General features: G+C 60.9%; 91 protein-coding genes and 1 tRNA gene (2 of these 92 cut by a window edge). 51 read left to right on the forward strand and 41 right to left on the reverse strand.

Features of this window, described 5'->3' with window-relative positions; all coding sequences use genetic code 11:
• Window positions 1-4,496: the 5' portion of a SpvB/TcaC N-terminal domain-containing protein gene (locus LCH64_RS03475; RefSeq protein WP_226499510.1), read on the reverse strand. It extends 40 nt beyond the left edge of the window; only the first 4,496 of its 4,536 coding nucleotides appear in the window; its start codon is at window positions 4,494-4,496; its stop codon lies beyond the left edge, outside the window.
• A 190-nt stretch (window positions 4,497-4,686) separates the two neighbouring features.
• Entirely contained in the window at window positions 4,687-6,210 is a 1,524-nt protein-coding gene (locus LCH64_RS03480; RefSeq protein ID WP_003227616.1) for a fumarate hydratase, read from the reverse strand.
• A gap of 521 nt (window positions 6,211-6,731) precedes the next feature.
• Between LCH64_RS03480 and LCH64_RS03485 the strand changes: the two genes are divergently transcribed.
• From LCH64_RS03485 to LCH64_RS03495, 3 genes are all read left to right on the forward strand, one after another.
• Entirely contained in the window at window positions 6,732-7,838 is a 1,107-nt protein-coding gene (locus tag LCH64_RS03485) for a GGDEF domain-containing protein (protein WP_003227615.1), read from the forward strand.
• Window positions 7,831-8,766 carry an iron-sulfur-binding ferredoxin reductase gene (locus LCH64_RS03490; RefSeq protein ID WP_226499511.1) on the forward strand — a complete coding sequence of 312 codons (936 nt, stop codon included), beginning with the start codon at window positions 7,831-7,833 and terminating at the stop codon, window positions 8,764-8,766. Before LCH64_RS03485 ends, LCH64_RS03490 begins: the two co-directional genes overlap by 8 nt.
• A gap of 175 nt (window positions 8,767-8,941) precedes the next feature.
• Window positions 8,942-9,691: an enoyl-CoA hydratase-related protein gene (locus tag LCH64_RS03495; RefSeq protein WP_226499512.1), complete on the forward strand. Its 750-nt coding sequence runs from the start codon at window positions 8,942-8,944 to the stop codon at window positions 9,689-9,691.
• Window positions 9,692-9,872: 181 nt separating this feature from the next.
• On the opposite strand, the gene pyk is transcribed toward LCH64_RS03495, so the two are convergent.
• Window positions 9,873-11,324: a pyruvate kinase gene (gene pyk, locus LCH64_RS03500; RefSeq protein WP_003227610.1), complete on the reverse strand. Its 1,452-nt coding sequence runs from the start codon at window positions 11,322-11,324 to the stop codon at window positions 9,873-9,875.
• Window positions 11,325-11,496: 172 nt separating this feature from the next.
• On the opposite strand from pyk, the gene LCH64_RS03505 reads away from it, so the two are divergent.
• Both LCH64_RS03505 and LCH64_RS03510 read left to right on the forward strand, forming a co-directional pair.
• Complete coding sequence (locus tag LCH64_RS03505; protein WP_003227608.1) at window positions 11,497-11,883, forward strand: hypothetical protein; 387 nt, start codon at window positions 11,497-11,499, stop codon at window positions 11,881-11,883.
• Between the two features lie 228 nt (window positions 11,884-12,111).
• Window positions 12,112-12,471 carry a PilZ domain-containing protein gene (locus LCH64_RS03510; RefSeq protein ID WP_045122830.1) on the forward strand — a complete coding sequence of 120 codons (360 nt, stop codon included), beginning with the start codon at window positions 12,112-12,114 and terminating at the stop codon, window positions 12,469-12,471.
• Between the two features lie 147 nt (window positions 12,472-12,618).
• Here the strand turns inward: LCH64_RS03510 and LCH64_RS03515 are convergent, their stop codons facing one another.
• Window positions 12,619-12,993 carry a DUF6124 family protein gene (locus LCH64_RS03515; RefSeq protein ID WP_226499513.1) on the reverse strand — a complete coding sequence of 125 codons (375 nt, stop codon included), beginning with the start codon at window positions 12,991-12,993 and terminating at the stop codon, window positions 12,619-12,621.
• 460 nt (window positions 12,994-13,453) lie between these two features.
• Between LCH64_RS03515 and LCH64_RS03520 the strand changes: the two genes are divergently transcribed.
• Genes LCH64_RS03520 through LCH64_RS03535 form a run of 4 tightly spaced genes read left to right on the forward strand, consistent with a single transcriptional unit; the run spans window position 13,454 to window position 28,225 of the window.
• Window positions 13,454-16,267: a hypothetical protein gene (locus tag LCH64_RS03520; RefSeq protein WP_226499514.1), complete on the forward strand. Its 2,814-nt coding sequence runs from the start codon at window positions 13,454-13,456 to the stop codon at window positions 16,265-16,267.
• Entirely contained in the window at window positions 16,260-19,865 is a 3,606-nt protein-coding gene (locus LCH64_RS03525) for a Tc toxin subunit A (RefSeq protein ID WP_226499515.1), read from the forward strand. The genes LCH64_RS03520 and LCH64_RS03525 overlap by 8 nt, the downstream gene beginning before the upstream one ends.
• 49 nt (window positions 19,866-19,914) lie before the next feature.
• Entirely contained in the window at window positions 19,915-23,958 is a 4,044-nt protein-coding gene (locus LCH64_RS03530; RefSeq protein ID WP_226499516.1) for a neuraminidase-like domain-containing protein, read from the forward strand.
• Window positions 23,951-28,225: a hypothetical protein gene (locus tag LCH64_RS03535; protein WP_226499517.1), complete on the forward strand. Its 4,275-nt coding sequence runs from the start codon at window positions 23,951-23,953 to the stop codon at window positions 28,223-28,225. Before LCH64_RS03530 ends, LCH64_RS03535 begins: the two co-directional genes overlap by 8 nt.
• A 15-nt stretch (window positions 28,226-28,240) precedes the next feature.
• On the opposite strand, the gene LCH64_RS03540 is transcribed toward LCH64_RS03535, so the two are convergent.
• The 6 genes from LCH64_RS03540 to LCH64_RS03565 are packed head-to-tail and all read right to left on the reverse strand — an operon-like array spanning window position 28,241 to window position 34,957.
• Window positions 28,241-29,572 carry a DUF58 domain-containing protein gene (locus tag LCH64_RS03540; protein WP_226499518.1) on the reverse strand — a complete coding sequence of 444 codons (1,332 nt, stop codon included), beginning with the start codon at window positions 29,570-29,572 and terminating at the stop codon, window positions 28,241-28,243.
• Window positions 29,569-30,570 (reverse strand): MoxR family ATPase, encoded by a 1,002-nt coding sequence (locus LCH64_RS03545; RefSeq protein WP_003227594.1) that lies wholly within the window; start codon window positions 30,568-30,570, stop codon window positions 29,569-29,571. Before LCH64_RS03545 ends, LCH64_RS03540 begins: the two co-directional genes overlap by 4 nt.
• Window positions 30,567-31,730, reverse strand: coding sequence for a DUF4350 domain-containing protein (locus LCH64_RS03550; protein ID WP_226499519.1), 1,164 nt, complete (start codon window positions 31,728-31,730; stop codon window positions 30,567-30,569). The genes LCH64_RS03545 and LCH64_RS03550 overlap by 4 nt, the downstream gene beginning before the upstream one ends.
• Complete coding sequence (locus LCH64_RS03555) at window positions 31,727-33,271, reverse strand: DUF4129 domain-containing protein (protein WP_226499520.1); 1,545 nt, start codon at window positions 33,269-33,271, stop codon at window positions 31,727-31,729. Before LCH64_RS03555 ends, LCH64_RS03550 begins: the two co-directional genes overlap by 4 nt.
• On the reverse strand, window positions 33,258-34,235 hold the full coding sequence (locus tag LCH64_RS03560; RefSeq protein WP_226499521.1) for a stage II sporulation protein M: 978 nt from the start codon (window positions 34,233-34,235) through the stop codon (window positions 33,258-33,260). Before LCH64_RS03560 ends, LCH64_RS03555 begins: the two co-directional genes overlap by 14 nt.
• Window positions 34,232-34,957 carry an RDD family protein gene (locus tag LCH64_RS03565; RefSeq protein WP_003227585.1) on the reverse strand — a complete coding sequence of 242 codons (726 nt, stop codon included), beginning with the start codon at window positions 34,955-34,957 and terminating at the stop codon, window positions 34,232-34,234. Before LCH64_RS03565 ends, LCH64_RS03560 begins: the two co-directional genes overlap by 4 nt.
• 181 nt (window positions 34,958-35,138) lie before the next feature.
• On the opposite strand from LCH64_RS03565, the gene sbcB reads away from it, so the two are divergent.
• Window positions 35,139-36,569 (forward strand): exodeoxyribonuclease I, encoded by a 1,431-nt coding sequence (gene sbcB, locus LCH64_RS03570; RefSeq protein WP_103521043.1) that lies wholly within the window; start codon window positions 35,139-35,141, stop codon window positions 36,567-36,569.
• A gap of 103 nt (window positions 36,570-36,672) precedes the next feature.
• Here sbcB and mvaT read toward each other — a convergent pair whose 3' ends face one another.
• On the reverse strand, window positions 36,673-37,050 hold the full coding sequence (gene mvaT, locus LCH64_RS03575) for a histone-like nucleoid-structuring protein MvaT (RefSeq protein ID WP_003227581.1): 378 nt from the start codon (window positions 37,048-37,050) through the stop codon (window positions 36,673-36,675).
• 338 nt (window positions 37,051-37,388) lie between these two features.
• Here mvaT and purU point away from each other — a divergent pair, with 338 nt between their 5' ends.
• A complete protein-coding gene (purU, locus tag LCH64_RS03580) occupies window positions 37,389-38,237 on the forward strand; it encodes a formyltetrahydrofolate deformylase (RefSeq protein ID WP_003227580.1) in 849 nt (282 codons plus the stop codon).
• A gap of 88 nt (window positions 38,238-38,325) precedes the next feature.
• Window positions 38,326-38,502: a hypothetical protein gene (locus LCH64_RS03585; RefSeq protein WP_177434683.1), complete on the forward strand. Its 177-nt coding sequence runs from the start codon at window positions 38,326-38,328 to the stop codon at window positions 38,500-38,502.
• On the opposite strand, the gene LCH64_RS03590 is transcribed toward LCH64_RS03585, so the two are convergent.
• From LCH64_RS03590 to LCH64_RS03605, 4 genes are all read right to left on the reverse strand, one after another.
• Window positions 38,486-39,484, reverse strand: coding sequence for a lysylphosphatidylglycerol synthase transmembrane domain-containing protein (locus LCH64_RS03590; RefSeq protein ID WP_103486328.1), 999 nt, complete (start codon window positions 39,482-39,484; stop codon window positions 38,486-38,488). The genes LCH64_RS03585 and LCH64_RS03590 overlap by 17 nt on opposite strands.
• Window positions 39,481-40,257, reverse strand: coding sequence for a DUF2334 domain-containing protein (locus LCH64_RS03595; protein ID WP_226499522.1), 777 nt, complete (start codon window positions 40,255-40,257; stop codon window positions 39,481-39,483). The genes LCH64_RS03590 and LCH64_RS03595 overlap by 4 nt, the downstream gene beginning before the upstream one ends.
• A complete protein-coding gene (locus tag LCH64_RS03600) occupies window positions 40,250-41,341 on the reverse strand; it encodes a glycosyltransferase family 1 protein (protein ID WP_226499729.1) in 1,092 nt (363 codons plus the stop codon). Before LCH64_RS03600 ends, LCH64_RS03595 begins: the two co-directional genes overlap by 8 nt.
• Before the next feature lie 250 nt (window positions 41,342-41,591).
• Entirely contained in the window at window positions 41,592-43,481 is a 1,890-nt protein-coding gene (locus LCH64_RS03605; RefSeq protein WP_003227569.1) for a methyl-accepting chemotaxis protein, read from the reverse strand.
• A 186-nt stretch (window positions 43,482-43,667) separates the two neighbouring features.
• Between LCH64_RS03605 and LCH64_RS03610 the strand changes: the two genes are divergently transcribed.
• On the forward strand, window positions 43,668-45,155 hold the full coding sequence (locus LCH64_RS03610) for a helicase HerA-like domain-containing protein (protein ID WP_226499523.1): 1,488 nt from the start codon (window positions 43,668-43,670) through the stop codon (window positions 45,153-45,155).
• Window positions 45,156-45,282: 127 nt separating this feature from the next.
• Here the strand turns inward: LCH64_RS03610 and LCH64_RS03615 are convergent, their stop codons facing one another.
• A complete protein-coding gene (locus tag LCH64_RS03615) occupies window positions 45,283-45,738 on the reverse strand; it encodes a DciA family protein (RefSeq protein WP_003227565.1) in 456 nt (151 codons plus the stop codon).
• A 307-nt stretch (window positions 45,739-46,045) separates the two neighbouring features.
• Between LCH64_RS03615 and secA the strand changes: the two genes are divergently transcribed.
• The 4 genes from secA (at window position 46,046) to LCH64_RS03635 (ending at window position 51,997) form a co-directional block, all read left to right on the forward strand.
• On the forward strand, window positions 46,046-48,781 hold the full coding sequence (gene secA / locus LCH64_RS03620; protein ID WP_226499524.1) for a preprotein translocase subunit SecA: 2,736 nt from the start codon (window positions 46,046-46,048) through the stop codon (window positions 48,779-48,781).
• Window positions 48,782-48,915: 134 nt separating this feature from the next.
• Window positions 48,916-50,133, forward strand: a complete 1,218-nt coding sequence (gene argJ, locus LCH64_RS03625) for a bifunctional glutamate N-acetyltransferase/amino-acid acetyltransferase ArgJ (RefSeq protein WP_226499525.1) — start codon at window positions 48,916-48,918, stop codon at window positions 50,131-50,133.
• 287 nt (window positions 50,134-50,420) lie between these two features.
• Complete coding sequence (locus tag LCH64_RS03630; RefSeq protein WP_226499526.1) at window positions 50,421-51,053, forward strand: glutathione S-transferase family protein; 633 nt, start codon at window positions 50,421-50,423, stop codon at window positions 51,051-51,053.
• A complete protein-coding gene (locus tag LCH64_RS03635; RefSeq protein WP_003227557.1) occupies window positions 51,050-51,997 on the forward strand; it encodes a Nudix family hydrolase in 948 nt (315 codons plus the stop codon). Before LCH64_RS03630 ends, LCH64_RS03635 begins: the two co-directional genes overlap by 4 nt.
• Before the next feature lie 113 nt (window positions 51,998-52,110).
• Here the strand turns inward: LCH64_RS03635 and LCH64_RS03640 are convergent, their stop codons facing one another.
• The 3 genes from LCH64_RS03640 to LCH64_RS03650 are packed head-to-tail and all read right to left on the reverse strand — an operon-like array spanning window position 52,111 to window position 55,698.
• Complete coding sequence (locus LCH64_RS03640; RefSeq protein ID WP_103520145.1) at window positions 52,111-52,695, reverse strand: cob(I)yrinic acid a,c-diamide adenosyltransferase; 585 nt, start codon at window positions 52,693-52,695, stop codon at window positions 52,111-52,113.
• Window positions 52,696-52,698: 3 nt separating this feature from the next.
• Entirely contained in the window at window positions 52,699-54,735 is a 2,037-nt protein-coding gene (locus LCH64_RS03645; protein ID WP_103520146.1) for a HAMP domain-containing sensor histidine kinase, read from the reverse strand.
• A 45-nt stretch (window positions 54,736-54,780) separates the two neighbouring features.
• The gene (locus LCH64_RS03650) at window positions 54,781-55,698 is read right to left on the reverse strand and encodes a putative 2-dehydropantoate 2-reductase (RefSeq protein WP_226499527.1); all 918 of its coding nucleotides are present in this window, start codon (window positions 55,696-55,698) and stop codon (window positions 54,781-54,783) included.
• A 140-nt stretch (window positions 55,699-55,838) separates the two neighbouring features.
• On the opposite strand from LCH64_RS03650, the gene LCH64_RS03655 reads away from it, so the two are divergent.
• On the forward strand, window positions 55,839-56,324 hold the full coding sequence (locus LCH64_RS03655; RefSeq protein ID WP_003227548.1) for a YajQ family cyclic di-GMP-binding protein: 486 nt from the start codon (window positions 55,839-55,841) through the stop codon (window positions 56,322-56,324).
• A gap of 151 nt (window positions 56,325-56,475) precedes the next feature.
• On the forward strand, window positions 56,476-57,315 hold the full coding sequence (locus tag LCH64_RS03660) for a mechanosensitive ion channel domain-containing protein (RefSeq protein ID WP_003227546.1): 840 nt from the start codon (window positions 56,476-56,478) through the stop codon (window positions 57,313-57,315).
• A gap of 121 nt (window positions 57,316-57,436) precedes the next feature.
• On the opposite strand, the gene LCH64_RS03665 is transcribed toward LCH64_RS03660, so the two are convergent.
• On the reverse strand, window positions 57,437-58,783 hold the full coding sequence (locus tag LCH64_RS03665; RefSeq protein ID WP_226499528.1) for an OprD family porin: 1,347 nt from the start codon (window positions 58,781-58,783) through the stop codon (window positions 57,437-57,439).
• A gap of 894 nt (window positions 58,784-59,677) precedes the next feature.
• Here LCH64_RS03665 and LCH64_RS03670 point away from each other — a divergent pair.
• Together LCH64_RS03670 and LCH64_RS03675 are read left to right on the forward strand one after the other, a co-directional pair.
• Window positions 59,678-60,103 (forward strand): HIT domain-containing protein, encoded by a 426-nt coding sequence (locus LCH64_RS03670; protein ID WP_226499529.1) that lies wholly within the window; start codon window positions 59,678-59,680, stop codon window positions 60,101-60,103.
• Window positions 60,104-60,106: 3 nt separating this feature from the next.
• Window positions 60,107-60,313, forward strand: a complete 207-nt coding sequence (locus LCH64_RS03675; RefSeq protein ID WP_003227541.1) for a SlyX family protein — start codon at window positions 60,107-60,109, stop codon at window positions 60,311-60,313.
• A gap of 72 nt (window positions 60,314-60,385) precedes the next feature.
• On the opposite strand, the gene LCH64_RS28305 is transcribed toward LCH64_RS03675, so the two are convergent.
• The gene (locus tag LCH64_RS28305) at window positions 60,386-60,988 is read right to left on the reverse strand and encodes a cold-shock protein (protein ID WP_096795089.1); all 603 of its coding nucleotides are present in this window, start codon (window positions 60,986-60,988) and stop codon (window positions 60,386-60,388) included.
• A 310-nt stretch (window positions 60,989-61,298) separates the two neighbouring features.
• On the opposite strand from LCH64_RS28305, the gene LCH64_RS03685 reads away from it, so the two are divergent.
• From LCH64_RS03685 to nadA, 19 genes are all read left to right on the forward strand, one after another.
• Window positions 61,299-61,769 carry a Dps family protein gene (locus tag LCH64_RS03685; protein ID WP_003227537.1) on the forward strand — a complete coding sequence of 157 codons (471 nt, stop codon included), beginning with the start codon at window positions 61,299-61,301 and terminating at the stop codon, window positions 61,767-61,769.
• Window positions 61,770-61,957: 188 nt separating this feature from the next.
• On the forward strand, window positions 61,958-62,293 hold the full coding sequence (locus LCH64_RS03690; RefSeq protein WP_003227534.1) for a ribbon-helix-helix domain-containing protein: 336 nt from the start codon (window positions 61,958-61,960) through the stop codon (window positions 62,291-62,293).
• Between the two features lie 133 nt (window positions 62,294-62,426).
• The gene (locus LCH64_RS03695; RefSeq protein ID WP_003227532.1) at window positions 62,427-62,648 is read left to right on the forward strand and encodes a zinc ribbon domain-containing protein; all 222 of its coding nucleotides are present in this window, start codon (window positions 62,427-62,429) and stop codon (window positions 62,646-62,648) included.
• Window positions 62,649-62,748: 100 nt separating this feature from the next.
• Window positions 62,749-64,524, forward strand: coding sequence for an aspartate--tRNA ligase (gene aspS, locus LCH64_RS03700; RefSeq protein ID WP_003227530.1), 1,776 nt, complete (start codon window positions 62,749-62,751; stop codon window positions 64,522-64,524).
• A 127-nt stretch (window positions 64,525-64,651) separates the two neighbouring features.
• Window positions 64,652-65,398 carry a YebC/PmpR family DNA-binding transcriptional regulator gene (locus tag LCH64_RS03705; protein WP_226499530.1) on the forward strand — a complete coding sequence of 249 codons (747 nt, stop codon included), beginning with the start codon at window positions 64,652-64,654 and terminating at the stop codon, window positions 65,396-65,398.
• 158 nt (window positions 65,399-65,556) lie between these two features.
• On the forward strand, window positions 65,557-66,084 hold the full coding sequence (gene ruvC, locus LCH64_RS03710) for a crossover junction endodeoxyribonuclease RuvC (protein WP_003227525.1): 528 nt from the start codon (window positions 65,557-65,559) through the stop codon (window positions 66,082-66,084).
• 114 nt (window positions 66,085-66,198) lie between these two features.
• Window positions 66,199-66,807 carry a Holliday junction branch migration protein RuvA gene (ruvA, locus tag LCH64_RS03715; RefSeq protein ID WP_003227522.1) on the forward strand — a complete coding sequence of 203 codons (609 nt, stop codon included), beginning with the start codon at window positions 66,199-66,201 and terminating at the stop codon, window positions 66,805-66,807.
• The gene (ruvB, locus tag LCH64_RS03720) at window positions 66,808-67,869 is read left to right on the forward strand and encodes a Holliday junction branch migration DNA helicase RuvB (protein ID WP_003227521.1); all 1,062 of its coding nucleotides are present in this window, start codon (window positions 66,808-66,810) and stop codon (window positions 67,867-67,869) included.
• Window positions 67,870-67,996: 127 nt separating this feature from the next.
• Entirely contained in the window at window positions 67,997-68,464 is a 468-nt protein-coding gene (gene ybgC, locus LCH64_RS03725; RefSeq protein ID WP_003227519.1) for a tol-pal system-associated acyl-CoA thioesterase, read from the forward strand.
• On the forward strand, window positions 68,454-69,149 hold the full coding sequence (gene tolQ / locus LCH64_RS03730) for a protein TolQ (RefSeq protein ID WP_003227517.1): 696 nt from the start codon (window positions 68,454-68,456) through the stop codon (window positions 69,147-69,149). The genes ybgC and tolQ overlap by 11 nt, the downstream gene beginning before the upstream one ends.
• Window positions 69,150-69,172: 23 nt before the next feature.
• The gene (tolR, locus tag LCH64_RS03735) at window positions 69,173-69,625 is read left to right on the forward strand and encodes a protein TolR (protein ID WP_177434691.1); all 453 of its coding nucleotides are present in this window, start codon (window positions 69,173-69,175) and stop codon (window positions 69,623-69,625) included.
• A complete protein-coding gene (tolA, locus tag LCH64_RS03740; RefSeq protein ID WP_098965272.1) occupies window positions 69,625-70,689 on the forward strand; it encodes a cell envelope integrity protein TolA in 1,065 nt (354 codons plus the stop codon). Before tolR ends, tolA begins: the two co-directional genes overlap by 1 nt.
• A 17-nt stretch (window positions 70,690-70,706) precedes the next feature.
• The gene (gene tolB, locus LCH64_RS03745; RefSeq protein WP_164747834.1) at window positions 70,707-71,987 is read left to right on the forward strand and encodes a Tol-Pal system beta propeller repeat protein TolB; all 1,281 of its coding nucleotides are present in this window, start codon (window positions 70,707-70,709) and stop codon (window positions 71,985-71,987) included.
• Window positions 71,988-72,039: 52 nt separating this feature from the next.
• Window positions 72,040-72,537 carry a peptidoglycan-associated lipoprotein Pal gene (gene pal, locus LCH64_RS03750; RefSeq protein ID WP_003178634.1) on the forward strand — a complete coding sequence of 166 codons (498 nt, stop codon included), beginning with the start codon at window positions 72,040-72,042 and terminating at the stop codon, window positions 72,535-72,537.
• Between the two features lie 6 nt (window positions 72,538-72,543).
• Window positions 72,544-73,380: a tol-pal system protein YbgF gene (gene ybgF / locus LCH64_RS03755; protein ID WP_226499531.1), complete on the forward strand. Its 837-nt coding sequence runs from the start codon at window positions 72,544-72,546 to the stop codon at window positions 73,378-73,380.
• A gap of 166 nt (window positions 73,381-73,546) precedes the next feature.
• Complete coding sequence (gene queE, locus LCH64_RS03760) at window positions 73,547-74,194, forward strand: 7-carboxy-7-deazaguanine synthase QueE (RefSeq protein ID WP_003227504.1); 648 nt, start codon at window positions 73,547-73,549, stop codon at window positions 74,192-74,194.
• A 1-nt stretch (window position 74,195) separates the two neighbouring features.
• Complete coding sequence (gene queC, locus LCH64_RS03765; protein ID WP_226499532.1) at window positions 74,196-74,888, forward strand: 7-cyano-7-deazaguanine synthase QueC; 693 nt, start codon at window positions 74,196-74,198, stop codon at window positions 74,886-74,888.
• Between the two features lie 62 nt (window positions 74,889-74,950).
• A tRNA-Lys gene (locus LCH64_RS03770) sits at window positions 74,951-75,026 on the forward strand.
• Between the two features lie 272 nt (window positions 75,027-75,298).
• Window positions 75,299-76,357, forward strand: a complete 1,059-nt coding sequence (gene nadA, locus LCH64_RS03775; RefSeq protein WP_025112797.1) for a quinolinate synthase NadA — start codon at window positions 75,299-75,301, stop codon at window positions 76,355-76,357.
• Between the two features lie 136 nt (window positions 76,358-76,493).
• Here nadA and LCH64_RS03780 read toward each other — a convergent pair whose 3' ends face one another.
• The 12 genes from LCH64_RS03780 to arcD (LCH64_RS03835) form a co-directional block, all read right to left on the reverse strand.
• A complete protein-coding gene (locus tag LCH64_RS03780; RefSeq protein WP_226499533.1) occupies window positions 76,494-76,982 on the reverse strand; it encodes an RDD family protein in 489 nt (162 codons plus the stop codon).
• A 97-nt stretch (window positions 76,983-77,079) separates the two neighbouring features.
• A complete protein-coding gene (locus LCH64_RS03785; RefSeq protein WP_003237709.1) occupies window positions 77,080-77,292 on the reverse strand; it encodes a cold-shock protein in 213 nt (70 codons plus the stop codon).
• A gap of 405 nt (window positions 77,293-77,697) precedes the next feature.
• Window positions 77,698-78,822, reverse strand: a complete 1,125-nt coding sequence (gcvT, locus tag LCH64_RS03790; RefSeq protein ID WP_226499534.1) for a glycine cleavage system aminomethyltransferase GcvT — start codon at window positions 78,820-78,822, stop codon at window positions 77,698-77,700.
• 51 nt (window positions 78,823-78,873) lie between these two features.
• Window positions 78,874-80,250 carry an L-serine ammonia-lyase gene (locus LCH64_RS03795; RefSeq protein WP_226499535.1) on the reverse strand — a complete coding sequence of 459 codons (1,377 nt, stop codon included), beginning with the start codon at window positions 80,248-80,250 and terminating at the stop codon, window positions 78,874-78,876.
• Window positions 80,251-80,457: 207 nt separating this feature from the next.
• Window positions 80,458-83,325 carry an aminomethyl-transferring glycine dehydrogenase gene (gene gcvP / locus LCH64_RS03800; protein ID WP_226499730.1) on the reverse strand — a complete coding sequence of 956 codons (2,868 nt, stop codon included), beginning with the start codon at window positions 83,323-83,325 and terminating at the stop codon, window positions 80,458-80,460.
• Entirely contained in the window at window positions 83,322-83,705 is a 384-nt protein-coding gene (gene gcvH, locus LCH64_RS03805; RefSeq protein WP_003227486.1) for a glycine cleavage system protein GcvH, read from the reverse strand. The genes gcvP and gcvH overlap by 4 nt, the downstream gene beginning before the upstream one ends.
• Window positions 83,706-84,141: 436 nt before the next feature.
• Entirely contained in the window at window positions 84,142-85,650 is a 1,509-nt protein-coding gene (locus LCH64_RS03810; protein WP_045122605.1) for a sigma-54-dependent transcriptional regulator, read from the reverse strand.
• A 211-nt stretch (window positions 85,651-85,861) separates the two neighbouring features.
• The gene (locus LCH64_RS03815; protein ID WP_226499536.1) at window positions 85,862-86,224 is read right to left on the reverse strand and encodes a DUF5064 family protein; all 363 of its coding nucleotides are present in this window, start codon (window positions 86,222-86,224) and stop codon (window positions 85,862-85,864) included.
• A 62-nt stretch (window positions 86,225-86,286) separates the two neighbouring features.
• Window positions 86,287-87,216, reverse strand: coding sequence for a carbamate kinase (gene arcC, locus LCH64_RS03820; protein ID WP_047599539.1), 930 nt, complete (start codon window positions 87,214-87,216; stop codon window positions 86,287-86,289).
• Between the two features lie 190 nt (window positions 87,217-87,406).
• Window positions 87,407-88,417 carry an ornithine carbamoyltransferase gene (locus LCH64_RS03825; protein WP_003227481.1) on the reverse strand — a complete coding sequence of 337 codons (1,011 nt, stop codon included), beginning with the start codon at window positions 88,415-88,417 and terminating at the stop codon, window positions 87,407-87,409.
• A gap of 69 nt (window positions 88,418-88,486) precedes the next feature.
• Window positions 88,487-89,743: an arginine deiminase gene (arcA, locus tag LCH64_RS03830; protein ID WP_226499537.1), complete on the reverse strand. Its 1,257-nt coding sequence runs from the start codon at window positions 89,741-89,743 to the stop codon at window positions 88,487-88,489.
• 35 nt (window positions 89,744-89,778) lie between these two features.
• Window positions 89,779-91,206, reverse strand: coding sequence for an arginine-ornithine antiporter (gene arcD, locus LCH64_RS03835; protein WP_103486276.1), 1,428 nt, complete (start codon window positions 91,204-91,206; stop codon window positions 89,779-89,781).
• A gap of 423 nt (window positions 91,207-91,629) precedes the next feature.
• Here arcD (LCH64_RS03835) and arcD (LCH64_RS03840) point away from each other — a divergent pair, with 423 nt between their 5' ends.
• Both arcD (LCH64_RS03840) and LCH64_RS03845 read left to right on the forward strand, forming a co-directional pair.
• Window positions 91,630-93,057 carry an arginine-ornithine antiporter gene (gene arcD / locus LCH64_RS03840; protein WP_103521430.1) on the forward strand — a complete coding sequence of 476 codons (1,428 nt, stop codon included), beginning with the start codon at window positions 91,630-91,632 and terminating at the stop codon, window positions 93,055-93,057.
• Window positions 93,054-93,917, forward strand: a complete 864-nt coding sequence (locus LCH64_RS03845; RefSeq protein WP_226499538.1) for a DNA-3-methyladenine glycosylase — start codon at window positions 93,054-93,056, stop codon at window positions 93,915-93,917. Before arcD (LCH64_RS03840) ends, LCH64_RS03845 begins: the two co-directional genes overlap by 4 nt.
• Before the next feature lie 111 nt (window positions 93,918-94,028).
• Here LCH64_RS03845 and LCH64_RS03850 read toward each other — a convergent pair whose 3' ends face one another.
• The 8 genes from LCH64_RS03850 to gap all read right to left on the reverse strand — a co-directional run bounded on the left by LCH64_RS03850 (window position 94,029) and on the right by gap (window position 104,840).
• The gene (locus LCH64_RS03850) at window positions 94,029-95,375 is read right to left on the reverse strand and encodes a CoA transferase (RefSeq protein ID WP_226499539.1); all 1,347 of its coding nucleotides are present in this window, start codon (window positions 95,373-95,375) and stop codon (window positions 94,029-94,031) included.
• 196 nt (window positions 95,376-95,571) lie between these two features.
• The gene (locus tag LCH64_RS03855) at window positions 95,572-97,710 is read right to left on the reverse strand and encodes a methyl-accepting chemotaxis protein (protein ID WP_226499540.1); all 2,139 of its coding nucleotides are present in this window, start codon (window positions 97,708-97,710) and stop codon (window positions 95,572-95,574) included.
• Window positions 97,711-98,069: 359 nt separating this feature from the next.
• Window positions 98,070-98,462: a YbaN family protein gene (locus LCH64_RS03860; protein WP_226499541.1), complete on the reverse strand. Its 393-nt coding sequence runs from the start codon at window positions 98,460-98,462 to the stop codon at window positions 98,070-98,072.
• A gap of 164 nt (window positions 98,463-98,626) precedes the next feature.
• Window positions 98,627-99,223, reverse strand: coding sequence for a biliverdin-producing heme oxygenase (locus tag LCH64_RS03865; RefSeq protein ID WP_226499542.1), 597 nt, complete (start codon window positions 99,221-99,223; stop codon window positions 98,627-98,629).
• 111 nt (window positions 99,224-99,334) lie between these two features.
• Complete coding sequence (locus tag LCH64_RS03870) at window positions 99,335-101,920, reverse strand: TonB-dependent receptor (protein ID WP_226499543.1); 2,586 nt, start codon at window positions 101,918-101,920, stop codon at window positions 99,335-99,337.
• A 122-nt stretch (window positions 101,921-102,042) separates the two neighbouring features.
• The gene (locus LCH64_RS03875; RefSeq protein ID WP_103486268.1) at window positions 102,043-103,008 is read right to left on the reverse strand and encodes a FecR domain-containing protein; all 966 of its coding nucleotides are present in this window, start codon (window positions 103,006-103,008) and stop codon (window positions 102,043-102,045) included.
• A gap of 121 nt (window positions 103,009-103,129) precedes the next feature.
• Window positions 103,130-103,648, reverse strand: coding sequence for a sigma-70 family RNA polymerase sigma factor (locus LCH64_RS03880; RefSeq protein WP_041068631.1), 519 nt, complete (start codon window positions 103,646-103,648; stop codon window positions 103,130-103,132).
• 190 nt (window positions 103,649-103,838) lie between these two features.
• Window positions 103,839-104,840 carry a type I glyceraldehyde-3-phosphate dehydrogenase gene (gene gap / locus LCH64_RS03885; RefSeq protein WP_003227465.1) on the reverse strand — a complete coding sequence of 334 codons (1,002 nt, stop codon included), beginning with the start codon at window positions 104,838-104,840 and terminating at the stop codon, window positions 103,839-103,841.
• Window positions 104,841-105,060: 220 nt separating this feature from the next.
• On the opposite strand from gap, the gene edd reads away from it, so the two are divergent.
• From edd to ugpC, 9 genes are all read left to right on the forward strand, one after another.
• Window positions 105,061-106,887 carry a phosphogluconate dehydratase gene (edd, locus tag LCH64_RS03890; protein ID WP_003227464.1) on the forward strand — a complete coding sequence of 609 codons (1,827 nt, stop codon included), beginning with the start codon at window positions 105,061-105,063 and terminating at the stop codon, window positions 106,885-106,887.
• On the forward strand, window positions 106,884-107,843 hold the full coding sequence (locus tag LCH64_RS03895; protein WP_226499544.1) for a glucokinase: 960 nt from the start codon (window positions 106,884-106,886) through the stop codon (window positions 107,841-107,843). The genes edd and LCH64_RS03895 overlap by 4 nt, the downstream gene beginning before the upstream one ends.
• Before the next feature lie 215 nt (window positions 107,844-108,058).
• Window positions 108,059-108,790 (forward strand): response regulator transcription factor, encoded by a 732-nt coding sequence (locus LCH64_RS03900; RefSeq protein ID WP_226499545.1) that lies wholly within the window; start codon window positions 108,059-108,061, stop codon window positions 108,788-108,790.
• Window positions 108,780-110,249 (forward strand): ATP-binding protein, encoded by a 1,470-nt coding sequence (locus LCH64_RS03905; protein ID WP_103521239.1) that lies wholly within the window; start codon window positions 108,780-108,782, stop codon window positions 110,247-110,249. Before LCH64_RS03900 ends, LCH64_RS03905 begins: the two co-directional genes overlap by 11 nt.
• Window positions 110,250-110,467: 218 nt before the next feature.
• On the forward strand, window positions 110,468-111,727 hold the full coding sequence (locus tag LCH64_RS03910; protein ID WP_226499546.1) for an AGE family epimerase/isomerase: 1,260 nt from the start codon (window positions 110,468-110,470) through the stop codon (window positions 111,725-111,727).
• 118 nt (window positions 111,728-111,845) lie between these two features.
• Window positions 111,846-113,147, forward strand: coding sequence for an ABC transporter substrate-binding protein (locus LCH64_RS03915; RefSeq protein WP_003227454.1), 1,302 nt, complete (start codon window positions 111,846-111,848; stop codon window positions 113,145-113,147).
• Window positions 113,148-113,287: 140 nt separating this feature from the next.
• On the forward strand, window positions 113,288-114,196 hold the full coding sequence (locus tag LCH64_RS03920) for a sugar ABC transporter permease (protein WP_226499547.1): 909 nt from the start codon (window positions 113,288-113,290) through the stop codon (window positions 114,194-114,196).
• Window positions 114,189-115,034 carry a carbohydrate ABC transporter permease gene (locus LCH64_RS03925; RefSeq protein WP_098965243.1) on the forward strand — a complete coding sequence of 282 codons (846 nt, stop codon included), beginning with the start codon at window positions 114,189-114,191 and terminating at the stop codon, window positions 115,032-115,034. The genes LCH64_RS03920 and LCH64_RS03925 overlap by 8 nt, the downstream gene beginning before the upstream one ends.
• Before the next feature lie 2 nt (window positions 115,035-115,036).
• Window positions 115,037-115,343, forward strand: partial view of a sn-glycerol-3-phosphate ABC transporter ATP-binding protein UgpC gene (gene ugpC / locus LCH64_RS03930; protein ID WP_226499548.1) — the 5' end (the start) only. It continues 854 nt past the right edge of the window; 307 of the gene's 1,161 nt are visible here — the first part of the coding sequence; the start codon lies at window positions 115,037-115,039; its stop codon lies off the right edge, out of view.

A 115,343-nucleotide genomic window follows, 5' to 3' on the forward strand; every position in this document is an offset into this window, starting at 1 on the left:
GCAGACTCGTCAGTGTCGTTGAAGTCCTCTTTGGCCAGGTACCACGGATGGTAATGCTCGCGGGAAAAATAGCCCTTGGCGTTGATCAGCTTGATCGCACGGCCGAGCGGGTCATAGAACAGCTGGTCGAAGTAGCCGTGCTGGCGCAGGGATTGATCATTGACATAGCCATGGCTGTCGGCAAAAAACGGCCGGAACTGCCGCACCGCCAACCCTTTGTTGTTGTACTCGACCCGTGCGCTGACCCGCCAGCGCGAATCGGTGTGTTCCTCACGCAGCTGTCCGCGATCGACGATCAGCGACCCATCTTCGGCCACTGCATAGGCGATTCCGGGCTCTACCCGTTGCAGGGTCTGCAGCGGCCGGCCAAAGCCGTCCACATAGCTGATGATGATCTGCACCAATGCCGGCACCGGATCATCGGGGTAGCGGTCGGCGTTGAAGACCGCGCTGTGCACCGGTTGGCGTGCAACCCTGGTCATGAGTTTGCGCAGCGCCAGTTCTGCCGGCGTCGGCGCCTTCAGTTGCGCCAGCCGGCGACGCGCGCTGGCGCGAATGTGCAGGCTCGGCAACACATCGCCGCTGGCCTGCCACTGCGCCAGCAGATCCGGCGTGGCGTTGACCACGGACGGCAGCCGTCCCATCCAACTGAACAAATCCTTGCGCAAGGTACTCGCGGCTTGTTGTACCGCCGCCGCCGGGTCGGCGATGGCTGAATCTGGCGTCAGGTCCAGGGGGCGAACGTATTCGCTGAGCGGGCGGAAGCCGGCGGCGACCGCGTTTTCGGTGCCGTGGAAACTGCTGGCCAACGGTTGGCCGGAAGGCTCGTAGAGTGCTTCCTGAATATTCTCGTTGGCGTCGATGATGCGCACTGGCGCCAGGGCGTGGTAGTCGTATTCGCAGCGGGTGACGCAGCCATCGGGCAGTTCGACGCTTTTGATCAGCAGGTGGTATTCGTCGTACTGCGCCTTGGTCCAGCCGTGGCTCAGGGTTTCGCGGTATTCAAAAACCCGGAAGAAATCGTCGGCGCCGGCGTACTTCGCGTAGTTGTAGCTCGCGGACCAGAGGTCCTGTGAGGCCTTGGTTGCAGCCGGTTTTTCGAACAAACGCGGCATTTCGGTGTAACCGATGTTCTGCAACTCGACCCGGATATCGAACGGCGGCGGCAGACTGGCGTAAGCGTCGAGGGCCGTCTGGTCAAGCTGTGCCAGATCCATCGGCCCGGCCAGCGCTTCGAAGTCGGCTGCACCGTCGGGCAACAGGCTGCCGCCCTCGGTCTTGAGATAGCGTTGCACGGTTTGCCCGGTCAGCACCCTGAGCGCGTTCCATTGCGGCGAGTCTTGATGCGCCTTGAGTAATTCCCATGACACCTCCTGCGGATTGAGGCCTGACGGGAGCTTGCCTTTGGGAAGTATCAGCGCATTGCTGCGCTGTTGAAAGGGCAGGCCCAGACGCCACTCTTGCAACTTCTCGTGCAGATCGATCGCGCGCGCGCGCGTTTCGTTGAGATAAAAAAACTGCTGCGCCGGGTCATGCGCGTCGCGCCACCACTGTTGTTCATCGGGGTCGTCGAAGGGCGGGGCATCGGCGGCGGTGCGACGTCGCGCGTAGCTGACAGTCAGGCTGTGCGTGGCGTGGCCGAACGGGCTGCTATTGAGCAACACTTCATGACGGCACAACGGGTCGTCAATGTAACCGTCGTACTGATAACTGATGGTTTCCAGCGGCAGGGGCAGCAGCACGCTGGCCGGTTCGTGTCGGCCCGCGGGCTGCACGTCACGCACCAGATAACGGCGCTCCTCAGCCGCGAGCAGCCGTGTGCTGGCCGGGTCGTCGCTGGCGGCCCAGGTTTCGCTGCGGGCCACGGCGCCGGCCAGCGCCCGAGCGATTCTATAGCGTGTCGTTTCGTCCGCCGGTGTCACCGGTTCATCGCATTCATCGTTGGGGTGATAGCGGCTGAAGACCGTTGGCTGCAAGGCGTGCGCCTCGGCATCGGCATCGAAGTAGCCGTGTCTTGGCCGGTCCATGGCTTGCCCGGTGAGGAACCAGGTCAAGACCCGCACCGGTGCCGTGAAGCCGACGTCGTCATCGCCGCTGGCGCTTTCGCTGTCAGTCTGTTGCAGATGGCCGAAGCCACTGAATTCGCGCTCGATGCTGTCGTAGAACCCTTCGCGATAGAGGCACGCCTGCGTCAGGCAATTGCCGGTGATTTCATCCAGCTGCCGTTGCCGGCTGACCACTTGCACCGCGAACGGCAAATGGCAGACCGGTGTCTCGGCGGGATGTTCGATCAGCCACTGCTGTTTTTCGTCCAGCCATTCCTGAGCGGAGCTGCGGTACACCACCTGCGTGGCGCAGCCCATATTGTTGTTGGTTGCCGTCATCAGATAGGGCTTGGCTGCGATGAAATCGTAACGCCAGTGCTGCGGGGTCATGTGTCGCACGGTCAGGATCAGGCTGGCACAACCCAGGCCTTGCAGGTCGGCAAAACTGACATGGCACAGGCGGTCGTAGCTCACGCCCTCCGGCCACGGTACGAAGACGGGTGTCTGTTCCAGACCATTGCCGCCGCGATTGAGGTAGATCTCGAAGCCGGAGGTTTTCAGGTAAAACAGGGCCGGTGCACCGGAGCCGTCGATGTCGGCGATCCTGATTTGCTCGACGTTGAACTCGGCATATTGGAAGGGCAATGCACTGATCACCCGACCTGTGCCGAATTTGCCATGTCCCAGATTGGGCCAGCATTTGATTTCGTTGTGGCGGATCCGGCACAGCTCGCTCATGTCGCTGCCGAGCATGTTGCCCAGAAACACCAGCTCGGTGGGTGAGTTGCTGAACAGCGGCAAACTGTCCTCATGGTCTTCACGAAGCACTTCTTCGGCGCTGGAAAAACCGTTTTCCCGGCGGTTGGCATACAGGCGCACGGCGCGTGGGCCGATCATCGCCAATGAGTTGAGGCCATCGCCCACCAGGTCGCCCAGTTGCGAAAGGGTGTTGAAAAACTCCAGTGGCATCCCGGTAAACGGCAGGAACGGCGCCCAACTGCGGTCGGCGTTCAACGTGCGATAACCGCTGATGCCCGGTTGGGCGACGATCCAGTCCAGCCGCCCGTCGCCGGTCAGATCGAGCAATATCTGCCGGGCGGCGCTGTTGCGATTCGCCACCGGGATCTGCTCCAGCGCCGACCAGGCGCCATAGGTAATGGCGTCCGGCCCTGATGGGGCGCGCAACGGTTCGCGGTAATACCAGCACTGATCGTAACGGCAGAGGAAACCCGGCACGCCTTCACCGTACAGATCCACGCACTGGTAAAACTGTCCATCCTCAATGCCCGGCATGTTTTCTTCGGCGAACAGCCGTGCGGCGGTTTTGTTGATCTCGAAGGGCGAGTAATCGAACTCCACCGGCGGGGTCGTTTCCACTGCGCCGCTGGCATCGAAGGCCTGATAGTGAGCGGCGGTGATCCGGTTGTAACTCCATGGGCCGGCGTCCGGCGGATACTCCAGCAACAGCCGCCGCACCAGCAGCGGATAGTCTCCGGCGGGCCGCGAGAAGTGGTGGAACATCAGGATTTGCCGGCACAGACGCCGCGTGCCCAGCTCGAAACCCTGGCCATAGCTGGAAAAGGGATCCTGGCGTTTCCCCCACAGTTGCAGGCTGTCGCCACCGTACACGGGGGCCTGCGTCAGATCGCGGGTGCGCTCGCCGTAGTCAAACAGCAGATGAAAGTGCCAATCCAGTTTGGCCGGATCTTCCACGGTCCAGCTGTACAAGTGCTGGCTGGCGCTGACGTTGCCGTAGAACACCGCGCGCAGGTAGCGCTGGGCGCGGTAGTCGTGGATCGGGTCGGGATCCTGATCATCGGCCAGGTAGTCGAAGCAGATGTGCTCGCCGCGCGGGTTCATGCTTTCGCACAGCAGCCAATGGCTGACCCGCAGCGCATCGTCCGGATCGGCCCGGCGCGAGGCGCTGGTCTTGCCGTATACCTGCAATGAACCGTCAGCCCCGTGGATCAGCCAGAAGGGTGGCTCGGCTGCCGTTTTCGTTGCCCGTTGCCAGCGCTCGCGGAGGGCAAAGTCACCCTCGACCCTCGGCCAGTAACGGACCACGCTGTGATAGCCGACTTCAATCCCGTTATAGGATTTTTCCAGGCGCGACTTCGGTGTGCCATCGTCGTTGAGTTCAGGCAACCACTCTTCACCGTCGTCACCGATGATTTCATCGAGATCGGTATACCGCGGTACGCCTTTTTGGGTGCGACGGCTGATCTGACCAATACCCAGGCTCCAGCCGACGCCGAACGGCCCGTTGCCGGCCTGGCTGTTGTAAGTCAGGGAGAGTTGCGGGTCCCAGCCACGTCCGACGGACAGGGGCAGCGGCAGTTCAAATGAAGCGGCGCCGGTCGCGCCGACCGCGCCCCAGCTTTTGCCGATCGTGGTGATCGATGCGCTGCTGGCGATGGACGGGGTGATGATGCTCAGCTCTTGATCGGCCATGGTCGGATCCATTGCACACGCGAGGCGCGTGGGTGGATAGACGCTAACAGCAAGCGGGGACGTCGTAACCTGTCAGATCTGACAGGTGCCAAATAGCCATTAATGTGCAGGGCGGCCGCACGGGCATGCGCGCACAAAAAAGGCCGGCCCGTCGTATGACGGACCGGCCTTTTTCACGGCTGCGAAGCGCTTACTGCACTTCTACCGCCAGGCTTTCGGCGATCTTCTGTTGCCAGATCGCCGGGCCGGTGATGTGCACCGACTCACCGTTGCTGTCCACCGCGACGGTGACCGGCATGTCCTTGACCTCGAACTCGTAGATCGCTTCCATACCCAGCTCGGCGAAGGCCAGCACCTTGGATTTCTTGATGGCCTGGGCCACCAGGTAAGCAGCGCCGCCCACGGCCATCAGGTACACGGCCTTGTTGTCCTTGATCGCTTCGATCGCGGTCGGGCCACGCTCGGACTTGCCGATCATGCCCAGCAGACCGGTCTGCTCGAGGATCTGCCGGGTGAACTTGTCCATCCGCGTCGCGGTAGTCGGACCTGCCGGGCCAACCACTTCGTCACCGACCGGATCAACCGGGCCGACGTAGTAGATGAAGCGACCTTTCAGATCCACCGGCAGGGTTTCGCCCTTGTTCAGCATCTCGACCATGCGCTTGTGCGCCGCGTCGCGACCGGTGAGCATCTTGCCGTTGAGCAGGACGGTTTCGCCCGGCTTCCAGCTCTGCACTTCTTCCGGCGTCAGGGTGTCGAGGTTGACGCGACGGGCCGACGGGCCGGCTTCCCAGACGATTTCCGGGTAGGCGTCCAGCGATGGCGCTTCCAGCGAGGCCGGGCCGGTACCGTCGAGCACGAAGTGCGCGTGACGGGTGGCGGCGCAGTTCGGGATCATGCACACCGGCAGGGAGGCGGCGTGGGTCGGGTAGTCCATGATCTTCACGTCGAGCACGGTGGTCAGGCCACCGAGGCCCTGGGCGCCGATGCCCAGTTGGTTGACCTTCTCGAACAGCTCCAGACGGATCTCTTCGATGCGGTTCTGCGGGCCACGGGCTTTCAGTTCGTGAATGTCGATGGACTCCATCAACACTTCCTTGGCCATCACTGCGGCTTTCTCGGCGGTGCCGCCGATACCGATGCCCAGCATGCCCGGTGGGCACCAGCCGGCGCCCATGGTCGGAACGGTTTTCAGCACCCAGTCAACGATCGAGTCGGACGGGTTGAGCATGGCCATTTTCGACTTGTTCTCGGAACCGCCGCCCTTGGCCGCCACGTCCACTTCCACGGTGTTGCCCGGGACGATGGAGTAGTGGATGACCGCCGGGGTGTTGTCCTTGGTGTTTTTGCGAGCGCCCGCCGGGTCGGCGAGGATCGAGGCACGCAGGACGTTTTCCGGCAGGTTGTAGGCGCGGCGCACGCCTTCGTTGATCATGTCGTCCAGGCTCATGGTCGCGCCATCCCAACGTACGTCCATGCCCACACGCACGAACACGGTGACGATGCCGGTGTCCTGGCAGATCGGCCGGTGGCCGGTGGCGCACATGCGCGAGTTGATCAGGATCTGCGCGATCGAATCACGGGCCGCTGGCGATTCTTCGCGCAGGTAGGCTTCGTGCATCGCCTGGATGAAGTCCACGGGGTGGTAGTAGGAAATGAATTGCAGGGCGTCGGCAACGCTCTGAATCAGGTCATCTTGCTTGATCACGGTCATGAGTCGCGCTCCTCTAAAAGACGGGAACATTCAATAAGGTGCTTGCAGCTTGGGTGCATCGGTCGGTTGCAAGCACCTTTCAAGGCACGCCGGGGCTGCTGGCGCGACGCTAAAAAGGCGCGGCAGTATACCGCGCCTCTTCGGGGCATACACGCGTCGGCAGTCATTCGTTGGTCGCATGGTTGGGCGAATATCGAACATCGGGTTTGCACTTCAATACCCACCCCCTCACCCCAGCCCTCTCCCCCAAGGGGGAGAGGGGGGAAGGGAGCCGATTTGTGGCGAATTCAAAACCTGAGTTCGGCATGATTTATCAGGTCGGCGTATCTCAAATAAACAATGCGGTCAGTTCCCTCTCCCTCGGGGAGAGGGCTAGGGTGAGGGGCTTTTGAGGCCACACTTTTGACGTCAATTTTCGAGCCCGAAAATCGGTGGTCATTTATCGACCGCCCCTCTAAAGTGGCATCCGGTCTGTAGAGTAGGACACTCGGTCAGCCTCCTATCGCACGGTGAGTCAACGATTGACCCATAACGCCATTCAACGCCTTTTGCTCAAGCGCTTTGCCCTTGCGGCCGCCACTTACGGATTGGCTTTGCTGCTGCTGTGGCTGGCGTTTTTTACCGGGCATTACCCGCAATCGTTGAACAGCGTGGCCATCGGCAGCGCGTTGGTGGTCATCTGCCAGGCCACGCTGTTTGCGCTGTTCTGGTCCGGGCGCAACCTGCGTTTTTCCGACCCCAGCATGACCGAAGCGCAAGTGTTGCTCGGGCTCGGCTGGCAGACCTGGCTGATCGCTCACCTGGATGAAGCACGCGGCGCGTTTCTGGTGTTCTACGTGCTGATCCTGCTGTTCGGTCTGTTCCATTTATCCCGGCGCGCGTTCATTCGCTGTGCGCTGCTGGTGTTCTTCAGTTTTTGTGCAATCACCCTCTGGGATGGCTATCACTTCCGTCTGCCGGATCCGGCGCTGGCGGCGTTGCAGGTGTGCATTCTGGCGATGGTGCTGGCGTGGCTGGTGATTTACGCACGCTTCGTTCAGGTTTCACGGCAACGCATGCGCCAGCGCCGGTTTGCCTTGCAGGCGCATCAGGACACCCTGCGCGGGATGATGCGCCAGCTCGAAGACCTGGTGGCCACCGACGAGCTGACCGGACTGTTCAATCGCCGGCATTTTCTGCGCCTGGCGTCACGTGAACTGGATGAGATGGAGCCGGGCGTGGTGCATGGTCTGGCGCTGATCGACCTCGATCACTTCAAGCGCATCAACGATCTGCACGGCCATGCCGCCGGCGACCAAGTGTTGCAGGCGTTCGCCGGCGTGGCGGGTGCCTGCCTGCGTGACGGCGACGTGCTGGCGCGTTACGGTGGTGAAGAATTCGTGGTGTTGCTGCCCGACTGCGATGCCGAACGTTTGACGGCCTGTTGTGAACGCCTGCGCATTGCTTTCACCGACGTTGAACTGGTGGGCCTGAACGTGCGCAACCTCAGCCTGTCGGCGGGTATGACTCTGCTGGAACTGGGCGATGATCTGGACGACGCCTTGCAGCGCGCCGATCAGGCGCTGTACCGGGCCAAGCGCGACGGGCGCAATCGCTGTGCGGCGGCGTGGGAGAACGTGGATGCCTGAACTTCGGGTCGGTGACCGGCAATGGTCGGTGGCGGCGGGCAGCAATCTGCTCGACGCCCTTAACCAGAACGGCGTCGCGGTGCCTTACAGCTGCCGCGCCGGCAGTTGCCATGCCTGCCTGGTGCAGTGCGTGAACGGCCTGCCCGCCGACAGCCGCCCGGATGCCCTGAGCGCCGAACAGCGTCTGGAGGGCTGGCGACTGGCCTGTCAGTGTCAGGTCACAGAAGACCTGCAGGTGCACACCTTCGACCCGATCAGCGACGGGCGCCCGGCGGTGGTCGAGGCGCTGGACTGGCTCAGCGACAACGTTCTGCGTTTGCGCCTGACTCCGCAACGTCCGCTGCGCTATGCCGCCGGGCAGCATCTGGTGCTGTGGATCAACCACATCGCCAGACCCTATTCGCTGGCGAGCCTGCCGCAGGAAGAGCGCTTTCTCGAATTTCACCTCGACTGTCGCCAGCCCGGCGAATTCAGCGATGCGGCGCGGCGCCTGCAGATCGGCGACCCGATCCGCCTCGGTGAACTGCGCGGCGGCGCGCTGCATTACGACCCGGACTGGCACACCCGACCGCTGTGGTTGCTGGCGGCCGGCACCGGGCTGGGGCCATTGTTCGGCGTGCTGCGCGAAGCCTTGCGTCAGGATCACCAAGGCGCCATCCGCGTCATTCACCTGGCCCATGACACGCGCGAGCACTATCTGGCCAAACCCCTGGCAGCGCTTGCCGCGCAGCGCGAAAACCTCAGCGTCGAGCTGTGGACGGCGGCCGACTCAGCCGCCGCTTTGGCGCAACTGCGCCTTGTTTCCCGGCAGACCCTGGCCTTAGTCTGCGGCTCAAGCGCCAGTGTCGACGCCTTTGCCAAACGTCTGTACCTGGCCGGACTGCCGCGCAATCAACTGCTGGCGGATGTGTTTCTGGCCCGCGGTTGAGCGCAGATCCTTCTCTTGTTGAGGGCGCTTCTGTGGCGAGGGAGCTTGCTCCCGCTAGGCCGCGCAGCGGCCCCAAAAGCCTGTGAGCGCTGCGCACTCAAGCGGGACGGTGCGGCGATCCGACAAGCTCCCTCGCCACAGATGAACCTTGTAACCAGCCATGTTGAGACACGCCATGACCGAAGCCATCCTGCTGGAACGCGAACGCGGTTTGCTCACCCTGCGCCTCAACCGCCCGGACAAGAAAAACGCCCTGACCCGCGCGATGTACAGTCGCCTCGCCGAGGCCTTGAGGCAGGCCGACAATGACCCTGAAATCAACGCCGTGCTGATCACCGGTAGCGCCGAGTGCTTCACCGCCGGCAACGACATCGCCGACTTCATCCAGCAACCGCCGAGCGACCTCGACAGCCCGGTGTTCCACTTCATGCTCAACCTGCTCGAATGCCGCAAACCGGTGATCGCGGCGGTGGCTGGGGCAGCGGTGGGCATCGGCACCACGTTGTTGCTGCATTGCGATCTGGTTTATGTCAGCCGCGATGCACGGCTGCGTATGCCGTTCGTCAATCTGGGGCTGTGCCCGGAATTCGGCTCCAGCCTGATCCTGCCGCGGTTGCTCGGGCATGCCAAAGCGGCAGAGCTGTTGCTGCTCGGCGAGGGATTCAGCGGTGAACAGGCGGCGCAGTGGGGCATTGCCACCGAGGCATTGGGCAGCGGCGAAGCGGCATTGAGCAAGGCGCGGGAAAAGGCCTTGCGCTTCGATGAGCTGCCCGCAGAGGCGGTGCGCATCAGCAAGCAATTGCTCAAAGCGCCGGAGCGCGAGTTGATCCGTAAAGTGATCGAAGAGGAGGGCGTGTTGTTCACCCAACGCTTGCGCTCGCCGGAGGCATTGGCGGCGTTGACCGGGTTTATCAAACGCCATTGAGATTTTCGGGCGGCTGTACTGTCCTCATCGCGAGCAGGCTCACTCCTACAGGGGGAACGCATTTCAAATGTAGGAGTGAGCCTGCTCGCGATAGCATTGGATCAGCCAACACATCTTCAGGATCAGAATGCAAAAAGCCCCGGCACTCACATGCCGGGGCTTTGGTTTTTCAGCTGAACACTCAGACCTGTGGGTCGCCCACGTGCAGGATTTTCATGCCGTTGGTGCCGCCGGTGGTGTGGTAGCTGTCGCCCTTGGTCAGGATGACCCAGTCGCCTTTTTCCACAACGCCGCGCTTGACCAGCTCGTCGATTGCCTTCTGGCTGACTTCGTTCGGTGCCAGCGAGGCCGGGTCGAATGGCACGGTGTACACGCCACGGAACATCGCTGCGCGAGCCTGGGCTTCGCGGTGCGGGGTGAACGCGTAGATCGGCACCGAAGAACGGATACGCGACATGATCAGCGGGGTGTAGCCGCTTTCAGTCAACGCGATGATCGCTTTCACGCCCGGGAAGTGGTTGGCGGTGTACATGGTCGCCAGGGCGATGCTTTCGTCGCAGCGCTCGAATTCCTTGCCGATACGGTGGCTGGAAGTCTTGCTGGTCGGGTGCTTTTCAGCGCCGACGCAGATACGCGCCATCGCCTGAACGGCTTCCAGCGGGTACAGACCGGCAGCGGATTCGGCCGAGAGCATCACGGCGTCGGTGTAGTCGAGCACGGCGTTGGCCACGTCGGACACTTCGGCGCGGGTCGGCATCGGGTTCTGGATCATCGACTCCATCATCTGGGTCGCGACGATCACCGCTTTGTTGTGGCGGCGTGCGTGCAGAATGATCTTCTTCTGAATGCCCACCAGCTCAGCGTCGCCGATTTCCACACCGAGGTCACCACGGGCAACCATCACTGCGTCGGAAGCCTTGATCAGACCGTCGAGGGTTTCGTCATCGGCCACGGCTTCGGCGCGTTCGATCTTCGCCACCAGCCAGGCAGTGCCGCCGGCTTCGTCGCGCAGTTGACGGGCGTAGTTCATGTCGGCCGCGTCACGCGGGAAGGACACCGCGAGGTAGTCGACTTCCATTTCAGCGGCGAGCTTGATGTCGGCCTTGTCTTTTTCAGTCAGGGCCGGCGCGGTCAGGCCGCCACCGCGACGGTTGATGCCTTTGTGGTCGGACAGCGGGCCGCCGATGGTCACCACGCAGTGCAGTTCGGTAGCGGTGGCGGTTTCGACGCGCATGACCACGCGGCCGTCGTCGAGCAGCAGCTCGTCGCCCACGCCGCAGTCTTTCACCAGATCCGGGTAGTCGATGCCGACCACTTGCTGGTTGCCTTCGGTCAGCGGATGGCTGGTGGAGAAGGTGAACTTGTCACCGATCTTCAGCTCGATGCGCTTGTTGGCGAATTTGGCGATACGGATTTTCGGGCCTTGCAGGTCACCCAGCAGGGCGACGAAGCGGCCGTGCTTGGCGGCGAGGTCACGCACCAGCTTCGCGCGAGCCTTGTGCTCGTCGGGGGTGCCGTGGGAGAAGTTCAGACGGGCGACGTCCAGACCAGCCAGAATCAGCTGTTCGAGAACTTCCGGCGAGTTACTGGCCGGGCCAAGGGTAGCGACGATTTTGGTACGACGGACGGACATGCAAAGACTCCTGAGTTCAAGCGCCAGCGAAGGCTACTATGCTCCGAGGGTGTAGTCATTGTTCGAATGCACTACTTATCGTTTTCTTTATTGAACGTGGCAACTTTGGGACAAACGCGCCTGAAGATTTCCGACCAGGGGTCGATACAGAACTCAAGACAGGAGAACACCCATGCGATTGTTGCCCATTGCCGCCCTTGCCCTCAGCGCCCTTGCCGCCACGGGATGTACCCGTTGGGCGATGAACCACCATCTGAACAACGCTTACAGCGCCTATGACCGGGGCAATTGCGAGCAGGTGATGCTCGAACTGTCCAAGGTCGAGCGCGACAGCCGGGCGCGTCCTTATGTGTGGCCGGAAGTGTCGATGATGCGCGGCCAATGCCTGGAACGGCAAAAAATGTACATCGACGCGGCGCAGACCTACCAGTTCATCATCGCCTCGTACCCTACCAGCGAATACGCCTTCCGCGCCCGTGCGCGCCTGGAAACCCTGCAGAGCCTGGGCCATTATCCGACCCGCAGTTCGGCAGCGGTGGTACCGGCACAGCGTTTCTGATGGTGGTTGTCATACAAAATCTGGCCTGTTGTACAAGCTGAGCTATAGTCCAGTGATCCGGTTCAGAGCCTGACTTTGAACCGGGGCAACACCTGCGACTGGTCGTTGTTGAGGCGATGGCGTATTGGCGACCATCCCACCGGAAGCGGGGAGAGCGCGGCTGCCATACAGGCGCGTTCCGAAGCAAAGGTGCGGCTCTGTGATGGAGCCTTGCATGGCGAACTGCGCATGTTTACCGACCGCCGAATCGAACGGCATCAGTTGCCGTACTTCCTCAGAGTGTTCAACAGCGTCACCGACAAACCCATCGGCTTTCTGGGCAACGTGTCTGAAGACGGCCTGATGCTCATCAGCCAGTTGCCGATGATGATCGGTGCCGAATTCCATCTGCGTCTGAAAATCCCCGCCAGCGATGGTTGCCAACAGGTGATCGACCTCAATGCGTGCTGCCTGTGGTGCCACGAAGACGCGACTCCCCTGCATTACGACGCCGGGTTCAGCCTGCAGCGCCCGCCCCCGGAATATGCGCAGCTGGTGCGGGCATTGAAGCAGTACTTCAGTTTTCAACCTCTGCCGGCGTCTGCCTGACGTCTGCGGCGCTCTCTCTATTGCCTTCGCGGGCAAGCCCGCTCCCACAGTGTCCGGTGTTGATCACAGGAGGTGTACACACCGCCAATCCCTGTGGGAGCGGGCTTGCCCGCGAAGGCGTCAGCACAGACAACGTCTATCTATGGGCTAACCCAGAGCAATCGCCCGCTCACTGTCCAGCGTCTTCTCCGCCAGCAACAACCCCATCTCGCTCAACTGATAAATCGCCATTGCCAGATGCCGTGGTTTGTCTTCCAGGCTGTCCGCCAGATCCAGCAGCAGAATGCTCACCGACGAAAAGGTTTCGTAGGTCTGGATGGCGATGGCTTCGGGATTGAGGTCGGGCGCGACTCGGAACATCTGCATGCCGCGATCCACGGAATTGCGCGAGGGCGGTTCGGGTTTGAGGTAGTGATCGAGGGCGCGCTCGGCGGCTTCGTGGAGCTTTCGTGAATCGGGGGATTCGTAGGGCGAGCTATCGGCAGGATTTGTTTCGGGTGGATTTGGAGTTGGTTTGAACACGGTGATTTTCCCTTAAGTGATGCCAGCACGATCTCGCGACTAAACGAGAGGGTGGCGGCTGAACGCAGGTTAGTCGACCGGGGGAAACCATCACCAAAAACCGGCGCGCCCGAAGGCGCCCTGCGAACAGCCACCATCGAGTGCGGGGATAGGGAATACCCGACTTGATGACGCTTATGCACATTGGTGAAACCCCCGGGCGACTAAACCCGACCACTGATTGGCAGCGGCACGGATCACGTTACGGGGCATCGGCAAAGCGCACAAGCCGGCGGATTCTGGCGGATCTGTAGGCAAAGGCGCAAGGCGTTGTAGCCTCCCGGCACACAGGGAAACACCCGGAAACACACGTCGCTGGAAGATTACCGTTCGTCGAGACTGTCAGATTTTACAGGTGTGGGTGGGAGTGGCGCGCTGGTAGAAACCCGCAACGGGAGCCAATCAGGTGGAGCGCCAAATCATGACTGATCAAGTACAGGACCAACTGCAGGCGCCGCAGGGCGATTTTGGCGATAGGCCGGTCATTATTTCTCCTATCGAAGGGGAAGTCAGAGGCGTGGTGGTTGGCGTATCCGGTTTTTCATTGGAGCCGTCTTTGACCATCGATGTTTTTGAAATACTGGCCGACGGCTCGCGGCGGTTCTGCGGAACAGCGTTTCCCATTGCTTTGCTCTGGAGTGCCGTCTGTACGTTTTTCGGATCAGGTAAAAAAACAGTTGTTGCCCAGTATCGATCGAAAAAAATCGACAGCATTGCCGCGCAGTTCGAGTTTATTTACGAACTGCCCGATCCAGTCGGAGTGCCGAAACCGACCATTGAAAGTCCCGCAGCGGGCGAGTTTGTGGAGCAGCAATTCATCCTCAGCGGCAAGGGAGAGTTCCTCGCTGGATTACGGGCCTATCGAGACTTTGGTGATTTCCCGCTGGGATATTCAGTAGTGGGCTACATCGGTAATGAGCAAGGCCCGGACACGAAGGCTTGGCGCATGGAACTCAATCTGCAGCCCGGTCCTTTTTCGATAACGGCGACACAGACATTGCTCGGGAAACCATCGCTACGATCTGAGGCTTTGCTGCTCAAAATCCGTCCTCCAGCACTGACGGCTGTCAGCGTCACCTACCCATCCCTCACCACCGTCGAGTTCTCAGGTACCGGTTTCACCGGCGCCACGGTCGAAATCACGATCGTGAGCGGCCCGCAAGGTGCAACAGCGCCACCTGACGTGGTCGTGACCGCAGGCACCTGGAAAACCACTTCACAGAACTGGCCCATCGGTACCTACGAGCTGGCGGCTGTGCAAAAAGTCCGGGACAACTCTGGAGGCTCTATCCTGTCGCAGGCGTATCGGTTCACCGCTTCGTCGAAGCTGCTGCCGCCCACTGACATTACCCATACCGTGAACGAATACAGACCGACCTTCTACGGAGAGGGCATAGCGGGGGCATCGGTCCTGGTGAAGGATAAAGCTGACGGCACGGCGCTGGCTCCGGCAGCGTTGGTCACCGCTCAGGGCTGGTCGACCACGGCCAATGCGCCCTGGACGCCAGGTTCGACGCGCACGGTGCTGTTTGTGCAGACACTGGGTAACGCCGAGTCGGAGCCGGTGGAATACACGGTCAAGATCGATCGTTACCCGGCACCGTTCGACCTGGGCTTCAGCGTTGTCGACTACATCCCGATCCTCACCGGCAAGGGCATCAACGGGGCGACGGTGGTGGTGACGGACAAGGTGACCGGTGCGCAACTGGCGCCGCCGGCAACGGTAACATCGCAGAACTGGACGACGCGGCCTGCAAGCCCCTGGGAGCCGAACACGACCAAGGTCGTGCTCGTGGTTCAGAAGAACGGCAGCCTGGAATCCGACCCGGTGGAGATGACCATCAGCGTGCCGTTAGTGGCGCCGCAGATCAGCGTCATCGAGGACGACGGGCTGTCGCCGAAAATCTCCGGCAGATGCTGGCCCGGCGCAGTACTGAGGCTGACCTACAGCGATGACACCACCGTGCATGAGCCCGATGGCGCCAGTGGCAACTGGGCCTTCAAACGCCCGGTCGGGTTTGCGCCGGACAAGGAGCATACCGTCACGGTGATCCAGACCGTCGCCGGCAATGCTTCGCCGGCGGCCTCGCAAACCTTCCGGGTCAGTCCGGAAAAACTGCTCATCACCGAACCTGCGGAAAACACCGAGGCCGGTCGCACCCTGCTCGTGCGTGGCGAACAGGGGTTCAATGGCGCCACCTTGCAATTGCGTGATGCCCAGTTCGGTTGGGCATTGGGCGCGCCGAAACAACTGACCAGTCAGGGTGCATGGTTCGTTGAACTGAGCGGGCTGGAATTTCGCACCTACCAGATCGATGCCACGCAAACCATCGGCGACCGGCCTTCAGCGCGCAGCGATGTGCGCACTTTCGACGTGGTGCTGCTGCCGCCCGTCATCGAGGTGCCGGCACCGGGTCAGGCCCTGCCGCGCACCGCCATGCTCTCGGGAACCGGCGATCCCTATGGCCAGGTGTCGGTCTGGCGTGAAGGGGTGCCGGAACCGCTGCTCGATAAAATACCGGTCAGTGCCGAGGGCCAATGGCAGGCCGAGGTGGTGCTGCCGGTCGGCACCTACACCCTCAAGGCCAGGCAATTCCTTGATAACAGGGAGTCGAAGGACAGCCCTTCGCTCACCTACCGCGTGGTGCCGGCCGCACCGTTTATCGAAAGCCCGGGTCGGGACACGTTTGTCGGTCGCAGCGTGGTGGTGTCCGGGTTCGGCGATCCGGAGGACACAGTGACGGCGTCACTGACGAACAGCAAAGGCTCGGTACTGGGCAGCGCCCCAGTGCTTGAGGATCGCACCTGGACGCTGACGCTTGTGCTGAGTCAGGCGGCTGGACGGTACAACCTGCAAGCGGTCTCTTCGCGCGACGGCTACGAGTCGGACGCTTCCGCTGCGCACCCGGTATTGCTTGGCACTTATCTGCCCGGGATTGATGAGCCGGCGGCAGGCGCCTGGGTTGCAGGACAGTTCGAATTGGCCGGCACCGGCCGCGCGGGAGTGGGTCAGGTGGTGAGTTGGTACGACCCCGGACAGATTCTCAGCGCCAACATCGCCGTCACCGCGCAAGGCTGGCGCAGCCAGGGTGGACAAGGCCTGCGCGCCGGTGGCCACTGGTGCCGCTTTCAGCAGACCGTCACCGACGGCGCGGATGGCTCGACCCTGTCCGACTGGGTCGAGAGCGGACGTTTTGACAAGATTGCCACCCCACTGGGAGCCGGCCATGAATGAGCCTGTGATTCGCCCTGTCGAACAATTGCTGTCGCAGGTGTTCGATGCCGAACAGCGCAAGACCTACGCTGATCTTTCCACATACCTTGAGAGCGGCGGTTCGATTTTTCCGCTGGTGGAGCGCGGCGTGCGCGGGCTGGTCCGGGACTATCAGCTGCAGCCCGAGGACGCCCAGGCGTTTCTGCGCAGAGCCAACGCCCTGGCGGTTTTCGTGCGGCGCCAGTTCATTGAACACACCTTGCGCGGTTCGGCCACCCAGCTCACGCGTCCTGACAGTGGGCTGTTGTCGATGGTGAACGGGCCGAGTTTCGAGCAACTGTTCAGCCCCGGATTCGGCGATTTGTGCCCGCCGCAGGCACTGGAATCGATCGCATCGCCGGTGGCCTATCTGATCGAGTTGCTGCGCTGGATCCGGGACTGGATCTTTGCCGAGGGTAAAGCGGGCAAGCTGGATTTGCATGATCGTCGCCAGGACCTGAAGCGTCTGCAGATCGACTTCAGTGCGGTGCATCAGTCGATCTCGGCGCTGGACATCATCGTGCCGGTGCTGGAAACGTTCATCGAGGCAAACAAGGACAAGGAAACGGATCTCGAAGACGCACTGATCGCCGCCCGCTACCCCAACGGCCTGCCTTATTACCAGCATTGGGTCACGCTGGATTTCGCCGCCCGTCAGCAGGGGATGTCGGTGGGCAACTTTGCGCACATGGTGGATCTGGCCTATCCGTATTTTCTACAGCCCGAGGCCTGGGACAACGATGCCGGGCGGGCCCTGAGCCATGCCTCGCGGCTGGGGCCGTACCAGCGTGAGTTACTGACGCAAGCCCCCACCCCGGACGTGGAGAAGGAGAGAGAGGCGTATTACCTGCACAATTTTGGCGCGGGGAATTTGGATTGGCAGAACCTCAATCAAGTACCGTTTTTCGGTGAACGCACCCGCCTGAGCGCGCAAGACCTCGAGGCCTTGCTGTCGATTCGCGAGTTCGCCCCGACACGCTCGGCCCATGTCACCTACGCCGCAAGCGCGCCACTGGCGGGTGACGAGAGCCAGCTGAGCGGTTCGGTGTATCTCAATGCTGCCGAATCTCCAGCGCTGAGCATCAACTTCAACGGTGCAGCGCTTTCGCATCGTCTGACCGAGGACCCGGTCCGCATCGATCGCTACGAACGCATGAACCGCAAACTGCGTCTGGATCAATGGCTGGGCTTGCCGCCCGAACAGGTCGATGCCCTGCTGGTGGCGGCGATCAACGCAGAAAAACGCGGTAAGTCGCCACAATTCCCCTGGTGGATTTCCACCCACACGGTGCATGCCGTGGGCCTGTTCCAGTCACTGCGCGAGCGTTATGACTGCCCGGCCGAGGACTTTGCGGCGTTTATCGATGACCTGTCACTCTATGGCCGTGGCCCGGTGCTCTCGCTGTTCGACCGTACTTTCAACAGTCAGGGCAGCTACCGTCAGCCGTTGTTGCTGGACAAGGGATTGTTTACCGTGCTGCCGGGGCAAGGCGTGACCGACCTGACCGTCAGCCAGTTGTGCAGTGGCTTGAACATCGACCTGCAGACCTACGCTTATCTGGCGGTGGTCATTGCTCGGGCACATGGACTGGGTGACCAGCTCACACGTACCCCGGAGGTGATTTCGAGTTTTTACCGCCTGGTGAAATTGCCACGGCTGCTCGGTATTACGCCGGTCGAAGGGGGGCTGATGCTGACCCTGCTGGGCGGTGAGAACTGGCTCAATGGGCTGGCAGGCAAACCGCGCATCATCGAGCGCAGTGACAACGACAGTGTTCCGGACGCGCTCAACCTGATTTATGCGCTGCACTCTTGCGTGTCCTGGTGCAGGGAGCGCGACCTGCCGGTGCAATGGGTATTGCAACAGGTCTCGCCGCTTCAGGCATTGGCGGTTGCCTCCGAGGCGGAGCGGAGTCTGTTCGAGCAGCTGCGCAATCTGCTGCCTTCGGCACTGTTCAGCAATGCCGGGTTGCAGGCGGCGGGGGTGCCCTTGCAGCCAGGCCTGGACTGGCTGCATTTTCTCGGTGACCTGGTCGACGCTTCCGGACTGATCGTCAATTCGTCGTTGCCCGAAGCGGACTACCTGAATTTTGCCCGGGAAAAACTCGATCAGGCCATCAAGGACGGGCTCGGTGAGGTCGACGCCGACACGCTTGCGAGTATTGGCGAGCGCATGCTGAACGTGTTGTTGCAGGCGCGGGAAGCACAAGTCTCGGTCGCCCGGGAATGCCTGACGGTGTACACCGGACTTGATGCCGAGCGGGCACTGCGGGTGCTGAGCTGGGCGCAGTCCTCGGTGTATCAGTTGTTGTCGCAGGTGCTCGAACGCGCCGAGCGCGAAGCACTGGAGGCACGTGCCTCGGAGCAGCCGGACCCGTTGCTGAGTCTGTTGGCCGATCTGCGACGGCGCAGTGCGGTGGTGAGCAAGCTGGACCTGAGCGCGCGCCTGCTCGAAGACTTTTTGCAATACGGGCACAAGGCCTGGATCGATCAGGACGACCGTCACCTGCTGTCGATGCGCACTCTGTATTACCTGAGCGTGCTGACCCGGGCGTTCGAGATGAGTCAGCAGCCGGCGGACAAACTCCTCGACTATCTGCGCCAGGTTCATGCCTTGCCCGGCTCCATCAGCGTAGATGCGCTGCGACTGGCCCAGCAGGCGGCCGTGCAGCGCCTCGCGGCGTTCTTTGACTGGAGCGTGCAGGAAGTGCGTGAGTGCGTCAGCCGCGTGGGGGCGGACGACGCGATCCTGAAGACCCTCAGCCAACTCGATTTGCTGATGCGTATTCGCGTCCTGGCCGAACACAGCGGCATGGACGCCCTGACGATTTTCCTGCTGGGAACCCTGCCGGAAACGGTCGACAAGAGTGCTTATGCAATTGCCGCCGAGCGCGCCTTGCTGAGCATTTCGGAGACGCGCACCCCGTTGGTGTCTTTCGCTGACGAAGTGCCTGAACCCCTCGTCAGCATGACCTGCACCGTCGACAAGACCGAGGTGGTGGCCAACAAGCCGGCAGACAAAATCGTCCTGACCGTGACGCTCAAGGACGCTGCCGACGAGGCGTTGAAAGGGGTCTACGTGTATTGGCAGACCACTTTGGGCACGGTTGCGACTTCCGCTACCAATGCCGACGGCGTGCTGAAGGTCGATTACGTGCCGGGCAAGGTCATGGGGCGAGAGGTGCCGTTGTTCTGGCTGGATCTGATCGACGCCCAACAGGCGCCGCCGCTGCAGGTTCTCGACGATAGCGCGACCCTGGATTTCCCGCCTTCGATGATGGCTCAGGTGCCCGTGGACCCGGTGCCGGCAGGGCTGGAGGTCGAGCTGTATGCGAGCCTGCGCGACAACTACCAAAACCCCGGCCGCCATCGCCCGGTGCGCTGGAACGGCGAGAGCAAGGATCCTTCAGCGGTTCTGGTGTTCCGGCCAGTGCAGAGTCAGACCGATGCGCAGGGCGTTACGCGGGTCTTTGTCTCCAGCCCGACCGGCGGAGAATTCACGATTACAGCCCTGAGCGATGCCAGCAACAGGATGGTCGAGTTCGACGCCATCACGTTCCTCGCGCCAACCACCCGATGAAGCCGTTCGTTGAGGGCGCGTGGATGCCCGTCCTCAGGAGAAACCGACCATGACTCAGCGCAACCTGGCTGAACTGCTGGAAAAACGTCGTACCGCGTTGGTGGAGTACTGCATCGGTCACGTCGCCAAGAGCAAATACGCCTTCGTGAAAACGCCGCAAGACCTGTTCGAGTTGTTGCGCCTGGACCCACTCGACAACTATCCGGTGCAAAGCTCATGGGTGGCCGAGGCGACCAGTTGCGCCCAGCAATTCATCCATGCCGCCTACCGCAAGCTCGAGCCAGGCTACGCCGAGGTCGACTTCGAAAAGGAGCATCTGAAACTCTGGGAGCTGTACAGCAATTTCCCCGACTGGGCGGCGTTGTCGATGATTGCGGTGTACCCGGAAAACTACATCAATCCGTTTGTCCGGCAACGCAAGAGCGGGCTGTTCAAAACCCTCGAGAATGACCTGAACCAGACGCGCCTCAACGGCGACTCGGTGCAACGTGCCCTGCAGAATTATCTCAAGACGTTCGAGCAGACCTGCAACCTCGACGTGATCAGTGCGTGTCTGGACACCGACTCGGCCACGCGCGCGACCTACTATTTTATTGGCCGTCAGCGGGTGCAGCCGTTCCAGTATTTCTGGCGCAAGGCTGACATCGAACTGACGGCCGGTGGCACCGCGATCAATCCGGCCGCCTGGGGTGAATGGCAACCAGTGGACATTCCGGTGGCCGGCAAGGTGCTGGATCTGCGGCCGGTGTTTTGGGGCGGGCGGTTGTGCGTGGTGTGGGCGCAGTGGCGTGAGCGGGAAGAGGCGCAGGACGTGCCGTACAAGCTGGATATCAATCTGGCGTTCATGAATCAGAGCGGCGAATGGTCGGCGCCTCTGAGTCTGAAGAGCATCACGGCGGCCAATGACCTCGGCGAGGACACGCGACTGATTGCGACCACGCTGGCGGATGCGCAGCACCCCAAGGGGCGTCTGGGGGTGTTGTTGACCAACGGCACCGGGGCGCTCAAGGTGCATGCGACACGCGACGTACTGTTTCGCCCGCTGCCCGAGGACGACGGCAGCTGGCTCGATCACCTGGCGGAACACCGTTTCACCGATCAGTTGATCGTCCAGCATCCGCTGACCTCGAAGAGTCAGCCGACGGTGACGGTACAGAGTCAGGACGACAAACCACTGACGGCTTACTACGCCTTGCAGGTGGTGTTCAACGAGGTGGGAGACCTGGATTTTCTGTGGGTCAGGGGCCTGTGCCGAGAGAAGACGGGAGCCGCCGGCAGCAACGTCGAGTTCAAGCTGATTTTACACAATGGCGCGGGTGGGGATCCCGACGAGGTTAAAGTCATAAAGTCCACCTCTGGCGGCTGGGCCACTGACTGGATGACGCTAAAGCGTTCGACCGGAGGCTTTGCCTCGTCATTCGATTTCACCCTGAGTAACACTGCACAAGGCACCAAGAAATTCACCGTGGAGTTCACCAGACTGCGCCGTTTCCCCGCGCCGACACTGGTAAAAAATTCGCTGGATGCGGCGCAGTTCATCGCCTTCAGACAAGAAGGCATGCTGCAACTCGCGCGTCTGAATTCCCTGTTCGGCCCGGAACTGGTCGAGCGCAGCCAGATCTCCGTGGATGCCGTGCTCGAGTGGGACAGCCAGTTTCTCGCGGAGCCGCCACCGGCCGACGGTACGATCAGCGAGCCCAACGGGGCATTCGACGGCGCCAACGGTCTGTTCTTCTGGGAGCTGTTCTTCCATCTGCCGCATCTGGTGGCGACGCGCTTGCGGGCCGAGGATCGTTTTCTCGAAGCGCAGAACTGGCTGCATCACCTGTTCGATCCCCAGGCAAGAGCGAACACGAGCGAGCCGCAGAGACCCGACTACTGGCGCTGCCGCCCGTTGGTCGCGGCGGGGAATGCCGGCTGCGAGGCCGTGAGGTTGACCGATCCGGATGCCATCGCCTACGCCAGCCCGCGGCACTATCAGATTCTGGTGTTCAGCGAGTACGTGAAAAACCTCGTCGCCTGGGGTGACTGGTATTACCGGCAACTCACCCGTGATGCGCTGGTGGCAGCCAAGCTGTGTTACGTGCAGGCCGAATTCCTCATGGGCAAGGCACCGTCTGCAACGGTCGTCACCCGTTGGGAGACGCAAAGCGTGGAAGCGTTGCTGGCAAAGAGCGCAACGCGTCCGGCACTGGAAAAGTTCGAGCAGGAGCTGGTGTTTTCTCTGGCCGATGTGCCACCGGCCGCCGATGCCCCGCCGCTGATGGGGCTGCTGGCGAACGAACCGTTCAAGTGTCCGATCAACGAGCAGTTGCTGGAGCTGTTCGACTTGCCAGTCCAGCGCCTGAATAACTTGCGTAACAACCTGACCCTGGACGGCAAACCGCTGGATGTGCCGCTGTTCAGTCCGCCGACCGATCCCGATCAATTGCTCCGTGACCTGGCCAGCGGCGGTGGTGCGCCACGCCCGATGGGCGGCCGTCTGGTGGTCGGCGCGTTTCGCTGGCGCGTCACCTATGAAGCGGCGTTGCGCGCGGTGCAGACCTTGCAGGAATACGGCAATCAGGTCTTGCGCCTGATCGAACAACGCGACCGCGCCGAACTGGAAGAGATTCAGCAGGAATATCTGGGCGAACTGGAGGCGTACGCCCGCACGGTTCAGGAGCAGTCGCTCGAGCAGCAGCAGGCCCAAGTGACGGCGCTGAGCCAGAGTCGCAGCATGGCGCAGGAGCGCGCCGACCGGTTCCAGGCCTGGTTCGATGAGCACATTACCGACACCGAATATGAGGTCATGGAAAAACTGCAATCGGCCAAATGGCTGAATTTCGGCACGATGGCGATCAATAGTGGTGGTGCGGCGCTGGCCGTCGGGCCGTGCATATTCGGCGTCGCCTCCGGCGGCATGCGCTTCGACGCGATCGCCAATGCGCTGGTCTTCGGCCTGCAGATCAACGCCACGGGCATGCAGATAGACGCCGAAAAACAGGCACTGATCGAGAGCTATCGCCTGCGCCGCCGGGAATGGGAACTGCAGCGTGATCAGGCACGGGCGGAAGTGCGAGCCATCGATGAACAGCTCAACGCGCAGACGTTCGCGCTGGGCGCCGCCAGGGCCAGTCTCGAACAGACCCTGCGCCGCAACAGTCAAGCCCAGTCTCTGTACAACTTCCTGAAAAAACGCGCCAGCAACGCCGAGCTGTTCGGCTGGCTGCTGGGCCAGCTCAAGGCGTTGCACTATCAGGCCTACGATGCGGTGGTCAGCCTGTGCCTGAGTGCTCGCGCGGCGCTGAGCGCCGAAACCGGTGAATATGAGGTCGGCGATCCGTTGCCGCGGGTCTGGCAGGACAATCGCCATGGGCTGACGGCCGGCGAGCATCTGCGCGAGTACCTGTTGCGCATGGATCGCCAGTACCTGCAAAGCCATGAGCGGCGTCTGGAACGGGTCAAGACGGTGTCGCTGCGTCGCCTGTTCGATGATGCCAGCGATCCGCAGGCCGGGTTTGCTGACTGGGCTCAGGCGCTGGCCGACTTGATCGACAAGGGCACGCTGGAGTTCCAGCTGACGCAGTTGCTGTTCGACCGCGACCATCCGGGGGAATACTGCCGGCTGCTCAATCTGCTCGAAGTCGATATGGCGGTGCTGGTCGGGCCGTATGAGGATATCCAGGCCACCTTGCTGCAGATCGGCAGCATGACCGCGACCAAGGCTTCGGCAGCGTCGGTGGCGTATCTGCATCAGCCCACGGGCAAAGTCGCTCCGGCCGATGTGCAGTTCAACCTGCGCAGCGGCCAGCAGATCGGCCTGTCGGTGGGCCTGGCCGACAACGGCATGACAGCGATCAGACCGGACGAAGGTCTGCTCAACCCCTTCGAGAACACCGGAGCGGTGTCACGCTGGCAGTTGAACTTTCCGTGGCCGAAAAACCAGCCGCAGGCGTCGATGCTCAACTCGGTCACCGACATCATCGTGCGCGTGCGTTATACGGCGAAAGCCGGCGAGCCGACTTTCACTCTGGCGGTCAAGGATCTGGTCACCCGGACCATGGCCTCGCGTCAGCCACGTAACGGCAAAGGAGCAGGCAATCATGGTTGATCGGGACATGGTTGATCGGGACATCAAGGCCAATAAAAGCCTGCTACTCAATGGTGACTTCAACGAAGGTTTCAGTAGCTGGACAAAGGGCGGCAACACGGCGGAGGTGGTGATCGCGGGGGAGCTTTACGACGGCACGATGATCAAGTTCCTTGCCGCTGCCAATCGGGGCACGGCTGCGCAGGAGGTCACCTTGCCTGTCGAGCAAGGCGTCGGCGCCCGTTATGTGTTGAGTTTCCTGTGTGAAACGCGCCACGCCAATCCGGGCACGCTGAGCATCACTACGCTGGATGGCACGCCACTGGCTGAAATTCCCCTGCCGCCGGGCAACCCGAAGCGACTGGCTCGTATCGACAGCGGACAGCCTCTGGACTTCGTGCCTGTCAGTTACAACATTCCGCTCGATCTGCCGCTGCCGCGCCAGCAGAAGATTCGCGTCACCGTGATCTCGCCGGTGAACGAAAACCCTGAGGAGTATTACCGTAAGGTCTGCATCACCCGCATTCATCTGGGGATACACCTGGCACCGTTGGTGCCGCACAGATTTGTGCTGGATCGTGAGCACCTGTCAGCGAACGCGCCGTTGTATCTGTGCCTGGGCGCCGACGGCAGCTTCCAGCATCAGTTCGAATGCGTGCCCGCGCCCGACAGCCCGTGGCAGTACACCCCGGTCGCCCTGATCAGCGACGACAATCCGCAAGGCGCCGTGCGCGCAACACCGGACTGGGGCGTCGCGCAGCCACTCGATTCGTTTTGGACGCTGTATTGCCCGCTGCTCGAAGGTCAGGAGCCCTTTGTGTTCACGGCCAGTCTGGTCAACCAGTACAGCGCCGAACCGTACCCGATCGAGGTTTCGCTGGGGCATCATCGCCTGGTGTTCAGCGATGTGCTGGAGGCCGCGTATTACCCAGTGCTGGAACTCGCGCAATCGGTGCGCCTCGGGGTTCGGGTGGCCTCGTTTTACACCGGCCAGTATCTGGCCGGGCGCACCGTGACCTGGACGAGCGAAGGGCAGGAGATTGTCGGGACGGCATCCACCGATGCCGAGGGCTGGGCGTACCTCGATTATCGGCCCAAAGCCGCAGGCACGTTTGCCATCGAGGCGTCGGTGGCCAGTCCCTACTATGCCGCCGGGGTTGAAACCACGAACCTGGAGGTCCAGGTCCTGGCGACCGATCCATGGGCAGACCTGCTGGCAGTGGTCGAGGACAATGCCTTGCCCTGGGCGCAGAAGACCGGTTATCCCAACCGGGGTTCGACGTATCCATTGAAGGTGAGGGTACCGCCGGTGTTGCGCGCGACGACGCTGGCGCTGCATTGGCAAGGCACTTCTGCCGGACAGTTGGGCGTGCAGGTGCAGCCGCAGCTGGAGCAACCGGTGGCGGTCGGCGCAACGGACTTGAACTGGGTCCTGACCTGCGACGATCAGCTCGATGGTCGCTTCCAGCTGCAACTGCGCTGTTCGAAACTGCTGTTGCCCTCGGACTGGAAGCCGATGTCGCTGGCGCGCAATGTGGTACGCATCGGCGCCGTGCAGGAGGCGAATAAATTTCCGGTGGTGGATGAGGACGAAAGCGTCCTGCTGAGAGTGCAAGTGGTGCATGTGCTCACCAGCGGCGATGGTGATCCGGTCAACCATGCGCTGGTGGACTGGGACACGCCCGAGGGCACGATCTCGACGGTGAGTGGCAGTGGTGGCTGGGCCAGCGTGCTCTATCAGCCGAGCCGAGCCGGTGAGCACGTGGTGACCGCCCGTGTGCGTGCGCATGCCGAGGCTGTCGTGACGCAGCGAGCGTTCGCAGTGAGGGCACTGGCGAGCAATCCGTGGAAGCGCGAGGTGCGGATTCTGTTCGACGACGTCGAGGTGGATCTGGTCGAGTTGGGGCTGCTGTGCTGGAAGGGCACAGCGCATACCTTGAAACTTGTGCCGAACCCCGGCAGTCCGCTCATCAATTATTCCATCACCCTGGACTGGCGGGGCGAGGATCCGCACATCGGGCTGTCGGTTAGCGACCTCGGCGTTCCCAGAATACTTGGCGAAGGCCTTGAGTGGACGTTCAGTTCACAGCAGGGCAGCAGTCTCAGCAGCCTGTTCGCGTTGCAGTTGTCGGTGAATTACATTTCGGTACCACGGGAATTGTTCGGACGCCTGATTGCCACTGATCTGGCACAAGAACTGTCGGTGATGCTCGATCAGGTACCCGGCACGCCTGGCGAGTCGACGTTCTATCCGTGTCTTGGCGCGCGGCACACTCTCAGGTTCCTGCCCAATCCGTTGAGTCCGTTGGTGGGACTTGAGGCCTTTCTGGAGTGGCAGGGCACGCCACCCGCAGACCTGAATGCCGTTGTCGAGCCGGCGCTTGAGCTGGCGCAGACCCTCGCCGATGGCGGCACCGGGTGGACGCTGGATTTCGCCGCCAGTGCCGCTGCGGGGCAATTTTCACTGCAACTGCGCCTGCCTGGATTGGCCCGGGCAACGCCAGTGAATTCAATGCAGCTGGATCACAATAAAGTGAGGATTGAAGGCTGGCGCGAAACCCCGGTCGACCCGGTGATCAATCAGGATGCCGCCTGGCAATGGGTGCAAGTGGTGTCAGCGTTTACCGGCGAGCCAGTGACAGGCGTCGCGGTGCGCTGGCACGCCGCCAATACAGATCAGGTCGTCGATACCGATGCGTTCGGCTGGTCGGGTTTTGCCCTGGCACCCACCTCCGCAGGTCAGCACCAGGTCGTGGCACAGCTGCTCAGCCGTTTCGATAATTACCAGGAGCAGCGCGAACTCAGGGTCACGGCGCTGGCAAGTGATCCCTGGCAAGGTGTCAGCGTGCGCTTCGATGGCCATCTCGAGCAGACCTGGGGCGCGCGTACCTACTTCCCGCGGCGTTCGGGCAATCATGTGCTGGAGTTGTTGATCAAGGAGGACAGTCCGCTGTTGCAGCAGGAGCTGACGCTGGGGCTGACCGGCACCGGGCCTGCACAACTGGGGCTGACATTCGAGCCCGCACTGGGTGTCCCCCGTCAGCCATCGGCACTTGGTTTTCGCTACACGCTGCGATGCGCCGACCTCATGGATGGAGGGTTCGCCCTGCGCCTGAGCGCCGCGCGTCTGGCCAGCCTGTCACCGGCCAATGCGATGTCGCTGGGCACCGGCGAGCAAGTGCTCAAACTCCTCGCCGGCAGCACCGTTCAGCAAGTGCTGGAGTGGGGGCAGACACTCGTCGAAGAGGTCCGGGTCGTCTCATCCATCACCGGTCAAGGCATCGCCGGAGTCGTGGTGACCTGGCGCAACACAGAGCTGGGAACGTTGACCAGTCTGACTGACTTTTACGGCATGGCGAGGGTGCAGTTCAAACCGCAGATTCCAGGTGCCTCCATGCTGACGGCAACGGTGGGGGATGCGTTGCATTCAGAGTCGATTGCCTTGGCGTATACGCTTGAGGAGCCGCGGAAAATCAGTGAGCTCATCATGCTGGAATCTGCGGTTTATCCCGGTGCGCAAGTGCTCGCCCAAGCGACGATTGTCTCGGCGATTGGAGGGCAGCCGCTCAGCGGCGTTGAGGTCATGTGGACGTTTGCGGAGGTTGCCCTTCCTTCGACAGTCACCGATGCCGCAGGCCGGGCGATCGTACGGTTCAATCTTGATACCTCCGGCATCCGGGCCTTGGCCGCGACAGTGCGGGGCGGCGAGGGCGGGTGGGACTACGCGCTGCTGGCGCTGGCTGTTGAAAATGGCCCGATCATCCAAAGGTTTTCGGTTGATCGCACAGTGGTCTATCCCCGGCAACTGGTTTCAGCGCAGGTCACGGTGGTCAGATCTGACGATGGGCGCGGCTGGGGCGGGCTCGGCGTCGCCTGGGATTTTGCCGGTGGCCGGAAGTCTTCCGTCACAGGGCCTGATGGCGGATCCACCGCCAGTAACTTCCTGGCGAATGAGCCAGGCGTCTTCCCGCTGACAAGTTCCATTGTCGATTACCCCTACTCGAGATCAATCGATATCGAGGTGGTCGGGCCGGATTCGGCGCGCATCAGCGACATGAAAAAATTAAGCGCGGGGGTTTTCCAGGTGCTCATTACCGATGGACGCCAAGTGCCATTGGCACGCAAAACAGTGTTCTGGCGTCTGGACAACTCGCAACTCGGGTCGACGATCACGGGCGAGGATGGCAGAACCACCATCGACATTCAGTTCCAGACGGGCACCAGGGTGTACGCGGGCATTGAAATAGGGATGAGCAGTCAACTGTACGAATTCGCGCTGGATTTCTGAGGACTCATCGCTTGATCAGATAACGCCCGCACGCTTCCAGCTCAGATAGCGGTTCACCAGCCCCGTGCTCAACTCGCCGGGGCGCACATCCAGTACCTGCACGCCGTGAGCGGCCAGGCGCTCATGCAGTTCGGCCCGGGCATTGAGGTAGTCCACGGTGCCGCAGTAGGCCAGGGCTTCGGGCAGCGTCTGAACCGGGGAATTGCGCGCGCGGTCGAGGGTTTCCTCGCGCAGACTGACCACCAGCACTTGATGCTGCTGGCCCAGACGTTTGACGCTGGCGAGCAGATCTTCGTCGTCCTCGTCACGCAGGTTGGTCAGCAGAATGATCAGCGCCCGGCGCTTCTGGCGGGCCAACAGATGATGGGTCGCCGTTGAATAGTCAGCAGGACGCTGACTGCTGTCGAGATCGTAGACGGCATTGAGCAAGACCTTGAGCTGACTGGAACCCTTGATCGGCGCCAGATAACGCGGTTGATCGACGGCGAACGTGCACAACCCCACCGCATCGCCCTGGCGCAGTGCCACGTGGCTGAGCAGCAGGCAAGCGTTGAGCGCATGGTCGAAATGCGCCAGCTCGTCATCCTGGCTGCGCATGCGTCGGCCGCAGTCGAGCAGGAACATGATCTGCTGGTCGCGCTCGTCCTCGTACTCGCGCGCAATCGGCGTGCGCTGGCGGGCGGTGGCTTTCCAGTCGATCTGGCGCAGGCTGTCGCCTTCGCGGAATTCACGCAGCTGATGAAACTCCTGGCCCTGGCCACGACGCTGGCGTTGACGTACGCCGAGCTGGCTCAGCCAGTTGTCCACCGCCAGCAATTGCCCGCCGTAGAGCTTTGCAAAGTCCGGGTAGACGCGGATATCACTGCTCACTTCCAGCAGGCGTCGGCCTGTCCACAAGCCGAAGGGGCTGGGCAGATTGATTTCGCAATGCCCGAAGGTGAAGTGACCGCGCTTGAGCGGACGCAAGCGGTAGCCGACCTCGCTGAATTGTCCGGGTTGCAGCTCGACCGGGAGCGGCAGGTTTTCGAAACTCAGACCCTGTGGCACGTGGTCGAACATCATCACGGCAACCGGCTCAGTGAAATCGTGACTGACCTGCAGCCGTACTTCACTCCAGCGACCCAGTGCCAGATTGCCGGGCATCTGGCGTTTGATCCGCGGCGAGGGCAAGCGCCTGAGGCGTAACGCATCGATGATCGTCAGCACCAGCAGAGCCAGGAGCAAGCCCCAGTTGATCGCCGATAGGCTGGCGGGGGTCGGGATGTCGAGCGCCTGCACGGTGCCCAGCAGCGTGCCGCCGGCCAGCAGAACAGCGAGCCAGATCAGCAGCAGGCGTGACGGTTTCACAGGCGTGGCGCCGGCACTTGGTCGAGCAATTGCTGCAGCACCTGATCGACCGGCAGACCTTCGATGTCCAGTTCCGGCGCCACCCGCACGCGATGGCGCAGCACTGCCAGCGCGCAGCCCTTGATGTCATCGGGAATCACGAACTCGCCACCGCGCAGCAACGCCCGGGCGCGGGCGCAACGCACCAGCGCAATCGAGGCACGCGGCCCGGCACCGAGGGTCAGGCCGGGCCAGGAGCGGGTGCTGCGCGCCAGGCGCACCGCGTAATCCAGCACTTGATCGTCGATCGGCAAGTCGCTGGCGATGCGTTGCAGGGCTTGCACGTCCTTGGCCTGCAACACGGTGCGCAGCGGCTGCACGTCGAGCATGTCGGCGCGGGTCGAGCGGCTGACCTGACGCACCATGTTCAGCTCTTGCTCGGCCTCTGGGTAATCCATACGCACCTTGAGCATGAAACGGTCGAGTTCGGCTTCCGGCAATGGATAGGTGCCTTCCTGTTCGATCGGGTTCTGGGTGGCGAGCACCATGAACGGCTGGGCGATCGGCAGCGCCCGGCCTTCGAGGGTGACCTGGCGCTCCTGCATCGCTTCGAGCAACGCTGCCTGGGTTTTTGCCGGGGCGCGGTTGATCTCGTCGGCCAGCAGCAGGTTGGTGAACAGCGGCCCCTTGCGCAGCTTGAACTGCTCGGTGTGCAGGTCGTACACCGCGTGGCCGGTGACGTCGCTGGGCATCAGGTCCGGGGTGAACTGGATGCGCGCGAACTCGCCGCCGAAGCAACGTGCCAGCGCCCGCACCAGCAAGGTCTTGCCCAGCCCCGGAACGCCTTCGAGCAGCACGTGGCCGCCGGCGATCAGCGCGGTCAGCACATCGTCGATCACGCTGTTCTGGCCGATCAGGGCCTTCTGCAATTCGCCGCGCACCGCTTGCGCCAACTGGCTGGCACGCTGGCGTTGCTGGGCGGCGTGGCTGGCGCTGCCGGGCTCGATCTGTTCACTCATAGCGTGTTCCTCAAGGTTTGCAGGTGGGCCACCTGGCGACTGAAATCAGCGCTGCTCATGCGCTGTTTCGACACCGGGCTCAGGGCCTGGCTGATGGCGCGGGTCGGCTGACGGGTCAGGCGCGACAGCACCAGCCATTGCTCGGCCACGTTCAATTGGTCGAAACCGGGATACCGGCGGCGGGCGCGGCGCAGCACGTCCTGTTGCAGGGCTTGCAACAGCGTGTGCTGACCGTTGTGGCGCAGGATGAAGTCGGCACTGGCGCGCAGGTGTTCCTGCAACCGGCGACGGCCACGCTGAGCGGGTGCCTGCAAAGGCCCGTGGCGCACGCCGAGGTGCCACAGGGCCAGACCGATCAGCGCCAGCAGGGCGACGATGGCTTGCGGGAAGTAACGCCAGAGCAAGCTCGGCAGCCCCTCGTGTAGCGTGTTGAAAATCAGCGTGACGTCGGTGTCGGCGCTCAGGTACCAGAGCAGCCAGGCGTTGTCGTGTTTGCTGATGGCCGGGGTCTTCCATAGCTCGGCATCGGTGACCACGGTGACCGAGCCGAGGCCGTACGCCAGTTGCATCATGTGCGTGGCCTTGGCGCTGTTGGCCCAGGCCTGGGCGAGATTCTTCGGGTCTTCCAGATGGAACGCGGTGTCGAAACCGGCGTAGGCCGGCGCGTCCTCGTCTTCCAGATAAAGTTTGGTCAGGTTCGGGTACGGATCATCGGCCAGTTCCGCCGGCGGTTCCTTGAGATCCTTGCTCAGGGACTGGTGCAACTGCACCCGGTCCAGCAACAGGTCAGCGCTCTGTCTGGCCTGCTCATCCCACAGGGCTTCGGCGACGAACACCAGCCGCCCACCGGCGCGGGCCCAGTTCAACACCTGATCGACCTGCCGCGGGGTCATGCGCGAACGTTCGCCGAACAACAGCAGGGTGTGCCGACGCGGATCGATGTCGGGCAGCACCGCCAGCGTTTCGGCGTGGCTGACGTTGAGGCCGCGCTCGCGCAAAAACATTTCTGCCGCCAGATAAGGATTGGCCTGCGCCTGGGGCGAGGGGCCGTGATCGATCACTTCCTGATAGGGCCGCGCCTTGAGGTACAGATAAACGCTCAACGCCGCGAGCAGGGCGACCATCAGCCCGCCGAGCAGCCACGCGTTGCGCCGGTTCAAGCGCGCGCTCCCTGCTCGAACAAGGCGCGCCAGCCGTCACACAGTTCCTGTTGCAGATGTGCCGCTGGCACGCGGTGCCCGTAGGCCATGTTCTGCCAGTGCAGCGTCAAGGTGCGACTGAACGCCAGCAGTTCCGGGCGCTGCAATTGCTCGACCCGCAGCAGCACCTGATGCTCGGTGTCGGCAGGTTTCAAGGTCAGGGCAAAATCCTGGAGCAGACGGCTGAGCAAGCCGCGATAGAGCAGGCCCAGCGCCGCGCGCGGCTGGGTCTGCCAGAGTTGTTCGGCGCTGGCGGCGATGTCGTCGGGCAAGGATTGCGGGGTCAGGTCCAGACCAAATGCTTGTTGCGGCGCAGGTGGCCTGACACGGGCGGGCAACTTCGTCCGGCGACTGACGAAGGTGCGCAGGAACTCGCGATAGCGCCAGATCAGCCAGCCGACGGCCGTGAGCAACGCGCCCCACAGCAGCACTTCGATCAACACCGCCAAGGCATTGAAGCGTTGACCGTCGAGCCAGCCAAGCAGGGTTTTCAGCCATTGCGGAGGCTCGCCGGGTTTGCCCTCGGCCGGGGTGGCCGGGTCGTCGCCAAAGCGGTAGCGGGTCACGCTTTCCTTGTTCTTGAACGGCGGTTGTTCGAGCAGCGCCTTGATGCTGTCGTGCGCAGCCTGACTGGTCAGCGGTTGGTGCAGCAGGCGTGGTGCCTCCGGGGCGTTGGCCGGGGCATCCGCCCATACCGGTGGCACCGCCGGCAGCCACAGACAGACCGCCAGCAGCAGACCCAGAGCGCTGCTGTTCAAACGCTGGCGCAAACGACGGAATACCAACTCGATGTCCCACGCTTCCAGTGCGGTGCGCCGGTTCAGATACAGGCTGAAGCCGCAGGCGACATAAATCGGTTCCCAGACCACCAGCACCAGCGCGTAGAAGGCGTTGGTCAGGTGTTCCAGCCAACGCCAATGGTGATCGGCGTCGAGGATCAGCGATTGCCAGTCCCAGTCGGTTTCAATCTGCTCTGGCAGCAGCATGTAGAACAGCACCATCAGGCCGATCCACAGCGCGGTCTCCAGATGCATGCCGATGATCGTCAGCCACTGCGCGGCGCCGGCATTGCGTTGCAGCAACACCTGCAAGCGTCGCTGGCGAGCGGTGCCGTCGAGGCCTTCGAGTTGCACCACCGGCAGCAGAAAACTTCGACTCAGGCTCAGGCGGCGCCAGGTCAGGCTGGCCAGCAGTTGTGGTTTGAGCAGTCGCGGAAATTCGCGCAGGGCCTGTTTCAGAGTGGGTGTTTCGCCGAACAGGGCCTTGGACAGGATGTACAGCGGCAGGCGTTCGTAGGCCGGTTTCAACCACCAGAAAATCAGTACCGCCAGCGACGGCGAATCCCACAGCAGCAGACTGAGCACGACGAACAGCGGCAGGGTGATGATGGCCCAACTGGTCATCAGCAGCCGACGATGCTGCTGGCTCATGAGCACGCCCAGGTCCATGGCTTCCCAGGTGCTGCGCGGGCGGATCGCTACAGTGGCATCACTCAGGCGCATGGCGGGTCCTTCCGGCGAACAGCAGATAGGCCGCCACGGCGATCCACAACGCGGCACCGACCGCATATTTGATCGGCGGTGTAACCCCGGTCCGCGACGACCAGTACGCTTCGATGAACGCCGCGATCAGCAGGAACAGCATGACCCCGCACACCAGCAGCACGCTTGTGTGCGCGGCGGTTTTCAGTGCTTCACCGCGCGTCAGGCGTCCGGGCGCGATCAACGCCCAGCCGAGTTTCAGGCCGGCGGCACCCGCCAGGGCAATGGCGCTCAGCTCGAAAGCCCCGTGGCCGATCACGAACGACCAGAACGTCTGCCCGAAACCGATTTCAGTCAGATGCCCGGCCACCGCACCGATGATCAAGCCGTTATAGAGCAGGAAAAACGCGCTGCCCACGCCCAGCAGCAAACCGCTGGCGAAGGTCTGGAAGGCGATGCCGATGTTGTGCATCACGTAGTAGCCGAACATCACCCAGTCTTCACTGGCCGCGCGTTCGGCCGAACGCCCGAGGTGCCCGGCCACCGGGTCGTACATGCTCTGCATCTCGCGCACCTGTTCGGCGGGGATCAGGTTGTAGACCAGTTCGGGAAAGGCATACACCAGCAAGGCAAAACCGATCAGGCTGCCGAAAAACACCAGGCTGGCGGCCAGTACAAAGGCCCATTCGGCGCGCACCAGCCGGGGGAAGTCAGCGAGGATGAAACCCAGCAGGTTGGCGCCGAAGCGACTGCGGTGCCGATAAAGCTGCTGATGGCCGCGCAACACCAGTTGTTGCAGCGAGTCGGTCAGAAAACTGCTGTAGCCACGCTCCTGTGCCAGCGCCAGATGCTGGCACAGGCGTCGATAAGCCTTGGGGAAAGTGGCCACTTGCGAGGTGTCCTTGCCATGTTCGAGGCGTTCGAGCGCCAGCGTGAAGCGCTCCCATTCGGCCTTGTGGCGAGTTTCGAAAAGACTCTGCTTCATGTCGGCCCCAACAAGCCGCGGGCGATACCGTTGAGTTCGCTGACCGCTTTGGGCGCCGAGATGTGCAGCGGCTGGGCGAGCAGCGCGGCCAGCTCGTTGACCCGCGCTGGCGACAGTTCGCCCTGGCGTTCGGCGAAGGCGAGCAGGGCGCGTTGTTCGCTGAGGGTGAGCGGGACGGGCGAGCGGCGCGGCTGGGCGTCGGGCAGTTGCGGGCGTGCGAGTGGGCGTTCGCTGTAGACCACCAGGGTGCCGGCGGCGATGTCGCCCAGGCGTTTGAAGGTCGGGTGCTGCAGGCAACTGATCGCCCCGAGGAAATAACCGAACGGCAGCAGGTCGACAAAACGCAACAGGTTGCGCAGCAGCGAGGCCGACCAGCCGATCGGTGTGCCGTCATCGTGAATCACCCGCAGGCCCATCCATTGCTTGCCCGGCGAACGGCCCTGACGCAGCACTTCGAACAGCACCATGTACCACCAACTGACGGCAAACAGCAGCAGCGAACCCAGGCCCATGCCGAGCTGACCGAGAAACGCCAGCAGCAGGAACAGCACGCCGAGGATGGCTCCGCGAATGCCCAGGTCGATGCCGAAGGCGAGGCTGCGCACCATCAGGCCGGCCGGGCGCAACGGCAGGTCGATGCCCTCCGGGGTTTCCACTTGATAGCGGGTATCGAGTGGCGGGTTCAGCGGTGCTTTCCGTGGCGCTGCTGTGTTCTCGAGCATGGGCTACCTGATGGGGCCGGATCGGGAGGCGAGGTCTGTCCGATGCTAGCAGCCTCTTGGGGGAAAACGACATCACTATGTATTGCACATCGTGTGGCGCGCGCGGGTTGAATGACACAGCGCTGGCCGCGATGCGGGTTCAACGCCTAGACTTTGCCGATCTTCAGTTCAGGAACCGCCCGTGACTTCAATCTTCTGGTACGACTACGAAACCACCGGCATCAATCCGCGCAACGACCGCCCGCTGCAGGTCGCCGGGATTCGCACCGACCACGACCTCAATGAAATCGACGAACCGGTCAACCTCTACTGCCAGCCCAGCGAAGACATCCTGCCGCACCCGGCGGCCTGCGCGATCACCGGCATTACCCCGGGGCAACTCGCCGAGCACGGTCTGAGCGAAGCCGATTTCATGACCCGTGTGCATGCGCAACTGGCGGCGCCCGGCACTTGCGGCGCGGGTTACAACACCTTGCGTTTCGACGACGAGATGACCCGCTACAGCCTGTACCGCAATTTCTTCGACCCGTATGCCCGTGAATGGCAGGGCGGCAACAGTCGCTGGGACCTGATCGATGTGGTGCGCGCCGCGTACGCGTTGCGCCCGGATGGCCTGGTCTGGCCGACCGATGACGAAGGCAAGGTCACCCTCAAGCTCGAACGTCTTACGGCCGCCAACCATATCGACCACGGGCATGCGCACGAAGCGCTGTCGGACGTGCGCGCCACCATCGCGCTGGCGCGGTTGATCCGCGAGAAACAGCCGAAGTTGTATGACTGGCTGTTTCAATTGCGCAGCAAGCAGAAGGTCATGGATCAGATTCGTCTGTTGCAGCCGCTGGTGCATATCTCCGGACGCTTTTCGGCGGCGCGGCACTATGTCGGTGTAGTGCTGCCATTGGCCTGGCATCCGCGCAATCGCAATGCGCTGATCGTCTGTGACCTGCACCTTGATCCGCAAGGCTTGCTGGATCTGGACGCCGAAACCCTGCGCCAGCGCCTGTACACCCGCCGCGACGACCTCGCCGAAGGTGAACTGCCGGTGCCGCTGAAACTGATTCACATCAATCGCTGCCCGGTGGTGGCGCCGTTGTCGGTATTGCGCGCCGACGATCAGCAGCGCCTGGGCCTGGACATGGCGCTGTATCAGGCACGTGCGCTGCGGCTAAGTGACGCACAACAAGTTTGGAAAGATAAAGTCGCGGCGATTTACGCCAGCGAAGACTTCACGCCGAGCGAAGATCCGGAACAGCAGTTGTACGATGGATTTATCGGTGATCGTGACCGGCGTCTATGTGAGCAAGTGAGGACGGCGGATCCGGCACAATTAGCGCAAGAACACTGGCCGTTCGATGATGAACGTCTGCCGGAATTACTCTTTCGATATCGCGCACGCAACTTTCCCGATACGTTGAATTCCGAGGAGCAAGAACGCTGGAGAATATTCTGTCAGCAGCGTTTGTCCGAGCCGCAAATGGGCGCGCCTAATACCCTGCAATCTTTTGCCGAGGCCGCGCAGCAATGGGCGCTTAGTGCTACGCCGATACAGAATCAAGTGCTCAATGAGTGGCAGAATTATGTCGAGGCATTGCGCAAACGTTTGAATCTTTGAAATCGAACATAGTGTGCCCATGAAATGCCGGGCATAAAAAAACGCCAGCGTATGCTGGCGTTTTTCATGGGCCGCAGAATCAGTCTGCGGCAGGCGTTGCGGCTTAGCCCAGCAGGGTAGCCCAGCCTTCAACCACGTCACCGCCCCACTTGGCTTTCCACTCTTTCAGAGTCTTGTGGTTGCCACCTTTGGTTTCGATGACTTCGCCGTTGTGCGGGTTTTTGTATTGTTTAACTTTGCGCGCGCGCTTGGTGCCGGTAGTTTTTACTGCGGCGCCACGGGTGCCTTTGGTTTTCGATTCCGGATCCAGCAGGGCGATGATGTCGCGCAGGGACTTGGAGTATTCGCCCATCAGGGTGCGCAGTTTGCCTTCGAATTCCAGCTCGGCTTGCAGTTTGTCGTCTTGCGACAGGTTCTTCAAACGGGCTTGCAGCTCTTTGATTGCTTCTTCGGTGGCGCGATATTCGTTGATCAAGGACATGGTAACTACCTTATGCGGATGTGTTGAATGGCAGGGGACAGTGCCGCAATAATAGTCAGGCTGTTTCATCAAGTAAACATTTAAGCGGATTTTTTATTTGAATTAGTTACGTGAAATAACCGGTAAATTGAATGGTCATTTAAATAATGTGATGCATTCATCACGATTATTCACAATTATCTGCTCGAACAGCGTCACGGCAGTGCCATCACATTGGCGCGCCGGACGATCGGACGCCTTGAATCGCGCCGTCTCCGGGGAATCGGTCATCAATACTGCAGTTTCCGCGCACAGTCGCTAGAATGGCCGCCTTTGCGAAGTTCTGGAGTTTTTCCCCCATGCGCACCTTTCGGTTGGTGATTTCCTGCCCTGACCGCGTTGGCATCGTTGCCAAAGTCAGTAACTTTCTGGCATCCCACAACGGTTGGATCACCGAAGCGAGCCACCACTCGGATAATCAGAACGGCTGGTTCTTCATGCGTCACGAGATCCGTGCCGATTCGCTGCCGTTCGGTATTGAAGTACTGCGCGAGAAGTTTGCGCCGATCGCCGAAGAGTTCTCGATGGACTGGCGCATTACCGATACCGAGCAGAAGAAACGCGTAGTGCTGATGGCCAGCCGCGAATCCCACTGCCTGGCCGACTTGCTGCACCGCTGGCACAGCGACGAGCTCGATTGCGAAATCTCCTGCGTGATTTCCAACCACAATGACCTGCGCAGCATGGTCGAGTGGCATGGCATTCCTTATTACCATGTCCCGGTCAACCCGCAGGACAAGGAGCCGGCGTTCGCCGAAGTCTCGCGTCTGGTCAAGCAGCACGACGCCGAAGTGGTGGTGCTGGCGCGCTACATGCAGATCCTGCCGCCGGCCCTGTGCCGCGAATACGCACACAAGGTGATCAACATTCACCACAGCTTCCTGCCGTCGTTCGTCGGTGCCAAGCCGTACCATCAGGCGTCGCTGCGCGGCGTGAAGCTGATCGGCGCGACCTGCCACTACGTGACCGAAGAGCTGGATGCCGGCCCGATCATCGAGCAGGACGTGGTACGCGTCAGCCACAGCGACAGCATCGAAGACATGGTGCGTTTCGGCCGTGACGTCGAGAAGATGGTGTTGGCCCGTGGTCTGCGCTATCACCTCGAAGACCGCGTGCTGGTGCACGGCAACAAGACCGTGGTGTTCTGATCGGTCTGAAAGTCTGCGGTTGAAAAATCAAGGGTCTGGGCGTTCAATCGTCCAGGCCCTTTTTCATTTCATCCCTGAGGAACTGCCCATGAGCGATCCACTGGACAAAGCCACTTCCAAAGCGCCGGCCACCGTGGGTGAGGGGTGTTTGAGCAGATATGATCCCGAAGACATGACGCCGGAGGACGGGACAGAGTTTCCCGGGGCCGCCGAGTTATGGGAGCAAATGAAAGAACAGCTGGACGAACCTAAGAAGCCTGTCTGACCTTCATCAATTTCTTGAGCAACGGTCGTCCCAGCATCAGCACAAACACCGGGCCACCCACCAGCAGATAGAAATAGAACGTCACTGCCCGCCAGATCAGGATTGCCGCCGCCGCTGTGGATTTGCCGACCATTGGCGCCAGCAGTGCCGCCGAGGTCAATTCCGCCGCGCCTGCGCCACCCGGCAATAGCGTGAACTGGCCCGCGCCCAGCGACAGCATCTGCACCAGAAAGCTCCAGGCCCACTGCAAGTCCGCACCCAGCCCGCGCAGCGCCAGATACAGCACGCTGTAACGCAGCAGCCAATGCACGCACGTCAACGCAAACACTTTGCTCAAGGTCTGCCACGGCAATTTCAGGGTATCGGTGAACGCTGCTAGAAAGTGCAAGAGCTTGCGCGCCCAGCGTCGGCGGGTGCTGTGCTCGACGTTCATGCGGGCCAACAGGCGCCCGCTCAGGCGAATCAGCGCGCGATGATAGCGCGCCAACAGCGCGCAACCGATCAGGCCGCCGAATAACGACACGGCACTGACCATCAGCAGCCATTCCATACGGTCGCTCAGGTGCTGGAACAGCGCGTAGATCAGAATCGCGCTCAAGGCGCAGAGAAAGAACAGCAGATCGCTCAACTGATCCATCGCAAACACCGCGCTGCCCCGCGCCGGGCGCACGCCGCAACGGGCCAGCAGGGCCATGATGGTCAGCGGGCCGCCGCTGCCACCGGGGGTGGCGCAATAGGCAAACTCGGCGGCCATCACCACCCCGAGACTCTTCAGCGGTGAGACGCGATCTCGTTGATCGCCCAGTAACAGCCGCAAGCGCAGGGTGTTGATACCCCAGCAGAGCAGGATCATGCCGAACAGCACCAGCAGCCATGGCAGCGGAAAGCTTTGCAGGCGCGACCAGATTTCATTGCCACCGAGCAACAGCGGAATCAGCAGCGCAGCGAGCAGGCCGATCAACAACAGAATGCCGCGGCTCATGCGGCGTGCCCGAGTTGCCCGCGCTGTTGCGCCAGCCAGTCAATCTTGGTCATCGGCACGCGTCCTTCGGCGAGCAGGCGTTTGAGGGTTTGCAGCCAGTAGTTTCGCGAGTAACGGTAGCGCATATCCACCGGGTGCAGGCCGAGGCGAATCACCGGGGCCTGACGCCAGCGCTGCTCGCGTTGGTCGCTGAGGACTTTCGACAGGCCACGACGCCAGGCGCTGCGGGCGCTCCACACCAGGCCGGGAGCATCGATCGAGGTGAAATCCGGCAGGCAATAAAGATGCTGCGGATCGCTGGTGTAGTGCAACGGCAACTCGCGCAAGGCTTGGCGCGTACCCTCGCTCATCAGCCATGCCGGGGCGACGAAACCGTGCAACGGCCAGTCGTAGCGCTGGAACAACTCGATACCGGCACGCAGTCGCGCAAGCGCGGCTTCGCGGGACAGGTGATAGAACTCGCCTTCGTGGGTGTAGATCCGGCGCATGAACCAGTCGCGGGGCGTGGTCGGTGCCGGCTCGCGGTCGTCATGGTAAAACCCGTGCAAGGCCAGTTCATCGCCACGGGCCAACCGCTCGCCGAGCCTGCGACAGAACGCCGGATGCGCCTCAAGTGCATCGCGCCCATGGAAATTCGGTACCACCAGCCAGGTCATCGGCACGCCGCCCAGCGCATCGACGGCTTCGACGAACGGCTGATAATCCGCCCACGTCGACGGTGCTACGTCGTGCAGCACCAGCAACACGGCGCGGCGGTTCAGGGGATCAGCCATTGGCCACCCGAGGCCAGGAATGGCCGAGGACCGCGTGATAATGACCGAGCAGGCTGTCGACCACACTGTCCCAGGAATAATGCCGTTCGACGTGTTGCCGCGCCTGCTGGCCGAGGTTCACGCAGCCGCGACTGAACAGTTCGCGCACGGCATTGGCCATGGCTTGTGGGTTGTTCGGTGCACACAGCAAGCCGCAGTCCTGGTTGATGATTTCCTCGAACGCCCCGGCCGCCACTGCGACCACCGGAATCCCGCAGGCCATGGCTTCGAGGATCACCAGACCGAAGGTTTCCTGATCGCCGGCATGCAGCAGGGCGTCGGCGCTGGCCATTAATCGCGCCACGGTGGCGGCCGGGCAGAACCCGTCGATCACGCTGACATTGTCCGGGACCACGGCGGGCATCGATGAGCCGACCAGCAACAGGTGATAGCGCGGGCCGAGGCGTCGCATGCATTTGAGCAGCACCGACAGGTTCTTCTCTTTGGAGCCGCGCCCGGCAAAGATCAGCAGACGGGTGTCTTCGGCAATCCCCAGTTCGGCGCGCAGACCGTTGTCGCGGGCGTCGGGGTGAAAGGTTTGCAGATCCACCCCCAGTGGCTGCACAAAGACATTGCGCACCCCCAGCCCGGTGAGTTTGTCGGCCATGACCTGGCTCGGCGCCAGCACCCGGTCGAAATTGCCGTAGAGTTTGGTGACATACGCCTCGACATTCGGCGTGACCCAATGGCCCATGCGGTTGCTGACCAACAGCGGCAGATCCGAGTGATAAAAGCCGATCACCGGCACATCCAGTTGGCGCCGTGCATCCAGCGCTGCCCAGGCAGTCAGGTACGGGTCGCCGACTTCGATCAGATCGGGCTGCAAATCCTGCAGGACATTGCGCCACGGCGCCAGACGCAGCGGGAAGCGATAGCCTTTGCCAAACGGCAGTGCAGGCGCGGGCACCGTGTAGACGCCATCGTGTTCACTAAAGTGTGCGCCGGGGATCAGCAGGCTGTGGCGAATGCCCGGTTTGACGCCCAGCCGACGATGCTTGGCGTCCAGATAGGTGCGTACGCCGCCGCTGGCCGGGGCGTAGAACATGGTGATGTCGGCGATGTGCACAATGACGAACCCTCCGCTGTGTTGCTCTCCCTTGGTTGACCTTTATCCAGAATAGATGTTCGGTCGGGATTGCGCGGGGGGAGTGTCAGGGAGGGGTTGTGGTGTTTGACAGGACGCCTTCGCGAGCAAGCCCGCTCCCACAGTGGTTTTTGGTGGAACTCACAATGTGTGAACACCGAAGATCCAATGTGGGAGCGGGCTTGCTCGCGAAGAGGTCAGTGGCAGCGCCTTAAATTCTGAAGCTACCGACCAACTGCTTCAGCCGCGAAGCCTGCTGTTCCAGATCCGAACAGGCGCGCAAGGTCGCCTGCAGGTTCTCGACGCCTTCCTGGTTCAGCGTGTTGATCTCGGTGATGTCGACGTTGATCGACTCGACCACCGCGGTCTGTTCCTCGGTCGCGGTCGCCACCGATTGGTTCATCCCGTCGATTTCGCCAATGCGCTGGGTCACGCTGTTGAGGCGTTCGCCGGCGAGGTTGGCGATTTCCACGCTGTCCTGGCTGTGGCGCTGACTGTCGCTCATGGTGCTCACCGATTCACGGGCGCCGACCTGCAGCTCCTCGATCATGGTCTGCACCTGCTGCGCCGATTCCTGGGTGCGGTGCGCCAGGTTGCGCACTTCGTCGGCGACCACGGCAAAGCCGCGTCCGGCCTCACCGGCACGCGCCGCTTCGATCGCCGCGTTAAGCGCCAGCAGGTTGGTCTGCTGGGAGATGCTGGTGATCACTTCCAGAATCTGCCCGATGTTCACGGTTTTGCTGTTCAGCGATTCGATGTTGCTGCTGGAGGCGCTGAGCATGCTCGACAGTTGGTTCATCGCCTTGATGCTGCGATCCACCACTTGCTGGCCGTCTTCGGCGAGGCCGCGGGCGTCACTGGCCTGGTTCGAAGCTTGCGCGGCGTTGCGGGCGATTTCCTGGGCGGCGGCGCCCAGTTGATTGATCGCGGCGGCGACGCTGCTGGTGCGCGATGCTTGCTGATCGGAGTTGTACATCGACGAGTTGGACGCCGCGACCACGCGCAGCGCGACCTCGTTGACTTGCCCGGTGGCCGACGACACTTCGCGGATCGAGCCGTGAATACGCTCGACGAAACGGTTGAATGCGGTACCCAGTACACCGAATTCATCGTTATTGACGATGGTCAGGCGCTTGGTCAGGTCGCCTTCACCGTCAGCGATGTCTTCCATGGCGCGGGTCATGACGTGCAGTGGCTGGATCAGCAGGCGAATCAGCATGCCCAGCAGCGCGATGATGATGACCACCGCAATCACCGTGGCAATCACCGCCGAGGTGCGGAACTCACTGAGCATCGAGAAGGCTTTGTCCTTGTCCACCGACAGTCCGATGTACCAGTTGACCGACGGCAGGCCTTTGATCGGGGTGAAGCTGACGATGCGAGTCTTGCCATCGACCGTGATTTCACTGAAGTCGCTGCTGATGCGCGGGGTGTCCTGCGGATAGGCTTCTTTCAGTGATTTCATCACCAGCGCCTTGTCCGGGTGCACCAGGATCTTGCCGTCGGCGCTGACCAGGAACGCGTAGCCCATGCCGGAGAAGTCCCGGGCGGTGAGGGTGTCGACCAGGGTTTGCAGGCTCAGGTCACCGCCCACCACGCCAACGCTCTGGCCGGCCTTTTTCGAGGCGGTGGCGATGGAGATGATCAACTGCCCGGTGGCGGCGTCGATGTACGGTTCGGTCAGGGTCGACGCGCTGCTGCTCTCGGCCCCTTTGTACCAAGGGCGCACCCGTGGATCGAAGCCGTCCGGCATCTTCACGTCCGGGCGGATGGTGAAGTGACCGGTGGCATCGCCGAGGTAAGTGGCCATGAACGTCGAGGTCAGGGATTTCTGTTCCAGCAGGCTGGCGACGTTGGCGGGTTCCGGATTGATGGCGATGTTCTGGGCGGCGTTCTCGACCAGCAGAATGCGTCCGTTGAGCCAGGTCTGGATGTTATCGGCAGTAACTTCGCCCATCTCGTTGAGATAGTTGTTCAAGTCAGCGCGGATCGCGTTGCGTTGCAGCCAGTCGTTGTACAGCGTGAACGAGGCGAAAGCGGCGATGACGATGAGGGCGGCGGCAAGCAAAATTTTATGGCTGAAGCGCAGATTTTTGTTCATGGCTTGGGGTTCCGCTAAGGTCTTAATGTCCTGGGCGTGCTTTTATAAAGGCGCGCAATATGGGCAAGGGTGAAACAAACTGATATTTCCGACTCTCCTTAGGGAAATGTCCGACCGACTTTTCAGTCAGGTTCTCGCCTTTATCTATCGGCCATACCGGATTAAAGATTAACCATAGGTGACAAAATGCCTGACACATCGCAACTCGTTATCGGCGCCGATCTGGCGAGGCAACCGATTGCTCAGGCCATGCGCCTGGCGAACCGCCACGGGCTGATCGCCGGTGCGACCGGGACCGGCAAGACCGTGACTTTGCAGCGTCTTGCCGAAGCGTTCAGTGATGCCGGCGTCGCCGTGTTCGCCGCGGACATCAAGGGCGACCTGTGTGGCCTGGGCGCTGCCGGCAATCCGCAGGGCAAGGTCGCCGAGCGCATCGCCGGAATGCCTTGGCTCGACTACAAGCCGCAGGCGTATCCGGTGACGCTGTGGGACATTCACGGCGAATCCGGTCATCCGTTGCGTACCACGTTGAGTGAAATGGGCCCGTTGCTGATCGGCAGCCTGCTGGAACTGACCGACAGCCAGCAGGCCGCGCTGTACGCGGCCTTTAAAGTAGCGGACCGCGAAGGCCTGTTGCTGCTGGACCTGAAAGACCTCAAGGCGCTGCTCAATCATCTCAAGGACAACCCGCAGCTGCTCGGCGAAGACGCCGCGCTGATGACCACCGGCTCCAGTCAGGCGTTGTTGCGCCGGCTGGCGACTCTGGAGCAACAGGGCGCTGAAGCCTTGTTCGGCGAACCGGCGCTGCAACTGGAAGACATTCTGCAACCGGCCGCCGATGGCCGTGGGCGCATTCATTTGCTCGATGCCAGCCGCCTGGTCCACGAAGCGCCGAAGGTCTACGCGACGTTCCTGCTGTGGCTGCTGGCCGAGTTGTTCGAGCAGTTGCCGGAGCGCGGCGATGCCGACAAACCACTGCTGGCGCTGTTCTTCGATGAGGCGCACCTGTTGTTCGGCGATACGCCCAAGGCGTTGCAGGATCGGCTTGAGCAAGTAGTGCGATTGATCCGCTCCAAGGGCGTCGGGGTGTATTTCGTTACTCAGTCGCCGAGTGATTTGCCGGACAGCGTGCTGGCGCAACTCGGTCTGCGGATCCAGCACGGCTTGCGCGCGTTCACCGCCAAGGAACAGAAATCCCTGCGTGCGGTGGCGGATGGTTTTCGGCCAAATCCGGCGTTCGACACCTTGTCGGTGCTGACGGAGCTCGGCATCGGCGAAGCGTTGGTCGGTACGCTTGCCGAGAAGGGCACACCGGAAATGGTCCAGCGGGTGCTGGTGGCACCGCCGCAATCGCGGATCGGGCCGTTGAGCGAAACCGAGCGCACGATGCTGATCGCCGGTTCGCCGTTCAAGGGCCGTTATGACAAGCCGATCGATCGTGAGTCGGCGTACGAAATCCTGATGGGCCGCAAGGATCTGGCGCCGCCGGCAGAAACACCGGCCGGCAAGCCGGCAGCCGAGGAACCGAGCCTGGCCGATCGTGCCGGGGAGTTTCTGGGGACGGCGGCGGGGCAAGCGCTGAAGTCGGCGATGCGCCAGGCGGCCAATAATCTGGGTAAACAACTGGTGCGCGGCTTGATGGGCTCGTTGCTCGGTGGCAGCAAACGGCGCTGATCGAAACTGTGGGAGCGGGCTTGCTCGCGAAAGCGGTCTGCCAGTTAACAATAATGTTGACTGAAAGGACGCCTTCGCGAGCAAGCCCGCTCCCACATTGGATAAGTGGCAGTTTTCTGGATTGAGATCAGGATTTGTCTTTGGCGTGTGCCGCCAGGCGCTCAAGTGCCGCACGCAGGCCTGGATCGCTGATCCCGTCCGCTGTTGACTGAATGGTCTGCGCGGCATCCGTCGACAGATCCATCGAGTGTCCGCTTGCCCGGCGCTGGACCAGCGGCGGTTGCACGCGGAACTGGATGCGCGTCAGGTTGGCGAATTCTTCGAACAGTTGCAGTTGGCGTTGCAGGCGTTTTTGCTGGTAGCGCAGGCGCGTCGCCCAGTGCCCGTCAGTCACCACCAGCGTCAATTGGCCTTCGCGCCACTTGGCCACGTGGCAATGTTCGCGGGCGGCAGGTTGCAGTTGGCTTTCGAGCAGGCGCTGCAGATGCCCCAGGCGTTGGGCGTGGCCGAGCAGAGCCTTGAGGGGTTTGGCTTCGCGAAGCAGAGCGGCGGGTGCCCTGGCTGTAAGGGGGCGAAATGCCATGTTCGAACACCTGAAGTAACAGAAGCGCCATGGTAGCAGAAAGCAACGGAACCACTCGCCCATTGCATTTGTCCCTGCTTTACCCATTAAATCAACGACTAACTTCGTCCCTTGATGGGTTGAAGTTGAGCAAAACGCCCTTATTTTAAGTGAGCCCCGTCAAAGCGCAGTGCCAGCATCGTGGAATATCGCCACTTTCCTCACCACCGTTTCCGGGTAGAATGCTCGTTCGCATGCGGCCATGAGGGCTGCACGGGCGACTCACGGGGCCGCCCTCCATCCCTTTAGTGTGGAAGATCCTGCCGATATGTTTGCGCCTTTGTTAAAGAAACTTTTTGGAAGCAAGAACGAGCGTGAAGTCAAACGCATGCTCAAGACGGTGCAGCTCGTCAATGCCTTCGAAGAGCAAATGGTGGCCCTTTCGGACGATCAATTGCGCGCCAAGACCAATGAGTTCAAGGCCCGTATCGCCAAAGGGGAATCCCTCGACAAGCTGTTGCCTGAAGCCTTCGCGGTCGCCCGTGAAGCGGGCAAGCGCGTCATGGGCATGCGCCACTTCGACGTCCAGTTGATCGGCGGCATGACCTTGCATGAAGGCATGATTGCCGAAATGCGTACCGGTGAGGGTAAAACCCTCGTGGCAACCCTGGGCGTTTACCTCAACGCGCTGTCCGGCAAGGGCGTGCACGTTGTGACCGTGAACGACTACCTGGCCCGCCGTGACGCCAACTGGATGCGTCCGCTCTACGAATTCCTCGGCCTGACCGTCGGCGTCGTGACGCCGTTCCAGCCGCCGGAAGAAAAGCGCGCCGCCTACGCTGCCGACATCACCTACGGTACCAACAACGAATTCGGGTTCGACTACCTGCGCGACAACATGGCGTTCAGCATGGAAGAGAAATTCCAGCGCGAACTCAATTTTGCCGTGATCGACGAAGTCGACTCCATCCTCATCGACGAAGCCCGTACCCCGCTGATCATTTCCGGTCAGGCCGAGGACAGTTCCAAGCTGTACATGGAGATCAACAAACTGATCCCGCAGTTGGAACTGCACGTCGAGGAAGTCGAAGGCCAGGTCACCAAGGCCGGTCACTACACCATCGACGAGAAGACCCGTCAGGTCGAACTCAACGAAGCCGGTCACCAGTTCATCGAAGAAATGCTCACCGGCGTCGGCCTGCTGGCCGAAGGCGAGAGCCTGTACTCGGCGCATAACCTGGGCCTGCTGACCCACGTCTACTCGGGTCTGCGTGCGCACAAGCTGTTCCATCGCAACGTCGAATACATCGTGCAGGACGGCCAGGTCGTACTGGTCGACGAACACACCGGTCGTACCATGCCGGGTCGTCGTCTGTCCGAAGGCCTGCACCAGGCCATCGAAGCCAAGGAAGGTCTGAACATTCAGGCCGAGAGCCAGACCCTGGCCTCGACCACGTTCCAGAACTACTTCCGTCTGTACACCAAGCTGTCCGGCATGACCGGTACCGCCGACACCGAAGCGTTCGAATTCCACCAGATCTATGGTCTGCAGGTCATGGTCATTCCGCCGAACAAGCCGTTGGCGCGTAAAGACTACAACGACCTGGTGTTCCTGACTGCCGAAGAGAAATACGCGGCGATCATCAACGACATCAAGGAAGGCATGGCCCAGGGCCGTCCGATCCTGGTGGGTACCGCGACCATCGAAACTTCCGAGCACGTGTCCAACCTGCTCAACAAGGAAGGCATCGAGCACAAGGTACTGAACGCCAAGTTCCACGAAAAAGAAGCCGAGATCATCGCGCAAGCCGGTCGTCCGGGCGCCCTGACCATCGCCACCAACATGGCCGGTCGTGGTACCGACATCCTGCTGGGCGGTAACTGGGAAGTGGAAGTCGCGGCGCTGGAAAACCCGAGCCCCGAGCAGATCGCCCAGATCAAGGCCGACTGGCAGAAGCGTCACCAGCAAGTGCTGGAATCCGGCGGTCTGCAGGTGATTGCCTCCGAGCGTCACGAATCCCGTCGTATCGACAACCAGCTGCGTGGCCGTGCCGGTCGTCAGGGCGACGCCGGTTCCAGCCGCTTCTACCTGTCGCTGGAAGACAGCCTGATGCGCATCTTCGCCTCTGACCGGGTGAAGAACTTCATGAAAGCCCTGGGCATGCAGCCGGGCGAAGCGATCGAGCACCGCATGGTGACCAACGCGATCGAGAAGGCGCAGCGCAAGGTTGAAGGTCGCAACTTCGACATTCGCAAGCAACTGCTCGAGTTCGACGACGTCAACAACGAGCAGCGTAAAGTGATTTATCACATGCGTAACACGTTGCTGGCCGCCGACAACATCGGTGAAACCATCGCCGATTTCCGTCAGGACGTGCTCAACGCCACCGTCAGTGCACACATTCCGCCGCAATCGCTGCCAGAGCAGTGGGACGTGGCCGGTCTGGAAGCTTCGCTGGCAAGCGACTTCGGGGTGAAGCTGCCGATCCAGCAATGGCTCGACGAAGACGATCACCTGTACGAAGAGACGCTGCGCGAGAAGCTGATGGTCGAGCTGATGGCCGCGTACAACGAGAAAGAAGATCAGGCCGGTGCCGAAGCACTGCGCTCGTTCGAGAAGCAGATCGTCCTGCGCGTCCTCGACGACCTGTGGAAAGACCACCTGTCGACCATGGATCACCTGCGTCACGGCATCCACCTGCGTGGCTACGCCCAGAAGAACCCGAAGCAGGAATACAAGCGCGAGTCGTTCACGCTGTTCTCCGAGCTGCTGGATTCGATCAAGCGCGACTCGATCCGTGTGCTGTCGCACGTTCAGGTTCGCCGCGAAGATCCGGAAGCCGAAGAGCAACGCCTGCGTCAGGAAGCCGAAGCACTGGCCGCCCGCATGCAGTTCGAACACGCCGAGGCCCCTGGTCTGGATCAACCGGAAGTGTTGGGTGAAGAGGTCGATGTGGCCCTCGCCACCGCTCCGGTTCGCAACGAGCAGAAGCAGGGCCGCAACGAACTGTGCTACTGCGGTTCGGGCAAGAAATTCAAGCATTGCCACGGGCAGATCCAGTAAACCCCGTTTCAATCGCTGAAATACCCGCGCCGCGACCGGCTTCTGCCGTCGCGGCGTTTTGCCATTTAATCCGCCGCCTTCTTGTCGAAAACAGCAGGAAGCGGTGCTGACATCATTGAGTAAGGAGCGCATTCATGGCTGTTGGTCTTGGTCCTTTGCCAACGTTGCACCCGGTTGCCGGTTTTGAACTCGGTATTGCCTCGGCCGGCATCAAGCGCCCTGGGCGCAAGGATGTGGTAGTGATGCGCTGCGCCGAAGGTTCGACCGTGGCCGGTGTGTTCACGTTGAACGCCTTTTGCGCCGCGCCGGTGATCCTGGCGAAAAAACGTGTGCAGAACGACGTGCGTTACCTGCTGACCAACACCGGTAACGCCAACGCCGGTACCGGTGAGCCGGGCCTGGCGGCTGCCGAGCGCACCACCGCCAGACTCGCCGAGCTGACCGGTGTCGATGCCAGCCAGATCCTGCCGTACTCCACTGGCGTGATCGGCGAGCCACTGCCGGTCGAGAAGATCGAAGGCGCACTTCAGGCCGCACTGGATGACCTGTCGGAAAACAACTGGGCAGCGGCCGCCACCGGCATCATGACCACCGACACCCTGCCCAAGGGCGCCAGCCGCCAGTTCCAGCATGACGGCGTGACCATCACCGTCACCGGCATCAGCAAAGGCGCAGGCATGATCCGCCCGAACATGGCGACCATGCTCGGCTACATCGCCACCGACGCCAAAGTCTCCCGCGACGTGCTGCACAACCTGATGCTCGACGGTGCGAACAAGTCATTCAACCGCATCACCATCGATGGCGATACTTCGACCAACGACTGCTGCATGCTGATTGCCACCGGCAACGCTGCGTTGCCGGAAATCACCCGCGCCGAAGGCGAGCTGTTCAACAAGCTGAAGCAGGCGGTGTTCGAAGTGTGCATGGACGTGGCTCAGGCCATCGTGCGTGACGGCGAAGGCGCGACCAAGTTCGTCACCGTTGAAGTCAACGGCGGCGGCAATCATCAGGAATGCCTGGACGTCGGTTACACCGTGGCCCACTCGCCGCTGATCAAGACCGCGCTGTTCGCCTCCGACCCGAACTGGGGCCGGATTCTGGCCGCTGTCGGCCGTGCCGGTGTGCCGAACCTCGACGTGAGCAAGATCGACGTGTTCCTCGGCGATGTGTGTATTGCCAGCCGTGGCGCGCGCGCAAGCACCTACACTGAGGCGCAAGGCTCGGCGGTGATGCAGCAGGAAGAGATCACCATCCGTATCGAGCTGGGTCGAGGCGATTGCAGCGAAACCATCTGGACCACCGACCTGTCGCATGAGTACGTGAAGATCAACGCCGAGTACCGCACCTGATCCAAGACCGGGTCGCTTCTTTCGCGAGCAGGCTCGTTCCTACAGTAGATTAGTGAACGACTCGGATCTCCTGTAGGAGTGAGCCTGCTCGCGATGACGTTGTGTCTGGCAATATCAATGTTGAATGTGCCGGCCTCTTCGCGAGCAAGCCCGCTCCCACAGGGTTTTCGGGTGTACACAACCTTTGTGAACGACCGAAATCACTGTGGGAGCGGGCTTGCCTGCGAACGCGTCGGTCCAGTCACTAAAAGTCTTGAAGCTTTCCACTGACGAAAAGGCGCCACACCATGTCCCTGCACCTGATCATCGGCGACAAACTGCTGTCCTCCTGGTCCCTGCGCGCCGCCCTGGCGCTGGAACTGACCGGCGCTCCCTACACCGAAGAACTGATCAAGCTCGGCAAGCCCGACACCCGCGAGCGGCTGCTCAAGCATTCGCCGACCGCCAAGGTGCCGCTGCTGCAAACCTCTCGCGGCACCATTGCCGACTCTCTGGCGATCGCCGAATACCTGGCCGAGCAGTTTCCGTCCGAGCAGCTCTGGCCGAGCGATGTTTATGCCCGTGCCCAGGCGCGGTCCGCCTGCGCGCAGATGCACAGCGGCTTTTTCGCCATGCGCAATCATATGCCGTTCAACCTGAACCACGACGCCCCGCTTGATCCGGTGCCGCCGGAAGTGAAGGTCGATATCGAGCGCATGCTCGCGCTGTGGGCCGAATGCCGCGCGGCGGCCACTGAGCCTGGGCCATATCTGTTTGGCCGAGTGAGTCTGGCTGACGCGTTCTTCGCACCGATTGCCGTGCGTCTGCGTACCTATCAGGTGCAGTTGCCGGCGGTTGATCAAGCCTATGTTGAAACCGTCTACCAATGGCCCGCCTTCAAGGCGTGGCAAAAGGCTGGACTGGAGGAGTTGAATCCGTGAAACGCGTACACGTCGCGGCTGCCGTCATTCGTGACGACAGCGGCAAAATCCTCATCGCCCGCCGTGCCGACACCCAGCATCAGGGCGGCCTGTGGGAATTTCCCGGCGGCAAGGTCGAGGCTGACGAATCCGTCGAAAGCGCCCTGGCTCGCGAGCTGCAGGAAGAGCTGGGCATTGTTGTCGGCGCGGCTCGTCCACTGATCAAGGTTCGCCACGATTACCCGGACAAACAGGTGTTGCTGGATGTCTGGGAGGTCTCCCGGTTTACCGGTGAGCCGCACGGTGCCGAGGGCCAGCCACTGGCCTGGGTAACCGCCAAGGATCTGCTGAACTATGAGTTTCCGGCGGCCAATCAGCCGATCGTTGCCGCTGCGCGCCTTCCCGCTGAATACCTGATCACCCCGGAAGATCTGGAAGCCCCGGCCTTGCTGCGCGGGATCCAGAAGGCGATTGCCGGCGGGATCAAGCTGATCCAGTTGCGCGCGCCGAACGGCTATGACCCCAAATACCGCGATCTGGCGGTGGATGCCGTCGGCCTCTGCGCCGGCAAGGCGCAGTTGATGATCAAGGGGCCGTTCGAATGGCTCGGCGATTTCCCGTCTGCCGGTTGGCACATCACCGCCGCGCAATTGCGCAAATACGCCGCAGCGGGCCGGCCGTTACCGGCAGAGCGCTGGTTGGCGGCGTCCTGCCATAACGCGGAAGAGCTGGCGCTGGCCGAGCAGATGGGCGTGGATTTCGTCACGCTGTCGCCGGTTCAGCCAACCTTGACCCACCCAGATGCGCAGCCGTTGGGCTGGGAGCAGGCTTCGACGTTGATCGAGGGCTTTGGCAAGCCGGTGTTCTTGCTTGGTGGAGTAGGCCCGGCGGAGCGCGAGAAGGCTTGGGGTGTTGGCGCGCAGGGTGTCGCGGGGATTCGGGCGTTCTGGCCTGATTCTGTTTAACGGCTACCGGCTTCATCGCGAGCAGGCTCACTCCTACAGTTGACCGCGTTCCAACTGAAGTAGCGCGGTCAACTGTGGGAGCGGGCTTGCTCGCGAAGGCGTCCTGACAGGCGCTAGATTTCTAAAGGCTTCACCGCCGGTTGCCAAAGAATCTCCGCCACCCCCTGCCGCCGCGCAATCAACCGCGCTGCCACAAACAACAAATCCGACAACCGATTGATATACGCCAGACCAACCCCGGCCAACGGCTCGATCGCGTTCAAATGCTGACAACGCCGCTCGGCACTGCGCGCCAGACTGCGGCACACATGGGCCTGGGCAATCAGCAGCGAACCGCCGGGCAGAATGAAATTCTCCAGTGGCCCCAATTCCTCGTTCCACACATCAATTGCCGCTTCCAGGCGCTCGATTTCCGCCGCGTTCAACGCCTGATACTGCGGCATTGCCAGCTCACCCCCCAGGTCGAACAAGCGGTGCTGGCAAGGCGCGAGCACGTCGATCAGCTCATTCAATCCCGGAAACGCCTCGCGCTCGGCGATCAGCCCGGCCAGCAGCACGCCGACCTGACTGTTCAGCGTATCGACCTCGCCAATCGCTTCGATGCGCGGGTGATCCTTGGGCACGCGGCGGCCATCGCCGAGGCCGGTTTCGCCTGTGTCGCCAGTGCGGGTGTAGATCTTCGACAAGCGAAAGCCCATGGGTTACCTCTGTAGTTGATTGGTTTCGGCGGCAATGGCCGCCGGTTGTGCCAGCGGCAGGCGCAGGGTGAAGCAGGTGCCCTGACCGGGCGCCGATTGCACTTCCATCTGGCCCTTGTGGTTGTTGGTGATGATGAAGTACGACACAGACAGCCCAAGGCCGGTGCCCTGGCCGATTTCCTTGGTAGTGAAGAACGGCTCGAAGGTGCGCTTGCGCACGCTCTCGCTCATGCCGATGCCGTTGTCCTCGACCTGGATCTCGGCCCATGGCGGGTTCAGTTTGGTACGCAAAATGATCCGCCCCGGCTCGCTGTCGTCTTCGCGCTGGTGAATGGCTTGCGCGGCGTTTTTCAGCAGGTTGAGCAGCACTTGTTCCAGTTCGTTGGCGGTGCCCGGCACCGGGCCGAGCGCCGGGTCGAACTGGCGGATGATCGCTTGGCCCTTGAAGTCGAAACCGATCGCCAGATCGAAGTCGTTGCCAGCAATTTCCACCGCTTGATCGATCAGCGCGGGCAGATCGCACGGGGCCATTTGCCGGGTGCTGCGGCGGCTGAAGCTGAGCATGTGCGTGACGATTTTTGCCGCGCGGGCGCCGGCCTGCTGAATACCGTCGAGCAATTTCGGTACTTCGCGGCTTTGCAGGTAACGGTTGACCGTGTCCAGTTCGATGCCGAGCTGTTCGGCGGTTTCGAGGTTCTTCGGCAGATCCGCCGACAGCCGCCGGCGAATGTTCTGCACGTTGTGCAGGATCGCGCCGAGCGGGTTGTTGATCTCATGGGCCATGCCGGCGGCGAGGCCTCCGACCGAGAGCATTTTTTCCGACTGCACCATCATTTCTTCCAGCGACAGGCGCTGGGTGATGTCGTCGATACGGATCACCACACCGCGCCCGGCACCGCCCATCAGCGGGTAAAAGGTCAGGGCGTAGTGCTTGGGTTCGTCATCCTTGAACCAGGTCACCCGCTCGATCTTCGCCACGGTGTGTTCTTCGACCGTTTGCTTCAGTTGTGGCAGAAACGGCTTGAGCGGTTCGAAGGCGAGGAAGATCGGTTGGTTCAGAGCCTCATCCAGGCGCGTTCCGGAAAGGGCGCTGGCCTCCTGGTTCCACTGGGTCACGTAGAGCTGCTCGTCGAGAGCGATCAGCGCCGAGGGCATGGAGTCGATGATGCTGTTGAGGTAGTTCTGGAAACCGGTGAGCTTCTTCTCGATCTTGCTGCGCACCTGGACTTCCAGTTCCAGCTTGCGGTTGGTGTGACGGGTTTCCTCAGCCAGACCTTGAGCCTGATCGTAAGCCGCCTGCGAGTCGTCGCGGGCACGCTTGAGCTGCTGCTCGCGGGCTTCGATGCGCGAGAGCATGGTGTTGAACGCTTCGGCGAGGCTGCCGATCTCGTCGTGGTTACCGCGCGAGGCGCGCAGGGCGTAGTTCTCTTCGCGAGTGACCTGACGCGACAGCTCTTCCAGCTCATGAATCGGGCGCGTGATCAGGCGTTTGATCTGCCGCGCAATCACCAGCCACAGCAGCACACTGAAAATCAGGATGCCGAGACTGGCGGTCAGGGTGCCGGTGTAGAACGCCATCGGCAGTTCACTGCTGGCGACCAGCAGCAGATGCCCAGGCGCGGTGCCGGGGCGGGGCAGGGTGATCAATTGGTTGCTGCGAAACTCGGTGAGTTGCCAGGCTTCGACGTGCCGAAAGCGCTCCGGCAGATTGAGTTTTTCGCCACGCTGCACCTGGGCGATCCGGTCACCCTTGCCGTCGTACAAAGCCGCTGCGCGCAGCGGCGAATAACTGTCGAGTTCCTTGAGCAGGCGTTCGGCGCTTTGCGGCGACTCGAGGGCTTGCGACACCAGGCTCGGGTTGGACACCAGTCGGCCTATGGTCTGCAGGGCCTGTGGCGCCATGCTTTCCTGGGAGATGTAATAGGCGGCGCTGATAAAGGTCAGGTTGGCGACCAGCAGGACGGTGGTCAGCAACACCAGCAGGGCGGCCAGCAGTTTCTGGCCGACCGGCAGGTTTTCAAGGCGCTGGCGCAATGGCATCAGGTTTATCACGGCAAAGGAACAAGTGGGCAGCGTAGCCGCTGCTCAGTCGCTGGGCAATCCAAGGCTGTGCAGATGGCTGACCAGACGCTGCTGCAATTGATTGAGGTGCGGCAGGTTCAACTGGTGACGGGTGGCGACTTTGCAGGCGTGGTCCAGCAGGTAACTGATTTCGGTGCGGCGCTGGTTGGCCACGTCCTGATACATCGACGAGTAATTGGCTGCGGTCGCGTGAATCACCCGCTCGACTTCCTGTTGCAGATTGACCGCCGCGGCCGGTTGACCGCAGTGCTCCAGCAACTCGGCCAGCTCGTTGCACAGCGTGGCGACTTCGCATTGATGCTGCTCCAGCCCGCCGTTACGGCAATCGTGGAGCACGGTCAGCGGATTGATCGCGCAATTGAGCGCCAGTTTGCGCCACAGCCGGGTGAGGATGTCGGTGCTCCACTCGTGGGGGATTTTCGCCGCCTCAAGATCGTCCAGCCAGATTGGCGCTACCGGATGGCTGGCATCGCCCAGCCAGGTGAAACCGTGGCCGGCAAACACCACGCGCCAGTCGCCGTCGCGGAACGCGCCTTCGGTACTGGAAGCGCTGATGCAGCGTGCCTGCGGTACCTGCGCTGCGACGGCGTCCTGAATGCCGAGGCCGTTCTGCAACAGGATCAGCTCGGCATCTGCGCTCAGGCGCGGGGCGAGGCGGGCGACGGCGCTCTCGGCGTCATAGGCCTTGCAGGCGACCAGCAGGCGGCGGATCGGCTCCGGGTCGTCCGCCGTTTGCGCGGGGACGGCATAGGTCGTGGCTGCGCCGTGTTCGACCAGCGTCAGACCGCCGGCCGCCTGATAGCTGCGCAAGCGCTCGGCATCACGCACGATCAGCCGCACCGGCAGCCCGGCCCGGGCCAGACGCGTGGCCCACAGGGTGCCGAGGCTGCCGGCGCCGAGAACGTGCCAGGGGGTGGACATCAGTTTTTCACTCGGTAAGGTACTGGCATGCAAGGCTCGCCGTATCGGTGGGAAAAGACCCGTTATAATGAGCCGGATTTTAACCGCAAGCCAAGCGCGCTCCATCCTGATCGAGCGCGCCTTTTTATTGGAGAGACTACATGCCGTCGTTCGACGTGGTATCCGAACTGGACAAACACGAGCTGACCAACGCGGTCGAGAACGCCGTGAAGGAACTCGATCGTCGCTATGACCTGAAAGGCAAAGGCAGCTTCGAGTTCAAGGAAAAGGACCTGACCGTCAACCTGACCGCTGAAGCCGGGTTCCAGCTGGAAGCGATGATCGAGATCCTGAAGCTGGCCCTGACCAAGCGCAAGATCGATGTGCAGTGCCTTGAAGTAAAAGACGCTTATGCCTCGGGCAAGCTGATGAAGCAGGACGCGATCCTCAAGGAAGGCATCGACAAGGAGCTGGCGAAGAAGATCGTCGCTCACATCAAGGACGCCAAGCTCAAGGTACAGGCCGCCATTCAGGGCGAGCAGGTGCGTGTGACCGGCAAGAAGCGCGATGACCTGCAGGAAGCCATCGCGGCCCTGCGCGCCAAGGAATTCGGCATGCCACTGCAGTTCAACAACTTCCGCGACTAAGTCCGGTCAGATGGCTGTGGGAGCGGGCTTGCTCGCGAAAGCGCTGTGTCAGGCAACTCATTGTTGAATGACACAGCGCTTTCGCGAGCAAGCCCGCTCCCACTTTTAATTTGTGTACAGCCCCGGGTAGCCGGACATCAGGAGATGGAAGATGGATTTGAATGCAGAGGTAGACAACCTGGTCAAGGCGTCCCAGGCGTGGATTCCGATGATCATGGAATACGGCAGTCGCGTGCTGCTGGCAGTGATTACCCTGGCCATCGGCTGGTGGCTGATCAACAAAGTCACGCAAAAGCTCGGCGGTCTGCTGGCCCTGCGCAATGCCGATCTGGCACTGCAAGGCTTCATCAGCAGCCTGGCGAACATCATTCTCAAGGTGCTGCTGATCGTCAGCGTGGCCTCGATGATCGGAGTCGAAACCACCTCGTTCGTCGCCGCGATTGGTGCTGCGGGTCTGGCGATCGGCCTGGCATTGCAGGGCAGTCTGGCGAACTTCGCCGGCGGCGTGTTGATTCTGCTGTTCCGTCCGTTCCGTATCGGTGACTGGATCGAAGCGCAAGGCGTGGCGGGTACGGTCGACAGCATCCAGATTTTCCACACCGTGCTGCGTACCGGTGACAACAAGACCATCATCGTCCCGAACGGCAATCTGTCGAACGGCATCATCACCAACACCAACCGTCAGCCAACCCGCAAAGTGGTGTTTGACGTGGGTGTGGATTACGAAGCGGATCTGCAAAAGGCGCGTCAGGTGCTGCTGGATCTGGCCAAGGACGATCGCATTCTGCAGGACCCTGCGCCACAAGCGGTCATTTCGACGCTGGGTGACAGTTCGATCACTGTTTCCCTGCGTGTGTGGGTTAAAACTGCAGACTATTGGGATGTGATGTTCATGTTTAATGAACAGTCGCGTGATCGTTTGAAGACTGCCGGTATTGATATTCCGTTTCCACAGCGGGTGATTCGTGTGGTTCAGGAATCCGCAGTGTAATGATAGGTTGCTAATTAAATGCCTGACTTGTTGGTCAGGCATTTATTACAAGTGACAGATAGCAAAAAAGGCCCATCCGAAGATGGGCCTTTTTTTATGCTTCCAAACTAACCACTGACGATTACAAGATGTTCAGTGGGTATTCGGTGATCAGGCGGAACTCGTTGATATTGCCTTCAGCCTGGTCGGTGTTGCCACGGTGCCATGCCTGACGGATACGGAAGGACAGATCTTTGGCCGGGCCGGTCTGAACTACGTACTTGGCTTCAAGGTTGGTTTCGTGATGTTTGCCATCTTCACCGTAACCGTACGAACGGTATGGGCTGTCAATCGCCATTTTGTCGCCGTCGATATCCCAGCCTTTAACATAGCGAGCCATGAAGCTCAGACCCGGTACGCCGTACTCGGCCATTTTCAGGTCGTAACGAACTTGTGCAGACTTCTCGTTCGGACCGTTGAAGTCGGAGTACTGGACGGAGTTGGCCAGGAAGATCGAATCGCCACCGCGGTTGTTGTCACCCACACCGACGTAGTCGAATGGCGTGTCACCGTGAACCTTCTGGAAGGCCAGGGTGACGGTATGCGCTTTAAGGAACGAAAGCGCGGTCGCCAGGGAGAACGTGGTGTTGTTGATGTCACCGGCTTTCGACTGGCCGGTGTCGGTGGTGCGGTAGATGTTGAAGTCAGTATTGAGCGAAGTATCACCACTGATCGGGGTGGTGAGGTTCACGTTGGAGTAGTACTGATTCCAGATATCCTTGAACTTCGAACCGTAGAGCGAGACGCTCAGGTTGTCGGTAATGCCGTACTTACCACCGGCGAAGTCCATGGTTTTACCGGTGACAGGGTTATCGGTTGTACTTGCGTATTGGGAATGCAACTCGCCATTGCTGTTCATCTCGTCCTGGCTGGAGGCCGAGTAGAAGTGACCTGCTTCCAGGTCCAGATTCTGGACTTCGCTGCTCTGCAGTTGGAAGCCGGTAGCGGTCTGAGGAATCAGACGCGAGCCGCCGACAGCGAATACTGGAGAGGTGCTTGGCTGGAACTCACCGAATTTCAGCTCGGTTTTGGAGATGCGGGCTTTGATCGCTGCACCGGCTTTGCCCATGTTGTTCTGGACGCGGCCCTGGGAGTCGACGCTGGTGTTGCCCGAACCGACAGTGCCGTCGCCGCCATCCAGCTTGATGCCCAGGTAACCAAATGCATCAACACCAACACCGACAGTACCTTGGGTGTAGCCAGAGCTGATGTTGCCCAAGAAACCCTGTGTCCAGTCGATCTGATCATTGGAGCCGGCTTTCTTGTCGCGGTTGAAGTAGTAGTTCTTCAACGTTTCGGTGACTTTTGCGTCTTCAACGAAACCTTTGGCTTCTGCCTGGTCACTAACAAACGGGGCGGCCGTAGCCAACTGAGTACTGGCTGCTGCTGCAACTGCCAGTGCGATTGTGCTCCACTTCATCACGCGCATCGTGATTTGCTCCTTTGGTTTTAGAAGAGTACTGCCGTCCCACCTGTTTTATTATCTGGGCGGCTCTTTCTTTTTGTGTCGGCGCAAACTTATATCACGCCGACAATGTTGGCGATACTTGCTCATACAACCTTTCATGATCTTTACGACGACGTCGCAAACAGCTGGGTTGATGTCGCAAATTCACGTTACCCATGCAGCCGGGCTGACAACTTTATCGCTGTTTTCTTGCCTTTTTGCATCGGTAAAAAAGAGTCCCTGGCAAAACACTTGAATCTCCATTGGGGCAACCCTGCCACCGTATTGGTTGGTCTCCAGCTGCCACTTCCGGTGGCGCGCTTATAGACCATGTGTGTACTGATGCAACAAGCGTGCACAAAGTGCAGGGTTGCCACGTTTATTTTTCTGAACACCTGCCTGTAGCCGTAAAAACCGCATAAAAACGGGGGTTCAAGCCCTTTTGTATCAGGGGGTTGACGCATACCTTTGCATCGTGTTGTCACGTTCGCATGGCGGCGTGACAACCAAAAACGTTACCGGTTCACCCCGTCAGTGAGTATTTGGCGGATGCCCGACGCACTCAGCGTAGACGCACTGTGCGGTTTTGGTGCAAAAAATTTACAGGCTGTACCGGATTCATACAGCTTGCGGTGAGTCTGTCACCGGATGGCCAAGGCTGTTTCGGCTAGTAGCTCGCGTTCGAGGCCGGTTCAGGCTCCGGGATGGTGCACATTCTTTGTAGTTGTCTCTTGTCAGGGCTGTGGTGGCCTGGTCGAGTGCACTCATCGTGAAGCTCGGCGCATTCGCAGGTATGCTGCCTGCCTGTCGCTTGGTGCGTTGCCTGTCTGGATGGCCGCTAAGCTGAATTATGTAGATCAGCCGGGAGTGCACGCAGTGATTGCTTTAGATTCACGACTTCAACAGGACACCCTGACCATCGGCGACTTCCCGCTCTGCCGACTGCTGCTGTCCAACGACGCCAATTACCCGTGGTTCATCCTGGTGCCTCGTCGCGACGATATCAGTGAGTTGTTTCAGTTGGATGTCGCCGACCAGCAGCAGTTGTGGCAGGAAACCACCGCGCTGGCCGAGTTGCTCAAGGACCTGTTCGATGCCGACAAGCTGAACGTCGCTACCCTGGGCAACGTTGTCAGCCAGCTGCATATGCATGTGATCGTGCGTAAGCGTGACGATGCGGCATGGCCAGCGCCGGTCTGGGGCAAACACCCGGCCAAACCCTATGGCGCCGAGGAGGTTGCGGCCATCCGTGAACGGCTGCGCCTGGTGCTGACTGAGCACTTCACGTTTCTGGAGGATTGAGCGATGAGCCTTGAAGAGCGCGTTACCGATCTGGAAAGCCGCCTGGCCTTTCAGGATGACACCATTCAGGCGTTGAACGACGAACTGGTGGCGCAGCAGCGCGTGATCGAGCGCCTGCAACTGCAAATGGCTGCGGTACTCAAGCGTCAGGAAGAAATGGTTGGGCAGTTCGATGCTTTCGAGGAAGAGGCGCCACCGCCACACTACTGATGTCGGCGCTTTTATAACGGCGTAAAAAAACCGCGATCAGCCAGGCTGCTCGCGGTTTTTTCTTGCCTTGGATCAGCGACGCGGCAGGGCGGCGATCACATCCTCGGCTTGCAGGCCTTTATCCCGGTTCATCACCGAGAACTCAACGCGCTGGCCTTCGACCAGTACGCGGTGGCCTTCGCCACGGATTGCCCGAAAGTGCACGAAAATATCATCGCCGGAATCCCGGGAGATAAAGCCGAAGCCTTTGGAGGTGTTGAACCACTTGACGGTACCGGTATCGCGGTTGCTCATGTCATAGCTGACAGGTGCGGCAGTCGGTGAAGATTTGTAGAAGCTCACGGCCAGGTGCACAACCACGGCAACCAGGGCGATCACCAGGCTGAACAACACTGCCGGTTGACCGGCGATGACAGGCATCGGTGCGATCAGGGTCAGGGTTTGCAGGACGACAGTCAGCACGAGAAGAGCGCTGACCAGATTTTGCAGATGCTGGCGCGGGCCTTTGTTCCAGTAAGGGATCACTGGAGCGATGACCAGGTTCAGCAGGCCGAAAAAGGCCAGGTAAAGTGCATCGGGTTGTTGCAGGTAAGGAACGGCTTCGGATTTCAGGCTAGGTATGAACGACAGCAGCAAGGCCGCTGCGCCCATTAGCAGGTGGACGATTTTCAACATTTTGATTGGCTCACGTTATGACGGCTCACAAGGAAGAGCTGAAGGCGCACGGTTCGCTTCGGAACAATAAAGAGGCGTTGGACACGTGCCCGGCATCAGCCTATGCACGACACCCCTGAAAAATGGGGCGTAGCGACACACTGTCTATTTAACAGCAAAGCCTGCAGCTACTCAAATTACCCCGGCCAGCGGCACCGGCCCGGTCGATTTGTCGCACGGCGAGCGAAGATTGCCGGCTGCGAGGTGGCGCCTGCCTTGCTAGAGTGGGTCTGCACCTGTTGGATGAATTCAATCGCCTTAGGGGGTAAACATGGCAATCGATATCGGTATCAGTGAAGAAGACCGCAAGTCCATCGTCGAGGGGCTGTCGCGGCTGCTGTCGGACACCTACGTGCTGTATCTGAAAACCCATAACTTCCACTGGAACGTCACCGGTCCCATGTTCAGGACCCTGCATCTGATGTTCGAAGAGCAATACAACGAGCTGGCGCTGGCCGTGGACCTGATCGCCGAGCGCATTCGGGCCCTGGGTTTTCCGGCACCGGGCGCCTACGCGACTTACGCGCGTCTTTCCTCTATCAAGGAAGAAGTCGGCGTGCCAAGCGCCGAGGACATGATCAAACAGTTGGTCGAGGGTCAGGAAGCGGTGACGCGCACCGCTCGCGGCATCTTCCCGCTTCTGGACAAAGTCAGTGACGAGCCGACGGCCGACCTGCTGACCCAGCGTATGCAGGTGCATGAGAAGACCGCGTGGATGCTGCGTGCGTTGCTCGAGACCTGATAGTCCGGTGCGCGGATGTCCCGGGGTGGTGGATGTCCGCGCGCTGTTTCAAATCTTACCGAACATGTCGGCTTATCCTACGCAGCTGGGCAACTAGTCGTCTGGCGCTGACTTTGCGTCTGCGTTTTTATGAAGACACAGGATGTTGTCTTTATAAAAAGCAGCGATGGCAAAGGAGTGTCAGCGATATGGTAGGTGGAGACAGGCGAAGCGAACTTGTCGGTTCGCAGCAGGAAATGAAGGTCGACCCGTTTGTCAGCGATTTCGACTTCGAGCTGATCCGGCCGCTGGCAAGGTCAGTGCGCTTGAACGGGTTCGCCACATGCTTGAGGCTCGAGCAGGTTTACTGGAACATTCTCGGTGAGATGGCTGGGCACAATGGCTGTTCGGTCAGTACGTTGCTGTCCCACGTTGACCGTCAGGTGCACCTGCGCCACGGCGGGGTGAAAAACTTCAGCGGTCTGGTGCGGGTGGTGTGTGTGATGAATGGTCTGCGGGATACCCCTACGGCCGTCATGCCCTGAACGGCCAATACTTGAAATGACGTGGCGGGCTCTGCAGTCTTACGGCTGCACAGCCCGCATTTAATGGATATAATCCCGCTCTTTCGCCGCAAAGCCCTGCGCGCGGTGGCAATCTGATCGCCGAGACACCTCCATGCCGATGTACGATTATCAATGTGCTTCCTGTGGTCATCAGTTGGAAGCCATTCAAAAGATCAGCGAGGCACCGCTGGTCGACTGCCCTGCCTGTCAGGCGCCAGAGCTCAAGAAACAGCTGTCCATGCCGGGTTTTCGCCTCAGCGGCAGCGGTTGGTACGAAACCGATTTCAAGACCGGAGCCAAGAAGAATCTGGCCGGTGGCGACAAATCTGACTAGGGTTCAGGCCCAGGTCGAACGACACGCGTGAGATTTCGCAGTGCTTGAGTGCGACGGGATCTCCACCGAATTTCGAATTACGAGAAGCGAAACCACTACCATGATGCGCAGCCATTATTGCGGCCAACTGAACGAAAGCCTGGAAGGCCAGGAAATTACCCTTTGCGGATGGGTTCACCGTCGTCGCGACCACGGCGGGGTGATTTTCCTCGATATCCGTGATCGTGATGGTCTGGCTCAGGTGGTGTTCGATCCGGATCGCGCCGAGAGCTTCGCCGCCGCCGATCGCGTGCGCAGCGAATACGTCGTGAAGATCACCGGCAAGGTGCGTCTGCGTCCGGCCGGTGCGACCAACGCCAACATGGCGTCGGGCATGATCGAAGTGCTCGGCTACGAACTGGAAGTGCTGAACGAGTCGGAAACCCCGCCGTTCCCGCTCAACGAATACTCCGACGTCGGCGAAGAAACCCGCCTGCGCTACCGCTTCCTGGACCTGCGTCGTCCGGAAATGGCCGAGAAGCTGCGTCTGCGTTCGCGCATGACCACCAGCATCCGTCGCTTCCTCGACGAGAACGGCTTCCTCGACGTCGAAACACCGATCCTGACCCGTGCTACCCCGGAAGGCGCCCGCGACTACCTGGTGCCGAGCCGTACTCACGCCGGTTCGTTCTTCGCGCTGCCGCAATCGCCTCAGCTGTTCAAGCAACTGCTGATGGTTGCCGGTTTCGACCGTTACTACCAGATCGCCAAGTGCTTCCGCGACGAAGACCTGCGTGCCGACCGTCAGCCTGAGTTCACTCAGATCGACATCGAGACCAGCTTCCTCGACGAAAAAGACATCATGGGCCTGACCGAAGGCATGATCCGCAACCTGTTCAAGGAAGTGCTGGATCTGGAATTCGGCGAATTCCCTCACATGACCTTCGAAGAAGCCATGCGTCGTTACGGTTCCGACAAGCCGGACCTGCGTAACCCGCTGGAACTGGTCGACGTCGCCGATCAACTCAAAGAAGTCGAATTCAAGGTCTTCAGCGGCCCGGCCAACGATCCGAAATGCCGTATCGCTGCACTGCGCGTTCCAGGCGGGGCGAGCATGCCGCGCAAGCAGATCGACGACTACACCAAGTTCGTCGGCATCTACGGTGCCAAGGGCCTGGCGTACATCAAGGTCAACGAGCGCGCTGCCGGTGTTGAAGGTCTGCAATCGCCGATCGTGAAAAACATCCCTGAAGCCAACCTGAACGTGATCCTCGATCGCGTCGGCGCGGTTGACGGCGACATCGTGTTCTTCGGCGCCGACAAGGCCAAGATCGTCAGCGAAGCCCTGGGCGCGCTGCGTATCAAGCTCGGTCACGACCTCGACCTGCTGACCTGCAAGTGGGCGCCAATGTGGGTCGTCGACTTCCCGATGTTCGAAGAAAACGACGACGGCAGCTTCTCTGCACTGCACCACCCGTTCACCGCACCGAAGTGCTCCCCTGAAGAGCTGGAAGCCAATCCGGCCGGCGCTCTGTCCCGCGCCTACGACATGGTGCTCAACGGTACCGAGCTGGGTGGCGGTTCGATCCGTATCCACCGCAAGGAAATGCAGCAAGCGGTGTTCCGCCTGCTGGGTATCAATGAAGCGGAACAGGAAGAGAAGTTCGGCTTCCTGCTCGACGCGCTGAAGTACGGTGCACCGCCGCACGGTGGTCTGGCCTTCGGTCTGGACCGTCTGGTGATGCTGATGACCGGCGCCCAGTCGATCCGTGAAGTGATCGCCTTCCCGAAAACCCAGAGTGCTGCGGACGTCATGACGCAAGCGCCGGGTGTGGTGGATGCCAAGGCACTGCGCGAGCTGCACATTCGTTTGCGCGAAACGCCAAAGGCTGAGTAAGACGGGCCTGAAGGCGCATCTTCGGATGCGCCTTTTTTCTATCTATAGAGAGCAGGTCGAGATTTTTTGTTTGCTGGTCGCTGCATGAGCAGGGCGGGCAACGTTTCAAGAGAATTCGGAGCGAGTTATGGCAGGTCATTCCAAGTGGGCGAACATCAAGCACCGCAAAGAACGTCAGGATGCCAAGAGAGGCAAGATCTTCACCAAGTGGATCCGTGAGCTGACCGTTGCGGCCCGTCAGGGCGGCGGCGATCCGGGTTCCAACCCGCGTCTGCGCCTGGCCCTGGACAAGGCTCTCGGCGCGAACATGAGCCGCGACATCATCGACCGTGCCGTTGCGCGTGGCGCCGGTGCGACCGAAGCGGACAACGTTGAAGAGCTGACCTATGAAGGTTACGGCCCGGGCGGCGTGGCGGTGATGGTCGAGTGCATGACCGATAACCGCAACCGTACCGCAGCTGCCGTGCGCCATGCGTTCAGCAAATGTGGCGGCAACCTTGGTACCGACGGTTCGGTTGCGTATCTGTTCGAGCGTAAGGGGCAGATCAGCTTTGCCCCGGGCGTCGATGAAGACGCGCTGACCGAAGCGGCGCTGGAAGCCGATGCCGACGACGTGGTCAGCCATGAAGACGGCTCGATCGACGTGCTCACCTCGTTCACCAGCTTCTATGCCGTGCGTAACGCGCTGGAAGGGGCCGGGTTCAAGGGTGACGACGCAGAAATCGTCATGCAGCCGACCACCAGTGCCGAACTGGATCTGGAAGGCGCGGAGAAGGTGCTCAAGCTGATCGACATGCTCGAGGATCTGGATGACGTGCAGAACGTCTACTCCAACGCGGACATTCCGGAAGATGTGGCCGCTCAGCTCGGTTAAGAGCGACTAGGCTTCAATGTGGGAGCGGGCTTGCTCGCAAATGCGGCGAATCAACAAGCATCAATGCTGAATGACACGCCGCATTCGCGAGCAAGCCCGCTCCCACATTGGTTATTCGCTGTTTTGAATTTCGTGTTTCTACCGAATCCGCAGGCGTTATGACTTTAATTCTGGGTATCGACCCCGGCTCGCGCATCACCGGTTACGGGGTTGTTCGCGATACCGGCCGCGGCGGCTGCATCTACGTGGCCTCCGGCTGCATCCGTACCGGCGCCGGCGAGCTGCATGAGCGGCTGCAAATCGTTTATCGCGGCGTGCGTGAAATCATTCAGACCTATGGCCCGGTGACCATGGGCATCGAAAAAGTGTTCATGGCGAAAAACGCCGATTCGGCTCTCAAGCTCGGCCAGGCTCGCGGTGCGGCAATCGTTGCCGGTGCCGAGGAAAGCCTGGAAATTGCCGAGTACACCGCAACCCAGGTCAAGCAAGCGGTGGTCGGCACCGGCGCCGCCAATAAGGAACAGGTGCAGATGATGGTCATGCACATGCTCAAGCTGACCAGCAAACCGCAGATCGATGCCTCGGATGCCCTGGCCATCGCGATTTGTCACGCGCACACCCGTTCCAGCCTGCTGCCGCATGGTCTGGGAACCGCACGCAGTCGTGGCGGGCGCCTGCGTCTCTGATAGCATCAGCAATCATTTTTGCGGAATGCGGATTTCGCGCCTGGGTCGTCGGCCCGATTCCCGCCTTCCATCTGTCGCCAGCCCACGGCTGGCCAACGCTCAAGGATCTGAAACGTGATTGGACGCTTGCGCGGCACCTTGGCTGAGAAACAGCCGCCGCACCTGATTCTGGATGTAAACGGCCTCGGGTATGAGCTGGAAGTGCCCATGACCACCCTTTATCGTCTGCCGTCGGTCGGTGAACCGCTGACGCTGCATACCCATTTGGTCGTACGCGAAGACGCGCAGTTACTCTATGGTTTCGCCGGCAAGCGTGAGCGAGACTTTTTTCGCGAGTTGATCCGTCTCAATGGTGTCGGACCGAAACTGGCCCTGGCCTTGATGTCGAGCCTGGAAGTCGATGAACTGATCCGCTGCGTGCAATCCCAGGACACTTCGGCGCTGACCAAGGTGCCGGGGGTTGGCAAGAAAACCGCCGAGCGTCTGCTGGTCGAATTGAAGGATCGCTTCAAGGCCTGGGAAACCTCACCGGCCATGTTCGCCCTGGTGCCGAATCAGCCGGACGGCCCGGCGCCGGTCAATACCGCTGAAAACGATGCGGTCAGCGCGCTGATTTCTCTGGGCTACAAACCGCAGGAAGCGAGCAAGGCGATTACCGCCATCAAGGACAAGAATTTGAGCAGTGAAGACCTGATCCGCCGCGCCCTGAAGGGAATGATTTAAGTGATTGAAGCTGATCGTCTGATCGCCGCCGCGCACAGCCCGCGTGAGCGCGAAGAAGTCCAGGACCGGGCCATTCGCCCGGTCAGCCTGGCCGACTATATTGGCCAGCCGACTGTCCGCGAGCAGATGGAGCTGTTCATCCAGGCGGCGCGTGGTCGCAGTGAATCGCTGGATCACACGTTGATCTTCGGCCCGCCGGGTCTGGGTAAAACCACGCTGGCCAACATCATCGCCCAGGAAATGGGCGTGTCGATCAAGAGCACGTCCGGCCCGGTACTTGAGCGTCCGGGCGACCTGGCGGCACTGCTGACCAATCTTGAGCCGCACGACGTGTTGTTCATCGACGAAATCCATCGTCTGTCACCCATCGTTGAAGAAGTGCTGTACCCGGCGATGGAAGACTTCCAGCTCGACATCATGATCGGCGAAGGGCCGGCGGCGCGCTCGATCAAGCTGGATTTGCCACCGTTCACTCTGGTGGGCGCCACTACTCGTGCCGGCATGCTGACCAACCCGTTGCGTGACCGCTTCGGTATCGTCCAGCGTCTGGAGTTCTACAGCACGGCGGATCTGGCGACGATTGTCAGTCGGTCTGCGGCTATTCTCGGTCTGCCACTGGATCCGGAGGGTTCTTTCGAAATCGCTCGTCGTGCCCGTGGTACGCCGCGAATCGCCAACCGTCTACTGCGTCGGGTGCGCGATTTTGCCGAAGTGCGCGCCAAGGGCCATATCACCAAGTCGGTGGCCGATTTGGCGTTGAACCTGCTGGACGTCGACGAACACGGCTTCGATCATCAGGACCGGCGCTTGCTGCTGACCATGATCGAGAAGTTCGATGGCGGTCCGGTAGGCATCGACAGCCTCGCGGCGGCGATCAGCGAAGAGCGTCATACCATTGAAGACGTGCTGGAGCCGTACCTGATCCAGCAGGGCTACATCATGCGTACGCCACGGGGCAGGGTGGTGACACGGCATGCGTATCTGCATTTCGGTTTAAACATTCCGTCACGAATGGGCGAAATGCCCGTGGCAGACGAGTTTCTCGATGCCTTGGACGATTGATACACATTTATTGGCGATTTATTCAGCGTTTGTACTGTCACAGGACGGTACTTTTGCGGTAAAGCCTTAAACACTGAAAAAACAGTTGCCTGGCCGGATTGGCAACCCGAGGAGTAAGCACTAGAGTATGCGCGCGCAAAACGGGCTTGAGCCGTTCGCACATCGTTGTCGCGTTTATTACGAGGACACCGATGCCGGCGGCATCGTGTATTACGTTAATTACCTCAAGTTTATGGAACGGGCTCGAACCGAGCGGCTCCGGACGCTGGGCTTTGCCCAGTCGGAACTGGCAGGGGAGGACCTGTTGTTTGTCGTGCATTCCAGCGAAGCGCGCTACCACGCGCCGGCGCGACTGGACGACGAACTGTTGGTAAGCGCTGATGTAATCGAATTGAACCGTGCCAGCCTGCGCTTTAAACAGCAGGTCAGGCGGGCCACGGATAATGCGCTGCTCTGTGAAGGGCAGTTTCTGGTGGCCTGTGTGCGCACCGACAGTTTGAAACCCCGGGCCATGCCCGAATCCTTGCGTGCGGCCTTTGCCGACGCGGGCGGCACGGGTACACACTCAAAGCAGGAGATAAAGCGTGGAAGCTAACGTCGTCGACCATTCCTCCATGTGGAGCCTGGTCAGCAATGCCAGCATCGTGGTGCAGTTGGTAATGTTGACCCTGGTGGCCGCATCGGTGACCTCATGGATCATGATCTTTCAGCGCAGCAATCTGTTGCGCGCCGGTCGACGCGCCCTGGAGAGCTTCGAAGAGCGCTTCTGGTCGGGTATCGATCTGTCCAAGCTGTACCGTCAGGCCGGCAGCAACCCGGATCCGGATTCGGGCGTGGAGCAGATCTTCCGTGCCGGTTTCAAGGAATTCTCCCGTCTGCGTCAGCAGCCAGGTGTTGACCCTGAAGCGGTGATGGAAGGTGTGGCGCGTGCCATGCGCGTTGCCATCTCCCGCGAAGAAGAGAAGCTGGAGCAGAGCCTGCCGTTCCTCGCCACTGTCGGTTCGGTCAGCCCGTACATCGGTCTGTTCGGTACCGTGTGGGGCATCATGAACTCCTTCCGTGGTCTGGCTCAGGCCCAGCAAGCGACCCTGGCCACCGTGGCGCCGGGTATCGCCGAAGCCCTGATCGCCACCGCGATCGGCCTGTTCGCCGCGATCCCGGCCGTTATCGCTTACAACCGTTTCTCTGCCCGCAGCGAAACCTTGCTGAGCCGCTACTACACCTTCGCCGATGAGTTCCAGGCGATCCTGCACCGCAAAGTGCACACCAGCGAAGAATAAGCAGGTATTTCCCGATGGCTTTAATCGCTCGAGCCCGAAACAAGCGCAAGCCGGTCGCCGAGATGAACGTGGTGCCATACATCGACGTGATGCTGGTGCTGCTGGTTATCTTCATGGTGACCGCGCCGATGCTCAATCAGGGCGTGAAAGTGGATCTGCCCAAGGTTTCCAGCGAAGCCTTGCCGCAGGACAACAACACTCAGGTGCTGACCATTTCGATCAAGGCTGACAAGACCTACTACTGGAACCTTGGCAGCGAAGTCGACACTGAAAAGCAGCAGGACAGGGCAATGACGCTGCCGCAGATGACTGACGCGGTGACCAAGATCATTCGTGCCGGCACCGAAGGTGGCAAGCGTACCCAGGTCTTTATTCGTGGCGACAAGTCGGTCGACTACGGCTCCGTCATGGGGGCCATGGGCGGGTTGCAGAAAGCCGGGGTCGGTAATGTTGGTTTGATTACCGAGGCCCCCTGATGCAGCAACAGCGAGAGCCGTCCGCCTCGGAAAGCTACTTCTGGCCTAGTGTTCTGGCGATTGTCCTGCACGTGCTGGTGTTCGGCATGCTGTTCGTCAGTTTCGCCTTCACACCAGAGTTGCCGCCGGCCAAGCCGATTGTCCAGGCGACCCTATACCAGCTGAAATCGAAAAGTCAGGCAACCACCCAGACCAATCAGAAGATTGCGGGTGAGGCGAAGAAATCCGCCGCGCGCCAGACCGAAGTCGAGCAGATGGAACAGAAAAAGGTCGAGCAGGAAGCGGTGAAGGCTGCGGAACAAAAGAAAGAAGAAGCGGCTCAAAAGGCCGAGGAAGCCAAGAAGGCCGATCAGGCGAAGAAAGCGGACGAGGCGAAAAAGGCTGATGAAGCCAAGAAAGCCGACGATGCGAAGAAAGCCGAGGCCAAGAAGGCAGAAGAGAAACAATTGGCTGATATAGCCAAGAAGAAAGCCGAAGAAGAGGCTAAAGAAGAGGCCAAGAAAGAGGCCGCTGAAGAAGCCAAGAAGAAGATCGTCGAAGACGCGAAGAAGAAAGCCGCCGAAGACGCCAAGAAAAAAGCTGAAGCTGAAGAGGCGAAGAAGAAAGTCGCCGACGAAGCGAAGAAGAAAGCTGCTGCCGATGCTGCGAAGAAGAAATCGCAGGAAGCGGCACGTAAATCCGCCGAAGAGAAAAAGGCTCAGGCCCTCGCAGATTTGCTTTCCGACACGCCGCAGCGTCAGCAGGCCTTGGCCGATGAACAGGGTGACGAAGTCGCGGGCAGTTTCGATGACCTGATTCGTGCTCGCGCAGCGGAAGGCTGGGCGCGTCCTCCTTCGGCACGCAAAGGCATGACGGTCGTGCTGCAAATCGGCATGTTGCCGGACGGTACGGTGACTTCGGTCAGCGTGGCCAAGTCCAGTGGCGACGGTCCGTTCGATGCTTCGGCAGTCGCGGCGGTCAAGAATATTGGACGTTTGACGGAAATGCAGGGAATGAAGCCGAGCGATTTCGCTCCGTATCGTTCATTCAAGATGACATTCACACCTGAGGATCTAGCCTTGTGAGAAACCTTCTTCGAGGAATGCTGGTCGTGATCTGCTGCATGGCAGGGATCGCGATGGCGGATGAAAAGAACATTCTGGTCACCAGCGGCAGCGATCGGGCGACTCCGATCGCCGTCGTACCGTTCGGTATGCAGGGCGGTGCCGTGTTGCCGGATGACATGGCAGAAATCATTGGTAACGATTTGCGGAACTCGGGCTACTACTCGCCGATTCCAAAGCAAAACATGATCAGTCAGCCAAGCCAGCCGAGCGAAATCATCTTCCGTGACTGGAAGGCGGTGGGTGCTCAGTACATGATGGTCGGCAGCATTGCTCCAGCGGGCGGTCGTCTGCAGGTGCAGTGGGCACTGTTCAACGTGGCCACCGAGCAGAAAGTGGCTGACGGCAGTGTGTCCGGTACCACCGAGCAACTGCGTGACATGGCGCACTTCATCTCGGACCAGTCGTTCGAAAAACTCACCGGTATCAAAGGTGCGTTTTCGACTCGTCTGCTGTACGTGACAGCCGAGCGTTTCTCCGAGAAGAACACTCGCTACACCCTGCAGCGTTCGGACTACGACGGCGCACGTGCCGTGACCCTACTGCAATCGCGCGAGCCGATCCTGTCGCCGCGTTTCGCGCCGGATGGCAAGCGCATCGCCTATGTGTCGTTCGAGCAGAAGCGTCCACGGATCTTCATGCAGAACATCGACACCGGTCGCCGTGAGCAGATCACCAACTTCGAAGGCCTGAACGGCGCGCCAGCCTGGTCGCCGGATGGCAATCGCCTGGCTTTCGTCCTGTCGAAAGACGGTAACCCGGACATCTATGTGATGAACCTGGGTTCGCGTCAGATCACTCGTGTGACTGCAGGTCCTGGCATCAACACCGAACCGTACTGGGGCAAGGATGGTTCGACCATCTACTTCACCTCGGACCGTGGCGGCAAGCCGCAGATCTACAAAACCAGCGCCAGCGGCGGTGGTGCCGAGCGTGTGACCTTCATTGGCAACTACAACGCCAACCCGAAGCTTTCGGCTGATGAAAAGACTCTGGTGATGATCCATCGCCAGGATGGTTTCACCAATTTCAAGGTGGCGGCCCAGGATTTGCAGCGAGGTAGTGTAAAGATCCTCACTGATAGCACTCTGGACGAGTCACCTACTGTTGCGCCCAACGGCACCATGGTAATCTACGCCACCCGCCAGCAGGGCCGGGGAGTCTTGATGCTCGTGTCCATTAATGGACGCGTGAGGCTCCCGCTTCCTACCGCACAAGGCGAAGTCAGAGAACCGTCCTGGTCCCCTTACCTGAACTGACGCGGCGCTTTACGTTTTACTTAACACACTGGGGTTCATTAGGAGTTTCACGATGGAAATGCTGAAGTTTGGTAAATTTGCTGCGCTGGCTCTGGCCATGGCTGTAGCTGTAGGTTGCTCGTCCAAAGGCGGCGACAACGCCGGTGAAGGCGCTGTTGATCCAAACGCTGGTTACGGCGCAAACACTGGTGCCGTTGACGGTTCCCTGAGCGAAGAAGCTGCTCTGCGCGCAATCACCACCTTCTACTTCGAATACGACAGCTCGGACCTGAAGCCAGAAGCCATGCGCGCTCTGGACGTTCACGCCAAAGACCTGAAAGCAAACGGCGCTCGCGTTGTTCTGGAAGGCAACACCGACGAACGTGGTACTCGTGAGTACAACATGGCACTGGGCGAGCGTCGTGCGAAAGCCGTTCAGCGCTACCTGGTACTGCAAGGTGTTTCCCCAGCTCAGCTGGAACTGGTTTCCTACGGCGAAGAGCGTCCAGTTGCTACCGGCAACGACGAGCAGTCCTGGGCTCAAAACCGTCGCGTCGAACTGCGTAAGTAATTCGATATGCGAACGTGCCGTCGTGCTGTAACTGTCCTGGCTCTCAGTCTCGCACCGCTTGCGGTGTGGGCTGCGGTTCCTGTGGTCGATGACAACTCCGGTTATAACAATAGCGGGAGCAGTTATCCGCCTGCGGGTTACGGTACGAACGGCGCCTATGCCGGGGGAGCGGCTTCGGCCCCTGCCTCGGCACAGGGCATGCTGTTCAACCAACTGCAACAGATGCAGGATCAGATATCGCGCCAGCAAGGCGTGATCGAAGAACTGCAGAATCAGGTTGCGCGCATGAAGCAGGAATCCCTGGAGCGATACCAGGATCTTGATCGGCGCATAGGATCCGGTGCTGCACCTGCCGCGACTCCTGAGAATTCTTCTGCCGGTGGCGATGCAAGTGCTGCTGCCGGTGCTGCCGCTGGCGCCGGGGCTGCTGCCGCCCAGGCACCTGCTGCGAGTAGCGAACCGGGTGATCCGGCCAAGGAAAAGCTGTATTACGATGCGGCTTTCGACCTGATCAAAGCCAAGGATTTCGACAAGGCCAGCCAGGCTTTCTCGGCATTCTTGCGCAAATACCCGAACAGCCAGTACGCGGGCAACGCCCAATACTGGTTGGGTGAAGTGAACCTGGCCAAGGGCGATCTGCAAGGTGCAGGTCAGGCTTTTGCCAAGGTGTCGCAGCTCTATCCCAAGCACGCCAAAGTGCCGGATTCGCTGTACAAGCTGGCTGACGTAGAGCGCCGCCTCGGTCACACCGACAAGGTCAAAGGCATTCTGCAGCAGGTGGTTTCCCAATACCCGGGTACCTCTGCGGCTCAGCTGGCTCAACGCGATCTGCAACGCATGTAAATGTGTTTGACCCGTTTGGAAGAAACCCGCGCTTGTCGCGGGTTTTTTCGTTAGAATTCACGCCCTTTTTCTGAAACACGCTTCTGGTGATCTACGCGTTGGCGGGGTTGCTTGAAGTGCCTGACGGAGGCGGACAGCCTGTTTAGCTGTTACGCCCGTGGCGACTATGCAAGACACATTGAGAATTACCGAAGTTTTCTACTCGTTGCAGGGGGAAACACGGACTGCCGGGCTGCCCACGGTTTTTGTGCGCCTGACCGGTTGCCCGTTGCGTTGCCAATACTGCGACAGTGCCTATGCGTTCAGCGGCGGTACGATCCGCACCCTCGACGACATCCTCGAGCAAGTGGCCGGATATCGTCCGCGCTATGTCTGTGTGACCGGCGGTGAGCCGCTCGCACAGCCAAACGCCATCCCTTTGCTTAAACAGTTGTGCGATGCCGGTTACGAAGTGTCACTGGAAACCAGTGGTGCGCTCGACATCTCGGCGGTAGATTCACGCGTCAGTCGCGTAGTCGACTTGAAGACGCCGGACTCTAAAGAGGCGCATCGCAACCGCTACGAAAATATCGAACTGCTGACGCCCAACGATCAGGTGAAGTTTGTCATCTGCTCGCGGGACGACTATGACTGGGCGGTCTCGAAGCTGATCCAGTACGGTCTCGATCGACGTGCGGGAGAAGTGCTGTTTTCCCCAAGTCATCATGACCTCAATGCCAGGGATCTGGCGGACTGGGTGGTGGCAGACAACCTGCCGGTGCGGTTGCAATTGCAGCTGCATAAATATCTATGGAATGACGAGCCGGGGCGCTGATATGACTGAACAACTGAACACTAATGAAAAACGTGCGGTAATCCTGCTGTCGGGTGGTCTGGATTCGGCGACGGTCGTGGCGATGGCCCGGGCTGAAGGTTACACCTGCTACACCATGAGTTTTGATTACGGCCAGCGCTCTCACGCTGAATTGCACGCCGCCGCACGTGTTGCCCGCGATCTGGGTGTGGTCGAGCACAAAGTGATCGGTCTGAATCTGAACGGCATGGGCGGCTCGGCGCTGACCGACACCAGCATCGACATTCCGGAAGAGCTGGGCGAGGGCATTCCGGTGACCTACGTGCCGGCGCGCAACACCGTGTTCCTGTCGCTGGCGCTGGGCTGGGCTGAAGTGCTCGGTGCGCGTGACATCTTTATCGGCGTCAACGCGGTGGACTATTCCGGTTACCCGGATTGCCGTCCCGAGTTCATCGAGTCGTTCGAGCGCATGGCCAACCTGGCGACCAAGGCTGGCGTGGAAGGCAACGGCTTCCGCATTCAGGCACCGCTGCAGAACCTGAGCAAGGCGCAGATCGTTCAGGCGGGCGTGAAGCTCGGTGTGGATTATGGCCTGACCGTATCCTGCTATCAGGCGGACGATGAAGGCCGTGCGTGCGGCAAATGCGACAGCTGCCGCCTGCGTGCAGAAGGCTTCGCAGCGGCCGGTGTAAGCGATCCAACACCTTATTTTTGATTTTTTTCAAAAAAGTGTTGAATAGTCCTTAAAAATCAGTATTATACGCGCCACCACACAGCGGGTCGTTAGCTCAGTTGGTAGAGCAGTTGGCTTTTAACCAATTGGTCGTAGGTTCGAATCCCACACGACCCACCATATTTGGCGGTTTAGAAAATCCGGAAGGCCCACGAAAGTGAGGATTTCCGGGTTTTTTTTTGCCTGCAAATCAGGCGCCTCTCCCTTGATCGTTGTCTGCGCTGACACAGGTCAGAATCATCTTTTGTATCAACGGGATATTCTGTAGCCTTGCGCAGCTTCAACGCTGTCCGTGCCTGATAAAAACTCACTCTCCCGGCGGTACCCTCAAGCGGTCCGGAGCCGGGTGTATACTCGACTTTCGCGCGAAAGCGCCTGCAGGTCTTGCGAACATGACGCAGATTTCCGAACGCCTTCTGGTTCAAGCCCACCTCGATGCCAAACAGCCCAAACCGCTGAGTGCCGAGGAAGAGGCCTACTACCGTTCCGCCATCGCCGCCGAGCTCAAGGCTCAGGACGCGGTGCTGGTGGCCCACTTCTATTGCGATCCGGTGATTCAGGCCCTGGCCGAAGAAACCGGTGGCTGTGTGTCCGACTCCCTGGAGATGGCCCGCTTCGGCAATGCCCATCCGGCCAAGACCGTGGTGGTCGCCGGCGTGAAGTTCATGGGCGAGACCGCAAAGATCCTCAACCCGGAAAAACGCGTGCTGATGCCGACCCTGGACGCGACCTGCTCGCTGGACCTCGGTTGCCCGGTGGACGAGTTCTCGGCGTTCTGCGATCAGCATCCGGAGCGCACGGTGGTGGTATACGCCAACACCTCGGCAGCCGTCAAAGCCCGGGCTGACTGGGTAGTGACGTCGAGCTGTGCGCTGGAGATCGTCGAAAGCCTGATGGACAACGGCGAGACCATTATCTGGGGCCCGGACAAGCACCTGGGCACTTACATTCAGCGCAAGACCGGCGCCGACATGCTGCTGTGGGACGGTGCCTGCATCGTCCACGAGGAATTCAAGTCCAAGCAGCTCGAAGACATGAAAGCGCTGTACCCGGACGCCGCGATTCTGGTGCACCCCGAGTCGCCGACCTCGGTGATCGAACTGGCCGACGCCGTCGGTTCCACCAGTCAGTTGATCGCTGCCGCGCAAAGCCTGCCGAACAAGACCCTGATCGTCGCCACCGACCGTGGCATCTTCTACAAGATGCAGCAGTTGTGCCCGGACAAGGTCTTCATCGAGGCGCCAACCGCCGGTAACGGCGCAGCGTGCCGCAGTTGCGCACATTGCCCGTGGATGGCCATGAACACCCTTGAGCGCACGCTCAAGAGCCTGAAGGAAGGGACGAACGAGATCTTTGTTGATCCGGCGTTGATTCCGCAGGCGATACGTCCGTTGAAGCGCATGCTGGATTTCACTCAGGCGGCGCGGATGAAGCTGGCGGGTAACGCTTAAGCTCGTTGAGGCAACACGCAAAACCTGTGGGAGCGGGCTTGCTCGCGAAGGCGGTGTATCAGTCGATGCAAAAGGTGACTGATACACCGCCTTCGCGAGCAAGCCCGCTCCCACATTGGTATCTGGCGTCTGGAGTTTATTTGCTCTTCTTCGGAATCCGCACCACGCGGGTATCGGAATAGATGTCGTGCCAGGTGCGCTTCTGCTTGTCGTACAGCGACCAGAAGAATCCAAGCCCTGCGCACAGCCACGAAGCGATCGACACCATAAACCGCAGCAGCGCCTGCCACAGGCTGATCGCGCTGCCATCGGCGTTCTGCACACGTATGCCCCACACCTGCATGCCCAGTGTCTGACCACCGTGAGTCCAGAACTTGGCGAAGAACGCAAACAGCACCAGCAGCAGCACCGTGGAATACAGTGGATCGCCATCCATTTTCCCGGCGTCGGTCAGCGCGCGCAGGCGCTCTTCACCGATGATCGCTGCCTGGATCAACTTGTAGACGAATCCGGTGACGATCAGCAGGGCGGTGCACAGCAGGAAGTCATAGAACATGGCTGCCAGGCGGCGGCCGAGGCCAACAGCAGGAAAGTCGCCCTGGGGAGTGAGCAGGTTTTTCGACATGGCAGCCTCTGGACGCAGAATGAAGCGCCATTTTACGGATTCGCGCGCACAAAAAAGCCCCTGATATCAATATCAGGGGCTTTTTCGTTACAGAAGATTAGCCTTCTGCTTGTACTTCATCAGCCTGCATGCCTTTCTGGCCTTGCACAGCAACGAAGGTCACTTTCTGGCCTTCTTTCAGGCTCTTGAAGCCGTTGCCCTGAATGGCGCGGAAATGCACGAACAGATCCGGACCGCTTTCTGGAGTGATAAAACCAAAACCTTTCTCGTCGTTAAACCACTTGACGGTACCGCTCTGACGTGTCGACATTTCTTATATCCTTTGACGCATAAATTGATGACAGTCTCTTTCTCATGAAAGAGTACTGGGGCTGGTTGCAGGAGAGTAAGAAGACGTCGAGCGGGATGTAGCTAACTTTGTAGGCTACTGCCCAGGTCACGATTCCAAGCTGACCCATGCAAACACAGTGAACAAACTCTACGCCAACTACGGGAGAAAAAACAAGCCCCGCGAAGGCCCCGGTTTACCTGCCCCTGCAGGCAGTTAATCAATCCACTAGTGCAGGCTTAGACGATTAGCTTGTTCAATTGTTTTCGAACGTTATAAGTAAAGTTCATAATCGAATCAGATGTTAGAAAATGCACTTTTTTGTGGCGATTGCGTTACACATTAGTGCACGCATAACGCAATCGCGTTACTTATAGAAACAGTCAATCAACCACGATAGTAGCGTTGTGGAACAAATGGCATTTTGCTTACAAGCATTTGCACCTTTTTCCCACGAACGATGGCCCAGACGGGTGTGTCGAGAGTGACATAAGCGCTGTCGAGGTAACCCATCGCCAACGGGCCACCCAGGGTCGGACCGAAGCCGCCGCTGCACACACCGCCGATGATTTCGCCAGCTTCGTTGACGATTTCTGCGCCCTCACGCACCGGGGTACGTTCCTGCGGCAGCAGGCCGACGCGTTTGCGCGCGACACCGTTCTGCTGTTGGGCAAATACTTGCTCTGCACCCGGGAAACCACCGGCGCGCGCGCCATCGGCACGGCGTGGCTTGGAGATCGCCCACAACAGGCTGGCTTCGATCGGGGTGGTGTCGGTATTCATGTCGTGGCCATACAGGCACAGGCCGGCTTCCAGGCGCAGCGAATCGCGGGCGCCGAGGCCGATGGCTTGGACTTCCGGTTCAGCGAGCAAAGCGCGGGCGAGTTTTTCCGCATCGGCGGCGGGCACGGAGATTTCGAAACCGTCTTCACCGGTGTAACCCGAGCGGCTGACGAAGCAATCCACGCCCAGCAGTTGCACGCGATTGAACTGCATGAAGGTCATCTTCGCCACCTCTGGCGCAAGACGCGCCAGCACGGTGACCGCAGCCGGGCCTTGCAACGCCAGCAGGGCGCGGGCTTCGAACAGCTCCGTAATGGTGCACCGGTCGCCGATGTGTTGTTGCAAATGCGCGAGATCCTGATCCTTGCACGCGGCGTTGACCACCAGGAACAGCTCGTCGTTGCCCAGATTGGCGACCATCAAATCATCGAGAATGCCGCCGCTCTCATTGGTGAACATCGCATAGCGCTGCATGCCCACTGGCAGGTCGATGATGTCCACCGGTACCAGGGTTTCCAGGGCCTTGGCGGCATTGGCGCCGGTCAGACGGATCTGGCCCATGTGCGAGACATCGAACAGCCCGGCCTGCTCGCGGGTGTGCTGGTGCTCCTTCATCACGCCCAGCGGGTATTGCACCGGCATGTCGTAGCCGGCGAACGGCACCATGCGGGCGCCGAGTTCGAGGTGCAGAGCGTGCAGCGGGGTTTTCGACAGTTGTTCGGTGGACATGCGCAACTCCTTGATTCACGCCAACCCTCTCCCGGGGGGAGAGGGGGCTAATTAGCATTCGATGATGTTGACTGCCAGACCGCCGCGGGCGGTCTCTTTGTATTTGCTTTTCATGTCGGCGCCGGTCTGGCGCATGGTGCGGATGACTTTGTCGAGCGAGACGAAGTGTTGTCCGTCGCCGCGCATGGCCATGCGCACCGCGTTGATCGCTTTCACCGAGCCCATGGCGTTGCGCTCGATGCACGGCACCTGCACCAGCCCGCCAATCGGGTCGCAGGTCAGGCCGAGGTTGTGTTCCATGCCGATTTCCGCGGCGTTTTCGACTTGCTGCACGCTGCCGCCGAGCACTTCGCACAACGCGCCGGCCGCCATCGAGCAGGCCACGCCGACCTCGCCCTGACAGCCGACTTCGGCGCCGGAGATCGAGGCGTTTTCCTTGTACAGAATGCCGATGGCGGCGGCGGTCAGCAGAAAGCGCACCACGCCGTCATCGTTCGCCCCCGGGATAAACCGCATGTAGTAATGCAGCACCGCCGGAATAATCCCCGCCGCACCGTTGGTGGGTGCGGTGACTACGCGGCCACCGTTGGCGTTTTCTTCGTTGACGGCGAGGGCGTACAGGTTGACCCAGTCGAGCACGGACAGCGGATCGCGCAGCGCCGATTCCGGGTTCTTGCACAGTTGCCGGTGCAATGCCGCCGCCCGGCGTTTGACCTTCAGCCCGCCCGGCAGAATGCCTTCGTTGCGACAGCCAGCGGCGACGCAGTCCTGCATCACTTGCCAGATTTTCAGCAGACCGGCGCGTGTCTCCGCCTCCGGGCGCCAGGCGCTTTCGTTGGTCAGCATCACCTGGCTGATCGACAGCCCGTAGGTGGCGCAGTGACCGAGCAAATCCTTGGCACTTTTGAACGGGAAGGTCAGTGGGGTGGCGTCTTCAACGATGCGGTCGGCCCCGGCCGCGTCTTCATCGACCACAAAACCACCGCCCACCGAATAGTACTCGCGGCTGCGGATCTGAATACCTGCCGCATCGAAGGCGCGAAAGATCATGCCGTTGGGGTGATAGGCCAGCGGCTTGCGAATCATCGCCAGGTGTTCTTTCTCGTTGAACGTGATGCTGTGTTCGCCGAGCAGATTCAGCCTGCCATTGCCGCGAATTTCCTGCAGACGCGCGGCGACGGTTTCGGTATCGACGGTGTCCGGGTGTTCGCCTTCAAGGCCGAGCAGCACGGCTTTGTCGCTGCCGTGACCCTTGCCGGTGGCGCCAAGCGAGCCGTACAGCTCGACTTTGACGGAGGTCGTTGCAGGCAGCAGGTCGTCGCGGCGCAGGCCTTCGGCGAAGCGCGCAGCGGCACGCATCGGGCCGACGGTGTGGGAGCTGGAAGGGCCGATGCCAATCTTGAACAGGTCGAACACGCTTAACGACATGAGTGGTTCTCCGGTTTCTTGTTATAGGAATTGGCGCAAGCTCGAGGCTGGACACAAATCCCCTGTGGGAGCGGGCTTGCTCGCGAATGCGGTGTGTCAGGCAACATTGATGGCGATTGATACACCGCATTCGCGAGCAAGCCCGCTCCCACATTGGGATCTATGGTTTTGCTGAAATCGGGGCAGGTAAACCTGCCCCGCATCCGTTTAAGCGTAGCTTTCGATCGACGGGCAGGCGCAGACCAGGTTGCGGTCGCCGAACACGTTGTCGACGCGACCGACCGGCGGCCAGTATTTGCCTTCGACCAACGACGCCACCGGATACACCGCCTGCTCGCGGCTGTACGGATGGGTCCACTCGCCGACCAGCTCCGCTGCGGTGTGCGGAGCGTTTTTCAGCGGGTTGTCGTCCTTGTCCAGCGTGCCGTTTTCCACCGCGCGGATTTCTTCGCGGATGCGGATCATGGCGTCGCAGAAGCGGTCCAGTTCTTCTTTGGATTCGCTTTCGGTCGGCTCGATCATCAGCGTACCGGCCACCGGGAACGACATGGTCGGCGCATGGAAACCGAAGTCGATCAGGCGCTTGGCAACGTCATCGACGCTGATGCCGCTGCTGTCTTTGAGTGGACGCAGGTCGAGGATGCATTCGTGCGCCACCAGACCGTTGCTGCCGGTGTACAGCACTGGGTAGTGCTCTTCGAGGCGACGGGAAATGTAGTTGGCATTGAGGATCGCCAGTTGCGAAGCACGCTTCAGACCGGCGCCGCCCATCATGCGAATGTACATCCAGGTGATCGGCAGAATGCTCGCGCTGCCGAACGGCGCTGCACAGACCGCGCCTTCCTTGCGTGCCATCTGGCCGTGACCCGGCAGGAACGGGGTCAGGTGCGACTTGACGCCAATCGGGCCGACGCCCGGGCCGCCACCGCCGTGCGGGATGCAGAAAGTCTTGTGCAGGTTCAGGTGCGAGACATCGCCGCCGAACTTGCCCGGCGCGCAGAGGCCGACCATCGCGTTCATGTTGGCGCCGTCGATGTACACCTGGCCGCCGTTGTCGTGAATGATTCCGCAGATTTCGCGGATACCTTCCTCGAACACGCCGTGGGTCGACGGGTAGGTGATCATCAGCGCCGCGAGGTGTTCGCGGTGCTCGATGGCTTTGGCGCGCAGGTCTTCGATATCGACGTTGCCACGCGCATCGCACGCGGTCACCACCACGCGCATGCCAGCCATGTTGGCGGTCGCCGGGTTGGTGCCGTGAGCCGACGACGGAATCAGGCAGATGTCGCGGCGCTCGTCGCCACGGCTCTGGTGGTAAGCGCGAATCGCCAGCAGTCCAGCGTATTCACCCTGCGAACCGGCGTTGGGTTGCAGCGAGATCGAGTCGTAACCGGTGGCGGCGCAGAGCATCGCTTCCAGTTCGTCGGTCAGTTGCTGATAACCGGCGCTCTGTGCGGCTGGGGCGAACGGGTGCAGGGCACCGAATTCGGCCCAGGTCACCGGGATCATTTCGCTGGCGGCGTTGAGTTTCATGGTGCACGAGCCCAGCGGGATCATGGTGCGATCCAGTGCCAGGTCCTTGTCCGCCAGTTTGCGCAGGTAGCGCATCAGCTCGGTTTCCGAGTGATAACGGTTGAATACCGGGTGGCTGAGGATCGGCGACTGACGTACCAGCGCCGCCGGAATGGTGCTTTGCACCGAAGCGGCCAGCGCAGCGAAGTCCGGCAGGGTCTTGCCGTCGGCGAACAGGCTCCACAGGGTTTCGATGTCAGCCTGGGTGGTGGTTTCGTCCACCGACAGGCCCAGACGCTCGGCATCGATGACCCGCAGGTTGATCTGCGCGGCGTGTGCCTTGTCGTGCAGGGCGGCGGTGTGTGCACCGGTGGCGAGGGTCAGGGTGTCGAAGAAGTTTGTCTGCTCGACTTTCGCGCCCAGTGCGCTCAGGCCCTTGGCCAGAATCGCGGTCAGGTGATGCACGCGGTTGGCGATCTGCGTCAGACCTTTCGGGCCGTGGTACACGGCGTACATGCTGGCGATGTTGGCCAGCAGCACTTGTGCGGTGCAGATGTTCGAGGTGGCCTTCTCGCGGCGGATATGTTGCTCGCGGGTCTGCATCGCCAGACGCAGCGCCGGCTTGCCGAAACGGTCAACCGACACGCCGACCAGACGGCCCGGCATGTCGCGCTTGAACGCATCCTTGGTAGAGAAATAGGCCGCGTGCGGGCCACCGAAGCCCAGCGGCACGCCGAAGCGTTGCGCGGAACCGATGGCGACGTCGGCGCCGAACTCGCCCGGAGCGGTCAGCAAAGTCAGAGCCAGCAGATCAGCGGCCACGGCCACCAGCGCGTTGGCGGCGTGGAAACGCTCGGTCAGTTCGCGGTAGTCGAACAGGTCACCGTTGCTCGCCGGGTATTGCAGCAGCGCGCCGAAGAACGGCGTGACGTCGCTCAGTTCACGCTCATCGCCGACCACCACGTCGATGCCCAGCGGCTCGGCACGGGTGCGCAGCACGTCGAGGGTTTGCGGGTGGCTGTGGATCGAGGCGAAGAACTGATGGCTGCCCTTGTTCTTGCTCAGGCGTTTGCAGAAGGTCATGGCTTCGGCAGCGGCGGTGGCTTCGTCGAGCAAGGAGGCGTTGGCGATTGGCAGGCCGGTGAGGTCGCTGATCAGGGTCTGGAAGTTCAGCAGCGCTTCGAGACGGCCCTGGGAAATTTCCGGCTGGTACGGGGTGTAAGCGGTGTACCAGGCTGGGTTCTCCAGGAGGTTGCGCAGGATCGGCGACGGCGTGTGGCAGTTGTAGTAGCCCTGGCCGATGTAGGTCTTGAACAGTTGGTTTTTGCCGGCAATCGATTTGATCATCGCCAGTGCATCGGCTTCGCTCAGGCCGTCGTCCAGGCCGAGCACGCTGGTGCCCTTGATGCTTTCCGGGATGACGCTGGCGCTCAGCGCTTCGAGCGAGTCGAAGCCGAGGCTGTTGAGCATGGCTTGCTCGTCACCGGCGCGCGGGCCGATGTGACGGGCGATGAATTCGTTGGCAGTGCCGAGGTTTACTTGGGTCATGTCGTTACTCCTCAGGCTTCGGCTTGGGCTTTGATCAGACGGTCGTAGGCGTCCTGATCGAGCAGTTTCGCCACAGCCGAGGCGTCGCTTGGCTGGAAGCGGAAGAACCAGCCTTCGCCCAGCGGATCTTCGTTGACCAGTTCCGGGCTGCCGTCCAGTGCCGGGTTCACTTCCACAACTTCACCGTCGAGGGGCATGTACACGCCGCTGGCGGCTTTCACCGATTCCACGGTGGCGGCTTCAGCGCCTTTTTCGTAAGCCTGCAGCTCAGGCAGTTGCACGAACACCACGTCGCCCAGGGCGTTCTGCGCGAAAGCGGTGATGCCGACAGTAACGCTGCCGTCAGCTTCGGTGCGCAGCCATTCGTGATCTTCAGTAAAACGCAACTCGCTCATGGAAACTCCTAAGGGGGCCAGACTCGTCTGGTGGACGCGGTGGAAGGCTCGGGCAGGAAAGCCCTGATTTTATGAACGGTTACTTAGCAAGAACGCGGCCATCTTGGGTTTATCTATATAAATCAGATAGTTATATGGATTTTGTTGTAGTGGGTATTGAGCGACTGTAGCGAAATCGCTACAGCTTGGGGCAGGGAGAAAAGCTGAAGCGGATCAAAGCCTTGCACAGCGGCGATTGGAAGAGGGTGTAGTGATATCGTTCCGCTGTAGCGCTTTCAGTACAGATAGAGGTCGTTTTTCAACGGATTTCGAATCCACCACAGATCATTGTAGGAGTGAGCCTGCTCGCGATAGCAGTGTGTCAGACGCCGCAAATGTTGAATGTCAGACCGCATTCGCGAGCAAGCCCGCTCCCACATTTTTGACCGCGTACGGCTTACGGTTTGTTGGGAATGCCGTATTTGCGCAGTCGATGGGCAATCGCCGTGTGCGAGGTTTGCAGGCGGCTGGCCAATTGGCGGGTCGAGGGGTAGCTGACGTAGAGCTTTTCCAGCAGCGATTTTTCGAAGGATTCGACGGCTTGTTCAAGGCTGTCGACGTCACTGTCGGTCTGCCGCGCCACCGAGGTGCCAGCGATGTCGAGGTCGCCGATGTCCACCAGACTGCTTTCGCAGATCGCGGCCGCGCGGAAGATCACGTTCTGCAACTGCCGCACGTTGCCCGGCCAGCGGTTGCCGAGCAGCGCCGGATAGGTGCCGGGGGCGAGGCGGCAGACCGGGCGCTGAATCTGCGCACAGGCCTGCTGCATGAAATAACGCGCCAGCAGCAGGATGTCCTGCCCGCGTTCACGCAGCGGCGGCACTTCGACGTTGAGCACGTTGAGACGGTAGAACAGGTCTTCGCGGAACAGGCCTTCGCTGACCATTTTTTCCAGGTCGCGGTGGGTCGCGCTGAGGATCCGCACGTTGACCTTCACTTCACGATCGCCGCCCACTCGACGGAAGCTACCGTCGTTCAAAAAGCGCAGCAGTTTGGCCTGCAAGTACGGCGACATCTCGCCGATCTCGTCGAGAAACACCGTGCCCTGGTTGGCCAGTTCCATCAGCCCCGGTTTGCCGCCACGTTGCGCGCCGGTAAAGGCGCCGGGGGCGTAGCCGAACAGTTCGCTTTCGGCGAGGTTTTCCGGCAGCGCCGCGCAGTTCAGGGCGAGGAACGGCGCACTGTGTCGTGCACTGATGGCGTGGCAGGCGCGGGCCACCAGTTCTTTACCGGTGCCGGTTTCGCCTTGAATCAACAGCGGCGCATCGAGGGCTGCGACTCTTTGCGCGCGCGCCTTGAGGGTGCGGATCGCCGGGGATTCGCCGAGCAACGCATCGAAGCCTTCGGCATGGTCATGGTGCAACGCCGAGAGCTGTTCGCCGATGCGGTTCGGCTGATACAGGGTCAGCAGCGCGCCAGCATCGGTGATCGGTGTGGCGTCGAGCAGCAGGGTCTGGCCGTTGACGGTGATCTCGCGCAACGGCAGGCGGAAGCCTTGTTCGAGCAGGGTTTCCAGCAGGCCGGGATCGTTGAACAGTTCCGAGACACTTTCCCCCGCCGGTTCACGCCCGTACAGCGCGATCAGTGCCGGGTTGGCCAGCAGCACCTTGCCGGCGCTATCGAGGGCAAGTACCGGATCGGTCATCGCCGCGAGCAGCGCATCGAGCTGCAGGTGCCGACGCTGGCCGGGGAGGATGTCGACCACCGTCACCGCTTCGACACCGCGCACGCGAAACAACGCATCTTTCAATTCTTCGAGCACTTGCGGGCTCAAGGTCGGGGCGTCGATGTAGACGTTGGGCGGGATCATCTCCACCGCATCCAGATTGAGATTGCGTCCACCGAGGATAGCCAGGACTTCCTGGGTGATGCCGACGCGGTCGATGAAGCTGACGTGGATACGCATGGGGCGGTTCAGTGTTCTGCAGTGCGGAGGGTGGCAAGTATGCCTTGGGGCGGGGCAATGGTGAAATCTGCAACGATTGGCAGCGCTACACAGCTACCTTGTGGGAGCGGGCTTGCTCGCGAAGGCGTCAGGTCAGACAGCATAAATGGTGACTGACCTGGCGCCTTCGCGAGCAAGCCCGCTCCCACAGGGGAAATGTGCAGGGTTCGGGTTATTCGAGGTGTTCCGGTTTGACCGGATCCCCGGACTTCATATTCAGCTGCGCCCGTACATCTTCAAACATCAGGTCGTAATGCTTGTGCGTGGCGCCCAGGCTGCTGTGGGTCTTGGGAATGCCGTATTTCTCGACAATCCTGGTCACGTCCCTGGCGAAGTTGTAGGCCTGGTCCTTGGGCAGAAAGAAGGTTTCCTTCATGTCCTTGCCCTGGATGTTGCCGTGCAGGGTGAACTGCATTCCTTTGCCGTCCTTGGGATCGGTGAACACTTGATAGTCGAGGCACAGGTCGTAACTGACATCGTCCTTATTCAACGCGTGCCGCTCGATGTGCAAATGACCGGGTTCGAACTGGGCCATGGGTTTCTCCTTTCAAGGCATGGGAGAAGGGCAGACCCTGGGCCTGCCCTCGGAGTTTCTAGTTATCGATAGCTGATGCCCGGCTTCGCCGTGCTGACGCGCGTGCCGGCGGTGCCCTGGACGATCGCTTCGATGTCCGCCAGCGAACCGATCACCGCGACCTTGCCAGTATGGCGCGCGAATTCGCAGGCTGCCTGCACCTTCGGCCCCATGGAGCCGGCGGCGAAACCCAGGCGTTCCAGTTCGTCCGGGTGCGCTTCGGCGATGGCTTTCTGTGTCGGCTTGCCGTAGTCGATGAACGCCGCGTTGACGTCGGTGGCGATGACCAGCAAGTCGGCTTCCAGTTGCTCGGCGAGCAGCGACGAGCACAGGTCCTTGTCGATCACCGCCTCGATGCCCTTGAGGTTGCGGTGCTCGTCGTACATGGTCGGAATCCCGCCGCCACCAGCGCAGATGACGATGCTGCCCTTGTCCAGCAGCCACTTGATCGGACGGATCTCGAAGATGCGTTTCGGCCGTGGACTGGCCACCACTCGACGGAATTTGTCGCCGTCCGGGGCAATCGCCCAGCCTTTTTCGGCGGCGAGTTTTTCCGCTTCTGCTTTGTCGTAGACCGGGCCGATCGGCTTGCTCGGGTTCTGGAAGGCCGGGTCCTTGGCGTCGACTTCAACCTGGGTCAGCAGGGTGGCGAACGGCACTTCGAAGTCCAGCAGGTTGCCCAGTTCCTGTTCGATGATGTAGCCGATCATGCCTTCGGTTTCGGCACCGAGCACGTCCAGCGGGTAGGGGGTGACGGAGGTGTAGGCCGCCGCCTGCAACGACAGCAGGCCGACTTGCGGGCCATTGCCGTGGGCGATGACCAGTTGGTTGCCGGGATGGATCTTGGCGATTTGCTCGGTAGCGATGCGGATGTTGGCGCGCTGGTTGTCAGCGGTCATCGGCTCGCCACGACGGAGCAGGGCGTTACCGCCCAGAGCTACGACGATACGCATGGTGCAATCCTTTTCAGCAGAGAAATGGCAAACGACTCGGTCTCCCTGTCGGAACCGGAATCCCCTGTGGGAGGGGGCTTGCTCCCGAAGGCGGTGTGTCAGGCTCCTTTGATGTCGCCTGACACGGCCTCTTCGCGAGCAAGCCCGCTCCCACATTTGGATTCGGTTCCTTCAGTGGGAGCTGTTTCAGTTACAGATCAGCCAGGGTCGAGACCAGAATCGCTTTGATTGTGTGCATGCGGTTTTCCGCTTGCTCGAAGGCGATGCAGGCTGGCGACTCGAACACGTCGTCGGTCACTTCGATGCCGTTGGCCAGGTGCGGATACTGCTCGGCGATCTGTTTGCCGACTTTGGTATCGCTGTTGTGGAACGCCGGCAGGCAGTGCATGAACTTGGTGCGTGGGTTGCCGGTGGCTTTCATCAGCTCTTTGTTGACCTGGTACGGCAGCAGTTGCTGGATACGCTCGGCCCATGCCTCGACCGGTTCGCCCATCGATACCCAGACGTCGGTGTGGATGAAATCGACGCCTTTGACCGCGGCTTTCGGGTCTTCAGTCAGGGTGATGCGGGCGCCGGATTCTTCCGCGTATTTCTTGCAGCGATCGACCAGATCGTCATGCGGCCACAGGGCTTTCGGCGCGCAGATGCGCACGTCCATGCCGAGCTTGGCGCCGACCAGCAGCAGCGAGTTGCCCATGTTGTTGCGCGCGTCGCCGAGGTAGGCGTAGCTGATTTCGTGGATCGGCTTGTCGGCGTGCTCACGCATGGTCAGCACGTCGGCGATCATTTGTGTTGGGTGATATTCATCGGTCAGGCCGTTGAACACCGGCACCCCGGCGAACTTCGCCAGCTCTTCGACGATTTCCTGTTTGAAGCCACGGTATTCGATGGCGTCGTACATGCGACCCAGCACGCGGGCCGTGTCTTTCATGCTTTCCTTGTGGCCGATCTGCGAGGAATTCGGGTCGATGTAGGTGACGTTGGCACCCTGGTCGTAGGCCGCCACTTCGAATGCGCAACGGGTGCGGGTCGAGGTTTTTTCGAAGATCAGGGCGATGTTATTGCCCTTCAGGTGTTGCTGCTCGGTGCCAGTGTATTTCGCGCGTTTCAGATCGCGGGACAGGTCGAGCAAGTAACGCAGCTCACGTGGGGTGTGGTGTTCCAGGCTGAGCAGGTTACGGTTGTGGATGTTAAAAGCCATGATGGATCTCCTTCGGTGTCGGTTATCCCCCTGGCCGCGCTTTGTAAGTCGCGGCCAGGGCTCAGAGGTTTAGTAATCGATTGGGTCACGCACGATCGGGCAGGTCATGCAGTGGCCGCCGCCACGGCCACGGCCGAGTTCGCCGGCGCTGATGGTGATGACCTCCACGCCTGCCTTGCGCAGCAGGGTGTTGGTGTAGGTGTTGCGGTCGTAGCCGATGACCACGCCCGGTTCCACGGCTACCACGTTGTTGCCGTCGTCCCATTGCTCGCGTTCGGCGGCGAAGCTGTTGCCGCCGGTTTCCACCACGCGCAGCTTCGGCAGGTTGAGGGCTTTGGCCACGGTGTCGAGGAAGTTGGTTTCTTCGCGGCGAATGTCGATGCCGCCCTGTTTGCTTTCGTCAGGCCGCAGGGTGAACGCGACGATCTGGTTGACCACTTCCGGGAAAATCGTCACCAGGTCGCGGTCGCAGAAGCTGAACACGGTGTCCAGGTGCATCGCTGCACGGGACTTCGGCAGGCCGGCGACGATGACTTTTTCCACCGCTTTGTTCTTGAACAGGTTCAGCGCCAGTTGGCCGATGGCCTGGCGAGAAGAGCGCTCGCCCATGCCGATCAACACCACGCCGTTGCCGATTGGCATCACGTCGCCGCCCTCAAGGGTCGAGCTGCCGTGATCCTTGTCCGGGTCGCCGTACCAGATCTCGAAGTCGGCGTTGGTGAATTGCGGGTGGAATTTGTAGATGGCGGTGGCCAGCAGGGTTTCCTGGCGACGCGCCGGCCAGTACATCGGGTTCAGCGTCACGCCACCGTAGATCCAGCAGGTGGTGTCGCGGGTGAACTGGGTGTTCGGCAGCGGCGGCAGGATGAAGCTGGAGTGGCCGAGGAAGTCGCGGAACATCTGGATGGTCTTGCCGCCGAAGCTGTCCGGCAGATCCTCGGCGGACACGCCGCCAATCAGAAATTCGGCGATGTGTCGTGGCTCAAGGCTTTTCAGCCAGGACTTCACTTCGCTGATCAGGCCCAGGCCTACCGAGTCGGCGGTGACCTTGCGATCAAGAATCCAGTCCAGCGCTTCGGGGTTGGCGACGATGTCGGTCAGCAGGTTGTGCATTTCCAGCACGTCGATCCCGCGTTCACGCATCTTGGTCACGAAGTCGAAGTGGTCGCGCTTGGCCTGGGCGACCCACAGCACGTCGTCGAACAGCAGTTCATCGCAGTTGTTCGGGGTCAGGCGCTGGTGGGCCAGACCTGGGGAGCAAACCATGACTTTGCGCAGTTTGCCGGCTTCGGAATGGACGCCGTACTTAACTTTTTCCGTGGTCATTGCAGTGATCCTCCAGATTACAAATCAGTCAGGTGTTACAGGGTCAGGAAGCCGTCGTAGAGGCCGTAGGCTGCCACCAGGGCACCAATGACCACCGCGGCGAAAATCAGCTTCTCGACGTTGGTGAAAACAGCTTGTTTGAGTTCGAGCTTGGCCTTGGCGAACAGAATTGCGCCGGGTGCGTAGAGCAGGGCCGAGAGCAGCAGATACTTGACCCCGCCGGCATACAGCAGCCACACCGCGTAGATCAGGGCGATGCCGCCGATGATCAGATCCTTGCGCCGCTCGGCTGCGAAGCCTTCGTAGGTTTCGCCGCGTACGGCGAGCAGCAGGGCATAGGCCGCTGACCACAGGTACGGCACCAGAATCATCGAAGTGGCGAGGTAGATCAGCGACAGGTAAGTGCTGGCTGAAAACAGGGTGATGATCAAGAACAGCTGGACCATCGCGTTGGTCAGCCACAGGGCGTTGACCGGTACGTGGTTGGCGTTCTCGCGGCGCAAAAACTCCGGCATGGTGTGGTCTTTGGCGGCGGCGAACATGATCTCTGCACACAGCAGCACCCACGACAGCAGCGCGCCCAGCAGCGAGATGATCAGGCCGACGCTGATCAGCACCGCGCCCCAGTGACCGACCACGTGCTCAAGCACGGCGGCCATCGACGGGTTCTGCAATTTGGCCAGTTCCGGCTGGGTCATGATGCCCAGCGACAGCACGTTGACCAGCACCAGGAACAGCAGCACGGTGATGAAACCGATGACGGTGGCCTTGCCGACGTCGGAGCGTTTTTCCGCCCGCGCCGAGAAGATGCTTGCGCCTTCGATGCCGATGAACACCCACACGGTGACCAGCATCATGTTGCGCACCTGGTTCATCACGCTGCCCAGATCCGGGTTTTTCACACCCCAGATGTCGGCGGTGAAGATGTCCAGTTTGAAGGCGAAGATCGCGATCAGGACGAACAGCAGCAACGGCACGACCTTGGCGACCGTGGTCACCAGGTTGATGAACGCCGCCTCCTTGATCCCGCGCAGCACCAGAAAGTGCACGGCCCACAGCAGCACCGAGGCGCCAATGACGGCGGCAACCGTGTTGCCTTCGCCGAAAATTGGAAAGAAATACCCGAGGGTGCTGAACAGCAGAACGAAGTAACCGACGTTGCCCAACCAGGCACTGATCCAGTAACCCCAGGCGGACGAAAAACCCATGTAGTCGCCGAAACCGGCCTTGGCGTAGGCGTAGACACCGCCGTCCAGATCAGGCTTGCGATTGGCGAGGGTTTGAAAGACAAAAGCAAGGGTGAGCATGCCGACAGCGGTGATGGCCCAACCAATCAGTACCGCGCCGACGTCGGCGCTGGCGGCCATGTTTTGTGGCAAGGAGAATATCCCGCCACCGATCATTGAGCCGACTACCAAGGCAACCAGTGCACCTAGTCGTAGTTTTCCGGGAGCTTCAGACATTGCATGACTCCATTGCAGGAGAGAAGAGTTCACAGCGTAGATCTGTTGTCTGTTCAATCAGCTGACATAGATCAGTGCATGGCCACATTCCATTGTTAATGAATGACTTATGAAACAACTGGAGGCATAACGCTATCGCCTGGAAAGCCCGTCCTAGAGGCTTTTGCCTGATGTGGTTGGGAATTGCTCTTATTACTTTCGAATTAACACGCTAGTTCTTTTTCAGCTTTTGGCAAATTTTCGCCATCTGTTTTCAGTACAGAATTGATTTATTAGGATTCGCGCACAAAACTGTCTTAGCGTGCTAGGCGTTAGCTTCAGTCGCTATATATAAATGGGTATTTCTCGGTATTACCTGATAAACGTCGTGTGGTATTAGGCGTTTAGTTAATAGTTGTTACAAATGAATTAAGGGAGACAAGAATGTCGCAACCGACGCAAAAGCTGCGACTGGGTGCGTTGATCGCCCTGGTGGTGGGTTCGATGATTGGTGGCGGGATTTTTTCCTTGCCGCAGAACATGGCCGCCCGCGCCGATGCCGGAGCGATCCTGATCGGCTGGGGCATCACCGCCATCGGCATGCTGACCCTGGCGTTCGTGTTCCAGACCCTGGCCAACCGCAAGCCCGAGCTGGATTCCGGGGTCTATGCCTACGCCAAGGCCGGGTTTGGCGATTACATGGGGTTTTCGTCGGCCTGGGGTTACTGGATCAGCGCCTGGCTGGGCAACGTCGGCTATTTCGTGTTGCTGTTCAGCACGCTCGGTTACTTCTTTCCGGTATTCGGCCAAGGCAATACGCCGGTTGCCATCGGCTGTGCGTCGGTGCTGTTGTGGGCCGTGCATTTTCTGGTGATGCGCGGGATCAAGGAGGCGGCGTTTATCAATCAGGTGACCACGGTCGCCAAGATCGTGCCGCTGATCATGTTCATCGTCATCGCGGCGGTGGCGTTCAAGGCCGATATCTTTACCCGCGACATCTGGGGCCGCAGCAACCCGAGCTTTGGCGGGGTGATGGATCAGGTGCGCAACATGATGCTGGTGACGGTGTTCGTGTTCATCGGCATCGAGGGCGCCAGCGTCTATTCGGCGCGGGCGGAGAAGCGCACCGATGTCGGGCGCGCCACGGTGATCGGTTTCCTCGGGGTGCTGGCGCTGCTGGTGCTGGTCAACGTGCTGTCGCTGGGGATCATGAGCCAGCCCGAATTGGCCAGGTTGCAAAACCCGTCGCTGGCGGCGGTGTTGGAACACATCGTCGGGCCGTGGGGCGCGCTGCTGATCAGCCTCGGTCTGGCGGTGTCGCTGCTCGGCGCATTGCTGTCATGGGCGCTGCTCTGCGCGGAAATCCTGTTCGCCACGGCCCGGGACAAGACCATGCCGGCGTTCCTGAAAAAGGAAAACGCCAACCATGTGCCGGTCAATGCGTTGTGGCTGACCAACGTGATGATTCAGCTATTCCTGCTGATCACACTGTTTTCTGCCGGCACCTACACCAGCCTGATCTACCTCGCTTCGTCGATGATACTGGTGCCGTATCTTTGGTCGGCGGCGTATGCGGTGTTGCTCAGCGGGCGCGGCGAAACCTACGAACATGCCTCGGCCGAACGCACCAAGGACTTGCTGATTGGCGGCATCGCCCTGTGCTACGCGGTGTGGCTGTTGTATGCCGGCGGGGTGAAATACCTGCTGCTGTCGGCGCTGCTGTATGCACCGGGGGTGGTGCTGTTTGCCAAGGCCAAGCAGGAGCAGGGCGAGCCACTGTTCACTCATGTCGAGAAGGGCATTTTTACTTGTGTGGTGATTGGCGCGGGGCTGGCGGCCTATGGCTTGTACAGCGGATTGTTAGCCTTGTGAGGTTGAGGCTTGCGTATCAGCCGCCGTATGACTGGGAGGCTATGCTCGGTTTTCTTGCAGCGCGGGCGGTGGTCGGGATGGAGACCGTGGCTGATGGTGTGTATTCGCGCAGCATCGGTTTGAACGGTGTGCATGGCACGGTTTCGGTTTGGCCTGGCACGGGCGATGCGCTGGAGGTCGAACTGGATTTTCCTGATCCGGCGCTGCTGCCGCAGATTGTTGCAAGGTTGCGCCGGCTGTTTGATCTGGACGCAGATCTGGCAGTGATGCAAGGGCATCTGGCGAAAGATCCATTGCTGGCACGATTGATCGCCAAGCGCCCTGGACTGCGGGTACCGGGGGCGTGGGACGGTCTGGAGCTGGCGTTTCGCGCAGTGCTCGGCCAGCAGATTACCGTGGTGGCAGCGATTCGCTTGGCGGGCAAACTTGTGGCGCAATATGGTGCGCCGTTACGCTCGGCGCTGCCGGGTTTGAGTCATGTTTTCCCTCAGGCGAGTGTGTTGGCGACGGCAGATCTGGCGGCGCTGGGCATGCCGAAAAGTCGCGGGCGAACGTTGTCGGGCGTGGCGCAGGCGCTGCTCGATGATCCGCTGTTGTTCGCGCCGGGACGCGAGGGCGGGGTGGCACGGCTGTTGGCGTTGCACGGGATTGGCGAGTGGACGGCGCAGTACATCGCACTGCGGCAGTTGCGCGATATGGATGGCTTTCCTCATGGCGATGTCGGGTTGCTGCGGGCGCTGGAGGTGCTGGAAGGTGTGCGGCCGACAGCGCGGGAATTGGCTGATCGTGCCGAAGTCTGGCGACCTTGTCGGGGGTATGCGGCGCAGGTGTTGTGGACGTCTTTGAGTCGGGCGGATTGAGCCTGAATCCGTGTTGTCGGTGCAGCCGTCTTAGCGAGCAAGCCCGCTCCCACAGGGGAACGCATTTCACCTGTGGGAGCGGGCTTGCTCGCGAAAGGGCCCGAATGGTCATCACCATTGCGGGCGATGTGAACCCAGTTCGGTGGCCGGCAAGGCCCACTGCAGCGGAGTCCCGCTGATCTTCACCGGTGCCAGCAAGCGGTGCGCCGGCCCCCACGGTGTCTGTTCCAGCGACAGGCTTTGATCCTGCTCATCTTCAGCACGCAACGGATCGCTCGGCCCCGGCCCCTGTTCGATCAACAGTTTGGCCGTACGCGCCAGTGACAAACGCGCCGAGCCTCCCTGACCGGTCCTTAAGCGTTCGGTCAAAAGTCGGATCGCACTCGCCGCCATCAAATACCCGGTGCCGTGATCCAGCGCCTGCACCGGCAACGGCGTCGGTTTGTCAGCCTGTTTCCAGCGCTGCCCGGCTTCGGCGATGCCGCTGCTCATCTGCACCAGGCTGTCGAAGCCGCGGCGGTTGTGCCACGGGCCGCTCCAGCCATAGGCGTTGAGGCTGACGTCGATCAGCCCCGGCGCCAGTTGTCGGCGGCGTTCGGCGCCGAAGCCGAGATGTTCCAGGGCATCGGCGCGGTAGCCGTGCATGAGGATGTCGGCGTCTTTCAACAGGTTTTCGAACAATGCACGATCGGCCGGTTGCTGCAGATCCAGTCGCGCACAACGTTTGCCCAGGGTCATGTCGGGGATGACGCCCGGCTCGTTCCAGCCCGGCGGATCGATGCGCAGCACATTGGCGCCGAGGCCGGCGAGAAAACGGCTCGCGGTGGGGCCAGCGAGCACGCGGGTCAGGTCCAGCACCTTGAGCCCGGCCAATGGTTGCGCGACTGAGCCTGCCCATGGGCGCGCGATCTGTTGGTGATCGGCACTGAAGTGCACCAGCGGCTCGGCATTTACTGCCAGCCCCTGCGGGTGTTGCTGCCACCGCGCCCAACTGCGCATTTCGGCGGCGCAGCCCTTGGCGTCGACTATCGCCTGCTCCAGATCGGCGCCGCTCCATTGCGCGACTTTCGCCGCCATCGCTGCACGATCGGCGCAGGCACCGAGCACGCTTTCGGCAGCGGCGCGGTGATGCGGGGCGTTGGTGTGCAGGCGGATCCAGCCGTCGCGGGTCGCGTAGTCGCCGGCGATCGGGTCCCACAGCGGCGGTAAATCCCAGCCCATGGGGCGGATGGAAGAAGCGAACCAGAACGAGGCCAGACGCCGGTCTACTTCCACGGCGGGCAAGTGCCTGGTCTGTTGCCGGAGCAGTTCGCTGACGGCCTGAGCGGCAGCGGCGATGCTCGCGCAGGCCAGATCGGTGACGGCGAACGCCGAGGGCAGGGCGCCACGGTCAGTGTACGGGATCGACGTGTGGGGCAAGCCGAGTGCGGCTTGAATGGACGTGAGTAAATCAGTCATCGAAGGCCCTCCGGGAGAGAGGGCGATGATAGTGCAAAAAAATGTCGGCTTAGATGAAAACCCTCATCTCCTGAGTCAACACAAATCCCTGTGGGAGCGGGCTTGCTCGCGAATGCGGTGTATCAGCAACATCTAAAGTGACTGACACACCGTATTCGCGAGCAAGCCCGCTCCCACAAGGGGACTGTGGTGGATTTCAGACGCGGAACTGATCCATCAGCTTCATCTGTTGACTGGCCAGCGCATTCAACTGACTGCTGATCGCCGCCGACTCAGTCGCCTGCTCAGTCAGTGTTTCAGTCACGGTGCGAATCGCCGAGACGTTGCGGTTGACCTCTTCGGCCACGGCGCTCTGCTGTTCGGCGGCGCTGGCGATTTGCAGGTTCATGTCGCTGATCACGGTGACCGCATCGCTGATCTTGCCCAGCGCGTCCACCGCCTGACGGATCTGCCCGGCGTTGTTGTGCGCCTGAGTCTGGCTCGAATGCATGGTCGCGACCACGCCACGGGTGCCGGTCTGGATGCGTTCGATGACGATGCGGATTTCTTCCACCGAATCCTGAGTGCGCTTGGCGAGGTTGCGCACCTCGTCGGCTACCACCGCGAAACCACGACCGCTTTCCCCGGCGCGGGCGGCTTCGATGGCGGCGTTGAGCGCCAGCAGGTTGGTCTGTTCGGCGATGCTGCGGATGACCTCCAGCACCGAACCGATCTGCTCGCTGTTGACCGCCAGCGCTTCGACTTCGGTCACCGCTTTGCTGACTTCATCGGCCAGTTGATTGATGTCGCGGGTGCTGCGCTCGATGATCGACATGCCGTCCTTGGCCGACTGATCGGCGCCCTTGGCGGCGTTGGCCGCGTTCGACGCGCTGTTGGCGACGTCGTGGGCGGTGGCGCTCATTTCGTTGGACGCGGTGGCGACCTGATCGATTTCGCGGAACTGCACCTGCATGCCTTCGCTGGTCTGGCGGGCGATTTCCGAGGACTGATCAGCAGTGCCACGCGCTTCGGTGATGCTCTGTTTGATCTGGGCGATGGTCGGTTGCAGCTTGTCGAGGAAGCGGTTGAACCAGTTCACCAGTTCGCCCAGTTCATCCTTCTTGCTGTAGTTCAGGCGCTGGGTCAGGTCGCCTTCACCGCTGGCGATGTTCTTCAGCATTTCAGCAACGCTGTTGATCGGCCGGGTCACGCCCGACGCGGTGAGCCAGATCAGCAGCAGGCCAATCAGACCGGCGACTACCGCCACCAGCAACGCGGTGATCACCCCGGTTTTCTGCGCATCGTCGAGCACCGCTTGCAGCTTGACCGAATCGGCCAGCAGCACCTGTTTCGGCAGGTCGATGACCACGCCCCAGGCCCGCGAGTTACCAATCGGATCGACCGGGTACACGGCGCGAATCAGGTCGCCCTGTTCGAGAATTTTCGGTGTGCCGCTGCTGACCAGTTGCAGGACATCCTTGCCTTCGGCACCGAGCGTTTCGCTGATTTGTTTGCCGACTTTCTTCGCATCGGAACTGTCCGCACCGAGCACGCCGCTGCCGGAGACGATCAGCATGTGCCCGGCGCCGTTGAACAGGTCGCGCTGCGAGTCGAGCGCCGCCGCTTGCAGGGCATCGAGGGCGATGTCGACGCCGACCACGCCGATGGCCTTGCCGTCGACGATCAACGGCACGGAAATGGTGGTCATCAACATTTCCTTGGTCCCGACGGTGTCGGCGTACGGGTCGAGCAGGCAGGTACGCTTGTTGTCGCGAGGGCAGGTGTACCAGCTGTTGTACGGCGTGCCGCTGACGCTGAGGGTGGTCTTGGTCATGTCTTCTTCGACCATGATCGTGTTCAGCGCCGAGCCGGCGGCGCGGCTCCAGTAGGTCGCAAAACGCCCGGCTTCGTTGGACTGGCGCGCCGCATCGTTGACGAATTCGCTGTCCTTGCCATCGAGGCCGTTGGGTTCGAAAGCGAGCCAGATGCCGAGCACCTTGTCGTTGCGCTCGAACGCGGTTTTCAGGCTCTGATTCAACTCTTCACGCAGGGCACCAGCCTCCAGCGAACGCTTGGCGGCCATCACGCGCATGTCCTTGATCTGGTCGGCCAGGGCGGTGATCACCGTCAGGCTTTCGCCAAAGGTCTTCTGCACTCGCACCGCCTGCTCGGCCGCCTTGGCCTGCAACAGGTTCTGCACACTCGCGGTGAGCATCTTGCTGCTGGAGTCGCTGACCACTTCGTCGTTCTGGTTGGTCTGGTAAATGTTTATGCCGACGATCAGCGCAACCACACCGAGCAGGCACAGACCGGAGAGCAGGACGATTTTCAGGCGAATGGAGAGAGAGTCGAACATGGGGCGATCTCGTGAATGAATGAGCAGGTGGCCACGGGATGAACTACCCGGTTCGCCAAATCCATTCAGCGCCATGCATTGCTCATCGGCGCGCAGCGAGGGCGCATGAGGCGCTTGCCGACGAACGGTCAGCGCTAAACGTTTGCGCAGGGGATTGTGCCGAAAAGGCGATTAATTACAGGGAAGTTTCAGCCTGATGAATGACGGAGAGGTTATGAGGCTTTTGTGGCGAGGGAGCTTGCTCCCGCTGGAGTGCGCAGCGCTCCTCAGCATTCTTGCCGACTCACCGCATGCGGAGGTGTTGCGACGCCTTCGCCGCCGAGCGGGAGCAAGCTCCCTCGCCACAGGGGATCTGTGAGTCAGGAGGAGGGGAGCGCTTCCGGGCGTGACCAGATCCACAGATTGCCCAAACTCATCCCGGCAATCGCCAGATACACCGGCCAGCCGTGATCGAGCATCACCAGCATCAGCGTCGCGCACAGCAGCATGCTGACGGTGGCGCTGACCTTGGCCTTGCGCGCGATGATCTTGCCGTTGCGCCAGTTGCTCAGGATCGGCCCGAACAGCCGATGGTTTTCCAGCCAGGCACTCAGGCGCGGCGAGCTGCGAGTCGCGGCCCAGGCGGCGAGCAGGATGAACTCGGTGGTCGGCAGGCCGGGCACGACGATGGCGATCAGGCCAATGCCGAGGCTGACATAGGCCAGCAGGCCGAACAGCAGGCGGGCGAGTTTTGACGAGGCGGGTTGCGGCATGGGCTCGGGATTGCTGTGAGGCGAAACGGAGGATTCTACAGGCTAGCGCTGTTCCCATGTGGGAGCGGGCTTGCTCGCGAATGCGGTGTGTCAGTGACATATCAGGTGACTGACACAGCGCATTCGCGAGCAAGCCCGCTCCCACAAGGAGAATTTGTGTTGTGTCAGGCCGGTTCGGCTTCGGTCGCGTAAGCCTGTTCCAGCAGCACGGTGAAGCGGTTGAACGCGTCGATCGCGCCTTGCTCGACTTCGGCTTCTTCCTCGGCAGTGAACTGCAGCGAGTCGAGGATGCGCACGAAGCTTTTCCAGCCTTCGGCACGGCCGCCTTCCGGCTCGCCCAGATGACGGGCGCCGAAGGTTTCGCTGAGGTCCAGCGCCACCGCGCGTTTGATCAGGAACGCGGCGCCGAGCTTCGACCCTTCGGAGACGAAGATCCAGCCGAGGGCGCGAGCCTTGCTCGGGTTTTTCAGCGCTCCGGCCACCGGTGCCGGGATGTCGGTGTCCAGATCCGCCAGGTCAGCTTTGGCCGCTTCGGCGCGGCATCGGACCGGCAGATCCGGGACGATGGCAGCCAGTTCGGCGTCGTTGTACAGGTCTACCAGCTCCGACTGGAACAGGTATTGCGCGACCACGAAACGCGCGAAGTTGGCGCGGGTCTCGAACGGCGCGTGGGCCTTGACCAGGGCGTCGAGCTTGCTGTGCGGTTCGTGGGTGATCTGGTTCAGGCGTTGTGAACGCAGGGCTTTTTCCGATGTGGTCATGGGGTGTCCTTGATAAAAGAGGCGCTTGATAACGAGACGAACGGGCAGGTGCCAAACCGTAAAAAAAGCCCTGCGATGCGCTGAACAATGCGCGTCGCAGGGCCGTCCGGATCAGATGTCCCAGACCAGATTGATCGCGAAGTTGCGGCCCGGTTGGGTCAGACGATCGAGGTTGGCCGGTTGCGTCACCGAGGCTTCGCCGACGCTGTCGTAACCGCGCACGTCATCCCACAGCCAGTACTTCTTGTCGGTCAGGTTGTAGATGCCGCCGCTGACGGTGACGTCGTCGGTGACTTTGTAGTAGCCGGCCAGATCGAGAATGCCGAAGCCCGGGGTCTTGAACTGGCTGCTGACGCCATCCGGCGACTTGAAGTTGCTGTCGTCGACGCGGTCCTTTTTCTTCACCACGGTCCAGCTCAGCAGGCCGCCGTAGTTATCCTGGTCGTAACCCAGGCCGAACACGCCGGTCAGCGGATTGACGCTGTTGAGCGGTTCGCCGTTGTCGTTGTTGCGACCGTAGGCGTAAGCGATCGAGCCCTGGGTGTAGAGGCCTTGCGGCGCACCGAACGCATCGAGGTTCAGACGACCTTTGACTTCGGCGCCCTTGATGGTCGCGTGCTTGATGTTGCTCGACTGGAAGGTCAGCTCGTCGTAGCCGGGGGTGACGGCGTCTTCGTTGATGAAATCGCGGTACTTGTTATAGAACACCGCCACGTCGAACGAGCCTTGCTCGAAGTTGCCGCGCAGACCGGTTTCATAGCTTTTGCTTTTTTCCGGTTCCAGGTTCGGGTTCGGCGCCACGTTGTAGCCGGTGGTGCTGTTTTCGAAGCGCCCGTACAGCGCTTTTGCGGTCGGCGTGCGGAACCCTTCGGCGTATTGGCCGTACCAGGTGTAGTTATCGGTCAGGGCATAGGTCAGGCCGAACTTGGGCGAGACTTTGTGCCAGGTCTTGTTCGCGTCGCTGACCGTGCCGTTGCCGTCGGCGGCCACGGTGTTGAGGAATTCCTGAGTGATGTGCGGCTTGAGCTGGGTGTGGTCGTAGCGCAGGCCCGGCAGGAAGGTCCACTTGTTCCAGCTGATCTGATCCTGGGCGAACAGGCTGTAGGTGTTGATGGTCGGGTCCGGGAAGTCGCTGGATTTTTTCAGCACATCCGCCGCGCTGGTGGCGCCGATGGCGGTGCAGCCACGACCGACTGCCAGGCACTTGCCGTCGCCGCTGCGCGAACCGGTGACTTTCTGCTGCTTGATCGTGGTGCCGTAGGTCAGCACGTGATCGGTGTCACCGATGGCAAACGCCTTGTCCAGTTGCGCATCGAATACCCACTGTTTTTCCTCGTAGATCGTGTCGCGGGTGCGCAGCACTTTACGGGTCATCGGGTAGTAGAACTCTTCGGTGCTCTGGTCGGTCTTGGCGATCTGGTGGTTGAGGCTCCACTTCACGTTATCGGCCAGCAGGCTGTCGAGGGCGAAGCTGTGCTCCAGGCCGAAACGCTCGCGGGTGATGGTGTCGTTGCCGGTACGCCACTGGTACATGCCGCCGGGCAGCACGCTGTTGGGAATGGTCGGCGCGCCATTGAAGTACGGGCCGCCGTAGGCGCTTTTCTGATCGGTGTCGCGATCGTCCTTGTACTTCTCGTAGGTCAGGCCCAGGCGCGAACCTTCGTTGTAGTTCCAGCCGATCTTCGCCAGGACGTTGGTGGCTTTGACGTCTTCCGGGTTGGCGGCGGTGCGCTCAAGGCCAGTGCCGTTGTTGCTGCCGTAGGAGTCGGTTTCGTGACCGTCGCGCTGGCTGAAGTGCAGCAAACCGTCGAACTGCTCGGCACGGCCGGCGACGGTGGCGGATTTCAGCCAGCTCTCATCGGCGGAGCTGTAACCGGTTTTGAGGCGAGCGCCGACGTCTTTGCCGGGCTTGATGATGTCGTCCGGGTCGAGGGTGTAGTAGCTGACGGCGCCGCCGATGGCGTTGCTGCCGTACAGCACCGAGGCCGGGCCACGGAGGATTTCCACGCGTTTGACGATTTCCGGGTCGACGTAATTGCGCTGGGTCTTGGCGTACGGGCCATTGAAGAAACCGTCCGGCACTTCGACGCCGTCAACCTGCGTCAGGATGCGGTCGCCGTCGATGCCACGGATGTTGTAGCCGCTGATACCGCCACGCTGGCCGGCGCCGCCGACCGACACGCCCGGCTCGTAGCGCACCAGATCCTTGATGGTGTTGACGTTGTTGCGATCCAGATCCTGGCGGGTCTGCACGGTGACGGTGGCCGGCACGCTGTTGACCGATTGTTCCTGGCGGGTGGCGCTGATGGTCACCTGATCCAGATTGAGCGCGCCGCTGTTGTTGCGCTTTTCCAGCACCACGTTGTTGTTGCTCAGCTTGCGGAAGCTCAGGTTGGTCCCCACCAACAGGCGCTCCAGGGCTTTTTCCGGCGGCAGCGAACCGCGCACGCCCGGCGACGATACGCCCTGACCCAATTCTGCCGGCAAGCCGACCTGCCAACCGGTGACAGTGGTGAAGGCATTGAGCGCCGACACCAGCGGTTGCTGGCCGATCGAGAACGAATAATCACCCATGTTGCGCGCCGGTTGTTCGGTGGCAGCCATCAGCGGTGCAGTGCCGGCCATGAGGATGGCGGCCGTCAGCAACGACAATACGCGGGAAGGGGAAGCAGTCTGGCGGGTAAGGCGAGAGGACATCGATAGCGCTCCGTGTCGCACGAATCTTTATAGGTGCTGATCCGCCTCCGAAGATGCGAATCAATTGCATTGGCTATAACGAGACGAACGGGCTTTCGCTATCGAGTAAAAATAATTCTCATTTAGTTCAGAATCACCAGCGCCGGGAATTCCTGCAGGCGCGCCGAGGTGATGTGGGCGAGGGAGCGCACCACGTCCAGCGGCTGGTCGAGGCGGTAGTTGCCGGTGACGTTGACGTCGGCCAACTGTTCGTTGGTGTTGATGATCCAGCCCGGGTAGTAGCGGCGCAGTTCGGCCAGCACCTGATTCAACGGGCAGTTCTCGAACACCAGACGGCCCTGGACCCAGGCCAGATCGGTCGCGGCATCGAGCTTGCCCGGGCGATCGAAACCGTTGGGCCCGATGCGGATGCTTTCGCCTGCGCTCAAACGCACTCGCGCATCGTTGTGCGTGGCGCGCAGATCGACATCGCCGCGTTGCACATTGACCTGCGCCACGCCGTCCAGATAGCGCACGGCGAACGCGGTGTCGCGTACGCTGGCCTGCACCGGGCCGGCATCGATTTCCAGCGGCTGAGCCCGGTTGGCAGCTACCTCGAAAAACGCTTCGCCCTGATACAGCCTTGCTACTCGCTGGCGCTCATTGATGGTGCTGGAGAATGCCGAGTTGGTGTTGAGCAGCACCTTGGAACCGTCCTCCAGTTGCAGGCGCTGACGCTCGCCGACCACGGTCAGATGATCGGCCTGAAGGCGCATCGGCAGGTTGCTGAAACTGAACAGACCGAGTACCAGCACCGCAGCAGTCGCCAACGGTTTCCAGTGCGGACGCAGACGTTTGAGCAACGTGACTTTCGCCGGCTTCGCCGCGAGACTCTGTGCACACTGCACCACTTGCGGCCCGTCCCAGATCGCCTGAGCCTTGGCGAACGCCTCGGCATTCAACGGATCGGCCGCCAGCCATGCGTGAAATTGCCGGGTCTGCTCTTCGTCCGCACTGCCCAGCACGATGAGCCAGTCCAGAGCCTGGTCCATTGCACGGGCGGCGTCCTGCGCCGTTGCAGGCGAAGGCGGGCGGTGGGTGTCCGTCACGGTGTGTCCTCGGCAGTGTCTGTGCACGGCTGTTTTTTTAGTGAAGCGTAAAAGTCGGGCAAGGGTAGCAAAGCCCGATGATCAGTGCAGTCGATGCTGCTGACTGAAATCGCCTGCAACCTCAGGCGCCATTCAAGCGCTCGGCGACACCGATGCAGATCGACATGATCAGCTTGAGTTCCTTCTGCACGGTGCTGAGGGACACATTCAGCTCGTCGGCGATTTCCTGGTAGCTGTGCCCGTGCAGGCGGCTGAGGATGAAAATCTGCTGCTGACGCGGGCTGAGTTGACTGAGGCTCACGTTCAGGCGCTCCAGCAATTGTTCGGCGTGGGCGGCGTCTTCGGCGCTGCTGGCGGGGGCGGCGACGCTGTGCACCACGTCCTGCGGCACGTCATCGACCATGGTCCGCGAATGGATCTTGCGCGCGCGCAGGTGATCCAGCGCCAGATTGCGCGCGGTCTGGAACACGAAGGGTTCAAGGTGATCGATGGCGCGCTCGCTCAGCGCCCGCGTGACGCGCAGGTAGGTTTCCTGCAACAGGTCTTCGGCGGTGCTGTGGTTGTTGACCATGCGCTCGATCGTGCGCAGCAGGGACGTGCGCTGAGAGAGAAAGACATGATTGAAGCGCGATTGACTCACGGGGGAACCTGATCCATTTCGAGCGAATGATAATGCTTATCATCCAGTCGAGTGGTCAAGTGTTGATTTCAGACTGAAATCAAAACCTGTGGGAGCGGGCTTGCTCGCGAATGCGGTGGGTCAGTCGATACATCAATTGCCTGACACGACGCCTTCGCGAGCAAGCCCGCTCCCACATGGGGGAAGGGGATTATTCCGCGTTGCAGAGCGCCAGGCAGTTATCCAGCATGCGGTTGGAGAAGCCCCACTCATTGTCGTACCACGCCAGCACCTTCAGCAGTTTGCCGCTGACTTTGGTGTGGTTGGCGTCGAAGATCGACGACAACGGGTTGTGGTTGAAGTCGCTGGAAACCAGCGGCAACGTGTTGTAACCGAGAATTTTCGAGTGCTGGCTGGCTGCCTTCATCAGTGCGTTGACTTCCTCGGCCGTGGCTTCCTTCTTCAACTGCACCGTCAGGTCCACCAGCGACACATTGATCACTGGTACCCGCACGGCCATGCCGGTCAGTTTGCCCGCCAGTTCCGGCAGCACCAGGCCTACCGCTTCGGCGGCGCCGGTCTTGCTCGGGATCATGTTCTGCGTGGCCGAACGCGCGCGGTACGGGTCGGTGTGATAAACGTCGGTGAGGTTCTGGTCGTTGGTATAGGCATGAATCGTGGTCATCAAACCGCTTTCGATCCCCAGCTCGCGGTGCAGCACCTGCGCAACCGGCGCCAGGCAGTTGGTGGTGCACGAAGCGTTAGAGATGATCTGGTGCGACTGGCGCAGAATGTCGTGGTTGACGCCGTAAACGACGGTGGCGTCGGCGCCCTTGGCCGGGGCCGAGATGATGACTTTGCGGGCGCCGGCAGTAAGATGCGCGGCGGCTTTGGCACGGTCGGTGAACAGACCGGTGCATTCGAACACCACATCAATTTTTTCCGCGGCCCACGGCAGATCGGCCGGGTTGCGAATCGCGCTGACCGAAATACGGTCGCCATTGACCGTCAGGCTCTCATTGTCATGGGCCACTTCGGCGTCGAATGTGCCGTGAACGGTGTCGTATTTGAGCAGATGGGCATTGATCGAGCTGTCGCCCAGATCATTGATGGCGACGATCTGCAAATCCTGTCGATAGCCTTGGGTATACAGTGCGCGCAGGACATTACGGCCGATGCGGCCAAAACCATTGATTGCGATTCGAAGAGTCATTGAACAGCGCCGCCGTCGTTTTGTTGTTGGAATTACAAGATTATTCGCATAAAAATAGAAAACAAGCCTTTTTAGTGGCAATATTTTGTTTTATCTACAACGAGTGACCTGAATCAACTGGTCCGAATGGTCAAAAAAACCGTCTGTCATTCCAACAACAACGGCGTTTGATCAGCATAGACAATCAGGTCGCCACATCCGTTAGCCTGGAGTTCTACACATGCATCCCCGCGTTCTTGAGGTCACCGAACGGCTTATCGCCCGCAGCCGCGCCACGCGCCAGGCTTACCTTGCACTGATTCGCGGCGCCGCGACTGACGGCCCGATGCGCGGCAAGCTGCAATGCGCCAACTTCGCCCACGGCGTGGCCGGGTGTGGCAGCGAAGACAAGCACAGCTTGCGGATGATGAACTCGGCGAACATCGCCATCGTTTCTTCGTATAACGACATGCTCTCGGCGCACCAGCCGTACGAAGTCTTTCCCCAGCAGATCAAAAACGCCTTGCGCGAAATCGGTTCGGTCGGCCAGTTCGCCGGCGGTACGCCAGCGATGTGCGATGGCGTGACCCAGGGCGAGCCGGGCATGGAGCTGAGCCTGCCGAGCCGCGAAGTGATCGCGATGTCCACGGCGGTGGCGCTGTCGCACAACATGTTCGACGGCGCACTGATGCTCGGCATCTGCGACAAGATTGTGCCGGGCCTGATGATGGGCTCCCTGCGTTTCGGCCATCTGCCGACGATTTTCGTTCCGGGCGGGCCGATGGTCTCGGGGATTTCCAACAAGGAAAAAGCCGACGTGCGGCAGAAGTACGCCGAAGGCAAGGCAACCCGCGAAGAGTTGCTGGAATCGGAGATGAAGTCCTACCACAGCCCGGGCACTTGCACCTTCTACGGCACCGCCAACACCAACCAGTTGCTGATGGAAGTCATGGGCCTGCACTTGCCGGGCGCGTCGTTCGTCAACCCGAACACCCCGCTGCGTGATGCCCTGACCCGCGAAGCCGCGCATCAGGTCACGCGCCTGACCAAGCAGAACGGCAACTTCATGCCGATCGGCGAAATCGTCGACGAGAAGGCGCTGGTCAACTCGATCGTCGCGCTGCACGCCACCGGCGGCTCGACCAACCACACCCTGCACATGCCGGCCATCGCCATGGCCGCTGGCATCCAGCTGACCTGGCAGGACATGGCCGACCTCTCCGAAGTCGTGCCGACCCTGAGCCACGTCTACCCGAACGGCAAAGCCGACATCAATCACTTCCAGGCCGCTGGCGGTATGTCGTTCCTGATCCGTGAGCTGCTTGAAGCGGGCCTGCTGCACGAAGACGTCAACACCGTGCTTGGCCACGGTCTGAGCCGCTACACCAAAGAGCCGTTCCTCGATAACGGTGAGTTGGTGTGGCGCGAAGGCCCGATCGAAAGCCTCGACGAAAACATCCTGCGCCCGGTCGCCCGCGCATTCTCGCCGGAGGGCGGTCTGCGGGTGATGGAAGGCAACCTTGGTCGCGGGGTGATGAAAGTCTCCGCCGTGGCGTTGGAAAACCAGATCGTCGAAGCACCGGCCATGGTGTTTCAGGATCAGCAGGACTTGGCCGATGCGTTCAAGGCCGGTCTGCTGGAGAAGGATTTTGTCGCGGTCATGCGCTTCCAGGGCCCGCGCTCCAACGGCATGCCGGAACTGCACAAGATGACGCCGTTCCTCGGCGTGCTGCAGGATCGCGGCTTCAAAGTTGCGCTGGTCACCGACGGGCGCATGTCCGGCGCGTCGGGGAAAATCCCTGCGGCGATTCACGTCAGCCCTGAAGCTTATGTCGGTGGTGCTTTGGCGCGGGTGCAAGAGGGCGATATCATCCGCGTCGATGGCGTCAAAGGCACTTTGGAACTCAAGGTCGACGCCGCCGAATTTGCAGCGCGCGAACCTGCCAAAGGCCTGTTAGGCAACAACATCGGTAGCGGTCGCGAACTGTTTGGCTTCATGCGTTTGGCCTTCAGCTCGGCGGAGCAGGGCGCCAGCGCCTTCACTTCTGCCCTGGAGACGCTTAATTGAAACTGGCTTTGGTCGGTGATATCGGAGGCACCAACGCGCGGTTCGCGTTGTGGAAAAACCAGCAACTGGAATCGGTTCAGGTGCTGGCGACAGCCGACCACGCCAGCCCGGAAGAGGCGATCAGCCTCTACCTGAGCGGCCTCGGTCTGGCGCCGGGTTCGATCGGTTCGGTGTGCCTGTCGGTGGCAGGGCCGGTGAGTGGTGATGAATTCAAGTTCACCAACAACCACTGGCGCCTGAGCCGCACGGCATTCTGCAAGACCTTGCAGGTCGAGCAACTGCTGCTGATCAACGACTTCTCGGCGATGGCGCTGGGCATGACCCGTTTGCAGCCCGGCGAATTCCGCGTGGTCTGCGAAGGCACGCCGGAGCCGTTGCGCCCGGCGGTGGTGATCGGTCCAGGCACTGGCCTGGGCGTTGGCACCTTGCTCGATCTGGGCGAAGGGCGGTTTGCCGCGTTGCCGGGGGAGGGCGGTCATGTTGACCTGCCGCTGAGCAGCCCGCGTGAAACCCAGCTGTGGCAGCACATCCACAACGAGATCGGTCATGTCAGCGCTGAGACCGCACTGAGCGGCGGCGGTTTGCCGCGAGTCTACCGTGCGATCTGCGCAGTGGACGGACATGAACCGAAGCTTGATACGCCGGAAGCAATCACCGCAGCCGGTCTCGCCGGTGATCCGATTGCCCTGGAAGTACTGGAGCAGTTCTGCTGCTGGCTCGGTCGTGTGGCGGGCAACAACGTGCTGACCACCGGTGGTCGTGGCGGCGTGTACATCGTAGGCGGGGTGATTCCGCGCTTTGCCGACTTCTTCGTCAACAGCGGTTTCGCCCGCAGCTTCGCCGACAAGGGCTGCATGAGCGATTACTTCAAGGGCATCCCGGTGTGGCTGGTGACGGCGCCGTATTCCGGGCTGGTGGGGGCTGGTGTGGCACTGGAGCAAGCAATCCCTGCCTGAAATGCAATCAAACTGTAGGAGTGAGCTTTTGTGGCGAGGGGATTTATCCCCGATGGCCTGCGAAGCAGGCCCTGCTTTTCCAGGGTCGCTGCGCAACCCATCGGGGATAAATCCCCTCACCACAGGTTTGTTCCCACAGGGGTTTCTGTAGTGTTTGCAAGTTCGATGCTTAAGGCATAATCCGCCCCAATTCCAACAACAAGGATGCCTTCGAAGTGAGCTCAGTCAACAAGTCGATATTGTTGGTCGATGACGACCAGGAAATACGCGAGTTGCTGGAAACCTACCTGACCCGCGCCGGGTTCCAGGTGCGGGCCACAGCCGATGGCGCCAGTTTTCGCCAGGCACTCAACGAGGCGCCCAGCGATCTGGTGATCCTCGATGTGATGCTGCCCGACGAAGACGGTTTCAGCCTGTGCCGCTGGGTGCGCCAGCATCCGCGTCAGGCGCAGGTGCCGATCATCATGCTGACCGCCAGTTCCGACGAAGCCGACCGCGTGATCGGGCTGGAGCTCGGCGCTGATGACTACCTCGGCAAACCCTTCAGTCCCCGCGAGCTGCAAGCTCGAATCAAGGCGCTGTTGCGACGTGCGCAGTTCGGTCAGGAGCGCAGCAGCGGTGAAGTGCTGGCGTTCGATGAGTGGCGGCTGGACATGGTCAGCCATCGACTGTTCCACACCGACGGCGAAGAAGTGATTCTCTCCGGTGCCGACTTCGCGCTGCTGAAGTTGTTTCTCGATCATCCGCAGGAAATCCTCGACCGCGACACCATCGGCAACGCCACCCGTGGCCGCGACCTGATGCCGCTCGACCGGATTGTCGACATGGCCGTCAGCCGCTTGCGTCAGCGTCTGCGCGACACGGAAAAACCGCCACGACTGATCCGCACCGTGCGCGGTAGCGGCTACCAACTGGCAGCCAATGTGGTTGCCGGCAATGGTCACTGAGTCGCTGCGCCGGCTCGCCAGCAAAGTCCCGGTGCCGCGTTCTCTGCTCGGGCGGATGCTGCTGTTGACCCTGTTGGCGGTGCTGTTCGCGCAGACGTTGTCGAGCGTGATCTGGGTCTCGCAACTGCGTGCCACCCAGCTCGAAGGCCTGGTCACCAGCGCCCGTAGCCTCGCTCATTCGATGACCGCCAGCGTCAGTTATTTTCGCTCGTTGCCGGTGGCGTACCGCCCGCTGGTGCTTGACCAGTTGCGCAGCATGGGTGGCACCCGTTTTGTGGTGACGCTCAATGACAAGCCGCTGGGTATGGACGTGCTGCCGATCACCCCGCGCAAGGCGGCGGTGATTGAAGCAGTAGACGAAGTGCTGCGTCAGTCGCTGGGCCATGACACTGATATCTCGGTGACCTTTGTCAGCCCCGAGGATCTGCGGATCTTCAATGCCGGGCTGAAACTCGATGAGCTGCCGCGCTCGTGGGCGCATTACGCGTTGACCCTGGAACCGGTGAATCCGCCGGTGCTGGTGACGCAGATTCAGATGGCGCCGGGCGAATGGCTGTACATCGCGTCGTTGTTGCCCGAACCCTACACCAGCCTCGAAGAGCAAGGCCTGCCGGCGCAGCAGGTGTGGTTCATCGTCCTCACCAGCGGCTTTTTGCTGCTGTTCATCGGCCTGCTGGTGCACTGGCAGAGCCGGCCGCTCAAGCGTCTGGCGCGGGCGGCGCGGGATCTGTCGCTGGGCGCCGATGTCGAGCCGGTGGCCGAGGGTGGCGGCAGTGAAGTGGTGGAAGTGGGCCGTGCGTTCAACACCATGCGCGAGCGCATCAGCCGTTACCTGACCGAGCGCAGCCAGTTGTTCAGCGCGATTTCCCATGACCTGCGCACACCGATCACCCGTCTGCGCTTGCGCGTCGAACTGCTCGAAGACGAGAAGCTGCAAGCCAAGTTCGGTCGCGATCTGGATGAGTTGGAGCTGCTGGTCAAAGGCGCACTGCAATGCGTGAAAGACACCGACATCCACGAGAACATCGAGCCGGTGGACTTGAACCACGTACTCGACTGTCTGGTGGAGCCGTATCTGGCGCCCAACGGCAATGGCCGCGTGACCCAGCAAGGCAAGGCGCTGGCAGCGTATCCGGGCAAGCCTCTGGCGTTGAAGCGCTGCATCGGCAACCTGATCGACAATGCGTTGAAGTACGGGCAGAACGCGCATCTGCACATCGATGACGATGAGCGCGCGTTTGTCCTGCACGTCGACGATGAAGGCCCGGGTGTCCCGGAGCAGCGGTTGGAGCAGGTGTTCGAGCCGCACTTTCGCTTGGCCGGGCAGCAGCAGGGTTATGGGCTGGGCCTGGGCATTGCGCGCAACATCGCTCACAGCCATGGCGGTGAAGTGACGTTGCAGAATCTGCGTGAGGGTGGGTTGCGGGTGACGTTGCAGTTGCCGCGCAGTGTTGACTGATACCACCCCTGTGGCGAGGGAGCTTGCTCCCGCTGGACTGCGTAGCAGGCCGTCTTTTGGGTGCCGCTTCGCGCCACAGCGGGAGCAAGCTCCCTTGCCACAGGTTTCACTTCTGATCTATGTCACAGGCTGGTGACAAAACCCGCCCCCTTCGTTACAAGCCCACCGCGGCCCGTTGTTTAGACTCCCCGCAGTCATAACAACAAAAAAGGCCAACCATGGATCTTTTCCACCCAGGCTTCAGCAGTTGGCTGAACGCCCCTGCCCACCAGCAATGGCTCGGCGACGAAGGCCTGCGTCTGCTGGCATTCGCCAAGGCTTCCAGACTGCCCGAAGGTTTCGGCAACCTCGACGAGCGCGGCCGTTTGCCGGCGAGCGCGCAGGCCGAAACCATGAACACCGCGCGCATGACCCACAGTTTCGCCATGGCTCACATTCAGGGCTTGCCGGGGTTTGCCGAACTGGTCGATCACGGCATCGCGGCCCTGCGCGGGCCGCTGCGGGATGCGCTGCATGGCGGCTGGTTTGCGGTCGCGGAACATCGCGACGGCAACACCGGCAAGAACGCCTATCTGCATGCTTTCGTTGCGCTCGCGGCCAGTTCTGCGGTGGTTGCGCAACGTCCCGGCGCCCAGGCGCTGCTGGATGATGCGATCGACATCATCGACACCTATTTCTGGAGCGAAGAAGAGGGCGCGATGCGCGAATTCTTCAATCGCGACTGGCGCGAAGAAGAAGCCTATCGCGGCGCCAACAGCAACATGCACGCTACCGAAGCATTCCTCGCGCTGGCCGATGTCACCGAAGACCCGCGTTGGCTGGTGCGTGCGCAACGCATCGTCGAGCGAGTGATTCACGGTCACGCCGCCGCCAATGGCTACATGGTGATTGAGCATTTCGATCGCGACTGGCAACCGCTGCGCGAGTACAACCACGACAATCCCGCCGATGGCTTCCGCCCTTACGGCACCACGCCGGGCCACGGTTTCGAGTGGGCGCGGCTGTTGCTGCACCTCGAAGCGGCGCGGGTCCAGGCCGGGATGCTCACGCCGGGCTGGCTGGCGACCGATGCGCAAAAACTCTTCGAACAGAACTGCCGAAACGGCTGGGACGTCGATGGCGCCCCGGGGATCGTCTACACCCTCGACTGGGACAACAGAGCAGTGGTCCGCCATCGCTTGCACTGGACCCATGCCGAGGCCAGCGCCGCCGCCAGTGCCTTGCTCAAACGCACTGGCGATCAGCAATACGAAATCTGGTACCGCCAGTTCTGGGAATTCTGCGAGATGTATTTCATCGATCGCTGCGACGGCAGCTGGCATCACGAACTCGATCCGCAAAACCGTCCGAGCGCCGATATCTGGCCGGGCAAACCCGATCTTTACCACGCCTGGCAAGCAGTGCTGATCCCTCGTCTACCCTTGTCACCGAGTATGGCAACGGCTCTGGCGCAATTATCTCGGTCCGTTCCTGTGTAACCATGTGGTGACATTTGCGCGTCCCTTCGTTACCTGCGGGGGGAAACGCCCTGTTTAAACTCCTGTGCAGCGCAAGCACCAGACTTGCATGCATAACAACAAGAAAGGTACATCTCAGATGAATGCGATTTCTCGCCTCGCTACTGTCATTTCTGTCGCCTCCCTGTTCCCGCTCGCAATTCTGCCCCTCAGTGTGTCCGCTGCCGAATCCAAAGGTTCGGTCGAAGTCGTGCACTGGTGGACGTCCGGTGGCGAAAAAGCTGCTGTCGATGTGCTCAAGGCCCAAGTCGAAAAAGACGGCTTTACCTGGAAAGACGGCGCTGTCGCCGGCGGTGGCGGTGCCACGGCCATGACCGTACTGAAAAGTCGTGCGGTTGCCGGCAACCCGCCGGGCGTCGCCCAGATCAAAGGCCCGGACATTCAGGAATGGGCCTCCACCGGTCTGCTCGACACCGACGTCCTGAAAGACGTGGCCAAAGAAGAGAAGTGGGACAGCCTGCTCGACAAGAAAGTCTCCGATACCGTGAAGTACGACGGTGATTACGTGGCCGTACCGGTGAACATTCACCGAGTGAACTGGCTGTGGATCAACCCGGAAGTCTTCAAGAAAGCCGGCATCACCAAGAACCCGACCACCCTTGAAGAATTCTACGCCGCTGGCGACAAGCTCAAGGCTGCGGGCTTCATCCCGCTCGCCCACGGCGGTCAGCCTTGGCAGGACAGCACCGTGTTCGAAGCCGTGGTGCTCTCGGTCATGGGCGTTGATGGTTACAAGAAAGCCCTGGTCGATCTGGACAACAAAGCGCTGACCGGCCCCGAGATGGTCAAGGCGCTGACCGAGCTGAAGAAAGTCGCGACCTACATGGACGTCGACGGCAAAGGCCAGGACTGGAACCTGGAAGCGGCCAAAGTCATCAACGGCAAGGCCGGCATGCAGATCATGGGTGACTGGGCCAAGTCCGAGTGGACTGCTGCCAAGAAAGTCGCCGGCAAGGATTACGAGTGCGTAGCCTTCCCGGGTACCGACAAGGCGTTCACCTACAACATCGACTCCCTGGCGGTGTTCAAGCAGAAAGACAAAGGCACTGCGGCCGGTCAGCAGGACATCGCCAAAGTGGTGCTGGGTGAAAACTTCCAGAAAGTCTTCAGCATCAACAAAGGCTCGATCCCGGTGCGTAACGACATGTTGAACAACATGGACAAACTCGGTTTCGACTCCTGCGCGCAGACCGCTGCCAAGGACTTCCTGGCAGACGCCAAGACGGGCGGCCTGCAGCCGAGCATGGCGCACAACATGGCGACCACGCTGGCGGTGCAGGGCGCGTTCTTTGATGTGGTGACCAACTACATCAACGACCCGAAAGCCGATCCGGCCGATGCGGCCAAGAAGCTGGGCGCGGCGGTTCAGTCGGCCAAGTAATCCTTGGCCCCTGTAGGAGTGAGCCTGCTCGCGATAGTGATCTGTCAGGTAAAGGATTCATCAACTGACACACCGCAATCGCGAGCAGGCTCACTCCTACAAGGGGAACGCCCTCGTACATAATTATTCTGGATTTCCCCATGAGTTCTGTTGCTGTGTTCAGCAAAGCCTCGCCGTTCGATGCACTGCAGCGCTGGCTACCGAAACTGGTGCTGGCGCCGAGCATGTTCATCGTGCTGGTGGGCTTCTATGGCTACATCCTGTGGACGTTCGTGCTGTCGTTCACCACCTCGACGTTTCTGCCCAGCTACAAGTGGGCCGGTCTGGCGCAATACGCCCGGCTGTTCGACAACGACCGCTGGTGGGTCGCGAGCAAGAACCTCGCGGTGTTCGGTGGCATGTTCATTGGCATCACCCTGGTGATCGGCGTGCTGCTGGCGGTGTTCCTCGACCAGCGCATCCGTCGCGAAGGCTTTATCCGCACCATTTACCTGTACCCGATGGCGCTCTCGATGATCGTCACCGGTACCGCGTGGAAATGGCTGCTCAACCCGGGCATGGGCCTGGACAAATTGTTGCGTGACTGGGGCTGGGAAGGCTTCCGTCTGGACTGGCTGATCGACCCGGATCGCGTGGTTTACTGCCTGGTGATCGCTGCTGTGTGGCAAGCTTCGGGCTTCATCATGGCAATGTTCCTCGCCGGCCTGCGTGGCGTTGATCAGTCGATCATCCGTGCCGCACAGATCGATGGCGCGAGCATGCCGACCATCTACTGGAAAGTGGTGCTGCCAAGCCTGCGTCCTGTGTTCTTCAGTGCGGTGATGATTCTGGCGCACATCGCGATCAAGAGCTTCGACCTGGTCGCGGCGATGACGGCCGGTGGCCCGGGTTATTCCTCCGACCTGCCGGCGATGTTCATGTATTCCTTCACCTTCAGTCGCGGCCAGATGGGCATGGGCTCGGCCAGTGCGATTCTGATGCTCGGTGCGATTCTCGCGATCATCGTGCCTTACCTGTACTCCGAGCTGAGGACCAAGCGTCATGACTAGTCTCGCTGCCAAACCCGCCTTCAGCCTGAGTCGCGTCGCGATCTACGCGGTGTTGATCCTCGCTGTCCTGCTGTACCTGATTCCGCTGGTGGTGATGCTGCTGACCAGCTTCAAGACCCCGGAAGATATCAGCACCGGCAACCTGCTGAGCTGGCCGACCGTGGTCAGCGGCATCGGCTGGGTCAAGGCCTGGGCCACGGTTGACGGTTACTTCTGGAACTCGATCAAGATCACCGTGCCGGCGGTGATCATCTCCACCGCCATCGGCGCGCTGAACGGTTACGTACTGTCGATGTGGCGCTTCCGTGGTTCGCAGCTGTTCTTCGGTCTGCTGCTGTTCGGCTGCTTCCTGCCGTTCCAGACCGTGCTGCTGCCAGCGTCGTTCACCCTCGGCAAGATGGGCCTGGCCAGCACCACGACGGGTCTGGTGTTCGTCCACATAGTCTATGGTCTGGCGTTTACTACGCTGTTCTTCCGTAACTACTACGTGAGCATTCCCGATGCGCTAGTGAAGGCTGCGCGTCTGGATGGCGCGGGTTTCTTCACGATTTTCCGGCGGATCATTCTGCCGATGTCGACCCCGATCATCATGGTCTGCCTGATCTGGCAGTTCACCCAGATCTGGAACGACTTCCTGTTCGGTGTGGTGTTCTCCAGCGGTGATTCGCAACCGATCACGGTGGCGCTGAACAACCTGGTCAACACCAGCACCGGGGCCAAGGAATACAACGTGGATATGGCAGCGGCGATGATCGCCGGCCTGCCGACCCTGCTGGTCTATGTGGTCGCAGGCAAGTATTTCGTGCGCGGGCTGACGGCCGGCGCAGTCAAGGGGTAATCATGGCAACGCTCGAACTTCGCAACGTCAACAAGACCTACGGTGCCGGCCTGCCGGACACCCTGAAGAACATCGAACTGTCGATCAAGGACGGTGAGTTCCTGATCCTCGTCGGCCCGTCTGGCTGCGGCAAGTCGACCCTGATGAACTGCATCGCCGGCCTCGAGACCATCACCGGTGGCGCGATCATGATCGGCGACCAGGACGTCAGCGGCATGAGCCCGAAGGATCGCGACATCGCCATGGTGTTCCAGTCCTACGCGCTGTATCCGACCATGAGCGTGCGCGAGAACATCGAGTTCGGTCTGA

The organism is Pseudomonas sp. MWU16-30322 (genome assembly GCF_020515535.1).
In the GTDB taxonomy this organism is placed as follows: Bacteria; Pseudomonadota; Gammaproteobacteria; order Pseudomonadales; family Pseudomonadaceae; genus Aquipseudomonas; species Aquipseudomonas fluorescens_H.

Excerpts from the sequence above, each read along its gene's own strand:
- LCH64_RS03645 (WP_103520146.1), bottom strand. The coding sequence starts at position 54,735 with ATGCCATTGCGCCAGCGCCTTGAAAACCTGCCGGTCGGCCAGAAACTG.
- edd (WP_003227464.1), top strand. The coding sequence starts at position 105,061 with ATGCATCCCCGCGTTCTTGAGGTCACCGAACGGCTTATCGCCCGCAGC.
- LCH64_RS03795 (WP_226499535.1), bottom strand. The coding sequence starts at position 80,250 with ATGTCGTTAAGCGTGTTCGACCTGTTCAAGATTGGCATCGGCCCTTCC.
- arcA (WP_226499537.1), bottom strand. The coding sequence starts at position 89,743 with ATGACCACGGAAAAAGTTAAGTACGGCGTCCATTCCGAAGCCGGCAAA.
- LCH64_RS03705 (WP_226499530.1), top strand. The coding sequence starts at position 64,652 with ATGGCAGGTCATTCCAAGTGGGCGAACATCAAGCACCGCAAAGAACGT.
- LCH64_RS03785 (WP_003237709.1), bottom strand. The coding sequence starts at position 77,292 with ATGTCGACACGTCAGAGCGGTACCGTCAAGTGGTTTAACGACGAGAAA.
- gap (WP_003227465.1), bottom strand. The coding sequence starts at position 104,840 with ATGACTCTTCGAATCGCAATCAATGGTTTTGGCCGCATCGGCCGTAAT.
- LCH64_RS03555 (WP_226499520.1), bottom strand. The coding sequence starts at position 33,271 with ATGCGCCTGAGTGATGCCACTGTAGCGATCCGCCCGCGCAGCACCTGG.
- LCH64_RS03695 (WP_003227532.1), top strand. The coding sequence starts at position 62,427 with ATGCCGATGTACGATTATCAATGTGCTTCCTGTGGTCATCAGTTGGAA.
- secA (WP_226499524.1), top strand. The coding sequence starts at position 46,046 with ATGTTTGCGCCTTTGTTAAAGAAACTTTTTGGAAGCAAGAACGAGCGT.
- queE (WP_003227504.1), top strand. The coding sequence starts at position 73,547 with ATGCAAGACACATTGAGAATTACCGAAGTTTTCTACTCGTTGCAGGGG.
- purU (WP_003227580.1), top strand. The coding sequence starts at position 37,389 with ATGCGCACCTTTCGGTTGGTGATTTCCTGCCCTGACCGCGTTGGCATC.
- LCH64_RS03660 (WP_003227546.1), top strand. The coding sequence starts at position 56,476 with ATGGATTTGAATGCAGAGGTAGACAACCTGGTCAAGGCGTCCCAGGCG.
- LCH64_RS03590 (WP_103486328.1), bottom strand. The coding sequence starts at position 39,484 with ATGAGCCGCGGCATTCTGTTGTTGATCGGCCTGCTCGCTGCGCTGCTG.
- LCH64_RS03815 (WP_226499536.1), bottom strand. The coding sequence starts at position 86,224 with ATGGCCCAGTTCGAACCCGGTCATTTGCACATCGAGCGGCACGCGTTG.
- LCH64_RS03650 (WP_226499527.1), bottom strand. The coding sequence starts at position 55,698 with ATGTCCACCCCCTGGCACGTTCTCGGCGCCGGCAGCCTCGGCACCCTG.
- nadA (WP_025112797.1), top strand. The coding sequence starts at position 75,299 with ATGACGCAGATTTCCGAACGCCTTCTGGTTCAAGCCCACCTCGATGCC.
- argJ (WP_226499525.1), top strand. The coding sequence starts at position 48,916 with ATGGCTGTTGGTCTTGGTCCTTTGCCAACGTTGCACCCGGTTGCCGGT.
- tolB (WP_164747834.1), top strand. The coding sequence starts at position 70,707 with ATGCTGGTCGTGATCTGCTGCATGGCAGGGATCGCGATGGCGGATGAA.
- mvaT (WP_003227581.1), bottom strand. The coding sequence starts at position 37,050 with ATGTCCTTGATCAACGAATATCGCGCCACCGAAGAAGCAATCAAAGAG.
- LCH64_RS03630 (WP_226499526.1), top strand. The coding sequence starts at position 50,421 with ATGTCCCTGCACCTGATCATCGGCGACAAACTGCTGTCCTCCTGGTCC.
- LCH64_RS03495 (WP_226499512.1), top strand. The coding sequence starts at position 8,942 with ATGACCGAAGCCATCCTGCTGGAACGCGAACGCGGTTTGCTCACCCTG.
- LCH64_RS03905 (WP_103521239.1), top strand. The coding sequence starts at position 108,780 with ATGGTCACTGAGTCGCTGCGCCGGCTCGCCAGCAAAGTCCCGGTGCCG.
- LCH64_RS03525 (WP_226499515.1), top strand. The coding sequence starts at position 16,260 with ATGAATGAGCCTGTGATTCGCCCTGTCGAACAATTGCTGTCGCAGGTG.
- LCH64_RS03480 (WP_003227616.1), bottom strand. The coding sequence starts at position 6,210 with ATGACCGTGATCAAGCAAGATGACCTGATTCAGAGCGTTGCCGACGCC.
- pyk (WP_003227610.1), bottom strand. The coding sequence starts at position 11,324 with ATGTCCGTCCGTCGTACCAAAATCGTCGCTACCCTTGGCCCGGCCAGT.
- LCH64_RS03685 (WP_003227537.1), top strand. The coding sequence starts at position 61,299 with ATGGCAATCGATATCGGTATCAGTGAAGAAGACCGCAAGTCCATCGTC.
- ybgC (WP_003227519.1), top strand. The coding sequence starts at position 67,997 with ATGCGCGCGCAAAACGGGCTTGAGCCGTTCGCACATCGTTGTCGCGTT.
- LCH64_RS03565 (WP_003227585.1), bottom strand. The coding sequence starts at position 34,957 with ATGCTCGAGAACACAGCAGCGCCACGGAAAGCACCGCTGAACCCGCCA.
- LCH64_RS03610 (WP_226499523.1), top strand. The coding sequence starts at position 43,668 with ATGCCTGACACATCGCAACTCGTTATCGGCGCCGATCTGGCGAGGCAA.
- gcvH (WP_003227486.1), bottom strand. The coding sequence starts at position 83,705 with ATGAGCGAGTTGCGTTTTACTGAAGATCACGAATGGCTGCGCACCGAA.
- LCH64_RS03915 (WP_003227454.1), top strand. The coding sequence starts at position 111,846 with ATGAATGCGATTTCTCGCCTCGCTACTGTCATTTCTGTCGCCTCCCTG.
- LCH64_RS03535 (WP_226499517.1), top strand. The coding sequence starts at position 23,951 with ATGGTTGATCGGGACATGGTTGATCGGGACATCAAGGCCAATAAAAGC.
- LCH64_RS03490 (WP_226499511.1), top strand. The coding sequence starts at position 7,831 with ATGCCTGAACTTCGGGTCGGTGACCGGCAATGGTCGGTGGCGGCGGGC.
- ruvC (WP_003227525.1), top strand. The coding sequence starts at position 65,557 with ATGACTTTAATTCTGGGTATCGACCCCGGCTCGCGCATCACCGGTTAC.
- LCH64_RS03595 (WP_226499522.1), bottom strand. The coding sequence starts at position 40,257 with ATGGCTGATCCCCTGAACCGCCGCGCCGTGTTGCTGGTGCTGCACGAC.
- LCH64_RS03870 (WP_226499543.1), bottom strand. The coding sequence starts at position 101,920 with ATGTCCTCTCGCCTTACCCGCCAGACTGCTTCCCCTTCCCGCGTATTG.
- arcD (WP_103486276.1), bottom strand. The coding sequence starts at position 91,206 with ATGTCTGAAGCTCCCGGAAAACTACGACTAGGTGCACTGGTTGCCTTG.
- LCH64_RS03510 (WP_045122830.1), top strand. The coding sequence starts at position 12,112 with ATGTTTACCGACCGCCGAATCGAACGGCATCAGTTGCCGTACTTCCTC.
- ybgF (WP_226499531.1), top strand. The coding sequence starts at position 72,544 with ATGCGAACGTGCCGTCGTGCTGTAACTGTCCTGGCTCTCAGTCTCGCA.
- LCH64_RS03810 (WP_045122605.1), bottom strand. The coding sequence starts at position 85,650 with ATGCGTATCCACGTCAGCTTCATCGACCGCGTCGGCATCACCCAGGAA.
- LCH64_RS03530 (WP_226499516.1), top strand. The coding sequence starts at position 19,915 with ATGACTCAGCGCAACCTGGCTGAACTGCTGGAAAAACGTCGTACCGCG.
- LCH64_RS03640 (WP_103520145.1), bottom strand. The coding sequence starts at position 52,695 with ATGGGCTTTCGCTTGTCGAAGATCTACACCCGCACTGGCGACACAGGC.
- aspS (WP_003227530.1), top strand. The coding sequence starts at position 62,749 with ATGATGCGCAGCCATTATTGCGGCCAACTGAACGAAAGCCTGGAAGGC.
- LCH64_RS03585 (WP_177434683.1), top strand. The coding sequence starts at position 38,326 with ATGAGCGATCCACTGGACAAAGCCACTTCCAAAGCGCCGGCCACCGTG.
- LCH64_RS03825 (WP_003227481.1), bottom strand. The coding sequence starts at position 88,417 with ATGGCTTTTAACATCCACAACCGTAACCTGCTCAGCCTGGAACACCAC.
- LCH64_RS03865 (WP_226499542.1), bottom strand. The coding sequence starts at position 99,223 with ATGACCACATCGGAAAAAGCCCTGCGTTCACAACGCCTGAACCAGATC.
- LCH64_RS03675 (WP_003227541.1), top strand. The coding sequence starts at position 60,107 with ATGAGCCTTGAAGAGCGCGTTACCGATCTGGAAAGCCGCCTGGCCTTT.
- arcD (WP_103521430.1), top strand. The coding sequence starts at position 91,630 with ATGTCGCAACCGACGCAAAAGCTGCGACTGGGTGCGTTGATCGCCCTG.
- LCH64_RS03560 (WP_226499521.1), bottom strand. The coding sequence starts at position 34,235 with ATGAAGCAGAGTCTTTTCGAAACTCGCCACAAGGCCGAATGGGAGCGC.
- gcvT (WP_226499534.1), bottom strand. The coding sequence starts at position 78,822 with ATGTCCACCGAACAACTGTCGAAAACCCCGCTGCACGCTCTGCACCTC.
- LCH64_RS03665 (WP_226499528.1), bottom strand. The coding sequence starts at position 58,783 with ATGCGCGTGATGAAGTGGAGCACAATCGCACTGGCAGTTGCAGCAGCA.
- LCH64_RS03605 (WP_003227569.1), bottom strand. The coding sequence starts at position 43,481 with ATGAACAAAAATCTGCGCTTCAGCCATAAAATTTTGCTTGCCGCCGCC.
- LCH64_RS03655 (WP_003227548.1), top strand. The coding sequence starts at position 55,839 with ATGCCGTCGTTCGACGTGGTATCCGAACTGGACAAACACGAGCTGACC.
- LCH64_RS03600 (WP_226499729.1), bottom strand. The coding sequence starts at position 41,341 with ATGTTCTACGCCCCGGCCAGCGGCGGCGTACGCACCTATCTGGACGCC.
- LCH64_RS03910 (WP_226499546.1), top strand. The coding sequence starts at position 110,468 with ATGGATCTTTTCCACCCAGGCTTCAGCAGTTGGCTGAACGCCCCTGCC.
- tolA (WP_098965272.1), top strand. The coding sequence starts at position 69,625 with ATGCAGCAACAGCGAGAGCCGTCCGCCTCGGAAAGCTACTTCTGGCCT.
- LCH64_RS03850 (WP_226499539.1), bottom strand. The coding sequence starts at position 95,375 with ATGACTGATTTACTCACGTCCATTCAAGCCGCACTCGGCTTGCCCCAC.
- LCH64_RS03855 (WP_226499540.1), bottom strand. The coding sequence starts at position 97,710 with ATGTTCGACTCTCTCTCCATTCGCCTGAAAATCGTCCTGCTCTCCGGT.
- LCH64_RS03545 (WP_003227594.1), bottom strand. The coding sequence starts at position 30,570 with ATGAGTGAACAGATCGAGCCCGGCAGCGCCAGCCACGCCGCCCAGCAA.
- pal (WP_003178634.1), top strand. The coding sequence starts at position 72,040 with ATGGAAATGCTGAAGTTTGGTAAATTTGCTGCGCTGGCTCTGGCCATG.
- LCH64_RS03860 (WP_226499541.1), bottom strand. The coding sequence starts at position 98,462 with ATGCCGCAACCCGCCTCGTCAAAACTCGCCCGCCTGCTGTTCGGCCTG.
- LCH64_RS03690 (WP_003227534.1), top strand. The coding sequence starts at position 61,958 with ATGGTAGGTGGAGACAGGCGAAGCGAACTTGTCGGTTCGCAGCAGGAA.
- LCH64_RS03920 (WP_226499547.1), top strand. The coding sequence starts at position 113,288 with ATGAGTTCTGTTGCTGTGTTCAGCAAAGCCTCGCCGTTCGATGCACTG.
- LCH64_RS03520 (WP_226499514.1), top strand. The coding sequence starts at position 13,454 with ATGACTGATCAAGTACAGGACCAACTGCAGGCGCCGCAGGGCGATTTT.
- LCH64_RS03615 (WP_003227565.1), bottom strand. The coding sequence starts at position 45,738 with ATGGCATTTCGCCCCCTTACAGCCAGGGCACCCGCCGCTCTGCTTCGC.
- arcC (WP_047599539.1), bottom strand. The coding sequence starts at position 87,216 with ATGCGTATCGTCGTAGCTCTGGGCGGTAACGCCCTGCTCCGTCGTGGC.
- queC (WP_226499532.1), top strand. The coding sequence starts at position 74,196 with ATGACTGAACAACTGAACACTAATGAAAAACGTGCGGTAATCCTGCTG.
- LCH64_RS28305 (WP_096795089.1), bottom strand. The coding sequence starts at position 60,988 with ATGTTGAAAATCGTCCACCTGCTAATGGGCGCAGCGGCCTTGCTGCTG.
- LCH64_RS03925 (WP_098965243.1), top strand. The coding sequence starts at position 114,189 with ATGACTAGTCTCGCTGCCAAACCCGCCTTCAGCCTGAGTCGCGTCGCG.
- LCH64_RS03780 (WP_226499533.1), bottom strand. The coding sequence starts at position 76,982 with ATGTCGAAAAACCTGCTCACTCCCCAGGGCGACTTTCCTGCTGTTGGC.
- LCH64_RS03505 (WP_003227608.1), top strand. The coding sequence starts at position 11,497 with ATGCGATTGTTGCCCATTGCCGCCCTTGCCCTCAGCGCCCTTGCCGCC.